This is a genomic window from Pseudoalteromonas sp. AOP31-A2-14 (genome assembly GCF_052378035.1).
In the GTDB taxonomy this organism is placed as follows: Bacteria; Pseudomonadota; Gammaproteobacteria; order Enterobacterales; family Alteromonadaceae; genus Pseudoalteromonas.
Genome location: NZ_JBQSXI010000001.1, coordinates 621029 through 736371 on the forward strand (window position 1 = coordinate 621029; position 115343 = coordinate 736371).

Annotated in this window: 107 protein-coding genes, 2 tRNA genes and 4 pseudogenes (2 of these 113 running past the window's edge); 59 read left to right on the forward strand and 54 right to left on the reverse strand. The window is 40.3% G+C overall.

Going from position 1 to position 115343, the window contains the following annotated elements:
* From ACT3S9_RS02885 to ACT3S9_RS02930, 10 genes are all read right to left on the reverse strand, one after another.
* Positions 1 to 401, reverse strand: partial view of a Wzy polymerase domain-containing protein gene (locus ACT3S9_RS02885; RefSeq protein WP_441833828.1) — the 5' portion only. The gene continues 1270 nt to the left of window position 1, outside the view; 401 of the gene's 1671 nt are visible here — the first part of the coding sequence; it begins with the start codon at positions 399 to 401; its stop codon lies off the left edge, out of view.
* Between the two features lie 47 nt (positions 402 to 448).
* Complete coding sequence (locus ACT3S9_RS02890; protein WP_441833829.1) at positions 449 to 868, reverse strand: pilin; 420 nt, start codon at positions 866 to 868, stop codon at positions 449 to 451.
* Positions 869 to 1423: 555 nt separating this feature from the next.
* Positions 1424 to 2269 (reverse strand): carboxylating nicotinate-nucleotide diphosphorylase, encoded by an 846-nt coding sequence (gene nadC / locus ACT3S9_RS02895; protein ID WP_441833830.1) that lies wholly within the window; start codon positions 2267 to 2269, stop codon positions 1424 to 1426.
* Between the two features lie 660 nt (positions 2270 to 2929).
* Positions 2930 to 4759, reverse strand: a complete 1830-nt coding sequence (locus ACT3S9_RS02900) for a DUF885 domain-containing protein (protein WP_441833831.1) — start codon at positions 4757 to 4759, stop codon at positions 2930 to 2932.
* A gap of 57 nt (positions 4760 to 4816) precedes the next feature.
* Positions 4817 to 5953, reverse strand: a complete 1137-nt coding sequence (gene hemW, locus ACT3S9_RS02905; protein WP_441833832.1) for a radical SAM family heme chaperone HemW — start codon at positions 5951 to 5953, stop codon at positions 4817 to 4819.
* A complete protein-coding gene (locus ACT3S9_RS02910; RefSeq protein WP_441833833.1) occupies positions 5950 to 6549 on the reverse strand; it encodes an XTP/dITP diphosphatase in 600 nt (199 codons plus the stop codon). Before ACT3S9_RS02910 ends, hemW begins: the two co-directional genes overlap by 4 nt.
* A 9-nt stretch (positions 6550 to 6558) precedes the next feature.
* Positions 6559 to 7002, reverse strand: coding sequence for a DUF4426 domain-containing protein (locus tag ACT3S9_RS02915; protein WP_441833834.1), 444 nt, complete (start codon positions 7000 to 7002; stop codon positions 6559 to 6561).
* Positions 7003 to 7102: 100 nt separating this feature from the next.
* Complete coding sequence (locus ACT3S9_RS02920) at positions 7103 to 7636, reverse strand: YggT family protein (RefSeq protein WP_441833835.1); 534 nt, start codon at positions 7634 to 7636, stop codon at positions 7103 to 7105.
* Positions 7637 to 7745: 109 nt separating this feature from the next.
* The gene (gene proC / locus ACT3S9_RS02925; RefSeq protein ID WP_441833836.1) at positions 7746 to 8567 is read right to left on the reverse strand and encodes a pyrroline-5-carboxylate reductase; all 822 of its coding nucleotides are present in this window, start codon (positions 8565 to 8567) and stop codon (positions 7746 to 7748) included.
* 15 nt (positions 8568 to 8582) lie between these two features.
* The gene (locus tag ACT3S9_RS02930) at positions 8583 to 9296 is read right to left on the reverse strand and encodes a YggS family pyridoxal phosphate-dependent enzyme (protein WP_441833837.1); all 714 of its coding nucleotides are present in this window, start codon (positions 9294 to 9296) and stop codon (positions 8583 to 8585) included.
* A gap of 2 nt (positions 9297 to 9298) precedes the next feature.
* On the opposite strand from ACT3S9_RS02930, the gene ACT3S9_RS02935 reads away from it, so the two are divergent.
* Both ACT3S9_RS02935 and ACT3S9_RS02940 read left to right on the forward strand, forming a co-directional pair.
* On the forward strand, positions 9299 to 10339 hold the full coding sequence (locus tag ACT3S9_RS02935) for a type IV pilus twitching motility protein PilT (protein ID WP_441833838.1): 1041 nt from the start codon (positions 9299 to 9301) through the stop codon (positions 10337 to 10339).
* A 21-nt stretch (positions 10340 to 10360) separates the two neighbouring features.
* Positions 10361 to 11488, forward strand: coding sequence for a PilT/PilU family type 4a pilus ATPase (locus ACT3S9_RS02940; protein ID WP_441833839.1), 1128 nt, complete (start codon positions 10361 to 10363; stop codon positions 11486 to 11488).
* A 96-nt stretch (positions 11489 to 11584) separates the two neighbouring features.
* Here the strand turns inward: ACT3S9_RS02940 and ruvX are convergent, their stop codons facing one another.
* The 6 genes from ruvX to ACT3S9_RS02970 all read right to left on the reverse strand — a co-directional run bounded on the left by ruvX (position 11585) and on the right by ACT3S9_RS02970 (position 15938).
* On the reverse strand, positions 11585 to 12034 hold the full coding sequence (gene ruvX, locus ACT3S9_RS02945; RefSeq protein WP_441833840.1) for a Holliday junction resolvase RuvX: 450 nt from the start codon (positions 12032 to 12034) through the stop codon (positions 11585 to 11587).
* A gap of 13 nt (positions 12035 to 12047) precedes the next feature.
* Positions 12048 to 12605: a YqgE/AlgH family protein gene (locus ACT3S9_RS02950; RefSeq protein ID WP_441833841.1), complete on the reverse strand. Its 558-nt coding sequence runs from the start codon at positions 12603 to 12605 to the stop codon at positions 12048 to 12050.
* Between the two features lie 95 nt (positions 12606 to 12700).
* Entirely contained in the window at positions 12701 to 13657 is a 957-nt protein-coding gene (gene gshB / locus ACT3S9_RS02955) for a glutathione synthase (RefSeq protein WP_441833842.1), read from the reverse strand.
* Between the two features lie 54 nt (positions 13658 to 13711).
* On the reverse strand, positions 13712 to 14446 hold the full coding sequence (gene rsmE / locus ACT3S9_RS02960; RefSeq protein ID WP_441993008.1) for a 16S rRNA (uracil(1498)-N(3))-methyltransferase: 735 nt from the start codon (positions 14444 to 14446) through the stop codon (positions 13712 to 13714).
* A 60-nt stretch (positions 14447 to 14506) separates the two neighbouring features.
* Positions 14507 to 14971, reverse strand: coding sequence for a hypothetical protein (locus ACT3S9_RS02965; protein WP_441833844.1), 465 nt, complete (start codon positions 14969 to 14971; stop codon positions 14507 to 14509).
* Between the two features lie 73 nt (positions 14972 to 15044).
* Positions 15045 to 15938 carry a DUF350 domain-containing protein gene (locus ACT3S9_RS02970; RefSeq protein WP_441833845.1) on the reverse strand — a complete coding sequence of 298 codons (894 nt, stop codon included), beginning with the start codon at positions 15936 to 15938 and terminating at the stop codon, positions 15045 to 15047.
* 72 nt (positions 15939 to 16010) lie between these two features.
* On the opposite strand from ACT3S9_RS02970, the gene glnE reads away from it, so the two are divergent.
* On the forward strand, positions 16011 to 18818 hold the full coding sequence (glnE, locus tag ACT3S9_RS02975; protein WP_441993168.1) for a bifunctional [glutamate--ammonia ligase]-adenylyl-L-tyrosine phosphorylase/[glutamate--ammonia-ligase] adenylyltransferase: 2808 nt from the start codon (positions 16011 to 16013) through the stop codon (positions 18816 to 18818).
* An 11-nt stretch (positions 18819 to 18829) separates the two neighbouring features.
* Here glnE and ACT3S9_RS02980 read toward each other — a convergent pair.
* The 3 genes and pseudogenes from ACT3S9_RS02980 to tolC form a co-directional block, all read right to left on the reverse strand.
* Positions 18830 to 19041, reverse strand: a pseudogene (locus ACT3S9_RS02980) (TcpQ domain-containing protein); the annotation flags it as partial.
* Between the two features lie 178 nt (positions 19042 to 19219).
* Entirely contained in the window at positions 19220 to 20146 is a 927-nt protein-coding gene (lpxL, locus tag ACT3S9_RS02985; protein WP_441833847.1) for an LpxL/LpxP family Kdo(2)-lipid IV(A) lauroyl/palmitoleoyl acyltransferase, read from the reverse strand.
* Between the two features lie 102 nt (positions 20147 to 20248).
* The gene (gene tolC, locus ACT3S9_RS02990; RefSeq protein ID WP_441993169.1) at positions 20249 to 21604 is read right to left on the reverse strand and encodes an outer membrane channel protein TolC; all 1356 of its coding nucleotides are present in this window, start codon (positions 21602 to 21604) and stop codon (positions 20249 to 20251) included.
* A gap of 131 nt (positions 21605 to 21735) precedes the next feature.
* Between tolC and ACT3S9_RS02995 the strand changes: the two genes are divergently transcribed.
* The 10 genes from ACT3S9_RS02995 to ACT3S9_RS03040 all read left to right on the forward strand — a co-directional run bounded on the left by ACT3S9_RS02995 (position 21736) and on the right by ACT3S9_RS03040 (position 32043).
* Positions 21736 to 22353, forward strand: a complete 618-nt coding sequence (locus tag ACT3S9_RS02995) for an NUDIX domain-containing protein (protein ID WP_441833849.1) — start codon at positions 21736 to 21738, stop codon at positions 22351 to 22353.
* A gap of 69 nt (positions 22354 to 22422) precedes the next feature.
* Complete coding sequence (locus tag ACT3S9_RS03000) at positions 22423 to 22881, forward strand: DUF1249 domain-containing protein (RefSeq protein WP_441833850.1); 459 nt, start codon at positions 22423 to 22425, stop codon at positions 22879 to 22881.
* Entirely contained in the window at positions 22868 to 23659 is a 792-nt protein-coding gene (locus ACT3S9_RS03005; RefSeq protein ID WP_441993170.1) for a metallophosphoesterase, read from the forward strand. Before ACT3S9_RS03000 ends, ACT3S9_RS03005 begins: the two co-directional genes overlap by 14 nt.
* Positions 23644 to 24204 (forward strand): YqiA/YcfP family alpha/beta fold hydrolase, encoded by a 561-nt coding sequence (locus tag ACT3S9_RS03010; protein ID WP_441994568.1) that lies wholly within the window; start codon positions 23644 to 23646, stop codon positions 24202 to 24204. Before ACT3S9_RS03005 ends, ACT3S9_RS03010 begins: the two co-directional genes overlap by 16 nt.
* 32 nt (positions 24205 to 24236) lie before the next feature.
* Positions 24237 to 26126, forward strand: coding sequence for a DNA topoisomerase IV subunit B (gene parE / locus ACT3S9_RS03015; protein WP_441993050.1), 1890 nt, complete (start codon positions 24237 to 24239; stop codon positions 26124 to 26126).
* Positions 26127 to 26524: 398 nt separating this feature from the next.
* A complete protein-coding gene (locus tag ACT3S9_RS03020) occupies positions 26525 to 27622 on the forward strand; it encodes a PQQ-dependent sugar dehydrogenase (RefSeq protein WP_441993051.1) in 1098 nt (365 codons plus the stop codon).
* Between the two features lie 7 nt (positions 27623 to 27629).
* Positions 27630 to 29921: a DNA topoisomerase IV subunit A gene (gene parC / locus ACT3S9_RS03025; RefSeq protein WP_441833855.1), complete on the forward strand. Its 2292-nt coding sequence runs from the start codon at positions 27630 to 27632 to the stop codon at positions 29919 to 29921.
* A gap of 203 nt (positions 29922 to 30124) precedes the next feature.
* A complete protein-coding gene (locus ACT3S9_RS03030; protein ID WP_441833856.1) occupies positions 30125 to 30838 on the forward strand; it encodes a 1-acylglycerol-3-phosphate O-acyltransferase in 714 nt (237 codons plus the stop codon).
* Complete coding sequence (gene rraB / locus ACT3S9_RS03035; protein WP_441833857.1) at positions 30838 to 31173, forward strand: ribonuclease E inhibitor RraB; 336 nt, start codon at positions 30838 to 30840, stop codon at positions 31171 to 31173. The genes ACT3S9_RS03030 and rraB overlap by 1 nt, the downstream gene beginning before the upstream one ends.
* A gap of 540 nt (positions 31174 to 31713) precedes the next feature.
* Complete coding sequence (locus tag ACT3S9_RS03040; RefSeq protein WP_441833858.1) at positions 31714 to 32043, forward strand: hypothetical protein; 330 nt, start codon at positions 31714 to 31716, stop codon at positions 32041 to 32043.
* Here ACT3S9_RS03040 and ACT3S9_RS03045 read toward each other — a convergent pair.
* Positions 32003 to 32332, reverse strand: coding sequence for a hypothetical protein (locus ACT3S9_RS03045; RefSeq protein ID WP_441833859.1), 330 nt, complete (start codon positions 32330 to 32332; stop codon positions 32003 to 32005). The two genes, ACT3S9_RS03040 and ACT3S9_RS03045, sit on opposite strands and share 41 nt — an antisense overlap.
* A gap of 269 nt (positions 32333 to 32601) precedes the next feature.
* Between ACT3S9_RS03045 and ACT3S9_RS03050 the strand changes: the two genes are divergently transcribed.
* Positions 32602 to 33903: an outer membrane protein transport protein gene (locus ACT3S9_RS03050; RefSeq protein WP_441993052.1), complete on the forward strand. Its 1302-nt coding sequence runs from the start codon at positions 32602 to 32604 to the stop codon at positions 33901 to 33903.
* Between the two features lie 138 nt (positions 33904 to 34041).
* Here the strand turns inward: ACT3S9_RS03050 and ACT3S9_RS03055 are convergent, their stop codons facing one another.
* From ACT3S9_RS03055 to pepA, 3 genes are all read right to left on the reverse strand, one after another.
* A complete protein-coding gene (locus ACT3S9_RS03055) occupies positions 34042 to 36894 on the reverse strand; it encodes a valine--tRNA ligase (protein WP_441994567.1) in 2853 nt (950 codons plus the stop codon).
* A gap of 59 nt (positions 36895 to 36953) precedes the next feature.
* Complete coding sequence (locus tag ACT3S9_RS03060) at positions 36954 to 37400, reverse strand: DNA polymerase III subunit chi (RefSeq protein WP_441835991.1); 447 nt, start codon at positions 37398 to 37400, stop codon at positions 36954 to 36956.
* A gap of 159 nt (positions 37401 to 37559) precedes the next feature.
* The gene (gene pepA / locus ACT3S9_RS03065) at positions 37560 to 39071 is read right to left on the reverse strand and encodes a leucyl aminopeptidase (protein WP_441835992.1); all 1512 of its coding nucleotides are present in this window, start codon (positions 39069 to 39071) and stop codon (positions 37560 to 37562) included.
* A gap of 295 nt (positions 39072 to 39366) precedes the next feature.
* On the opposite strand from pepA, the gene lptF reads away from it, so the two are divergent.
* Positions 39367 to 40479 (forward strand): LPS export ABC transporter permease LptF, encoded by a 1113-nt coding sequence (lptF, locus tag ACT3S9_RS03070; RefSeq protein WP_441835993.1) that lies wholly within the window; start codon positions 39367 to 39369, stop codon positions 40477 to 40479.
* On the forward strand, positions 40476 to 41543 hold the full coding sequence (lptG, locus tag ACT3S9_RS03075) for an LPS export ABC transporter permease LptG (protein WP_441835994.1): 1068 nt from the start codon (positions 40476 to 40478) through the stop codon (positions 41541 to 41543). Before lptF ends, lptG begins: the two co-directional genes overlap by 4 nt.
* Positions 41544 to 41638: 95 nt before the next feature.
* On the opposite strand, the gene ACT3S9_RS03080 is transcribed toward lptG, so the two are convergent.
* Entirely contained in the window at positions 41639 to 42139 is a 501-nt protein-coding gene (locus tag ACT3S9_RS03080) for an RDD family protein (RefSeq protein WP_441835995.1), read from the reverse strand.
* 258 nt (positions 42140 to 42397) lie between these two features.
* Here ACT3S9_RS03080 and ACT3S9_RS03085 point away from each other — a divergent pair.
* From ACT3S9_RS03085 to ACT3S9_RS03150, 14 genes are all read left to right on the forward strand, one after another.
* Positions 42398 to 42482: transfer RNA gene (locus ACT3S9_RS03085), tRNA-Leu, on the forward strand.
* A 267-nt stretch (positions 42483 to 42749) separates the two neighbouring features.
* Positions 42750 to 43409 (forward strand): NADPH-dependent FMN reductase, encoded by a 660-nt coding sequence (locus ACT3S9_RS03090; RefSeq protein WP_441835996.1) that lies wholly within the window; start codon positions 42750 to 42752, stop codon positions 43407 to 43409.
* 448 nt (positions 43410 to 43857) lie between these two features.
* Positions 43858 to 44853: a fatty acid desaturase gene (locus ACT3S9_RS03095; RefSeq protein ID WP_441835997.1), complete on the forward strand. Its 996-nt coding sequence runs from the start codon at positions 43858 to 43860 to the stop codon at positions 44851 to 44853.
* Between the two features lie 514 nt (positions 44854 to 45367).
* A complete protein-coding gene (locus tag ACT3S9_RS03100) occupies positions 45368 to 45619 on the forward strand; it encodes a TIGR03643 family protein (protein WP_441835998.1) in 252 nt (83 codons plus the stop codon).
* 107 nt (positions 45620 to 45726) lie between these two features.
* A complete protein-coding gene (locus ACT3S9_RS03105; RefSeq protein WP_441835999.1) occupies positions 45727 to 46143 on the forward strand; it encodes a GFA family protein in 417 nt (138 codons plus the stop codon).
* A gap of 300 nt (positions 46144 to 46443) precedes the next feature.
* The gene (locus tag ACT3S9_RS03110) at positions 46444 to 46713 is read left to right on the forward strand and encodes a hypothetical protein (protein WP_441992926.1); all 270 of its coding nucleotides are present in this window, start codon (positions 46444 to 46446) and stop codon (positions 46711 to 46713) included.
* A gap of 132 nt (positions 46714 to 46845) precedes the next feature.
* Positions 46846 to 47862, forward strand: a complete 1017-nt coding sequence (gene epd / locus ACT3S9_RS03115; protein WP_441836311.1) for an erythrose-4-phosphate dehydrogenase — start codon at positions 46846 to 46848, stop codon at positions 47860 to 47862.
* A 47-nt stretch (positions 47863 to 47909) separates the two neighbouring features.
* Positions 47910 to 49085 (forward strand): phosphoglycerate kinase, encoded by a 1176-nt coding sequence (locus tag ACT3S9_RS03120; protein WP_441836310.1) that lies wholly within the window; start codon positions 47910 to 47912, stop codon positions 49083 to 49085.
* A 201-nt stretch (positions 49086 to 49286) separates the two neighbouring features.
* On the forward strand, positions 49287 to 50351 hold the full coding sequence (gene fba, locus ACT3S9_RS03125) for a class II fructose-bisphosphate aldolase (RefSeq protein ID WP_441836309.1): 1065 nt from the start codon (positions 49287 to 49289) through the stop codon (positions 50349 to 50351).
* A gap of 508 nt (positions 50352 to 50859) precedes the next feature.
* Positions 50860 to 51549 carry a phosphate regulon transcriptional regulator PhoB gene (gene phoB / locus ACT3S9_RS03130; RefSeq protein ID WP_441836308.1) on the forward strand — a complete coding sequence of 230 codons (690 nt, stop codon included), beginning with the start codon at positions 50860 to 50862 and terminating at the stop codon, positions 51547 to 51549.
* Between the two features lie 44 nt (positions 51550 to 51593).
* Complete coding sequence (phoR, locus tag ACT3S9_RS03135) at positions 51594 to 52898, forward strand: phosphate regulon sensor histidine kinase PhoR (protein ID WP_441836307.1); 1305 nt, start codon at positions 51594 to 51596, stop codon at positions 52896 to 52898.
* A 190-nt stretch (positions 52899 to 53088) separates the two neighbouring features.
* Positions 53089 to 54057 (forward strand): PstS family phosphate ABC transporter substrate-binding protein, encoded by a 969-nt coding sequence (locus tag ACT3S9_RS03140; RefSeq protein ID WP_441836306.1) that lies wholly within the window; start codon positions 53089 to 53091, stop codon positions 54055 to 54057.
* Between the two features lie 79 nt (positions 54058 to 54136).
* Complete coding sequence (locus ACT3S9_RS03145; protein WP_444750572.1) at positions 54137 to 54637, forward strand: transposase; 501 nt, start codon at positions 54137 to 54139, stop codon at positions 54635 to 54637.
* The gene (locus tag ACT3S9_RS03150; protein WP_444511517.1) at positions 54634 to 55479 is read left to right on the forward strand and encodes an IS3 family transposase; all 846 of its coding nucleotides are present in this window, start codon (positions 54634 to 54636) and stop codon (positions 55477 to 55479) included. Before ACT3S9_RS03145 ends, ACT3S9_RS03150 begins: the two co-directional genes overlap by 4 nt.
* 84 nt (positions 55480 to 55563) lie before the next feature.
* Here the strand turns inward: ACT3S9_RS03150 and mdoH are convergent, their stop codons facing one another.
* The 10 genes from mdoH to sfsA form a co-directional block, all read right to left on the reverse strand.
* Entirely contained in the window at positions 55564 to 57510 is a 1947-nt protein-coding gene (mdoH, locus tag ACT3S9_RS03155; RefSeq protein ID WP_441835222.1) for a glucans biosynthesis glucosyltransferase MdoH, read from the reverse strand.
* Positions 57485 to 59221: a glucan biosynthesis protein gene (locus tag ACT3S9_RS03160; RefSeq protein WP_441835223.1), complete on the reverse strand. Its 1737-nt coding sequence runs from the start codon at positions 59219 to 59221 to the stop codon at positions 57485 to 57487. The genes mdoH and ACT3S9_RS03160 overlap by 26 nt, the downstream gene beginning before the upstream one ends.
* A 351-nt stretch (positions 59222 to 59572) precedes the next feature.
* Positions 59573 to 59812, reverse strand: coding sequence for a hypothetical protein (locus tag ACT3S9_RS03165; protein ID WP_441835224.1), 240 nt, complete (start codon positions 59810 to 59812; stop codon positions 59573 to 59575).
* Positions 59813 to 59848: 36 nt separating this feature from the next.
* Positions 59849 to 60703: a pantoate--beta-alanine ligase gene (gene panC / locus ACT3S9_RS03170; RefSeq protein ID WP_441835225.1), complete on the reverse strand. Its 855-nt coding sequence runs from the start codon at positions 60701 to 60703 to the stop codon at positions 59849 to 59851.
* Positions 60704 to 61498: a 3-methyl-2-oxobutanoate hydroxymethyltransferase gene (gene panB, locus ACT3S9_RS03175; RefSeq protein ID WP_441835226.1), complete on the reverse strand. Its 795-nt coding sequence runs from the start codon at positions 61496 to 61498 to the stop codon at positions 60704 to 60706. It lies immediately after the preceding gene.
* A gap of 31 nt (positions 61499 to 61529) precedes the next feature.
* Positions 61530 to 62015 (reverse strand): 2-amino-4-hydroxy-6-hydroxymethyldihydropteridine diphosphokinase, encoded by a 486-nt coding sequence (gene folK / locus ACT3S9_RS03180; RefSeq protein WP_441835227.1) that lies wholly within the window; start codon positions 62013 to 62015, stop codon positions 61530 to 61532.
* A 3-nt stretch (positions 62016 to 62018) separates the two neighbouring features.
* Positions 62019 to 63365 carry a polynucleotide adenylyltransferase PcnB gene (gene pcnB / locus ACT3S9_RS03185; RefSeq protein WP_441835244.1) on the reverse strand — a complete coding sequence of 449 codons (1347 nt, stop codon included), beginning with the start codon at positions 63363 to 63365 and terminating at the stop codon, positions 62019 to 62021.
* 290 nt (positions 63366 to 63655) lie between these two features.
* Entirely contained in the window at positions 63656 to 64612 is a 957-nt protein-coding gene (gluQRS, locus tag ACT3S9_RS03190) for a tRNA glutamyl-Q(34) synthetase GluQRS (RefSeq protein WP_441835228.1), read from the reverse strand.
* Between the two features lie 17 nt (positions 64613 to 64629).
* Positions 64630 to 65073: an RNA polymerase-binding protein DksA gene (gene dksA / locus ACT3S9_RS03195; protein ID WP_441835229.1), complete on the reverse strand. Its 444-nt coding sequence runs from the start codon at positions 65071 to 65073 to the stop codon at positions 64630 to 64632.
* A gap of 507 nt (positions 65074 to 65580) precedes the next feature.
* The gene (sfsA, locus tag ACT3S9_RS03200; RefSeq protein ID WP_441835230.1) at positions 65581 to 66300 is read right to left on the reverse strand and encodes a DNA/RNA nuclease SfsA; all 720 of its coding nucleotides are present in this window, start codon (positions 66298 to 66300) and stop codon (positions 65581 to 65583) included.
* A gap of 80 nt (positions 66301 to 66380) precedes the next feature.
* Between sfsA and pepB the strand changes: the two genes are divergently transcribed.
* Complete coding sequence (pepB, locus tag ACT3S9_RS03205; protein WP_441835231.1) at positions 66381 to 67676, forward strand: aminopeptidase PepB; 1296 nt, start codon at positions 66381 to 66383, stop codon at positions 67674 to 67676.
* A 184-nt stretch (positions 67677 to 67860) separates the two neighbouring features.
* Positions 67861 to 68427 carry a phosphoribosyltransferase gene (locus tag ACT3S9_RS03210; protein ID WP_441835232.1) on the forward strand — a complete coding sequence of 189 codons (567 nt, stop codon included), beginning with the start codon at positions 67861 to 67863 and terminating at the stop codon, positions 68425 to 68427.
* Positions 68428 to 68487: 60 nt separating this feature from the next.
* On the opposite strand, the gene ACT3S9_RS03215 is transcribed toward ACT3S9_RS03210, so the two are convergent.
* Positions 68488 to 69144, reverse strand: coding sequence for a Crp/Fnr family transcriptional regulator (locus ACT3S9_RS03215; RefSeq protein ID WP_441835233.1), 657 nt, complete (start codon positions 69142 to 69144; stop codon positions 68488 to 68490).
* Between the two features lie 241 nt (positions 69145 to 69385).
* Here ACT3S9_RS03215 and ACT3S9_RS03220 point away from each other — a divergent pair, with 241 nt between their 5' ends.
* Entirely contained in the window at positions 69386 to 69634 is a 249-nt protein-coding gene (locus tag ACT3S9_RS03220; RefSeq protein WP_441835234.1) for a uroporphyrinogen decarboxylase, read from the forward strand.
* On the opposite strand, the gene ACT3S9_RS03225 is transcribed toward ACT3S9_RS03220, so the two are convergent.
* The 5 genes from ACT3S9_RS03225 to ACT3S9_RS03245 all read right to left on the reverse strand — a co-directional run bounded on the left by ACT3S9_RS03225 (position 69624) and on the right by ACT3S9_RS03245 (position 72912).
* Positions 69624 to 71291 carry an amidohydrolase gene (locus tag ACT3S9_RS03225; RefSeq protein ID WP_441835235.1) on the reverse strand — a complete coding sequence of 556 codons (1668 nt, stop codon included), beginning with the start codon at positions 71289 to 71291 and terminating at the stop codon, positions 69624 to 69626. The genes ACT3S9_RS03220 and ACT3S9_RS03225 overlap by 11 nt on opposite strands.
* Positions 71292 to 71734: 443 nt before the next feature.
* Positions 71735 to 71977, reverse strand: coding sequence for an EF-hand domain-containing protein (locus ACT3S9_RS03230; RefSeq protein WP_441835236.1), 243 nt, complete (start codon positions 71975 to 71977; stop codon positions 71735 to 71737).
* Between the two features lie 23 nt (positions 71978 to 72000).
* Positions 72001 to 72231, reverse strand: a complete 231-nt coding sequence (locus tag ACT3S9_RS03235; RefSeq protein WP_441835237.1) for an EF-hand domain-containing protein — start codon at positions 72229 to 72231, stop codon at positions 72001 to 72003.
* Positions 72232 to 72417: 186 nt separating this feature from the next.
* Positions 72418 to 72648: a hypothetical protein gene (locus tag ACT3S9_RS03240; RefSeq protein ID WP_441835238.1), complete on the reverse strand. Its 231-nt coding sequence runs from the start codon at positions 72646 to 72648 to the stop codon at positions 72418 to 72420.
* Positions 72649 to 72669: 21 nt separating this feature from the next.
* Entirely contained in the window at positions 72670 to 72912 is a 243-nt protein-coding gene (locus ACT3S9_RS03245; protein ID WP_441835239.1) for an EF-hand domain-containing protein, read from the reverse strand.
* A gap of 353 nt (positions 72913 to 73265) precedes the next feature.
* On the opposite strand from ACT3S9_RS03245, the gene ACT3S9_RS03250 reads away from it, so the two are divergent.
* Genes ACT3S9_RS03250 through ACT3S9_RS03265 form a run of 4 tightly spaced genes read left to right on the forward strand, consistent with a single transcriptional unit; the run spans position 73266 to position 77139 of the window.
* Positions 73266 to 74726 (forward strand): sensor histidine kinase, encoded by a 1461-nt coding sequence (locus ACT3S9_RS03250; RefSeq protein ID WP_441835240.1) that lies wholly within the window; start codon positions 73266 to 73268, stop codon positions 74724 to 74726.
* Positions 74723 to 75268, forward strand: coding sequence for a hypothetical protein (locus tag ACT3S9_RS03255; protein WP_441992725.1), 546 nt, complete (start codon positions 74723 to 74725; stop codon positions 75266 to 75268). The genes ACT3S9_RS03250 and ACT3S9_RS03255 overlap by 4 nt, the downstream gene beginning before the upstream one ends.
* Before the next feature lies 1 nt (position 75269).
* A complete protein-coding gene (locus ACT3S9_RS03260; protein WP_441992726.1) occupies positions 75270 to 76619 on the forward strand; it encodes a sigma 54-interacting transcriptional regulator in 1350 nt (449 codons plus the stop codon).
* Positions 76620 to 76638: 19 nt separating this feature from the next.
* Positions 76639 to 77139 carry a DUF1543 domain-containing protein gene (locus tag ACT3S9_RS03265; RefSeq protein WP_441992727.1) on the forward strand — a complete coding sequence of 167 codons (501 nt, stop codon included), beginning with the start codon at positions 76639 to 76641 and terminating at the stop codon, positions 77137 to 77139.
* A gap of 522 nt (positions 77140 to 77661) precedes the next feature.
* Here ACT3S9_RS03265 and ACT3S9_RS03270 read toward each other — a convergent pair.
* From ACT3S9_RS03270 to pdsR, 3 genes are all read right to left on the reverse strand, one after another.
* Positions 77662 to 77874 carry a hypothetical protein gene (locus ACT3S9_RS03270; RefSeq protein WP_441992728.1) on the reverse strand — a complete coding sequence of 71 codons (213 nt, stop codon included), beginning with the start codon at positions 77872 to 77874 and terminating at the stop codon, positions 77662 to 77664.
* Positions 77875 to 78159: 285 nt separating this feature from the next.
* The gene (gene pdsS / locus ACT3S9_RS03275; protein ID WP_441835955.1) at positions 78160 to 80292 is read right to left on the reverse strand and encodes a proteobacterial dedicated sortase system histidine kinase; all 2133 of its coding nucleotides are present in this window, start codon (positions 80290 to 80292) and stop codon (positions 78160 to 78162) included.
* Between the two features lie 5 nt (positions 80293 to 80297).
* On the reverse strand, positions 80298 to 80981 hold the full coding sequence (gene pdsR / locus ACT3S9_RS03280; RefSeq protein WP_441835956.1) for a proteobacterial dedicated sortase system response regulator: 684 nt from the start codon (positions 80979 to 80981) through the stop codon (positions 80298 to 80300).
* 223 nt (positions 80982 to 81204) lie between these two features.
* Between pdsR and pdsO the strand changes: the two genes are divergently transcribed.
* The 3 genes from pdsO to ACT3S9_RS03295 are packed head-to-tail and all read left to right on the forward strand — an operon-like array spanning position 81205 to position 84658.
* Positions 81205 to 81927: a sortase-associated OmpA-like protein PdsO gene (gene pdsO / locus ACT3S9_RS03285; protein WP_441835957.1), complete on the forward strand. Its 723-nt coding sequence runs from the start codon at positions 81205 to 81207 to the stop codon at positions 81925 to 81927.
* A 30-nt stretch (positions 81928 to 81957) separates the two neighbouring features.
* Complete coding sequence (locus ACT3S9_RS03290) at positions 81958 to 84066, forward strand: marine proteobacterial sortase target protein (RefSeq protein ID WP_441835958.1); 2109 nt, start codon at positions 81958 to 81960, stop codon at positions 84064 to 84066.
* The gene (locus ACT3S9_RS03295; protein ID WP_441835959.1) at positions 84059 to 84658 is read left to right on the forward strand and encodes a class GN sortase; all 600 of its coding nucleotides are present in this window, start codon (positions 84059 to 84061) and stop codon (positions 84656 to 84658) included. The genes ACT3S9_RS03290 and ACT3S9_RS03295 overlap by 8 nt, the downstream gene beginning before the upstream one ends.
* Here ACT3S9_RS03295 and ACT3S9_RS03300 read toward each other — a convergent pair.
* A complete protein-coding gene (locus ACT3S9_RS03300) occupies positions 84544 to 85512 on the reverse strand; it encodes a DMT family transporter (protein ID WP_441835964.1) in 969 nt (322 codons plus the stop codon). The genes ACT3S9_RS03295 and ACT3S9_RS03300 overlap by 115 nt on opposite strands.
* A 112-nt stretch (positions 85513 to 85624) precedes the next feature.
* Here ACT3S9_RS03300 and proB point away from each other — a divergent pair, with 112 nt between their 5' ends.
* From proB to ACT3S9_RS03320, 4 genes are all read left to right on the forward strand, one after another.
* The gene (proB, locus tag ACT3S9_RS03305) at positions 85625 to 86728 is read left to right on the forward strand and encodes a glutamate 5-kinase (protein WP_441835960.1); all 1104 of its coding nucleotides are present in this window, start codon (positions 85625 to 85627) and stop codon (positions 86726 to 86728) included.
* A 91-nt stretch (positions 86729 to 86819) separates the two neighbouring features.
* A complete protein-coding gene (locus tag ACT3S9_RS03310; protein WP_441835961.1) occupies positions 86820 to 87179 on the forward strand; it encodes a glutaredoxin family protein in 360 nt (119 codons plus the stop codon).
* A gap of 80 nt (positions 87180 to 87259) precedes the next feature.
* Positions 87260 to 88744: a glutamate--tRNA ligase gene (gene gltX / locus ACT3S9_RS03315; RefSeq protein ID WP_441835962.1), complete on the forward strand. Its 1485-nt coding sequence runs from the start codon at positions 87260 to 87262 to the stop codon at positions 88742 to 88744.
* A 176-nt stretch (positions 88745 to 88920) separates the two neighbouring features.
* Positions 88921 to 89220, forward strand: a complete 300-nt coding sequence (locus tag ACT3S9_RS03320; protein ID WP_441835963.1) for a 2OG-Fe(II) oxygenase — start codon at positions 88921 to 88923, stop codon at positions 89218 to 89220.
* A 10-nt stretch (positions 89221 to 89230) separates the two neighbouring features.
* Here the strand turns inward: ACT3S9_RS03320 and ACT3S9_RS03325 are convergent, their stop codons facing one another.
* Positions 89231 to 89629 carry a hypothetical protein gene (locus ACT3S9_RS03325; protein WP_441992729.1) on the reverse strand — a complete coding sequence of 133 codons (399 nt, stop codon included), beginning with the start codon at positions 89627 to 89629 and terminating at the stop codon, positions 89231 to 89233.
* 176 nt (positions 89630 to 89805) lie between these two features.
* On the opposite strand from ACT3S9_RS03325, the gene ACT3S9_RS03330 reads away from it, so the two are divergent.
* From ACT3S9_RS03330 to ACT3S9_RS03345, 4 genes are all read left to right on the forward strand, one after another.
* The gene (locus ACT3S9_RS03330; RefSeq protein ID WP_441836658.1) at positions 89806 to 90507 is read left to right on the forward strand and encodes a DUF3581 family protein; all 702 of its coding nucleotides are present in this window, start codon (positions 89806 to 89808) and stop codon (positions 90505 to 90507) included.
* A 105-nt stretch (positions 90508 to 90612) separates the two neighbouring features.
* A complete protein-coding gene (locus ACT3S9_RS03335) occupies positions 90613 to 91860 on the forward strand; it encodes a DEAD/DEAH box helicase (RefSeq protein ID WP_441992730.1) in 1248 nt (415 codons plus the stop codon).
* 59 nt (positions 91861 to 91919) lie between these two features.
* A complete protein-coding gene (locus tag ACT3S9_RS03340) occupies positions 91920 to 92513 on the forward strand; it encodes a GAF domain-containing protein (protein ID WP_444750712.1) in 594 nt (197 codons plus the stop codon).
* Between the two features lies 1 nt (position 92514).
* Positions 92515 to 92901 (forward strand): GGDEF domain-containing protein, encoded by a 387-nt coding sequence (locus ACT3S9_RS03345; protein WP_444750713.1) that lies wholly within the window; start codon positions 92515 to 92517, stop codon positions 92899 to 92901.
* Positions 92902 to 93242: 341 nt separating this feature from the next.
* On the opposite strand, the pseudogene ACT3S9_RS03350 reads toward ACT3S9_RS03345, so the two are convergent.
* A pseudogene (locus ACT3S9_RS03350) lies at positions 93243 to 93608 on the reverse strand (hypothetical protein); the annotation flags it as partial.
* Between the two features lie 78 nt (positions 93609 to 93686).
* Here ACT3S9_RS03350 and ACT3S9_RS03355 point away from each other — a divergent pair.
* Positions 93687 to 94571, forward strand: coding sequence for an IS982 family transposase (locus tag ACT3S9_RS03355; RefSeq protein WP_193039152.1), 885 nt, complete (start codon positions 93687 to 93689; stop codon positions 94569 to 94571).
* Between the two features lie 15 nt (positions 94572 to 94586).
* On the opposite strand, the pseudogene ACT3S9_RS03360 reads toward ACT3S9_RS03355, so the two are convergent.
* The 3 genes and pseudogenes from ACT3S9_RS03360 to ACT3S9_RS03370 form a co-directional block, all read right to left on the reverse strand.
* Positions 94587 to 94853, reverse strand: a pseudogene (locus ACT3S9_RS03360) (hypothetical protein); the annotation flags it as partial.
* 28 nt (positions 94854 to 94881) lie between these two features.
* Positions 94882 to 95850 carry an IS30 family transposase gene (locus ACT3S9_RS03365; protein WP_086959932.1) on the reverse strand — a complete coding sequence of 323 codons (969 nt, stop codon included), beginning with the start codon at positions 95848 to 95850 and terminating at the stop codon, positions 94882 to 94884.
* A gap of 81 nt (positions 95851 to 95931) precedes the next feature.
* Positions 95932 to 96279: pseudogene (locus ACT3S9_RS03370) on the reverse strand (hypothetical protein); the annotation flags it as partial.
* Between the two features lie 256 nt (positions 96280 to 96535).
* On the opposite strand from ACT3S9_RS03370, the gene ACT3S9_RS03375 reads away from it, so the two are divergent.
* From ACT3S9_RS03375 to ACT3S9_RS03385, 3 genes are all read left to right on the forward strand, one after another.
* On the forward strand, positions 96536 to 99418 hold the full coding sequence (locus tag ACT3S9_RS03375; protein WP_444750714.1) for a M16 family metallopeptidase: 2883 nt from the start codon (positions 96536 to 96538) through the stop codon (positions 99416 to 99418).
* Positions 99419 to 99645: 227 nt separating this feature from the next.
* The gene (cysE, locus tag ACT3S9_RS03380) at positions 99646 to 100464 is read left to right on the forward strand and encodes a serine O-acetyltransferase (RefSeq protein WP_441993304.1); all 819 of its coding nucleotides are present in this window, start codon (positions 99646 to 99648) and stop codon (positions 100462 to 100464) included.
* Between the two features lie 27 nt (positions 100465 to 100491).
* Entirely contained in the window at positions 100492 to 101154 is a 663-nt protein-coding gene (locus ACT3S9_RS03385; protein WP_441993302.1) for a hypothetical protein, read from the forward strand.
* A gap of 28 nt (positions 101155 to 101182) precedes the next feature.
* Here the strand turns inward: ACT3S9_RS03385 and xseA are convergent, their stop codons facing one another.
* Positions 101183 to 102517, reverse strand: a complete 1335-nt coding sequence (gene xseA / locus ACT3S9_RS03390) for an exodeoxyribonuclease VII large subunit (protein WP_441993300.1) — start codon at positions 102515 to 102517, stop codon at positions 101183 to 101185.
* Between the two features lie 134 nt (positions 102518 to 102651).
* On the opposite strand from xseA, the gene guaB reads away from it, so the two are divergent.
* Positions 102652 to 104121, forward strand: a complete 1470-nt coding sequence (gene guaB, locus ACT3S9_RS03395) for an IMP dehydrogenase (protein WP_441836550.1) — start codon at positions 102652 to 102654, stop codon at positions 104119 to 104121.
* A gap of 103 nt (positions 104122 to 104224) precedes the next feature.
* Positions 104225 to 105802 carry a glutamine-hydrolyzing GMP synthase gene (gene guaA / locus ACT3S9_RS03400; protein ID WP_441836551.1) on the forward strand — a complete coding sequence of 526 codons (1578 nt, stop codon included), beginning with the start codon at positions 104225 to 104227 and terminating at the stop codon, positions 105800 to 105802.
* Positions 105803 to 106204: 402 nt separating this feature from the next.
* On the opposite strand, the gene ACT3S9_RS03405 is transcribed toward guaA, so the two are convergent.
* The 3 genes from ACT3S9_RS03405 to ACT3S9_RS03415 all read right to left on the reverse strand — a co-directional run bounded on the left by ACT3S9_RS03405 (position 106205) and on the right by ACT3S9_RS03415 (position 109231).
* Entirely contained in the window at positions 106205 to 107380 is a 1176-nt protein-coding gene (locus ACT3S9_RS03405; protein WP_441835058.1) for an MFS transporter, read from the reverse strand.
* Positions 107381 to 107468: 88 nt separating this feature from the next.
* A complete protein-coding gene (locus ACT3S9_RS03410; protein WP_441835057.1) occupies positions 107469 to 108731 on the reverse strand; it encodes an NAD(P)-binding domain-containing protein in 1263 nt (420 codons plus the stop codon).
* Positions 108732 to 108784: 53 nt separating this feature from the next.
* Positions 108785 to 109231 (reverse strand): MarR family winged helix-turn-helix transcriptional regulator, encoded by a 447-nt coding sequence (locus ACT3S9_RS03415; RefSeq protein WP_441835056.1) that lies wholly within the window; start codon positions 109229 to 109231, stop codon positions 108785 to 108787.
* Between the two features lie 469 nt (positions 109232 to 109700).
* Between ACT3S9_RS03415 and ACT3S9_RS03420 the strand changes: the two genes are divergently transcribed.
* The 3 genes from ACT3S9_RS03420 to rimI all read left to right on the forward strand — a co-directional run bounded on the left by ACT3S9_RS03420 (position 109701) and on the right by rimI (position 110615).
* A tRNA-Trp gene (locus tag ACT3S9_RS03420) sits at positions 109701 to 109777 on the forward strand.
* A 69-nt stretch (positions 109778 to 109846) separates the two neighbouring features.
* Entirely contained in the window at positions 109847 to 110167 is a 321-nt protein-coding gene (locus tag ACT3S9_RS03425; protein ID WP_441835055.1) for a hypothetical protein, read from the forward strand.
* Positions 110154 to 110615 (forward strand): ribosomal protein S18-alanine N-acetyltransferase, encoded by a 462-nt coding sequence (gene rimI, locus ACT3S9_RS03430; protein WP_441835054.1) that lies wholly within the window; start codon positions 110154 to 110156, stop codon positions 110613 to 110615. Before ACT3S9_RS03425 ends, rimI begins: the two co-directional genes overlap by 14 nt.
* Here rimI and ACT3S9_RS03435 read toward each other — a convergent pair.
* Positions 110612 to 113272 (reverse strand): ATP-binding protein, encoded by a 2661-nt coding sequence (locus ACT3S9_RS03435; protein ID WP_441835053.1) that lies wholly within the window; start codon positions 113270 to 113272, stop codon positions 110612 to 110614. The two genes, rimI and ACT3S9_RS03435, sit on opposite strands and share 4 nt — an antisense overlap.
* Before the next feature lie 281 nt (positions 113273 to 113553).
* Here ACT3S9_RS03435 and prfC point away from each other — a divergent pair, with 281 nt between their 5' ends.
* Both prfC and argS read left to right on the forward strand, forming a co-directional pair.
* Complete coding sequence (gene prfC / locus ACT3S9_RS03440; protein ID WP_441835052.1) at positions 113554 to 115137, forward strand: peptide chain release factor 3; 1584 nt, start codon at positions 113554 to 113556, stop codon at positions 115135 to 115137.
* A 47-nt stretch (positions 115138 to 115184) separates the two neighbouring features.
* Positions 115185 to 115343 carry the 5' portion of an arginine--tRNA ligase gene (gene argS / locus ACT3S9_RS03445; protein WP_441835051.1) on the forward strand. 1584 nt of this gene lie beyond the right edge of the window, so the window shows 159 of its 1743 coding nt (coding positions 1-159); it begins with the start codon at positions 115185 to 115187; its stop codon lies off the right edge, out of view.

Sequence of the window (115343 nt, forward strand, 5' to 3'; positions counted from 1 at the left end):
CAAGAGCTTATGAAAGTTGATGCACAAACCAGCAGTAGTAACTGCTTCAATTGAGCTTTATTCGGATTTAGTTGGGTCAATGCAAAGTAAAGTAGTATACCGATAAGTATTGTAAAAAATCGTGGGAATGATTTGTAGAGCTGAGTCTCATTGCTACAAAGTAAAGGGCTAGATAGTATAATTAAAAGTATGCACGCTGCTTTAAGGAAGTTATCTGTACTAAACTCAGAATTTTTGCATGCTAACTGCGCTAACACAAAAATGATCAATCCTAGTGACAAAAGAGCGAGTGAATTAAACGGCAGCGAATAACCAAAACCACCAGAGTTAGGCAAGTAGAAAAGTACACTTAGAATAAAAAGAGGTGTAAAAAGAACTGTTAAATTATTATTTTTAGTCAATTTTAAAACCAGAAAAAAGAGCGCTGAATGCGCTCTAAATTGTTTTCTTAACAGCTTGTTGGTTTATGTTCATCATCAGCATCAGATGAACATGTCCAGGCGCCATCAACTGAGCGAGTAAGGGTAACTGTCCTGCCACTAACTGCTGGCCCTCCCGCAACAGTCCCTACAATAGTTCCAGAGCCATCATCCGGTTCAGATTCAATAACAGCACCAGAGCAGGCTTTTGTATTTATTCCCATCTGCTCTTCAGTCATAGTTTCTGAAGCAGTGCCTTCGTTCATTTTAATTTCAAAAGCGGTTTTTCCTGGTGCGATTTCAGCTAAACAAGCTGTTACTTGAGATTTTGCCGTATAGTTTTGATAAGCTGGCAACGCTACGGCTGCTAGAATACCGATGATTGCTACTACACTCATTAATTCAATTAGGGTGAAACCCTGTTGTTTCTGTTGTGTCATTTTTGTCATGTTCCTCTCCTAAAGGATAGTGTGTTGTAAATGAGTAATTAAAACACCGGCTTGTTGTTTAATTATTATATTTACGGTTTTACTTACTGTTTGAATCAAAAAACCATTCCAATAACCTATTTACTGCTAACAGTGAGTAGGTAGTTAGACTTACTCTAGCACTAAAACGTAAATTTTAAAGCATGTTTTGTTGTTTTAAAGTTAATTTTTAGAGTTCTGCGAGTATTATGGTTGCTTTGTAAACGCGTTACTAAAGTGCCTTTTTTAGATCTTCTAGGCTCTAGGCAAGCAACTTTAGTATAGCTTACTTTACTTGCTTATTATGTTGATCCATAAGTAGCCTGAATTTGCGCTGAATTTAAATTTAAAGCCAAAGTTCGTAACTTGTGCTTTATAAACGAACTTGTTTTAAAATATTGATAGTTCTGTGTTTTTATTTAAATAAAGCTAAATTAGTACCATTTTTTCAAATGGTACTTTTAGCGTGTTTAACGCTTTTTTAGTTTCAATGTCAATACTTTAGGGTTGGGTTGGTTAAGTTTGATTGCTGGATAATCATTGAAATCGCATGGATAGGTCAATGGAATGTAAGTTTTTTGTAAGTGCGCCGCTTGAAATAAAATCAACGCCGGCTTGTGAATAAGTGCGTAGTGTTTCAATGGTCATGTTGCCCGATACTTCTAGTTTAGCGCGTTTATCGGTAAGTGTGACTGCTTGTTTTATTTGTGCTGGGGTAAAGTTATCGAGCATGATGATGTCTGCGCCGGCATTAATGGCTTGCTCAAGCTCTGTTAGTGACTCTACTTCTACTTCAACCGCTTTTGTTGGATGGTTTTGCTTTGCTTTTGCAATGGCGTTATCAATTCCGCCGCAGGCTGAAATATGGTTTTCTTTAATTAAAAACGCGTCAAACAAACCGATACGATGGTTTTCGCCGCCGCCGCATTTTACAGCGTATTTTTGTAAGGCACGAAGCCCCGGAATAGTTTTACGTGTATCGAGTAATTGCGTAGTGGTGCCTGCAAGTTCTTTAACGTAGTGTGCTGTTGTGGTTGCGGTACCACTGAGCGTTTGTAAAAAGTTAAGTGCTGTACGTTCTGCGGTTAAAATGGCACGTGCACAGCCGGATGCAGTAAAGAGGGTGTCATTTGCGCTCATTTTATCACCGTCATTTACCAGCACATTTACGGTAACGGTTGGGTCTACTTGCTTAAACACTTCAATGATGACGTCTTTGCCACAAAATACACAATCTTCACGCGTGATCACTTTCGCATTAGCTTGCTGGCTTAGTGGAATAAGTTGCGCGGTGATATCGCCTTGCTCGGCTGTTTGGTAATTTAGATCTTCATCGAGGGCTAACTTAACTAGCTGGCTTAATAACGCAGGTGCAATAGACATACAAAGGCTCGTAATAATTAATCTGTTAGTAAAATTTTACTATGTTTAGTGATGTTGTGCACGCCTGCAAGCGCTATTTAATTTTTCCGTTAGTAATTTATTAGTTAAAACTAGTTCCACCACCGAGGAAACAGAGAACCACAGAGAAAAAATTACTTAAGCAGCTCTTATTGTCTACTCAGTGTAGCGCGAAGCGTCTTTGCGCCCTCGGTGGTAATTAAAATACTTAAGTCAGTTTCACCACCGAGGACACAGAGTTCCACAGAGAAAAATGACTTAAGCAGCTCTTATTGTCTACTCGGTGTAGCGCGAAGCGTCTCTGTGCCCTCGGTGGTAATAATGTTTAAGCAATTTCACCATCGAGGGCACAGAGTCCCACAGAGGAAAAATTAATTAAGCAGCCCTTATTGTCTACTCAGTGTAGCGCGAAGCGCCTCTGTGTCCTCGGTGGTAATTAATATTTAAGCAATTTCACTATCGAGGACACAGAGTTTCTCAGAATAGTCAAAAGTTATTAATCAGCCTCTATGTATAGCGCAGCATCTTTGCTCTTGGTGATAATTAGTGTCTTAAATCATCCTAACATCGAGATCTTATTTGTGGATACAAAAAAGCCACCTTGTTTATAAGGTGGCTCTTGGCTGTTGATTTAAGCTTAACTTATGCTTTGCTGGCTACCCAGTTATCAACAAATTGTTCAAGTACATTTAGGGGGACTGCGCCATTTTTTAGTACGATGTCGTGAAATTCGCGTATATCAAACTTGTCGCCAAGTTTTACTCTTGCGGCTTCGCGTAGTTCTAATATTTTCAACATACCGATTTTATAAGCGGTTGCTTGTGATGGCATAACAATATGACGCTCAACCATTTTAACGGCGTCAGACGTTGCATTTGGCGTGTTGTTTACATAGTAATCAATACCTTGTTGGCGAGTCCATTTCATTTCATGGATGCCGGTATCAACGACTAAGCGACATGCGCGCCATAATTCCATTGAAAGGCGACCAAAGTCAGAGTACGGGTCTTCGTATAAGCCCATTTCTTTTGGTAAAAATTCAGAGTATAAACCCCAACCTTCAATGTAGGCGGTGTAACCACCAAACTTACGGAACTTAGGCACGTCTTCAAGCTCTTGGGCAATGGCAATTTGCATGTGATGGCCCGGAATACCTTCGTGATAAGCCAGTGCTTCCATTTGGTAAGTTGGCATGGCTTCCATATCGTACAGGTTAGCGTAGTAAATTCCTGGGCGCGAGCCATCAGGTGCGGGCTGTTGATAAAATGCTTTACCTGCGGCTTTTTCACGAAATGCTTCTACAGCTTTCACGGTTAGGCCTGCTTTTGGCTTAACAATAAATAGCTCATCTAAACGGGTTTTCATGTTGTCGATAAGAGCTGTTGCTTCGCTAAGGTAGCGCTGTTTACCTTCTTTGGTATTTGGGTAATAAAATTGCTTATCCGTTTTCATGAACTGCATAAAGGCGTTTAAATCACCTTTAAAGCCTACTTCCTCTTTAATTTCGCGCATTTCGTCATGAATACGTGATACTTCAGTAAGGCCAATAGTATGAATTTCCTTAGCTGTTAAATCGGTCGTAGTCGTGCGTTTTAAAGCATTATTATAAAATGCTTCACCATCAGGCAGTTTCCACGCACCATCGCGGTTGTCTGCGCGTTTTTCTAGTTGGGCTAAGTAATTAATTAGTTTAGAGTAAGACGGTTTAACTGCGGATTTTAAGGCTTTTTCAGCATCATTTAAAAGCGCTTCTTTATCTGCTTGTGCGATATCTAAGTCAGTAACTTTACGCTTAAAGTCAGCAAGTAGGGTCGAGTCTTCACCTTGTTCAAACGGGGCACCATGAATAATGTTTTTGCTTGAATCAATCACGTGAGGAAATACAAACTTAGGGGCAATGATGCCTTTGTCGGCGCGGGTGTCTAAATCGGTGATCAATTGGTCAATAACGGTCGTGACGCCATTTAAACGTGAAATATAGGCTTTAGCATCGCTTACATCACTAATTTGATGCTGGTTAATTAAAAATGCCGGGATCATTGAATGAACACCAAACATTTGGTTTACCGGGTAGTTGTGAAAACGCCATTTAAAGTCAGCAATACTGTTTTCAAGAGCTTGTTTTTTGAGGTCGTAGCTTACTTTTGTTGCTTCATCTAGCTGGTTGCGATTGATTGCGTTTAAGGCTGCAAGGTCATCTTTTGCTTGTTGATGATCTTTTAAAGTGCGAGCTTCGCTGCCATCATCCCATTTTCCGTAATCTTTTTTGATGCCCATGTAGGTTTGATAAACAGGGCTGCTCATTACATCGCGATTAAAGGTGTCTTCAAAAAACGCATTAGCTTTGTCTATTTCGCTTTGTACGGGTGTGGCTTGTACGCTTGGTGCTGGTTTTGGTTGCTGTTGCATTTGCTGGCAACCGCCTAAAAGTGCCACGCTGACTGCTGCGGCGATAAAGGTAAGTTTACGCATGTTTTTCCCTTGTTGTTAGAAACTGTTAGTTTATTATTATCGGTGTTTAACGCTTAGCTAAACAAATAATTCTAGCAGGTCATTTAAAAAGCGGTGACCTTTTTGGCTTACCTGCCAATGTGTGTATTGATCTTTTATCAAGCCTTTATTAATGGCTTGATTTAAGGCACTTGTTTGGCTTTGCAAGCTAAGCCCGGTCAGTGCGGTTAAGTCGCTTTTTGGGCAATCTTCAAAAAGCCGCAAGCGATTCATAAAAAATTCAAACGGTAAGTCGTCTGCAAGTACTGGCCATGTTTTAAATAAGTATGGTTTGGTTAAGTCCATATAACCGCGCGGGTGCTTTACTTTTACAGTACGGTTTATAATACCGGTTTTAGCGTCTGTAACTTTACCATGCGCGCCACAGCCAATGCCTAAATAATCGCCAAAGCGCCAATAATTCAAGTTATGTTGGCATTGAAATCCTGGTTTTGCATAGCCTGATATTTCATACTGCTGATAACCGGCTTCACTCAATAGTACTTGGCCTTGTTCTTGAATATCCCACAGAACGTCGTCTTTTGGTAACGTTGGTGGTTTTGAAGCAAACTGGGTGTTGGGCTCAATGGTTAGTTGATACCAGGAAATATGTGCAGGATTAAGAGCAATAATTTGCCTTAAATCGCTTAATGCATCAGCAATTGATTGACCCGGTAAGCCATGCATTAAATCAAGGTTAAAGCTTTTTAGCCCCGCTTTATGCGCTTGTTCGGCGGCATGTTTCGCTTCATCAGCGCCATGAATACGGCCAAGGGCTTTAAGCTTGTCGTTTTGCATGCTTTGCACACCAATTGAAATACGATTAATACCCGCAGCTACATATTCTTTAAAGCGACCGGTTTCCACGGTGCCTGGGTTTGCCTCAAGGGTTATTTCGCAGCTTTCACTCAAGCCAATTAGTGAATCTACCGCGTTTAGTAATTTCACATAGGCGTTGCCTGATAATAAGCTTGGTGTGCCGCCACCTATAAAAATAGAATGTACTTTACGGCCTTGTACTAAGTGTAGGTCGGCTTTTAAGTCATTAATTAAATGTTCAACATATTCTACTTCGGGTATTTCACCTTTTTGGCCGTGGCTATTAAAGTCGCAGTAAGGGCATTTTTGCACGCACCAAGGTACGTGTATGTATAAGCTTAATAACGGTAAGTTCACAGGCCGCCTTTAAGCTTAAGCTCATTTAATAACGCTTTTAATGCTTGGCCGCGATGACTCATGGTATTTTTTTGATCTTTTGTAAGTTCACTGCTGGTACAAGCAAGTTCTGGCACGTAAAAAACAGGGTCATAACCAAAGCCACCTAAACCTGTTTGGCTTTGGGTTATTTCACCTTCCCAACTCGCACTACAAATCAGTGGAGTCGGATCGTCTGAGTGGCGCATTAGTACGAGCACACACCAAAAACGTGCTTTACGATTCGTGTTATTACCAAGCTCGATTAATAATTTATCTATATTATCTTGATCAGAGGCGTTAGCCCCTGCGTACCGTGCGGAGTAAACACCGGGTGCGCCGTTTAAGGCGTCTACTTCAAGGCCTGAGTCATCAGCAATGGCAGCAAGGCCGGTCGCTTTTGCAGCGTGACGAGCTTTAATAATGGCGTTTTCTACAAACGTGGTGCCGGTTTCGGCCACATCACTTACGTTAAAATCACTTTGAGGCATTACGTTGATATCAAGTGCGCTGAGCATTTCTGCAAGCTCTTTTACTTTGCCTTGATTACCGGTGGCTAATACTAACTTTTTGTTCATTGTTGCTTCTTAATCTACGTAGAATTTTTGCTGAAATTGCAGTTTTTGTACGGTGTTACCTTGTTGAATGCTGATATCAAAACGGTAAATTTCTTCGTTATTAAATTTAACTTGGGCTAAATAATAAATCGAGTCACCTTCTTTAACTTCTTTAAACTCAAGCTGTTGAGAGTTACCTAGTAAATTTTTAGCCGTTCCGCTTAGTACTGCGCTTTGCGCGGTTTTATCTGCATTGTTTTTTAAAATTGAAATGTTCACAATGCCTTTATAATTGCTGCGTTCAAGGTTGTAGGTTTTGGCTATTTTCGGCTGGATAAAAGTAGAAGGAAAAGCAATGTAATGTACTTGCCATGGGCCAAGTTCTTTGTATTGGCCGCCGTTTACATCTTCACTTTGGGCGCTAAAGGTAATACCAGCAAGGGCGAAAAATAATATACTCGCGAGGTTTTTCATAATTTTACTCATTAAAAGTAATAAATGAGAGAGCTAAAGTAACTCACTCATTTAATGTGATTGGTATAAAGAGGCCAACAGGCCTCTTTATAGGTAGATATTAACCAATAAAGTCTAAAAATAGCATTTGTAAAAATTGCAGGGCGATGATCAACACCACAATTGACAAATCTAGGCCACCTAATGGCGGTATAACTTTACGAATAGGGCGCAGCATTGGTTCAGTTAATTGATGGAAGACCGCTTCAATAGGGTTGTAACCTTGGCTTATCCAACTTAGCAATGCGCGGATAATTAACACCCAAAACATTAAGTTAAGGGCTTCTTTAATAACAGTTGCAAAGGCGCTAATAAAGGCTGTTGATGCAGCCCAGCCACCATAAAATAACAACATCAGTGTTGATACTTTTGCTATTGCAACAATGAACGCCAATAACAATGAAGCTAAATCAATCCCACCTAAACCGGGAATAATTTTACGTAGTGGATTAACAGCAAACGAAGTGGCTTTTACTACAAACTGGCTAAGTGGGTTGTAGAAATCGGCTCTAGCTGTTTGCAGCCAAAAGCGCAATAACACCACCATTAAAAACAGATCAAATACGATCCCAATTAAAAATTGCATGGCATTCATTATGTTACCTTAATAAACAAGACCTAGATAAGAATATCTAGGTAAATTAACACCTTAAAGCACTTTAAGCTTAAGCGAAAGGCCATTAATTAGGCCTTTACAAAAAACCTTACAATTCTTTTTCCATTGCCTCTGCGCGAGCAATACAGGCATCCATTGCATCAGCAACTGTCGCTGTGAGACCTTCTGATTTTAAATGCTCAACTGCTGCATGCGTAGTGCCCCCTTTTGAGGTTACGTTACTACGCAATTGTGAAATACTGATATCGGGTTGTGATAATGCCATTTCAGCAGCGCCAAGGGCTGTTTGTTGTACTAAGCGGCGGGCATCTTCATCATTAAAGCCAAGTGCTTTGGCTTTTTCTTCAATGGCTTCCATAAATAAGAAAAAGTAAGCAGGTGATGAGCCGGTTACTGCCGTTACGTTGTTGATTTCTGATTCTTTATCAACCCATATTGCAATACCTGTACATTCAAATACTTGCTGTACAAAATCATGCTCGTCTTGAGTTTCGCCAGCGCCAAATAAGCCCGATACACCACGGCCTAATAATGAAGGTGTGTTTGGCATACAGCGAACCATTTTAACGTCTTGACCTAGCATTTCGCGTAAGCGTTTTACAGTTAAACCTGCAGCCACTGAAATAAATAGCTTGTCGCTAAAGTCGACGCCTGAATCTTGAAACGATTGGCATAGGTCGCCCATCATTTGTGGCTTTACAGACAACACAATCACGTCAGCATCTTTTAGTGCTTGGTTGTTATCAGCGGTTGTTTGCACGCCAAAGTCGTCTGCTGCTTTTGCGAGCTTTTCTTGATTGCGGTTGGTTGCAATAATGTTTTTTGCTGCAAAGCCATTTTTTACCATGCCACCAATAATGGCATAGCTCATATTACCTGTGCCTATGAATGCAATTGTTTTATCTGTCATATCTTAGTTATCACCTTAGCTTCGTTGGCCAAAAATATCCGTGCCGATGCGAACCATGGTCGAGCCTGCTGCAATAGCGGCTTCTACATCGCCACTCATCCCCATCGACAAGGTGTCTATATGAGGATATTGGGACTTAAGTCTATCAAAGCAAGAGCGTAATTGCTCAAAATATTGTAACTGTTGTTTATCGTCATCGCTTTTTGCAGGAATAGCCATTACCCCGCGCAGTAGTAAATTAGGGCATTGGTTAATATATTCAGCTAGTGCTTCAACTTCATCAGGGTGGCAGCCTGACTTTGCTTCTTCTAAGCTGATGTTAATTTGAATTAATACATTTAATGCAGGTTTATCTGCTGGACGCTGTTGATTTAAGCGTTTGGCTATTTTTTCGCGCTCAACACTTTGCACCCAGGCAAAGTTTTCAGCAACAAGTGCGGTTTTATTTGATTGAATTGGACCAATAAAGTGCCAAACAATGTCGCTATAACAGGCTAATTGCGATACTTTATTAACCGCTTCTTGAACGTAAGATTCGCCAAAGGCGCGTTGCCCATGCTGATAGGCTGCTAGTATATTTTCAGTGGGTTTAGTTTTTGATACCGCTAATAGTGTTACTGCGTTTTCATCGCGGTGACATTTTTTAGCCGCAAGGGCAATTCTTGCATAGGCGGATTTAAGTCGTTCTGCTATTGTAACCATATAATTATCAGTTGGTTGTGGAGTCATAAATGGATATTACCGAATTATTAGCCTTTAGTGTGCAGCATAATGCATCAGATTTACATTTATCATCGGGGGTTTCTCCGATGATCCGTGTTGATGGCGATGTGCGTCGTATTAATATTCCAGCACTTGAAGACAAAGATGTAAATAGTCTGGTTTACGATATTATGAACGATAATCAGCGTAAGGACTATGAACAAAATCTTGAAGTAGATTTTTCGTTTGAGGTTCCGAACCTTGCGCGCTTTCGTGTTAACGCATTTAATTCAAATCGCGGCCCTGCAGCAGTGTTTCGTACTATTCCAAGTAAAGTACTGACTTTAGATGATTTAGGTGCTCCCGAGATATTTAAAACTATTTCAGATACGCCACGTGGCTTAGTGCTGGTAACTGGGCCTACCGGCTCAGGTAAATCAACGACGCTTGCGGCGATGGTAGATTATATTAATCAAAATAAACATCACCATATTCTAACCATTGAAGATCCTATCGAATTCGTGCACGACAATAAACTAAGTTTAATTAATCAGCGTGAAGTTCACCGCGATACGCATAGTTTTTCTAATGCGTTACGAAGTGCACTGCGTGAAGACCCTGATGTTATATTAGTGGGCGAGTTACGTGACCTTGAAACTATTCGCTTAGCGATGACCGCGGCTGAAACCGGCCATTTAGTGTTTGGTACGCTACATACTACATCGGCACCAAAAACCATTGACCGTATTATCGATGTATTCCCAGGTGAAGAAAAAGACATGGTGCGCTCTATGTTGTCTGAGTCATTGCGTGCCGTTATTTCGCAAACCTTACTTAAAAAAGTGGGGGGCGGACGAGTGGCCGCTCATGAAATTATGATTGGTGTTCCTGCTATTCGTAATCTTATTCGTGAAGACAAAATTGCTCAAATGTATTCATCTATTCAAACGGGGGCATCGCACGGTATGCAGACTATGGATCAGTGTTTAATAAACTTAGTTAACCAAGGCCGAGTAAGTAACGCTGAAGCGCGTGCTAAAGCGCAAGATAAAAATAATTTTGGCGCTTAAGTTCGCTGTTAAGGAATAAAAATGTCTATGTCTCTAAATTTCTTTTTAAAGATCATGATTGAAAAAGAAGGCTCTGATTTATTTGTATCAAGCCAGCTACCAGTAAGTGTAAAAATTAATGGTGAGCTAACTACGTTAGGCGATGAAAAGCTTACCGACGAGCAAGCGCTGGAGTTGGTTGAGTCAGCGATGAGTGAAAAGCAAAAAACAGAGTTTCATAATAGTAAAGAATGTAACTTTGCGATTGCTAATGACGAAGGCCGCTTTAGGATCTCAGCATTTTGGCAGCGTGACCGAGCCGGCATGGTTATTCGCCGCATTGTGACGCAAATTCCAGATATTAGCGAGCTGGGTTTACCGTCTACACTGACTGATGTGATTATGTCAAAGCGTGGTTTGGTATTGTTTGTTGGTGGAACGGGTACGGGTAAGTCGACTTCACTAGCTGCATTGATTGGTTACCGTAACCGTAACCAGCGCGGCCATATTTTAACCATTGAAGATCCGATTGAATTTGTGCATGAACATCGCAAAAGTATTATTACTCAGCGCGAAGTAGGGTTGGACACTGAAAGCTTTGAATCGGCGCTTAAAAGCTCATTACGCCAAGCCCCAGATGTAATTTTAATTGGTGAAATTCGCTCACAAGAAACCATGGAATACGCGCTTAGTTTTGCCGAAACTGGGCATTTATGTGTGGCTACATTGCACGCTAATAATGCCAACCAAGCAATTGACCGCATTATGCATTTAGTGCCTAAAGAAAAGCACGATAAGCTTAAATACGATTTAGCATTGAATTTACGCGCTATTATCGCGCAGCAACTAGTGCCAACACCAGATGGTAATAGCCGTGTTGCCGCTATTGAAGTATTGCTTAACTCGCCCATGATTGCAGAGCTTATTAAGCAAGGCGATGTCGGAAGTATTAAAGAGGTAATGGCTAAGTCAAAAGAAGTGGGTATGCAAACCTTTGACCAGGCATTGTTTGAGCTGTATCAGCAGCAGCGTATTAACTACGCTGATGCATTACATCATGCTGACTCGCCAAATGACTTACGTTTAATGATTAAGTTACGTAACAACGAGCAGCAAGGCGCTGGTTTTTTACAAGGCGTGACCATTGATGGCTTAGACAAAAAAGAATAACTAACTCAAGATATGAACGAAATATAAAATATGCGCGAAACCCGTTCGAGCCTACGAGGTTTTGCGCACCTTTCAGATATGTATGTTCATGGTGGATTATTCACCATAGGCCTGTTCAAAAAAGCTCTCGAGAATAATTACTGCAGACATATTATCAACATTACCCTTACCTAAGTTTTTATAACCGCCTTGCTCGAATAATCGTGCTTTAGCGTCTGCTGTGGTGAGACGTTCATCTTGGGTTTCAATCGGTAACCCGGTGTAATTATGTAAACGATTAGCAAATTTTTTGGCTTTAAACGTTACTTCTTGCGTGGTGCCATCCATATTTAAAGGTAAGCCAATCACCAGCAAGTCGGGCTGCCAGTCATCAACATGCTTTTTGATATTATCCCAGTTCGGGATGCCATCGTTGGCTTTTATTGCTGTTAGGCTGCGCGCACTGCCGGTTAGTTCTTGGCCAATAGCAATTCCAATACTTTTGGTACCAAAATCAAAGCCCATTACAGTGCGCTCGCCGACTGGTTTGCGGTTACTTTTACTCATTTATACATTCTTCTTAGGCATGGCCTGCTTCACTGCTTAATTGGCTTACATTAAAGCCGAGCATTGATACGGCCTTTTCCCAGCGCTGCTCTACTGGGGTATTAAAAATAATCTCGGGATCGGCTTTAATAATCAACCAGCTGTTCTCTAGTAGCTCTTGTTCTAGTTGGCCTTGTTCCCAGCCAGAATAACCTAGTGTAATAATAAATTGCTCTGGTGCTTCTGAAGTCGTTAGGCTTGCGAGTACATCTTTTGATGTAGTGATCATGATGTCTGTGCTTAATGGCTGGCTTGCGGAAAAGCCGGGCTTTGGCGAATGTAAAACAAACCCGCGGTCAGTTTTTACAGGCCCGCCAGCATAAACAGCCACCTGCGCGGCTTGTTTAGTTTTGTCGTTATCAATTTCAATTTTATCTAATAACTCTCCCACATTGATATTAATTGGCTGATTGATAACAAGACCCATTGCACCGTCTTCATTGTGCTCACATATATACGTGACGGCATTTTTATAAAAAGGGTCTTGCATTGAAGGCATAGCGATTAAAAAATGATTTTCTAATGACTGCATAGCGTTACCCTTATAATTGATTATTTATATATACTCAAACCATCTCAGGAAGTTTGAGTATAACAGTACAAGTATGGCGCAATTTAAATTTAAAGTTAGCTTTTATGTTGTAATCGTTTTTCGATAGCATCAAATAAACGCCCAGTAATTGAAATGTCATAGGCTGCTTCAATTTCTTTAACGCAAGTTGGTGCAGTAACGTTAATCTCAGTTAATTTGTCACCAATAATATCTAAACCAACAAAAACGAGTCCTTTTTCTTTTAGTGTTGGTGCGACTGCTTCGGCAATTTTACGATCGGAGTCGCTAATTGGGCGTGCTTCACCACGACCCCCAACGGCTAAATTACCTCGTGTTTCACCATTTTGTGGAATACGTGCTAAGCAATATGGGATCACTTCGCCATCGATTACCAGTACGCGTTTGTCACCTTGTTTGATTTCAGGAATATAGTTTTGTGCCATGGCAAAACGGCTGCCATGTTCAGTGAGGGTTTCACAAATAACACCAATATTGGCATCGTTCTCTTTTACTCTGAAAATAGACGCGCCACCCATGCCATCTAAGGGCTTTAGAATAATATCTTTGTGCTCAGCTAAAAAAGCGCGAATCTGATGCTTACAGCGCGTTACCAGCGTATCTGGAGTATGCTCACTAAACCAAGCGGTAAACAACTTTTCGTTGGCATCACGTAAGCTTTGTGGCTTATTAATGATTAATGTACCCGCAAGTTCTGCTCGTTCTAAAATATAAGTCGCGTAAATATACTCGGTATCGAACGGCGGATCTTTACGCATTAAAATCACGTCTAAATCAGCAAGTGCGATAGTGGTTTTTTCTTCAAGTTCATACCAGTGGTCAACATCATCAAATACAGTTGCTTTGGCAGCTGTGGCGTAGCTTTTACCTTGGCGCAGGGATAAGTCGTCCATTTCGATGTAGTAAATTTCATAACCACGGCTTTGCGCTTGCATCATCATTGCAAACCCTGTGTCTTTTTTGATATTGAATCCACTGATTGGATCTGAAATTATACCTAACTTAATTGCCATGTCGTTGCCTTACTAAATACGTTAATATAGATATGAGGGTTGCTTTAACAAATTTCAATTCGCTAAATCACCAAATTGTAATTGCAATGCACTTAAGACTGTTAAAGCTGCGGTTTCTGTTCGCAGTACGCGCGGCCCAATACGTATATCTACAAAGTTTTGCTGCTTAGTTTGGCTTATTTCAGTATCGGTCAAGCCGCCCTCTGGGCCAACTAAAAAGCGCACCCCTGCGTTAGGTACTTTAATGGTTTTAATACTGTGCTCAGCGCGCGGGTGTAGTGTAAGTTTAATTTCTTCACTCGGTTGCTTAAGCCAATCATTTATATCAACTGGTGGGTGAATAATTGTAATGCTATTGCGGCCTGATTGCTCTGCAGCTGCAATAGCTATTTTTTGCCATTGTAAATGTTTTTTAGCAAGCCTTTCTGGGCTCAACTTTACACCGCAGCGCTGGCTGAATATAGGGGTGATTTCACTCACTCCCAATTCCACTGACTTTTGAATGGTAAAGTCCATTTTATCGCCCCGAGAAATACCTTGACCCAAATGGATACTAATCGGTGATTCAACGTTTTTGTCATCAAATTTAAGGGGCATGACTGAAACAGACTTTTTGCCAACATTGACTAACTCACATAAGTATTCGCCGCCTTGGCCGTTAAATAGCGATACTTTTTCGCCTACTTTCATGCGTAGTACGCGGCCAATGTGGCCTGCGGCATCGTCGTCTAAATTAAACTCTGTAGCTAGGGTGATTTCACCTGCTTGATAAATGTGAGGAATGCGCATGGCTATCTTAAATAAGTGGTTAATAAGCTTATGGTAAGTAAGCCAAGCGCTAGGCGCAAGCTAGTTATTAAGCTTTTCGAACATGGCGTCTAAATTCTGTGGAGTCTCAGCGATGTCGCTTTGACATGAAAGATGATTGCTTTGTGCGTCATCAGGGGCAGCTTCAAATGAAAACCCATCGTCCTTCTCAGTGATCAAAAAACGCACAGTATGCAGTGAGTTAAAAATAAATCGCTGTTTTTCATCACAAAGTAAGTAATCTGTCTTGTTGATTAATACACCGGCTACATTGTGGTGCTCGTGTACATAAGTAGCCAGCTCGGAAACGCTTATTTCATTTTCAAACTCGCAGTAGCAATAGTCTTTAATAAGTTCATCAAACATTAGTTTTACTAAGCTGCGTGTATTGGCGCCTGCAACAACTAAGGCGCTTGTTGTTTTGCCGCAAAAATAATACTCAGAAAATCGACGAGTAAACTCCGTGTCATAGTCAACTAGTAAATAATTATTTATTTCAAACGGCATAAGCCCTCATGCGCTCTGGCATTAATTTAGACTGTTGATTGTATTGATGTTTTTAAGTTAACACGATCATGTGTTACAAAGAAAACATCCTAATAAGTAAATAGCCTATTGCACCGAAAACAGCAAACTCTATACAGGCAATACCTATATTATCTTGGTGATCAATTTCTAGCGATGTATTTATGTTAGGTAACGAAATTAATTTAATAATACCCGTTAAAGCATAAAGCAATATCCACATCACGCCGCAATGTAAGGTAATAGTGAATAGATTTTCAACCATTTTATCATTATGAAACTCAGCACTAGATAAACCAGCATAAATAGCCAGCGCTAAGCCAATTGATTTACCTGCATAACGAATACCAATAGAGGTGTTTTCTAAATTAAAGTTGCTTTGTAATGACGCTCCTTGATTGCTTTTAGCAAAACGCTCTTCGCGTATTTTACTGTCGATGGCAAAAATACTTTGCAGTAAGAAAAAGCTCACTCCTGCAATTAATAAGTTGCTAAAACCTTGAGTATGCGACCAGCTATAAACACCTAATACCACTATACAGTTCGCTATTAACATACTTGAATCGACCAATGCAGCACAAACATTTTGTTTTAAAATAGCGGCTTCTTCATTAAAACGACGCAATATCCATTTGCGATGAATGAGGTGTCCAATTTTAATAAACCCAAATAGTAAGCCAATTAATACAACAACCTTCAATGGGTTAGATTGTGCAGAACTTAAGCTGATTTCATCGAATAAAAATGCCATAGTAGCAGTTACAATAATAATTTCGCTTGCAAAACTAATCCCCAAAGCAAAGTTGTCGTGCTCGGCGAGCTCTTCTTTTAAAGCTTGTTTTGCTTTAGTGTGAGCGATAATTCGCAAACAAATAATGGCTAAGCAAATAACCGTAAAACTAATAGCAATAGTCATTAAACTAGTGTTAGATAAAGATAAATAAGACATTATGAACCTTAAATGGTTATTTTATGTAAATCATTCTAGTACGGTTATTGATGAGATAAAAGAGAGTATTTGATGAACCCCATAACAGAGCCTTTAAGTGAGATGCCAAGCCATCTTTATGAGCTTGGAAAAGAACGAGCTTTAACGCTTGATACAGATAAGCCCTGTACTAACATCATTATTAAATTATTAGCCTTAAGCGACTTTGCATGGCGCAGCTTGCAATCTCAACCAGCATTAATCGCAGAGCTGGTGGATGAAGACTTTATTGCACAGCGCGAAGTAACTTGCCCATTTGAAGGGCTTGAACTTTCTGAAATAAGCGAGTCGCAATGTCATCAATTATTACGCTCCTATCGTGAAAAATTTTGGCTTAAAGTCGCGTTTTTAGACTTATGTTGCCATAACGATATTGCCGATAGTATTAATTACATCTCAGCACTCGCTGACCAACTTATCGATAGCGCTAATCGTTGGGCGCATACTCAAGTGGCTTTAGTTAATGGCCAGCCCTTTGATGAACAACAACGGCCATTGCCTTTATTTGTACTTGGAATGGGTAAGTTGGGTGGGCGAGAGCTTAATTATTCATCTGATATTGATTTAATTTTTGCCTATCCGCGCAGCGTTAAAACTCAAGGAGGGCGACGTGCTATAGAAGCGCAAGTGTTTTATACCAAGGTCGCGCAAAAGTTAATTTCAGCACTTAACCAAGTAACTGCAGACGGACAGGTTTTTCGTGTTGATATGCGTTTACGCCCATTTGGCGAAAGCGGCCCGTTAGTCATGAGTTTTAGTGCTCTTGAAGATTACTACCAAGAACAAGGCCGAGAGTGGGAGCGCTACGCTATGCTCAAAGGGCGCTTAATTGGTGAGCAGTCAGATTACAGCCAAGAGTTTTATCAATTACTTAAGCCATTTGTATACCGTCGCTATATTGATTTTTCGGTGATTGAATCACTAAGAAAAATGAAACAAATGATTGCCCAAGAAGTTCGTCGTAAACGTTTAACTAATAATATTAAGCTGGGGGCGGGGGGCATTCGTGAGGTGGAGTTTATTGTACAAGCATTGCAAATGGTGCGTGGTGGTCGTGAGGCTAACTTACAAACTCAGTCATTATTAACTGCACTCACTGAATTGACTCATAATCAAGTTATTGAAGAAGACGAAGCACAAGAACTTAAAGACAACTATTTAACACTTCGTCGAATTGAGCAGTATTTACAAATATTCGATGATCAACAAACGCAAACACTCCCCGATGATGAGTTGGGACAGTATCGCTTAAATTATTTACTTAATAAAACCGATTTTAATCAAAGTTTGGCCTTTATTGAACAAGTTATGGCTGGCATACATGGTGAGTTTGAGCAAGTAATTGGTGATGACAGTGAGCCTGTAGATCCGTGTGAAACTGCTTTTATTAATGTTTGGGATCACAGTGATGTGGATTTCTTAGATGATCCCAATAATGACTGGCAGCAGCCTTTGGATGAGTTTAAGGCGCGTTTAACCACAACTAAAATTGGTGCTCGTGGCCGTGAAACTCTTGATAAACTAATGCCCGTGTTACTTAAGCAGCTTGCTACAAGTAATGCCACCGGAGCGGTATTTAGCATGGTTTGCCAAATATTGCGTAAAATTATCTCACGAACTGCCTACTTAGAGCTGCTTTACGAAAACCCCGGTACACTTAAACAGCTGGTATCGTTATGTTGTCATAGTAAATGGATTGGGGAGCATATTTCTCGTTATCCTATTTTACTTGATGAGCTAATTGATCCGGCAGTGCTTTATAAACCGACGCCACTTAGCGCCTATAAAGATGAAATTAGGCAATACTTTTTACGCATTGATAGTGACGATCTTGAGCTGCAAATGGAAGCTCTAAGGCAATTTAAGCAAACTCACCAGCTACGTATTGCAGCAGCAGATGCCACACAAGTACTTGATGTAATGAAAGTAAGCGATCACTTAACAGCGCTTGCTGAGGCTGTTGTTGAGCAAACCGTTAATATTGCGTGGCAACAAATGGTTAATCGATTTGGTATGCCACAAGGTACGGACGATGAAAATAAAGGTTTTGCAGTTATTGCCTACGGTAAAACTGGTGGCTTTGAAGTGGGGTATAATTCAGACTTAGATTTAGTGTTTGTGCATAACCATGATGGCTCAAGTCAAACTGGCGGCAAAAAGTCGATAGACTCACGGCAATTTTATTTAAAGCTAGCACAGCGCTTAATGCATTTATTTAATACCCGTACCACGTCGGGTATTCTATATGAACTGGACACTCGATTACGCCCAGAAGGTGCGTCAGGGCTGCTTGCCATTAATATTGATAGTTTTAATCATTATCAGCAAACTCAGGCTTGGACATGGGAACATCAAGCCATTGTGCGTTCTAGAATGATTTTAGGTGAGGCGCAATTGCAGCAGCGCTTTAATGAAATTCGCCAAGGTGTTTTATGTCAGTTTCGAGAAGAGCAAACTCTTAAAGACGATGTAGTAAAAATGCGCGAGAAAATGCGCAGTCATTTAGCGAAAGGCGATACGCTTCTATTTGACTTAAAACAAGACCGCGGCGGCATGACTGATATTGAATTTATTACTCAGTATCTGGTTCTTAAAAATGCTAATACTTACAGTGAGCTTACCCAACACCCAGATAACGTGCGTATTTTATCTGATGCAGCAAGGCTAAACTGTATCAGCACGGCCATGAAAAATGACTTGATCAGCGCTTATATCGAGTACCGTTCGCGTTATCATATTATGAGTTTGGATCAAAAGGGCAGGTGTGCACTAAAAGTTGAGCTGGTTGAGCATATTGAGGCTGTGTGTGCTATTTGGCGGCATGTGTTTACGCTGGATTAAGCTATATTGAGCTAACCAGGTAGCTTTTGACAGTTTTCGCGGATATATTCTGAGGGCAGTTTGGTGATCACCGCTGCTCTTTGTTTATAACAAAAAAGGTATACACTTCATTTATAAAGACATCGTTTATAGTACGGCTAACTTGGTAAAGTATTGAGCTGAATGTGCTATCGACCCTAAAGTGATCTTTTACGACCTAGTCTTTACTTAAATACCAATAAAGGCGATAAGCCTTCTGCAGCTGCGTTTTTTGAGTTTTCATATCCAGTTTAAATCGCCAAATAAAAAGTAAACTGTTGCTGTAATTAAAATAATGGCTAATGGTAAGTGCTTAACTTAAAACCACATAACTCATACTCTCTTATGTATATTAATTAATAACAGCATATGTTTTGATCTTGTCACTTATAATAAGAAGTGGCGTTTTCATCAGGGCGAGTTTTAAAACGCCTGTGTAGCCACATGTATTGCTCTGGAGCCGCGTTTACAGCGTCTTCAATACGTTGATTAACCCGAGTTACATCCGTTAAATCATCTCCACTTGGGAAGTTTTCAAGCGCTGGTAATACCTCGAGGTGATATTTTCCTTGTGCATCACGGCGGCTCGTTAAACTGACTGTTTCGCAGTTTTTACTGGCTGAAAAAAGCAGTGTACCTGTGGTGGTTGCTGTGTCAGTAACAGCAAAAAAAGGCGCAAATTCACAGCGTTTTCGGCCATAATCTTGATCGGGTAAGTAATAGCATACTTTTTTATCTTTAAGGGCCTTTAATAAGCCTTTTACATCACGTTTGCCAATTAAATACTCGTTTGAACGTAAGCGTCCATTGGTTGTGAAGTACTCCATTAGTGGGTTGTTATGGGGGCGATAAAAACCAATGCCTTGGCATTTTAAACCCATTATACGGCTTGCCATTTCAAGGTGTAAAATATGCGGCACCAGTAACAGCACACCTTTACCTGATTGTTGTATTTGTGCAAAGTGTTCTAAGCCTTTTATTGAGCCATACACCTTTTTAACCCGCCAGTTAGGCCACCACCAAGCCATACCTGTTTCCATCATCGCTATACCGGTATTTTCCATATTTTTTAATACTAGGGCTTGCTGTTCTTGTTTTGGCATATCAGGAAAGCACAAGCTAATATTTACCTCTGCAATATGACGGCGGCGTTTCATAAAACGATAGATTAGGCGACCAAGGTACTTGCCCATTTGCAGTTGCAGCTTATGAGGCAGCCAAGAAATAATATATAAAAAGAATACGCCAACCCAAGTTAACCAATAACGAGGGCCTAGAAAAGCGATTTTGAAAGGGGAATGATTGACCACAAAAAATCTCAATGTATAAAAAATACAAGTTTAACTGGATGTCATAAAAAATACAAAAAAGCCAGCACTAAGCTGGCTTTAAAAATAAACAGTAAGAGTTAATTAAATCTCTTTTAAGCCTTGATTTATAGCAACTAAATCATCAGGTGTTAAAGTACCAGCGGCTTGCTTTAAACGCAAAGTAGAAAGCACATAACGATAGCGTACATTGGCTAGGTTACTTTTTGCATTAAATAGGTTTTGGGTGCTAACTAATACATCAACGATGGTACGTGTACCAACTTCAAAGCCTGCTTCGGTTGCTTTTAAGGCACTTTCAGCTGAAATCACTGCTTGTTGCAATGCATGATAAGTTGCAATGTCAGAAACAACTAGGTTATATGACGTGATAACAGAGCGTATTACGCCGCGAAGCGTTGATTCTAAATCTTCACTAGCAGCTACATAAAATGCACGAGCTTGGTTAGTTGCTGCAGTTGTTGCTCCGCCTGAATAAATTGGTACGCTGAAATTAACTCCTACGCTTGCTTGGTCGCTTCGCGGTTGGTTGTTAATTGTGACGTTATTAATTTCACTGTCAGTAAGGGCGTCGCCGTAACTTGCGTCTAGGGTTAGCTTTGGGTAGTGGCCAGATTGCGCTAAATCAATTTGATCTTTAGCTATATCTACCGTCACTTTTGATACTTGTAAACTTAGGTTTTGTTGTTCAGCAACCTTAATAAAGTCAGTTGAGTCTTTAGCAGGTGTTACGGTTGAAAAAGTATCAGTGTTTAAAATATCTATCTTTGCATGGTATTTACCGGTAATTTCACGAAGTTGCTCACGTGCGGTTTCGACACCATTTTTTGCCACAATTTCTTGTGCTACTGAGTTATCGTATTGAGCTTGTGCTTCGTGCACATCGGTAATCGCGGTTAGGCCTACCGCGTAACGTTGTTTAGTTTGTTCTAATTGACGTTCAATAGCGCGTTTTTCAGATTGTACAAACTCAAGATTATCAATGGCATTTAATACGTTAAAGTAGCCATCTGCAACACGAACTATTAAGTCTTGCTTAGCAAAGTCATATTGCGCGGTGGCTTGTAGCGCTTGTTTGTCTGCAATGTTTAAAGAATTCCACGCACCTAAATCAAACAGAGTTTGAGATAACGATAAACCACGAGTAAACTGATCGTAGCTGCTATTTACTTCGGTAAGAGTGGTGGCGTCAGCAAAGCTCTGATACGACGTTGAGTCACTTTTAGTGTAACCCATAGTAAGGCCAATTTGTGGTAATAGGGCGCTCATGGCGCTGTCGCTATTATATGCTTGGGCGTCTGCTTGCGCTTTTGCTTTTAAAACAGTGGGATCGTTCGCTGTGGCTATTTCATAAACCTGTAATAAATCTTCTGCGTTAGAGGTCGTCGCAGTTAATGCACATGACAAGCCAACTAGCGCCGCAATAATGTTCTTTTTCATCTTTCGTTCAGTCCTTAGACAGTTTTGCATACTAAAGACATGTTACCCTGTTTTACTTAATAACCAAAAAAATAATTACGTAAAACGGCGTGAACAAGTGTAACAGAATATAATATGAGGTTTAGTTAATCATGAACAACAAGTTAATTGCTCAATTTCAACAGCAAGATGTACAGTTAGCGCCCGTTGAAAACCTGTATAATGGTTTTTTTAAAATAGATTTATACCAATTTAAACACGCTTTATTTGCGGGGGGTCAGTCAGAGGTTATTAAGCGCGAAATTCTTGAGCGCGGCGATGCGGTTGCAGTTTTACCTTATGACCCAATATTGGATAGTGTCTTGTTAATTGAGCAAGTTCGTATCGGTGCTATTAAAAGTAATAAATCGCCTTGGCTGCTAGAATGTATCGCGGGAATGACTGACGGTAGTTTAGATTACCCCGCAGTTGTAAAGCGCGAAGCCTTTGAAGAGGCAGGGCTTGAACTTGATGAGTTGGAATTTATGTTGTCGTATTTATCAAGTCCTGGTGGAACGACGGAGCGTTTACATTTGTATTTAGCAACCACCGATTTAAGTCAGCATCAAAGTGGCGTGTTTGGCCTTGAAAATGAAGGTGAGGACATAAAAACGCATATTATGAGTGTTGATAATGTACTTGCAAGATTGCAAAGTGGCGAAATAGATAACGCTGCTACGGTTATTTCTTTGCAATGGCTGGCACTAAACCGACAGCGACTAGCAAAGTAAACTTTTAACTAACCTGAACTTTAATTAAGAGATTTACTAACAGGTTAACTATAATTTATTGGTGGTAATGTGGCCGTATCTACAGTGCAACAACGTTATATTCAAAGTTTACCTAAATACCTTACTTTGTGTGAGTATAACTATCTACGCGCCTTAAAATTATTGCCTAAGCAGCATGAGGTAGGCTGTAGCCGAAAAGTACTGTTGGGCAGCAATCAGTTTCAGGTGACAATTGAATCAACCGCAAAATACACCATGGATATCGCGATTACTCAGCAGTCAGGGATGTTACAAGGTATAGCGCCTTTATTCTTAACAGTACGTTTATACCACGATGCGAAAGTTGCTGAAATTATTCACCATGATTACCATCAACGCATTAAGCCCTCTTATGCTTACCCAAATCCGAATATGCATCAAAAAGATGAAAAATATCAACTCAATGCTTTTTTACATGATTGGTTAACAGCGTGCCTTGAAAATGGTCGGGCCGAACTTAATTGGGATGTAAAAAATGGCTTGGTTTGATAAAGTTTTTGAGTTTGATAAATCATCATTACGATTAGCCCATATTACCGACTGTCATTTATTCGCTGAGCAAAAAGAGTGCTATTTTGGCGTTAATACGGCTGTTAATTTTAGCCGCTGCTTAGCTGATATAGCTAAAAAAAATGTTGATGCCATTATTTTTGGTGGCGACTTAACACAAGATCATAGTTTTAACTCTTACTTAGTGTTTGCAGAGCTTATTGCAAAGGCGAACTTAAATTGCCCGGTATTTTGGTTGCCAGGCAATCATGATGAAATTGATTATTTAAATAAAATAAGTCGTGGGCAAATTAAATGTGCTAAGCGGCTTAGGTCTCAGGGAGCGGAGCTATTACTTGTTAACTCTAAAAGTTCAACACCTGCCGGTTGGGTTAATCAAAAACATCTTGACGAAATTGCAAATACTTTGACGAGTTATAAACAACCAACCCTTGTTTTTTGTCACCATAACCCACTGCCAATTAGTGGCTATTTAGATAAGCATATGCTTGAAAATGGCCCGCAATTGCTTAATGTTTTGGTTAATGCTGGGCAAGTTAAAGCGTTGTTTCATGGTCATGTGCATCATCAGTATCAATTTGATTACCGTGGCTTAGCTGTTTACGCGACACCTGCCAGCTCTATACAGTTTACAAAAAATACAACTCAGTGGCAGCAATCTGACTTAGGGCCAAGTTATCGGCTTATTAATTTATTTGCACCATTAAATAGTACACAACTTGATATAACTACGGATGTGATATGGCTCGACGAGTAATTTACTTACATGGCTTCAATAGCAGTGAAAAGTCATATAAAGCTGTGCGCCTTAGTGAGTATATGGCAAACTATGATGTTGATTACTGTGTGCCGCGCTTAAGCCATGAACCCTTGCGAGCAATTTTACAAATTGAGCAATTACTCACACCTGATACAGTATTGGTTGGCAGCTCTTTAGGTGGTTTTTACGCTACTTATTTGTCACAACGGTATCAATTACGCTGTGTTGTTATTAATCCTGCTGTACAGCCTTATTTGCTATTGAGTTCGCTGCTCGGGTCGAACTATAATCCTTATCAGCAGTATACGTACGAATTAAACAATAATCATGTTAACGCATTAAAAGCGTTATCGATTGCGCATTTACCTCATCCTTCGCTATTGTATTTGTTACAGCAAACAGGGGATGAAGTGTTACCGTATCAGCGCGCAGTTAATTATTATTCACAATGTAAGCAACAGATAGAATTTGGTGGCGATCATAGTTTTATTGGCTTTGAACGCACCTTTGCAAGTATTGTAGACTTTCTTAAAATCACGTAAAACATAGCTAAGCACTTAAAAAGATAAAAATTATGAGTCAGCAAAATTATAACGCCGAAGCCATTGAAGTCCTAAATGGGCTTGAACCTGTTAAACGCCGCCCCGGTATGTACACCGATACCGTGCGCCCAAACCATTTAGGTCAAGAGGTGATCGATAACAGTGTCGATGAAGCTATGGCAGGTCATGCGACAAAAATTGATGTTATTTTGCATGAAGATAATTCGCTAGAAGTCAGTGATGATGGCCGTGGCATGCCGATTGACATTCACCCTGAAGAAGGTATTCCTGGGGTTGAGCTGATTTTTACTAAATTGCACGCAGGTGGTAAGTTTTCTAATAAAAGCTATCAATTCTCAGGTGGTTTGCATGGTGTGGGGATTTCTGTTGTAAATGCCTTATCTAATCGTGTTGAAGTAACTGTACGACGTGATGCACAGCAGTTTCGAATGGCTTTTGAACAGGGTGATAAAGTTGAAGATTTAAACGTTATTGGCAGTGTGGGTAAACGCAACACCGGAACCACAGTACGTTTTTGGCCTAATGTAAGCTATTTTGACTCGCCTAATTTTTCACTGACTAAATTGCATCATTTATTAAAAGCCAAAGCTGTTTTATGTCCGGGCTTGAGAATTAAATTTACCAATAAACAAACTAAAGAAACTAAAGAATGGTATTACGAAACTGGCCTTAAAGATTATCTAAATGAAGCTATAAAAGGCTTTGAAGTATTACCCAAAGACCCGTTTGTCGGTGAGTTTTCAAGTGCTATTGAAGGCGCTGATTGGGCGGTGGTCTGGCTGCCAGAAGGTGGCGAATCAATTGCAGAAAGCTACGTAAATTTAATTCCTACTGCGCAAGGCGGCACCCACGTAAATGGCCTACGCCAAGGCTTACTTGAAGCCATGCGCGAATTCTGTGAATTCAGAAATTTATTACCGCGTGGCGTAAAGCTTACCCCTGATGATATTTGGGAGCGTTGTAGCTATGTGTTGTCAGTTAAAATGCAAGATCCTCAATTTGCTGGGCAAACAAAAGAAAAGCTGTCTTCACGCTCATGCTCTGCGTTTGTCTCAGGTGTGGTAAAAGATTCGTTTAGTTTATGGTTAAACGAGCATACCGAAACTGCCGAGTTACTTTCTGAATTATGTATTTCAAATGCACAAAAGCGCCTTCGGGCGGCAAAAAAGGTGGTGCGTAAACGTGTGACATCAGGCCCCGCTCTGCCGGGTAAGTTGACCGATTGCAGCGCTGCAGATAACGACCGCACTGAACTGTTTTTAGTAGAAGGTGATTCAGCGGGTGGTTCAGCTAAACAGGCTCGCGACCGAGAGTTTCAAGCTATAATGCCACTGCGCGGTAAAATACTTAATACTTGGGAGGTTGAGTCAGGGCAAATATTGGCATCCCAAGAGGTGCATGATATTTCAGTTGCCTTAGGTATTGACCCTGAATCTAGCGATTTATCAGGACTGCGCTATAACAAAATTTGTATTTTGGCCGATGCGGATTCGGATGGACTGCATATTGCAACGTTGCTTTGCGCCTTGTTTGTGCGGCACTTTACCGCACTTATTAAGGAAGGGCATGTGTATGTTGCAATGCCGCCGTTATTTAGAATTGATATTGGTAAAGAAGTTTATTATGCGCTTGATGAAGACGAAAAAGACGGTATTTTAGCGCGCATTGAAGCTGAGAAAAAACGCGGAAAATTAAACGTTCAGCGCTTTAAAGGTTTGGGTGAAATGAACCCGTTACAATTACGTGAAACGACCATGGACCCTAATACTCGCCGTTTAGTGCAGCTCACACTTGAAGAAGAAGAGCAAACCATGGAAATGATGGATATGTTGCTAGCGAAAAAACGTTCGTCAGATCGTCGCCAGTGGCTTGAAGATCACGGTAATAAAGCGCAAGTTTAATTTAGACGTTATGGCTATGATTAGTTAGGTTGATATACATGTTTATTTTTAATACAGCTGTGTAAAATCAGTATAATGAGCAATAGCGTAAAAAGCAGCTTGTTGTTCATTACCATTTTAAATAAAGCCCACAATTATTTAAATTTGAGCCAAGTAGTGTACAACAAAATTTAAGATATTAGGATTAGGCGTCGTTTCTTTTTCGTAGTTAACACGCGCTGCCCGAAGAGCTCTTCTAAGAGGCGATTCACTCGCCTTTAAATGGAAGAAGTTTTAATCCTAAAAGGGTCATCAACCCCTACTAATAAGAGTAATAAAAATTTATAGAGCTCTTTAATAGAAATCCGGCAAAGCACCTTATGCTGCAAAGGAACATGGACTCAATAGGATAGAGACAGATGATTAAATTACTAAGCTCCTTTTTAATGCTGGGGTTGATAAGTACTCCAGTACTGGCTAAAGATATTTTAAGTAAATTAACAGTCAGTGATGGTTTTCAGGTCAGTTTATTTGCCAAAAATGTGGAAAATGCTCGGCAAATTGCGGTGTCTAAAAAAGGTATTGTGTATGTTGGCTCGCGTAAAGCCGGTAATGTTTATGCACTAATCGATCATAACAGTGACGGTGTTGCCGATAAAAAAATGGTGGTTGCCAGTGATTTAAACATGCCCTCAGGTATTGCCATAAAAGATGGCGACTTGTATGTTGCTGAGGTTGAACGTGTTATTCGCTTTAAAGATATAGATAAACATTTAAAAGCGCCAAAATTTGAAGTGGTTTATGATGCCTTACCAATTGAGCGCCACCATGGGTGGAAATTTATTCGTTTTTCGCCAACTGGCGAGTTAATTATTCCTGTTGGCGTGCCTTGTAATATTTGCGCTGAAGATGAACGTTTTGGTCGTATTTTTGCGCTTGATACCAATACCAAGCAGTTAAAGACGTTAGCAAAAGGTATTCGAAACTCTGTTGGCTTTGACTATCACCCAAGTACGCAAACGCTATGGTTTAGCGATAATGGTCGCGACATGATGGGTGATGACATGCCGCCGGATGAGCTAAACCGTTTAAGCCAGGAAGGCGAGCATTTTGGTTTTCCGTATGTACATGCTGGCGCAATTATTGACCCTGAGTTTGGTAAAGGCAAAAAAATAGCTGATTACAGTTCTCCGGCGTTAGCGCTTGGCGCGCATGTAGCGCCATTGGGTATCCATTTTTATCGTGGTAAACAGTTCCCAAGCAGTTACTCTGGGCAACTTTTTGTGGCTGAACATGGGTCGTGGAACCGCACTAAAAAAGCAGGATATAAAGTGGCTGTAGCCACAATTGAGCAAGGACGTGTGGTAAAATACACACCGTTTATAACGGGCTTTATGCAAAATGAAGAAACATTTGGTCGGCCAGTCGCTTTTGCTGAGATGGCTGATGGCAGTTTATTAGTCTCTGATGATTATGCCAATGTGATCTACCGTGTTAGCTATAAAAAAATTAGGTAGGCTTTAAATGAGTGATACAGATACCTTGCTAATGCAAGGAATTGAGCAACAAACAATGGGGCGTTTTACCGAAGACGCCTATTTGAACTATTCCATGTATGTGATCATGGACCGTGCATTACCCCATGTTGGTGATGGGCTTAAGCCCGTTCAGCGTCGTATTATTTATGCAATGAGCGAGCTGGGTTTATCGGCAGCGGCTAAGTATAAAAAATCAGCCCGTACCGTGGGTGATGTACTAGGTAAGTACCATCCACATGGTGACAGCGCTTGTTATGAAGCCATGGTATTAATGGCGCAACCATTCTCTTACCGTTATCCATTAGTTGATGGGCAAGGTAACTGGGGAGCTGCAGACGATCCTAAATCATTTGCTGCAATGCGTTACACTGAAGCGCGTTTATCTAAGTTTTCTGAAGTATTACTTAAAGAGCTTGGTCAGGGCACCGTTGATTGGACGCCAAACTTTGACGGCACGATGAATGAACCGCTAGTTTTACCTTCGCGGTTACCCCATATTTTACTCAATGGTGTGACAGGTATAGCGGTAGGTATGGCAACCGATATTCCACCACATAATGTGCGTGAAGTAGCCAGTGCTTGTTGCTTATTACTAGATAAGCCAAAAACAGAAATAGACGAGCTATTAGAGCTGGTACATGCACCTGATTACCCCACTGAAGCAGAAATAATTACTCCAAAAGCGGATATTCGTAAGATTTATCAAACCGGTCGTGGTTCGATAAAAATGCGTGCGATTTATACCGAAGAACAAGGTGATATTGTTATTACTGCGCTGCCACATCAATGTTCAGGCAGCAAAGTACTAGAACAAATTGCCGCGCAAATGAATGCTAAAAAATTACCAATGGTGGCTGATTTACGTGATGAGTCAGATCACGAAAACCCAACTCGAATAGTGATTATACCGCGTTCAAACCGTATTAAAGCTGAGCCACTTATGGCGCACTTATTTGCCACGACAGATCTTGAAAAAAACTACCGTGTTAATTTAAACATGTTAGGGCTAGATGGTCGCCCGCAAGTAAAAGACTTACGTAGCATTTTAGTTGAATGGCTCACTTTTCGTCGTGAAACCGTACGCCGTCGGCTGCAATACCGTTTAGATAAAGTCTTAGCGCGGTTACATATTTTAGAAGGTTTATTAGCCGCCTTTTTAAATATTGACGAAGTGATAGAGATCATTCGTACTGAAGATAAGCCAAAGCCAGTGCTAATAGAACGCTTTGCTATATCTGATCTACAAGCTGAGGCGATATTAGAGTTAAAACTTCGTCATTTAGCGAAGTTAGAAGAGTTTAAAATTCGTGGTGAGCAAGATGAACTGGCTAAAGAGCGTGATAAGTTAGAAAAAACGTTGGGTTCAGACCGTCGTATGTCGACATTACTGAAAAAAGAAATTCAAGAAGCCGCTGAACTTTATGGTGATGACCGTCGCTCTCCTGTGGTTGAACGTATAGAAGCCAAAGCTCTGAGTGAAAAGGATTTAATTCCATCAGAGTCTGTAACTGTGGTGCTTTCTGAGAAAGGCTGGGCACGTGTAGGTAAAGGTCATGATCTTGACGCACAAAGCTTAAGCTATAAATCGGGTGATGAATTTAAAGCCTCAGCTCGAGGAAAAAGTAATCAGCCTGCTGTGTTCTTAGACTCAGCAGGGCGCGCTTTTGCCACTGATGCGCATAGTTTACCATCGGCTCGAAGCCAAGGTGAGCCCATGACTGGGCGCTTTAATTTAACCTCTGGTGCTAACTTTGAGCATGTGGTGATGGCCGAAGATAATCAAGTATTGTTAATGGCCTCTGATGCCGGTTATGGCTTTATTACTGACTTTAAAGATTTAGTCAGTAAAAATAAAAATGGTAAAACACTGGTAAGTGTCCCTAAAGGCGGCGAGTTATTAACACCTATTAGAGTAAGTGATGTGGCAAGCGATTATTGCATGGCGATTTCTAACGAAGGGCGCATGTTACTGTTTCCACTACGTGATTTACCTAAATTGAGTAAAGGTAAAGGCAATAAGATTATCTCTATTCCTGGCGCTAAAGTGTTGGCTCGTGAAGAGTTTGTCAAAGTGCTTGCTGTAGTGCCACAAGGTAGCAGCGTTACTTTGCATGCAGGTAAGCGCAAACTAACCTTAAAACCAAGTGATTTAGAACACTATCATGGTGAACGTGGTCGCCGGGGTAATAAACTACCCCGTGGTTTACAACGAGTCGATGAAGCTGAGGTTGAGTTTACACTTGTTGATGATGAAATTGAGCAAAGCGATATTGAATAAATTTGCTTCGCAATAACGATGACTGACAACGAAACAGACCTGCATTTGCAGGTCTTTTTTATTTATATCAATTAAAAATAAAACTGCTAATTATCTGAAATATATTGGAAATGATATTTTAAGCGTACAAGTGTGCGCTTAACTCTCGTGATGCGCTTTAAATAACGCTATAATACGCACTGTGTTTGTTGAGGAGAATTTTGTTGTTAGCTTTTTTTCGTATTATAATCATGGCATTATTTATTATTTTAAGTTGTATAGTGGGACTTATACTATGCTTGGCCAAGCCTTTTCATAGTAATAATGTGCATATTGTTTCAGGTTGGTTTGGACAAATGGCACGCTTATTAGGGGTTAAACTTGAACTAAGTTATGCACAAGGATCTGAAAATAATGGGCCCGCTGTTTATGTGGCCAACCACCAAAACAACTATGATATTTTTACACTACCTGCCATGGTGCCTAAAAACTGCGTTAGCTTAGGTAAAAAAAGTCTAAAATGGATCCCATTTTTTGGTCAGCTATATTGGTTGTCGGGAAATATTTTGATTGACCGTAAAAATAGCTCCAAAGCGGCGGGAACAATTTCAAAATCAGCGAATAAAATTAAGCAAAAAGGTTTGTCGGTATGGATGTTTCCTGAAGGTACTCGCAGCTATGGTCGAGGATTATTACCTTTTAAAACAGGGGCTTTTCGTACAGCTTTAAATGCCAGTGTGCCTATTGTGCCTGTTTGTATGAGCACGACACATAAAACCATAAAGCTAAATCGCTGGGACAATGGTACAATTTACCTTGAAATGTTAGCGCCAATAAATTTAGATAAACAACAGAGTGCTCGCGAACATGCGACTCGCGTTCATCAGATAATGGCTGCTAAAATAACAGAATTAGATGCTCAAGTGAGAAACAAATAATGGAAAATTGGCGCGAAATTAGTGAAGACATTGTCACCTCATTGCTTGAAGATGGCTCAGATCCTGAAATACTTTATGAGGTTGAGCATCACTTTGTATGTGAAGACTTTGCTAAACTAGAGCAAGCAGCATTAGCTGCTTTTAAATTAGGTTATGATGTTGAAGAGCCCGCTGAGCTTGAATTAGAAGACGGTGAGAAAGTATGGAGCTTTGATATTGTAGTTGAAGCTGAGCTCAATGTTGAAGTTATAATGGAAGACGTTGATAAGCTTGAGGCTTTAGCAAAGCAATGTGATGTTGAATATGACGGCTGGGGCACTTACTTTCAAGAATAAGTGACCAATGGCTTGAAGGTAGAGTTAGCGAGTTAGACTGCGCAAATATTGACATATTTTGAGTGATTTCAATCTTCAAAACTCGCTAACTCGCGCTATTTTATAAATAGCCAATTTGATTTTAAGTAGTAACGAGGTCGTATTTGGGTTGATCGTTGATAATAAAAGTCATCATTTCAAAAAACCGTAAAACAATTTATGCTTATTACTTTACCCATTTCTGAACTTCAGCCAAGATAAAGATTAAAACTCGCGGTTTAGTGCGTGATAAATTTATTATTCAGTGATTAATATCTGAAGGGGCAGAGGTGCTGTTAATTGATTTTACTCAAAGAGATATTGCGGTACCTAGAAAGTATCAACCCACAACCCATCAAAAGTAGCTGCTCTAAAACCAACCCCTAAAGCATCGCAAAAAAGAAAACTAAAAAAGAGAGCAATGTTGAGCAAGAATTTGCAAAAGCCAGTGTTAACTTTGATCAGCACACACGTAAGTTACAGTCACTTTATAGCGATTTAACCTTGGGCTTAAAGATTAATGTGTCGTTACTCGATGATATTGCGAGGGATATAGTTGCATCGGTGTTTCGTAACCATAAGAGATATGATCTAATTACTGTGTTTGCTAAATACCTGGGCTATAAAGCACAAACAGTGCACGAGCTGGCTATGGGCGCATTATTACACGACTTATGCCAGCCTAAGCTACCGCTAGATATTTTTTATAACGTGAAATACAACCATTATATTACTGCAAAGGATGTGGATTTAAGTGAAGGTAACAATGAACTTAAAATCATTGCCAGCATTAAATCCCTTGATCACCAAATTAATTTGGCTCGTTTGTTGAAAGAGCACTTGCTGATTTAGTGGATGACTTATCACAGCGACGTTTAGCAGATTGCCTAGCTGATAATAATGCACCACTAAAGCAGCTTGCCATTAACACCAACCATAATATACTCCCTTTTTCTGAATGAAGCGCAGCAGAGCATAATAGTAATGCAATTAATGCGCTTAGTATCGCACCTAACCAGTAATGATTTACAGGGTTGTCGCATTGACCTGCTTGCGTACAGGCGCAGTAGTTTGCTTTACAAAAACAAAACACACTGGCACCACAAAAAATGAGTGCAGCTAAAATAAATCCAATAATAATCATAATAACTCTTGAAAAGCTGCGATAGCGTGAGTTTAAAATGAGTAACCATCACTGTCAATCTAAATGATAATTAATTACAATTTGATTTTTGCTTTTGCTTGTCGGATGAGTTTTAAAAAACTGTTACCTAGCTGTTAAAAAATGGGTTTTTTACGGTTTTTTAACTAAAGTTTACAGTTTTTTGATTTGTTTTAAGGTACTGTACGAAAGTTTTTAATTATCAAAATAACACACAACCAAATTAAATTTGGATAAGGAAACAACAGATGAAACTCACTAAAACACTTATTGCAGCATCACTTGCTGTTATGTCGGCTGATAGCTTTGCTGCCGCTTTCCAACTTGCAGAGCATAGTGCATCAGGTTTAGGCCGTGCTTATGCTGGTGAAGCAGCTGTAGCTGATGATGCGTCAGTTATTGCACGTAATCCTGCGCTTATGTCGTTATTCAAAGACAAGCAAATTTCTGTAGCGGGTATTGCTGTAATTCCAGATGTGAGTCTTGAAGGCGAAAGTGCGGCTTATGGTTTAGATGAAAGTGTACTTGATGATGATAGCATTGCGCCAAGTGCCTTTATTCCTGCAGGTTACTTCACTATGCCAGTGAATGAAAAAGTATCATTTGGTTTTGGTGCATTTTCTAACTTTGGCCTTGCCACTGAGTTTAACGATGATTACGCAGCTGGCCAAATTGCTGGTGAAACTGAAATTGTTACTGTAAACATGAACGCAAGTGTTGCTTATAAAGTATCTGAGCAGTTCAGTTTTGGTATTGGTTTAAATGCAATTTATGCAGAAGCGAAGATTATTCGTAAGTTTGGCGTAGTACCTCCTGTAAACCCTGCTATTGCATCTATTCCTGCAAGTGCTGATGCTGTTCACCTTGAAGGTGATGACATGGGTTACGGCTTAAACGTTGGTTTAATGTACCAATTAGATGAAAATAGCCGCTTTGGTTTTAATTACCGTACAGAAACAGATATTACTTTTGAAGGTGAGTACTCGAATGAACTACCTTCATTTATTCCTGGTGGGTTAAACGGTCAAGTTGAATTACCTGGCTCAGTTGAAATTACACTACCAGCAATTGCTGAGTTCTCAGGTTCTCACCAGTTAGATGAAAAGCTAGGCGTTCACTACAGCGTATTATGGACAGGTTGGAGCAGCTTTGACTCATTAGAAGCACAAGTTACTGCACCTACAGGTGGCAAGTTCAGTGCGTTTGAAAAAACAGAAGATTTCTCTGATGCAATGCGTTACTCAATCGGTACTGATTACCAGTACAGTGAAAATTTAATGCTTCGTGCTGGTTTTGCGTTTGATGAATCACCAGTATCACAACAGCATTTATCAATTTCTATCCCTGATACAGACCGTTTTTGGTTCTCGTTTGGTGGTAACTATGCGATTGATCAAAACTCAAACGTTGATTTAGGTGTGAGCGTATTACGTGGTAAAACACAAAACTTTACTGAAAAAGTAGAAAGTGAAACGCTACCACAGCAATGGTCTTTTGAATCAAAAGGTCATGCAGTATTATTAGGTGCTCAGTACAACTACACATTCTAATTCTGCCTAGAGCCTAGAGCCTAGAGCCTAGAGCCTAGACACAAAAAAGCCGCTTACAGCAAAATGAAGTAAGCGGCTTTTTTTTATACTTATAAATTAACTGTTTACGAATGGCGTAAGCCATCCGTAACAGCTTAATTATAAGCTTTCTATTTTAACTTTTTGCTCTAATAGTTTAGCTTTGGCATCGCTAAACTCAGCAAGTTTATCATTCTCTTTAGCGAGTACGGCTTCAGGTGCATTGTTAACAAACTTTTCGTTAGCAAGTTTGTTTTGTACTTGTGCCAGGCCTTTCTCTGCCTTTTCAAGTTGTTTAGCTATACGAGCAAGCTCAGCTTCAACATCAATAAGGCCTGCCATTGGGATCATGATCTCAAGGTTGCCAACGTATGACGTTGCACAAGCAGGAGCGTCGTCTTTATTATCAAGCAAAGTAAATTCTTCAATTTTAGCAAGTGAGGCTAAGAATGCTTCGTTTTCTTTAATACGACGCACGTCATCGCTTGATGCGTTAGCTAACAAGACTGATAAAGGTTTGCTTGGGCTGATATCCATTTCACCACGAATATTACGAATCGCGATAATAAACTGTTTAACCCACTCTAAATCGTCCATCGCTTTTGCGTCAACGCTTGCTGCATTATAAACAGGGAATGCTTGTACCATGATACTGGTATTTGCAGTTTCAATGCCTGCAAGTGGCGCAACGCGCTGCCAAATCGTTTCAGTGATGTATGGCATCATTGGGTGCATCAAACGCAGTAAGCTCTCAAGTACAGTTATTAGCGTATGACGTGTACCACGTTGCTGTGCTTCATTGCCTTTGAATAAAATAGGCTTAGTTAGCTCTAAGTACCAATCGCAGAACTGGTTCCAAGTAAATTCATAAAGCGTGTTAGCTGCTAAATCAAAACGGTAGTTATCTAAGTGCTCAGTGTAGGTTTTAACTGTTGACTCAAATTGCCCTAAAACCCAACGATCAGCAAGTGAGTACTGTTTTTCGGCTTCGTTAAAGCCGCAGTCTTGTTCTTCAGTATTCATAAGTACGTAACGGCTGGCGTTCCATAACTTATTACAGAAGTTACGGTAACCTTCAAGGCGATTCATATCCCAGTTGATGTCACGACCGGTTGACGCCATTGCTGCTAAAGTAAAACGTAATGCATCAGTACCGTGGGCTTCAATGCCATTATCAAACGTTTTACGGGTGTCTTTTTCAATTTTTTTAGCGACCTTTGCTTGCATTAAGTTACTGGTACGCTTGGTTACTAAGCTTTCAAGGCCGATACCGTCAATCATATCGATAGGGTCGAGTACATTACCTTTTGATTTAGACATTTTATCGCCATTTTCATCGCGAATAAGCCCCGTTACATAGACGGTTTTAAACGGTACTTGTGGCTTGCCGTCATCATCTTTAATGAAGTGCATGGTCATCATGATCATACGCGCCACCCAGAAGAATATAATATCAAAACCTGTTACCAACACGTCAGATGGATGGAAGGTTTTTAAGTCTTCAGTATTGGCTGGCCAACCTTGGGTTGAGAAGGTCCAAAGTGCAGATGAGAACCAAGTGTCAAGTACGTCTTCGTCTTGGCTAAGTGCAACATCGTCGGCGATATTATTTTCACGGCGTACTTCGGCCTCATCACGGCCAACAAATACATTGCCTTCGTTGTCATACCAAGCTGGAATACGATGCCCCCACCAAAGCTGACGCGAAATACACCAATCTTGTACGTCGTTCATCCATGAAAAGTACATGTTTTCGTATTGCTGTGGCACAAATTGAATATCGCCATTTTTAACAGCGTCTTTTGCAGGCTCGGCCAGCGGTGCAACACGTACATACCATTGATCAGTTAGTAGTGGTTCAATGACTACGCCAGAACGATCGCCGTAAGGAACGGTTAGGCCGTGATCTTCAATTTTTTCAAGTAGGTCAAGCTCTTCAAATTCAGCCACAATCGCTTTACGCGCAGCAAAACGGTCAAGGTTATGCAGGCGCTCAGGTATTGGCGCATCAAATTTAAGCTCTTTACCATCAAAGGTGAAGGTTTCACCTTGACTTAATATGGCCGCATCTTTATTAAAGATGTTGATCATCGGCATTTGATGACGTTTACCTACTTCGTTATCGTTAAAATCATGTGCAGGTGTGATTTTTACGCAACCTGTGCCTTTGTCTTTATCGGCATGTTCATCAGCGACAATTTTAATACGGCGATTAACAATCGGCAGTAAAATATCTTTACCAATTAAGTCTTCATAGCGTTCATCATCTGGATTTACTGCAACACCTGAATCACCTAGCATAGTTTCTGGGCGGGTGGTGGCTACAACAATATAGTCTTTACCATCTTGCGTTTTAACACCATCAGCTAACGGGTAACGTAAGTGCCACATATGGCCTTGTCTGTCTTTGTTTTCAACTTCAAGGTCTGAAATTGCAGTGTGTAGTTTTGGATCCCAGTTTACGAGGCGTTTGCCACGGTAGATTAAGTTTTCTTTGTGAAGGCGAACAAATACTTCTTTAACGGCGTCAGATAAACCATCGTCCATGGTAAAGCGTTCACGCTCCCAATCAACCGACGCACCAAGGCGACGAAGTTGTTTAGTAATAGTTCCGCCAGAGTGGTTTTTCCAGTCCCAAATCTTATCGATGAAGGCATCACGGCCCAAGTCATGGCGTGTTTTACCTTCTTCGGCAGCCAGTTTGCGCTCAACCAACATTTGCGTAGCAATACCCGCATGATCAGTACCTACTTGCCATAATGTGTTGTTGCCTTGCATACGTTTAAAACGCGTTAAGGTATCCATAATGGTATCTTGGAAGGCGTGGCCCATGTGTAAGCTACCGGTGACATTTGGCGGTGGAATCATAATTGAATATGCGTCGCCTTTGCCTGAAGGTTTAAAGTAGCCTTTTTCTTCCCAGTCTTGATAAAGCGATTGTTCGATATCTTGCGGATTGTAGGTTTTATCCATTACACAGAACCTTAAATAAATACTTAAATGAATTAGTGAGCTATTTCCCTTTGGGTATTTTAGCTATTAATATCTTTGGTGGTGATATTGGCACCTAGTTGGCGCAGCTTTTTAAAACGCTCACGGGCGGCTTGCTTAGCTGTGGCTTCAACGGGCACAAAATCAAAAACTTGGTTAAACCGACGAATAAAATCCGGAAGGTGTGCGGCCAAATTTATTAAAACTTTACGATTGCCAACCGGTGGGGTGGTGCCTATTTCAACGGGCGCACCACCTTTTGGGCCTTCACCTTGTAGGTTGTGAGGCACAAAACTGTCGGGGTTGAATGACCAAATCGTTTCATCAATAGCATGAGCAATATCGGTGTTATCAACAAAAATAAAAACACGCTGACCCTGGCGATACTGTTCACTTGCAATTTGTGTAGCTAAGCGAACGTGGTCATCAGCTTTTGCTAGCGACTTATCTTGTTGCTTAAGAACAAAAAATTGGGCGTTGATGCTCATTGTATTGGGGCTTCCCATTGCATTGAATATGAAACTAATTAGTACTCATAAATTAGAGCAGCGATTTTGCCACAGAACGGGGTGTGCTTCAATTAATACGCTCATTAAAGCGCTAATAATAAAGGCGCCAAGAGGCGCCTTTATTCAGGTTCTTAGCCGTTAGTCTTGGCTTGTTTCGCTTATTCCAGCCCGATTAAGTAGGTACTGGGTTAACATTGGAACCGGCCGGCCAGTTGCGCCTTTATTTTTACCACTGCGCCATGCTGTGCCTGCAATATCTAAATGCGCCCAGTTGTATTTTTTAGTGAACTTAGACAAGAAACACGCAGCGGTAATCGTCCCTGCAGAACGACCTCCTAAATTGGTGAAGTCTGCAAATGGGCTTTCAAGTTGATCCTGATAATCATCCCAAAGTGGTAATTGCCAAGCGCGATCACCACTTTGCTCAGACGCTTTTAATAAGTCGTGGGCAAGTGGATTATGGTTTGACAACAGGCCAGTTGCATGAGCACCTAAAGCAACAATACAAGCACCGGTTAAGGTAGCAACATCAACCACAGTTTCAGGCTCAAAACGCTCAACATAGGTTAGCGCATCACATAATACTAAACGGCCTTCGGCGTCGGTATTGAGCACTTCAACGGTTTGTCCTGACATGGTGGTTAAAATATCACCCGGACGATATGCATTTGAACTTGGCATATTTTCACAGCCTGCTAAAACACCAATAACGTTGATAGGTAATTGCATTTGCACTAGCGCACGCATTGCACCAATAACGCCAGCCGCACCGCCCATGTCGTATTTCATTTCGTCCATGGCTTCGCCAGGTTTTAAAGAAATCCCACCAGAGTCGAAGGTTAAGCCTTTACCAACCAGCACTATAGGGGCTTGATCTTTCGTAGCACCTTGGTAATTAATAACTGACATAACTGATTCGTTATCGCTACCACGGCCCACAGCTAAGTATGAATTCATACCTAACTCAGCCATTTTTTCTTCACCAATTAGGTCAACTGTTACGTTGGCAAATTGAGTGGCAAGTTCTTGTGCTTGTTCACCTAGAAAAACTGGATTACAGATATTTGGTGGCATGTTCGCCACGTCTTTGCATAATTTGCTACCGGCAGCAATTGCAAGACCATGCTCAACAGCACTTTCACCAATGGTAAGTTCACGGCGTGTAGGTACATTAAACACAATTTTACGAAGCGGACGACGCGGATCGCTCTTTTTACTTTTTAATTGATTAAAGGTGTATAAGCAGTCTTGTGTTGTTTCAACAGCTTGGCGTACTTTCCAGTAGGTGTCGCGGCTTTTAACATGTTGCTCGGTTAAAAAGCATACCGCTTCCATTGACCCTGTTTCATTAAGGGTATCAATGGTTTTTGAGATAATTTGCTTATATTGCTTGTCGTCTAGTTCACGCTCTTTACCACAACCAACTAATAGTACGCGTTCGCTCAGTACGTTAGGTACATGATGCAATAGTAATACCTGCCCTGGTTTACCTTCTAGGTCGCCACGGCGTAATAAATTTGAGATATAACCATCGCTAATCTTATCTAGTTGTTCACCAATGGGGGATAAACGACGTGGCTCATAAACGCCAACTACAATACATGCGCTACGTTGCTTTTCGGGACTACCACTTTTTACGCTAAATTCCATTGTCACTCCTGATTTTGAGTCATATAACCTATTTAATAGGGGTAAGAAATTCGACTTTCGAAGCCTTTCTTACATTTTAGTTTATTAACTCTAATATTAGCCTATAAAGACAGGCTTATTATGTCTTTTTGAACTTTATACTTTTGTAGCCATCAATACCACTAAAGCAACATTATATCCTGCTGCTAGGTATGATATTTAATGTCGATGACATATAATAAAACGACTAAAACGTTAAGTTTACTTAAAATTTCCTACAATTGCAGTAAAACACTATGTTTAACAGGGGCGAGCATTGCTAATTTTCCGTTATTTGACCACTGAAGTATTAAAATCGCAGGTCGCCGTATTTATTACTTTGATGACTATTTTTGTGTCACAGAAGTTTGTTGTTATTTTAAGTGACGCCTCCGATGGCGGTGTTCCTGCCCAGTTAGTGTTGTCGATGATCGCACTAAAACTGCCGCAGTTAGCTTCTTTAATTTTACCTTTGAGTATATTTTTAGGGATCATCCTTGCCTACAGCCGCATTTATGCTGACAGTGAAATGACGGTTCTTAAAGCGTGTGGGGTGAGCGAATGGTATGTTGTACGTGTGACGTTAATATCCAGTGTTGTCTTGGCTATTTTTGCCGGTGTATTGACCCTATATGTTGCACCTTGGGCTAGCGAGCAAGAGTACCAGCTAAAAGAAAAAGCTAAAGCTGATGCTGGGCTATCTGCACTTAGAGCGGGGCGGTTTCAGCAAACAGGTAACGAAAAAGCCGTGGTGTTTATTCATAATATTGAAAATGGCGGAAAAGAATTACATAAAGTATTTGTAGCACAACTTCCTGATAGCGAAAAAGATAACCTTGCGCGTTTAGTTTATGCAGAGCGCGGTGTGATGGTTGAACAAGAAAGTGGCGAGCAACAACTTATTTTAAGTGATGGCAAGCGGTATGAAACTGACGGCTTAACGCCCAAACTTAACTTAACTGAGTTCGACGGCTACAGTGTGCAAATTCAAGACAAAGAAATAGAGCACCAACGGCGAAAGCTTGAAGCTGTGCCAACAGCTGATTTATTCTCGATGAAAACCCCAGAAGCAATTGCCCAGTGGCAGTGGCGCATTGCTATTCCGTTATCTATTCCATTACTGACATTATTAGCCGTGCCACTAAGTGTGGTTAATCCACGTCAAGGTAAGTTTGCTAAACTAGTGCCTGCGATTAGCTTGTATTTAGGGTACTTTATTTTATTAAATACAGCTAAATTTGCGGTTGAAGGCGGAAAAATCCCGCCTTCCATAGGGTTATGGTGGATTCATTTAAGTGCATTATTTATTGGTGGTTTATTGATTATTAAAGGCCGACCTTTAGGCGTTTGGCTAAAAGCGGTGATCACAAAGCGGGAGTTAAGCGCATGATGAAAACGCTTGATTGGTATTTAGGCCGCAGCATAATTCAAACCACGGGTTTTGCATTAATGGTATTGGTTGGCATAAGTACCCTTATTAAATTTATAGAGCAGTTAAACTCTGTCGGCCGAGGGAGTTATGATATTACCACTGCTTTGCTGTACACCGTATACAGTATGCCGGGCGATTTAGTGGTGTTTTTCCCGATGGCCGCATTAATTGGTGGCTTAACAGGGCTCGGCGCATTGGCTTCTAATAGTGAACTGGTAGTGATGCAGGCGGCGGGTATGTCACGCTTGCAAATTATTATTTCAGTAATGAAAACCGCAATATTTATGGCTATTTGTATGATGGCGCTTGGCGAGTGGGGAGCACCAGAGGCGCAACTCAAAGCCAAGGAGATGCGTAATCACGCGATACACGGTAGTGATGTATTTAATGCTCAACAAGGCGTATGGGCTAAAGATGGCAATAACTTCATAAATATAGAAGATGTAGATCAAAGTGGTAACCTACATGGTGTACATTTATATCATTTTGATAAATCATTGCAACTCACACAAATTACTAAAGCCAATGAAGCGATTCATCAAGATAGGGGCTGGCAACTACGCGACGTTAATAAGGTGATTATTAACGAGCAAGAAATTACCACTGAGCAACAAAAAGAATTATTTTACCCATCACAATTAACCGCCGAAAAGCTCGGTGTAGTGTCGGTTAAGCCAGAGTCACTGTCGTTCACTGGACTTTGGTCATACCTTGGTTATTTAAAGCAAAATGAACAAAATACCAGTACCTATGAACTCGCATTATGGCGAAAAATAATGCAGCCTGTGTCAATTGCGGTAATGTTATTAGTGGCTCTGTCGTTTATATTTGGGCCACTTAGAACCGTGACTATGGGCGCACGTATTGTGATGGGGGTCGTGACAGGAATTGCTTTTCATTTAACCAATGAAATATTTGGCCCTGTGGTTATGGTGTATCAAATACCGGCCATTATTGGTGCTGTATTACCAAGTCTGATTTTTATTGGCTTTGCGACGTACTTACTGAACAAGCGTATTTAAGTATTAGCGCGAGGTAATTGTCGGGATTCGTTGATTAACCCGGTGATGATTTAATCCGCGCGCAATTTACGCTACTTGTTGTTAAAAGTGCTTAATTAATTAAGTGATTGATAAATGCGTTTGTTTTCTTCTTTGCTTAAGGCAACGACTTCCGTTTTAGCAATGTAATCTTGTAGTGCCTGTTTATTCTTTAAATCTACTAATACAAGTAAGTTACCTAAACCAAGTAAAGAGCCAAGCGAGCGAATAACCGCTTGTGGCCAGCTTATTAAATTACCTTCAAGGGTTTGTACTTTTAAGCGCCATGCTCTCATACCAATAGTTTGGCCACTTTTAGTCCAAAAATAAGCAAAAAACAACACGCTAACAACCACTAGTAGAGCGCTGCGAACACCGTACAATATTGGTGAGTTTTGAATTAGTGCAGAGACATCTTCAGCGCCATTTAAACTCATTAAATCGGCAGAAATAAAACCTTGTATAGCCACCAAAAAAAGCACCGTAGTTAACATTGCAAAGGCAATAACCACTAAAAAATCGTAAACTAAAGATGCAAAACGGCGCCAAAAACCAGCCCGTGGAAATTCATCAGACATAAACAAACTCACAAAGTTAATATGCGTGCTAGTTTAGCAAATAAGGTAACAAATGCTAGCTCTGGTAAGTGACGCCATATCAGAGAATGTTAATCGTTGCTTAATTGTTAAGCGGTTGAGAGTGATTTAGTAAAAAACGCTTGCTGGTGACCTCATTGTTTGTATAATACTTTTCATAGAGACAAAAGCATAAATAAGCGTTTGCTCTAAAGTGGTTTTTCTTTATCTTCTCGTGTTAGAAGGTTAAAGAAAAATGATGCCAGCGTGATGAAATTGGTATACATGGGGGATTCAAAATCCCCTGCCGAAAGGCGTGCCGGTTCGAGTCCGGCCGCTGGTACCACTTCTTATAACCTCAGCTAGTTTTAGCTGAGGTTTTTTTATGCCCGATATTTGTGTATGCGAGAACCCGAGCGCTATTCAAAGTAACGCGATTGATTGTTCGAAGCGAGTTAATGAATGGGTCATGTCTTAAAGTTTAAAAGTTAAACCTAACGCAATAAAGTTAACCCCGAAAATTAAACCTACTAATTCCTACAATTGATTGAATCAATAAATTAACTCTTATATGGTTAGTTTATAATCGAAATTAAATAAAGGGAATCTAACAATGAAAATTCTCGTTTTTTTGGGGACTGTTCGTGATAGCACTCCTCCTAAACCAGCACGACTTGGTGAGCGTGTAGCAAAAGCCAGCATTGAGTGCTTTACAAATCGCTATAGTGAGCATGAGGTGGAGGTTATTGATGCACTTGAATACCCGCTTGAACATGTTTTTAAACCACAGTTTTCCTACCTTGAAGGTAAGGCTCCTGCGGCACTTAATGAGCTGGCCGCTAAAATAAAATCCGCAGATGCTTTTGTAATGATAAGCCCTGAATATAATCATTCAATGAGCCCCGCATTAGCGCATTTATTAAACCACTTTGGTAGCTCACTATTTGCTTATAAACCTAGTGCAATTGTTACCTATTCAGCAGGACAATGGGGGGGGATGCGTGCCGCTGTTGGTATGCGAACATTTTTAGCTGAGCTAGGTTGCTTACCCGTTTCTGCTATGATTCATATACCAAAAGCGCAAGATATATTTTTAGAAGATGGGGCACTACAAGCAGGTGAAGAGCAAAGCGCTTGGTTTGATTATTTTTCTCGAACCTTTAATCAACTAATTTGGTGGGCGAAAGCGGCAAAAGAGCAGCGTTCACTAGTTGATCCTCATAATATGGTTGGTGACTTTAAAACGACACCGTCTGAGCGAAATGCTCCTTAGTTTTTAGTTATAAAAATATGAGGGGTTCAATAGATAAACAAGCGGATGTGAAAATAAAAAAATATTCAGTGCACTGGGGCTAATTATCCGTAGTGGCGTAGTGATATCGCTGCTATTTCATTATATTTATGATAAGCACATTTCTCTAGCTACTTTAGACAGGCAATATTTTCATTGATCACACTTGGACCCGCATGTGCATTAGGCTATATACCAGGTAAATTTTTATAGCGCTTACCTAAAGCATTGGCTGATACTATCAAATTAGATATATGTAATTCTAAAAGTTAACTGGATAACAGATGGATAGGGCATAAAGGCCAAGGTTGATGATTTAATAGTGTACCTATAAGTTGCCGGTGAATAATGGCGTAGGTTTTCAAATTATTTTGGCGTGGGTAGAAGATTCGGGTATTATTACACTAAATTTGATTATCAGTTGCTACTCATGAATACGTTAAGTGCTAAAGAAAATATTCAAGCCATTGTTAAGGCAATTAAAGATGAAGAGGCTAAGCTTCGCCAAAAGCATCCGTTATTAGCCCATCAGAACACTCTTGGAATGGCTATTTTATTGTTATCTCTCGCTGCCTTGATTGGAGTTGGTGCACTCTATTATCTTGCTATCATCCCTGCGTGGTTATGTATTGTGTTAGCCGCAATAGCGACTTCTATCTCCCATGAACTTGAACACGACCTTATCCATAAACAGTACTTTAGTAATCAGCCCTTTATACACAATTTTATGATGTTGACTGTATGGTTAATGCGACCTAATACAATCAGTCCCTGGTATCGCCGTAAAATGCATTTGCATCATCACAAGGTGTCAGGTACTGCACAAGACTTAGAAGAACGTCTGGTAGGTAATGGCATTAAAAACCCATTATTACGCACTTTAGTGATTGTTGATGGTTTGCTCGGTTTGTTAGTGAACTCTAAACGCTTTAGTAAAGAAATTAAAAACTTTAGTTTTTTTAAAGTGTTTAACGCGGGTTTTCCGGTAACCACTGCGTATTTTGCAATTTTATATAGTGTGATTGTGTTCCATTTAACTAACTTATTTTTGCCACTTGAAGCTAACTCACCCGCGCTAGTATTAGGTATTATGGCTGTATTTGAATTTTTAATGGTCGTGTTGATTGTGCCTAATATAGTGCGCTCAAGTTCACTTAACTTTGTTACTTCAAGCATGCATTATTATGGTGGCGTTAATAATATGCTTGAACAAACTCATGTCTTAACTAGCCGCTTATTTGCACCGTTTAATTTATTTTGTTTTAACTTTGGTCATACCCATACAATTCACCATTTTGTACCAAATCAGCCATTTTATTTGCGTCAAATGCTAAGTAAAAAAATCCTTCTGGTTATGAAACAACATGGTGTTCGCTTTAATGACTTTGCTAGTATAAAGCAAGCAAATCGCTATCAAGCGTTGTAATATCAACCTTCAAATTATTAATTTGACCTTTTAAGCTAAGTTGAGGTTTTATAATTGCTGCCTACTTTAACGATTAGGAAGCAATTATGATGAGCCTCAACCAAGTAACGCTTCCTGTCATTGACATTGAACAAACTAATAACCTTTACATCACCTTATGCTTTACGCAAGTCATTAACCCCCTCGCTATGCTCGTTTTAATATGCTAATAAAGCTACGCTTTCATTGATACTCGCTGACATTGTATTTATTAACGGTGCCATCATATATTTCGAAAATGATAATTTAAAAGAATGGATTGAGTTACTAAAAACGAAAGGCATTCAATTTAATACTTAAACGGTTGAACAGCGTCATTTATGGCGAGAAGAAAATTTGACTGACTCAGCTGGAAATAAAATCAAGCTATATTGGGTGATAATCGATTAAATCCACCGTGGGAAGTAAATATAAGCTAAGAAATGTCATGACCCAAATGAACAACCATTGCGTATAAGCGTATTTTGGATGAGTTATGCAGTTTAATAGTAGTGATACATCAAGAATTATCGAAATGGCGTGGGAAGATCGCACGCCTTTTGAAGCCATAGAGTATTTGTATGGATTAAATCATACTGAGTTGGTTAACTTTATGCGTAATAACGTCTCCCCAGGTTCATTTAAAGTGTGGCGTAAGCGCCATAATGGGCGTTCCACTAAACATTTAAAATTACGTAACCCAGCCATTACGCGCAGCCATTGTAAAACACAGTATAAACATCGCTAGAGACGAGAAATTAAATTCGCAACAAAGAGTGCTGGGTATAAGGGGGTGTTTAAAGTAAAGTGGCCAATTATGACGTAACATAGCTAAAGCTTTACTTAGGAAGCATTATGGAAATTACCGGACGTTGTCATTGTGGCGAAGTAACTTATAAAGCAAAGGTTGATGCGACCAAAGTAATAAACTGCCATTGCACAGATTGCCAAGAAATGTCGAGTGGCCCATTTCGTACAGTGGTCATGTCGCAGCCTAATGCAGTTACTTTTACTGCAACTACACCAAAAGAGTATATAAAAGTTGCTGAAAGTGGCAACAAGCGAGCGCAGGGGGTTTGTGGTAATTGCGGTACGTCTTTATATGCAACATCTGTGGGCGCGGGCGATAAAGTATACGGCTTGAGATTAGGCGCTGTTCAAGAACGTGAACAACTTATTCCTAAAGCACAAATTTGGTGTCGTTCAAGCCCCTTTTGGTTAAAAGAGTTAAATACTATTACGGAGTTTGATAAGACCCCGCCAAATAACTAATAAGTTCTTGAAGGTAAATACCAATTTTGCTGTCTTGTGTGTAAGGTGATTATATGGAGGTAGCAAATGTGTGGTTCCGTTAAAACAAGTCGTAGTGTTGGAAAGTCTCAGTTAAGTTTTGACAATGAATTAATGAGCAGCTGTTAAACGTTTTGTAACTAAAGCTAATTTGGCACAAATGAGGTGCGCAGAGCGTGAGGCGGTTAATAAAAATGACAGCGAAACAAAAATGCTTAAGCAGTTTTGCTTATTTTGCTAGTTAAAACGTTTTTAGCAGGATTTTATTTTACAGGTTTATATATGCAACGTAGTTTTATACCTTCATTAGTGGGGGTCGCTGTGAGTTTAGTGATAGTGTGGTTTTTACATGGTTTTTTATTGGCTGATAGCTGCCTAGATAATGGTGGCGCTTTTGATTACAGTACCAACTTATGTGTGGGGACTAATGGTGACGTTATTGCGCAGCCTCTAAATAATACTATGATTGTGCTTTATTGTGTTGTCATAATGGTGACTTCGTTATTGGTAACCAACGTAATTCGTAAGGCGTTATGTAAGTTCCAAAATTAATCTCCCTAACTTAGGTTAATTTTAAGTTTCTGCTGTTAAGCTCTTATAAAAACCTGCAAGGTCGATTACAATACAGCCATCTAAAAAGGCTGTGGCCTTTTGTGCAAGCAAATAGAGTGGATTTTCTTTCTCATGGCAATCAAACTTGCAATCAATGGTTTTGGTCGAATCGGACGAAATATAGTACGTGCGCTGTACGAAACCGGGCTTGATGAACAAATAAAAATTGTAGCAATCAACGAATTAGCAGCACCAGAGGGCATTGCCCATCTCCTTAAATACGATACCTCTCATGGGCGTTTTAGCTTCCCTGTCACTTTAGGGGAAGATGATATAACTGTCGCCAACGATACGATTGCATTGTTTGCAGAGCAAAATCCCGCTGAATTACCTTGGCATACCTTAGGCGTTGATGTGGTTCTAGAGTGCTCTGGGGTTTATCACTCACGCGAGCATGCAAACTTACATTTAAACGCTGGGGCAAAAAAGGTGTTGTTTTCTCAGCCTGCTGATGCGGATGTCGATGCCACGATTGTGTATGGTATTAATGATGACGAATTAATTGCTGAGCATACGATTGTCTCTAATGGGTCGTGTACTACTAACTGTATTGTGCCGGTAATCAAAGTGCTGGATGATGCCTTTTCAATTGAATCTGGGGCGATTACGACTATCCATGCCTCGATGCACGATCAACAAGTAATTGACGCTTATCATCATGATTTACGCCGTACTCGCGCAGCGAGTCAGTCAATTATTCCAGTTGATACCAAACTTGCCCGAGGTATTGAGCGTATTTTACCTAAGTTTCATGGTCGCTTTGAAGCGATTGCGGTGCGAGTGCCCACTATCAATGTAACTGCAATGGATTTAAGCGTAACCGTTAATTCAGACGTTGATTTAAAAGCGGTAAATAAGGCTTTAAAAGCCGCCGCAAAAGATCGTCTCGAAGGTATTTTAAGTTATACCGAAGAACCATTAGTTTCAGTTGATTTTAATCATGACCCACATTCTTGTATCATAGACGGCACACAAACTCGAGTTAGTCATAAACGGCTGATAAAGTTACTGGTGTGGTGTGACAACGAATGGGGATTTGCTAATCGTATGCTCGATACTGCCCGTACAATGGTAGCAGTAAGTAAATAATTAATATTTATAAAAATAATTCAGTATTGTTAACTAAGGAGAAGTCCATGTCGGTCATCAAGATGGCAGATTTAGATTTAAACGGCAAACGCGTATTAATTCGTGAAGATTTAAATGTGCCTGTTAAAGCAGGTAAAGTGACCTCAGATGCACGTATTCGCGCAGCGTTACCAAGCATTAAACTAGCCCTTGAGAAAGGCGCTAAAGTAATGGTTATGTCACATCTTGGCCGCCCTACAGAAGGGGAATATGATGAAGTATTTTCATTAGCTCCCGTAGTTGATTATTTAAATGAGGCGCTTGAGCAAAACGTACGTCTTGAAAAAAATTACTTAGATGGCGTTGAGATTACCGATAACGAAGTGGTTGTTTTTGAAAACGTGCGTTTTAATAACGGCGAGAGTAAAAATGACGAAGCGCTTTCTAAAAAGCTAGCTGCACTTTGTGACGTGTATGTGATGGATGCATTTGGTACCGCTCACCGCGCGCAGGCTTCAACTCACGGTGTCGGTTTATTTTCAGATGTGGCGTGTGCAGGCCCATTATTAGCAGCAGAGCTTGAAGCGTTGGGTAAAGCGCTTGATAATCCAGCTCGTCCATTAGTGGCGATTGTTGGTGGCTCTAAAGTATCGACTAAATTAACAGTACTCGATTCGCTTTCAACAGTTGTTGATCAACTTGTTACCGGTGGCGGTATTGCCAATACCTTTATTGCCGCAGCGGGTCACCCTGTAGGTAAGTCATTATTTGAAGCTGGCTTGATAGATGAAGCAAATAAACTCAGCGCAGCTGCAAAAAGTAATAACGGCGAAATCCCAGTTCCTACTGATGTAGTTGTTGGTAATGAGTTTTCAGAGTCAGCTGTAGCAACGCTTAAAGATGTTAGTGAAGTAACAGATGAAGATATGATTTTTGATATCGGTCCTGATACTGCCAATCAATTAGCAAAAATTATTGCTAATGCAGGTACTATAGTATGGAATGGTCCGGTTGGTGTATTTGAATTTGACCAGTTTGGTAATGGCACTCGTGCTATTGCACAAGCAATTGCAAATTCAAAAGCGTTTTCAATCGCAGGTGGTGGTGATACCCTAGCGGCGATTGATAAGTATGACATTAGCGATAAAATTTCGTATATTTCAACTGGTGGTGGTGCTTTCCTTGAGTTTTTAGAAGGCAAGAAACTACCAGCAGTTGCTATGCTTGAAGAGCGCGCTAAGTAATTTGCGCGCGATAACGTGGTGGTAAAACATCACGTTAAACACCATTAATAAAATACCTCTCACCCTTATTTTATTAATGGTTTAACGGTTAAGGCTGGTAATTACTAGTTGTTACCGTGATGCCTAAGTGCATTGACCTTAACAAATCCGTTCAAACTAGATGGTAGAAAACTGCTATCGATACAATTTGGAGAATCCCCAATGGCTTTAATCAGTATGCGACAACTTCTTGATCATGCAGCTGAAAATGGTTATGGCGTACCTGCTTTTAACGTAAATAACCAAGAGCAAATGCGCGCAATTATGGAAGCGGCTGATAAAACTAATAGCCCTGTAATTGTTCAAGGTTCAGCTGGAGCTCGAGCTTATGCCGGCGCCCCATTTATTCGTCACATGATTTTAGCTGCTGTAGAAGAGTGGCCACATATTCCTGTTGTTATGCATCAAGATCATGGTACCTCACCGGGTGTTTGCCAACGTTCAATTCAATTAGGTTTTTCATCAGTAATGATGGATGGCTCATTAATGACCGACGGTAAAACCCCATCAAAGTACGACTACAATGTAGATGTAACCCGTCAAACTGTTGAAATGGCACATTCGTGTGGTGTATCAGTTGAAGGCGAGCTGGGCGTATTAGGATCGCTTGAAACGGGCGAAGCTGGCGAAGAAGATGGTGTTGGCGCTGAAGGTAAACTAACTGCAGAACAAATGCTTACCAATCCTGAAGAAGCGGCTGATTTTGTGCGTAAAACTCATGTTGATGCATTAGCAATCGCATGTGGTACATCACACGGTGCTTATAAATTTACTCGCCCGCCTACAGATGATATTTTAGCGATTGACCGTATTAAAGCGATTCATGCACGTATTCCTGATACTCATTTAGTAATGCATGGTTCATCGTCAGTGCCACAAGAATGGTTAGAGATCATTAATCAATATGGTGGCGAAATTCCTGAAACTTACGGTGTACCGGTTGACCAAATTGTTGAGGGTATTAAGTTTGGTGTCCGTAAAGTGAATATAGATACTGACTTACGCTTAGCATCAACAGGGGCTATTCGTCGTCATTTAGCGCAAAATCCAGCTAACTTTGACCCGCGTAAATATTTAGCAGAAGCGACCAAGGCGATGTCTGAAATTTGTATTGCTCGTTATGAAGCTTTTGGCACTGCGGGGCAAGCAAACAAGATTAAGCCCATTTCACTTGATGAAATGCACTTGAAATATCTATCAGGTGAGCTTGATCCTAAGATCAAATAGCTAAACAAATTTAATTTAGTTAACTCTAAGTTCAAGTTATTTAAAAGCCAGCACTTTTTAAGTTGCTGGCTTTTTTGATCTGAGATCAAAGTTATACCAAGTGAGTTATTCAAGATCATTATTTTACTAAGTAAGTGATTTAAAGATCAGATTTATACTAACGATCTTAGCTAAGCCGCTGATGATTGTTTTAAAAGTAAACGATGAAAATTTTAGCTGAACAAAAGATCAAGGGTTTAGCAACAGCAGTGGGTATAAATATGATCCTAAAATTGATCTGGTTGGTATTTGTCTGATCTGAGTTAGCAAGGTTGATAATTTAGTGATCCAGCCTAAACTTCGTTTTAGGTAAAGTAGGATTAGCTAGAAATGTAATTATTTGGACCTTTGTTAGGCTAATTTGTGTTTTTTTTAGTCTCATTTCAAATAACACGTTACACTTTCATAAAAATGTCATACTTAGTCATAATAATGAAAACTAGTTCGGTAACGAAAGAGATTAAATTCAATGGCACGTAAAGTATTAGTCGTCGATGACGAAGCACCAATTAGAGAAATGTTAGTTTTTGTATTGGAACAAAATGGTTTTCAAGCAGTTGAAGCACAAGATTACGATTCTGCAATTGCGGCGATGGTAGAACCGTACCCAGATATGGTTTTACTGGATTGGATGTTACCCGGTGGTAGCGGTATTCAAGTTGCGAAAAAGTTTAAAGAAAACGAATATACTCGTAAAATCCCTATTATTATGCTGACCGCACGTGGTGAAGAAGAAGATAAAGTGCGGGGGCTAGAAGTAGGGGCTGATGATTATGTTACTAAGCCTTTTTCACCAAAAGAGCTAATGGCGCGAATTAAAGCGGTTATCCGCCGTGTTGCACCTACATCACTTGAAGAAGCAATAGAAGTGCATGGCTTAAAGCTTGATCCTATTTCTCACCGTGTTACCTCTGAGGGTAGTGAACTGGATATGGGACCTACTGAGTTTAGACTACTTCATTTTTTTATGACTCATCCTGAACGTGTTTATAGTCGAGAGCAGCTGTTGGATCATGTGTGGGGTACGAACGTGTATGTGGAAGATAGAACGGTTGATGTACATATTCGTCGTTTACGTACAGCTATAGCGTCGTTAGGCCATGACAGACTAGTTCAAACAGTGCGTGGTGCCGGTTATCGCTTTTCAAGTAAATTATAAAAACACGTAGGCTAAGCCCACGTACATAAAGGTAAAGTAAGTGTATGTATCGAGTTGTTAATAAACAGGCGCTAGCAAAGCGCCTGTTTATGTATTTTTTACCTCTGCTATTAATTGGCGTGCTTGTGGGTGCGCCATTTTTGCTTTTATTTTTAGGATCTTTTTCATTACTACTTTGGCACTACCATCAGCTTTATAGGCTCAGTGATTGGTTGCTTAACCAACGTAGCTTTAACCCACCAGAAGGTGAGGGTGTATGGGAGCAAGTGTTTGAGGGAATTTATCATTTACAACATCGTAATCGTAAAAAACGTAACGAGCTAGCAGATTTAATTCGCCGTTTTAGAGATGGCGCTGAAGCAGTTCCTGATGCAGTTGTGGTGCTGCAAAAAGATTTAAGTATCGTATGGTGTAACCAACTAGCACTAAAAGTATTGGGGTTACAGTGGCCAACGGATCATGGCCAACGTTTAGATAACTTAATTCGTGACCCCAAATTTGCTAAATATATGCAATTAGAGTCGTTTGATGAAGCATTAGAGCTTGATAGTGGACATAAACAAGTACTTGAGTTTCGAGTAATGCCTTATGCTAGCTATCAGTTGATGGTGGTGCGCGATGTCACCCGATTAAAACAACTTGAACAAATGCGTAAGGACTTTGTTGCTAATGTTTCTCATGAGCTACGAACACCGCTTACGGTGGTAACTGGTTATTTAGAGATGCTTGACGGTGATAATTTACCGCCCCCGGCAATGTGGCATAAAGCGCAAAATACCATGCTTGGACAGTGTCAGCGCATGGATAGCTTGGTAAATCAGCTGTTGTCGCTGTCACGTATTGAAGGTGCACGTCGACAGGACAATGATAAACCAGTCAATGTGCCGCAAATGCTGAGCTATATCAAAACTGAAGCGCAATCAATTAATCAAGATAAAAACCATCAGCTGATTTTTAATATTAATGAAAGTTTAGATATTAAAGGTTCGGGAGATGAGCTACGCAGCGCGTTTTCAAATTTGGTGTTTAACGCCATTCATTATACAAAACCTGGTGGGGTGATAAATGTGTTGTGGCAGTTAAAAAATGATCAAGCTCAGTTTAGTGTAACTGATAATGGTGATGGTATTGCCCCTGAGCATATAAATCGGTTAACGGAGCGTTTTTACCGAGTTGATAAGGCGCGCAGTCGCATCACCGGTGGATCTGGGCTTGGCTTGGCTATTACCAAACATGTGTTAACTAGACACGATAGCCATTTGAACATTAAGAGTAAATTAGGAAAAGGCTCGGTTTTCTCATTTTCTTTTGCTAAAGAGAAAATTGTAAATAGCCTGAAATCTAGTTGAATTTATATTTAACTTTTTGAAATAAATAGGTTTTCAAGTTGTTCTTTACTGACTAGAAATTTTGAAATTAAACAATAATAGCCTGCTAAAGTCATAAAACTGTCACACCATAGTAATTTAACTGTCATCTAGTCACTTTAGAGTAGGGCGCAGTTAAGAAATGGAACGAATAAATCGGAGTTAACCCTTTATGAAATTTAAAAATTTAGTCGCTGCAATTAGTGTAGCTGTAACAACGTTTGCTTCTGCACAGGTTATGGCAGTCGATAAAACAATACCTGAATATCAAAAAGTAAGTGGTATTTCAGGTAACTTTTCATCAGTGGGCTCTGATACATTAGCCAACATGATGACTTTTTGGGCTGAAGAATATAAACGTATTTACCCAAATGTAAATATTCAAATTCAAGCGGCAGGTTCTTCAACTGCACCACCGGCGCTTACAGAGGGCACTGCAAATTTTGGTCCAATGAGCCGGAAAATGAAGTCAAAAGAAATAGAATCGTTTGAAAAACGTTACGGTTACAAACCAACGGAAGTTCGTGTAGCAATTGATGCGCTTGCAGTATTTGTTCATAAGGATAATCCAATTAAGGGATTACGCATTGATGAAGTTGATGCAATTTTCTCATCAACTCGCAAATGTGGTGCTACTAAACAAGTTAATCGCTGGAGTGAAATAGGTTTAACTGGTGATTGGGCTTCGCGCGATGTCCAGCTTTATGGTCGTAATTCTGTGTCTGGGACTTATGGTTACTTCAAGAAGAAAGCTTTATGTAAAGGGGATTTTCGTAACAACGTAAATGAACAGCCTGGTTCGGCTTCTGTTGTGCAATCAACGTCGTCATCGTTGAATGCGATTGGTTACTCTGGTATAGGTTATAAAACATCAGGTGTACGCACGGTTCCGCTGGCTAAAAAAGGCGATAACTTTGTCGATGCGACCCTAGAGAACGTTGCAACAGGTAAATACCCATTATCTCGTTTCTTGTATGTTTATGTAAACAAGCACCCAAATAAGCCTTTAGCGCCTATTGATGCTGAATTTTTAAAAATGGTGCTATCACAAGATGGCCAAGGTATTGTTAAAAAGGATGGTTATGTACCCCTTTCTGGCCAGTTGGCAATGAAAGAGCTTAAAAAGCTAGATCTTCTATAAAGTTAATAAAAAATAAAAAAACCGCGCAATTTGAAGTGACCCCCAATAGTTGGACAGTCCAATTACTGGGGGTCTTTTTATGTCCAAACATCATCGAGCTTTTAAGCTCAAAGTAGCTGAGTTCGCTTTATCTGAAAGCTCTCCGGCGATAGGTAATAGATTTAATGTTACACAAAGGCAGGTCCGATATTGGACCGCTGTTTATCGAATTCATGGCGCTGAAAGCTTCAGGTCTGTTCACAAACCTTATTCTCAAGCATTTAAGATAGAAGTGTTAAAATCGATGGCAGCTAACAGTTGGTCACTCAGCTATACCAGTGCGTTCTTCGATTTATCGTCCCCAGGTATTCTTTTTCAATGGCAAAAGCTTTATGCTCGCGATGGTATATCCCGTCTCCAACCACAGAAAAAAGGTAGGCCAACCATGACAAATAATTCTTCTTCATCAAAACCAGTAGAGCAAATGACTGAGGAGGAGTTACGAGAAGAGTTAGCATACTTACGAGCAGAGAATGATGTGCTAAAAAAGTTAGAAGCCTTGGCTCAAGCCAGAAAGAAAAAAGCAAAGACAAGACGATAGTCGTCGAAGAGTTCAAGGCAAAACATAGCTTACGACATCTATTAAAGGCCACGGGGTTGGCGAAGAGTGTCTACTATTATCATCGAACTACATGTGAGCAGCCCTGCGCCAACAGTGATTTACTCGTAAAAATACGTGATATCTATCACACGCATAAAGGGCGATATGGCTATCGCAGAATTACGAGTGCCCTAAGAAAAATGGGGGTACTCGTTAATCATAAGCGCGTTCAACGTCTAATGAATGAGTTAGGCCTTAAGTCAAAAGTAAGGCCTAAGCGCTATAAATCTTACAAAGGTGAAGTGGGTAAAATCGCAGAAAATACGCTTAACCGCGAGTTTACTGCGCAGAAGCCTAATCAAAAATGGGTAACGGATGTGACGGAGTTTAAAGTGGATAATGAGAAGGTATATCTATCGCCTATGATTGACTTATTCAACCAAGAGATAATCAGTTACGAAGTAAGAAAATCCGTTGCGCTTCCCTTGGTAACTGACATGCTTAAAACCGCAACGGCTAAGTTGAAGCCGAACGAGAAGCCGATAGTACACTCAGACCAAGGATGGCAATATCAAAACAAGCAATATCAAAAGCACCTTAAAGAAAAAGGGTTAAAACAAAGTATGTCTAGAAAAGGAAACTGTTTAGATAACGCTGTTGCTGAAAATTTCTTTGCCATACTGAAAAGCGAGATGTATCACAACGAAACGTTCAAGGACGCGAATGAACTCATTGAAAACATCAAAGAATATATCCACTATTATAACAATGAGCGTATTAAGCTGAAACTAAAAGGCCTGAGTCCGATACAATATCGAAATCAGGCCTTGGCTGCCGCTTAGAAATGAGTCCAACTTTATGGGGTCACTTCAATTTACATTGCGCGGTTTTTTTATTACTTTAACGAACTATTTATCTTTTATTCGTTATTTACTTGCAAGCCCCGCTTTTTTCTCGCGCTTACTTTTTGCTTTAAAGCTTTGAACTGGCATTACTGTTGGCTGCTCTTCTGGTAATTCTGGAATAGAGAAGTCAGCGTTCTTGTCAACAGGTAGCCCAATTTCTTGCTCATGAAGGCGCAGCGCAGCGAGTGTATCGTCGTGTTCTACTTCACTTGGACAAAGGAAAATCCCCATCTTACGTAGCTTTACACCTAAACCAATGCTACTTGAATAACGCACCATAGGCGCGGCCAATATCAGACCTAGTAAAATGGGTGATAACCACCAAAAGAATACTGGTGTGTAATAATATGCTACAGCACCCCAAGCTAGAGAAATAACCGTAGCTAGGAATGTATAACCAAGCGCTTCACGCCACGGTACCATACGACCCGTACGGGGTTGTGCATCCCAGCTTACTTTTTTCCCTAAAAAGACACACACTACAAAGTAGCTATGAAATACCATCATTAACGGCGCAATAATAACTGCAAAAATGGTTTCGATTAGTGAACCTGCAATTAACTTTAATGAACCACCAAACTGCTTATTTCGATGCACTAAAGTGACAATAATACCCATTAACTTAGGAAGTAATAGCAACACCACGGTAATAAATAAAAGCGAATTGATAAGCTCTGTTTTGGCTATTTGCCAAGTAGGAAATAATTGATAAGCCTGATTAAAATACACATTACTATTCATTGCACGAGTAACCGCATCAACTGTACTTAATACCAACATCGATAGCCATACAAGCGATGAAATATACGCTGTAGCGCCAAGTGCAAAGTGCAGTTTGCTCATCATTTTTAAACCCGATGAAGGTAACAAACCTAAATGTTGAATATTACCTTGCACCCAACGTCTATCGCGGATGGCGTAGTCTAATATATTACTTGGGACTTCTTCATAACTGCCTTGCACATCGCTTAGTAAAATTACATCCCAACCACTACGATGGAGCAAAGAGGCTTCAACAAAGTCATGACTTAAAATCTCACCACCAAAGGGGGCTTTACCTTCAATTACAGGTAATCCACAGCACGTAATAAAGGCTTCAACGCGAATTATTGCATTATGGCCCCAGTAATTGGCTTGATTGGTTTGCCAAAAGGCTGAGCCCGTTGCCAGCATAGGGCTATAAAGTACTGACGCAAACTGCAAAAAGCGACCAAAATAGGTATCTTGTCTTACGGGAATAGGGATAGTTTGAATTAAACCAGAGTTAGGGTTCTTAATCATGCTTGCGGTCAACTCAAGCATACATTGCCCAGTCATGATGCTGTCAGCATCTAATACGATCATGTGATCGTACTTATTGCCCCAACGCTCACAAAAGTCAGTTAAATTTCCTACTTTTCTGTGTTTATTGTCTTCGCGGCGACGATAAAAAGTCTGTTTTGCAATATCACCCAAACGCGCAGTAAGTGCATGCCATGCTTTTAGCTCATTTTTGGCTATTTCTTTATCTTGTGTATCACTTAATAAATAAAAGTCATAATGTTTAAGCTGACCTGTTTTAGCAAGCGAGCGTAAACTCACTTCAAAGCCTGCAATAACACGCTCTGTATCTTCGTTATAGACAGGCATAACCACAGCTGTTTTTGTTTGGCTAAGAGCTTGTTCATCAATGTTAATGGGTTTTTGACGCTTTAGGGTAAGTGGATCTATACGAAAAAGTTGCAATATAAAGCCCATACAACCACTACAAAATGCGGTAACAATCCATGCAAAGGTCACTGAAAATAAAGTCAGTAGCGCATATTCAAGTGGCGTCATACCGTTTGAGTTTAAAATATCAAACATGATCCACATACCATAGGCCGAAATACCCAGTACCAGTAAACTAAATAGCCATATTCGGGTTTTTTTAAGTGGCATTGTGGTATTATGCTTTTCGTTATCAGATGTCATTTTGATACCAGACATAGCTCCAGACCTCACTAATCTCTTTATCACGTAGCTTTAATGATAAACGCATATCAACAGGCTTATCTCCCTCTGGTGCAACCTTGAAAGCCACTCGCCATCCTTGATTATTTGGTAATTGCAGTACTGTTTTGTCAGTCACTTCACCTGAGTTTAAATTTAAGTTTGCTTGCAATTCTAATTCAGGTGATAAGTCGTTAATATTTTCACCGCTAAAATCTACAGTAAATTGACGGTGACTTTTTGGTGGCGGATTTTCTTCACCTGGTAATGCGGCACTGCCAATTCGGGTACGTAAAACCTGTGCTTTATGTTGTGTACTGAGTGTTGAATTAAATGTAGTTAAGGTATAGCTGAAACTTAATTCTTCACCGGCTTTTAGTGGTTTTTCAGGAACCCAATAGCTAACAATATTATCATTCGTTTCAGTATCGGTTGGAATTTCAACCAACTCTACACGGCCTTTTCCCCATTCGCCTTGTGGTTCTATCCAAAGGCTTGGACGGTCATGGTAATGCGCTTCAGTATCTAAATAGTTATTAAAGGTGCGGTCACGTTGTGCTAGTCCAAAGCCTTTAGGGCTGTCATAAGCAAATGAGGTTACGCTTAGTCCTTGTGGGTTATTAAGCGCGCGCCATACCCACTTGTTGTCTTTTGATTGCATTAATAAGCCATCAGAATCATGCACTTCTGGTCTGTAATCATCAAAGAACTTAGTGCTATTTTCACCGTGATAAAACATGCTGGTAAGTGGTGCAACACCTAGCTTTTCAATGTCTTGGCGAGCAAATATTTGCATCTGTGTTTTTATCTCGGTGTTTGTTGAAGGGGTGATTTCAAAGCGATATACCCCTGTAACTGATGGACTATCAAGCAGTGCATAAAGCACTATACTGGTTTCTTCTGGTTTTGGCTTAACAAGCCAAAACTCTTTAAAGGTAGGGAACTCTTCACCCGAACTGAGTGCTGTATCAATGGCTAAACCGCGAGCAGAAAGACCGTATGTTTGATCTGGTCCAACTAGGCGAAAATAAGATGCACCTTGGAATACCGCAACTTCATCTTTGTATTTGTTATTATTCAAGGGGAAATGAATACGAAAGCCTGCATGGCCAAGTTGGTTATCACCTAGGTCTTGCTTAATTTCTTGCTCAAGCGGTTCAGCAGTACCATCGTAGCGATAAAAGTCAGTGCTGAAGGGGAGATTTTCAACTTGATTTTCAGTATTTACAGTATTGATTGTGACCGGCGTTTTGTATAAAAAACCAGGATGGAATAACTGTACTTCATATAAGCTTTGATCTTTCCAAATTGATTGCTCAGGTAGAAAACGAATAGCGCGATAATCTTGATAATTAATGGAATTTAAAGCATCTAAAGCAACTTCCTTTGGTGGAACATACTCTTTTGAAGCCAGTTGCTTCGCTCTAGTTCCGATCACTTCAAACAGGTTTTCAGATGGAATGGTTATAACTGTCGGTTTTTTTACTTCTGTTTGATCCGTTTCACTCTCGGCTGCAACGGGCTTTGTTGCTTCATCGGTATTAACGTTTTCAGCTATTTCAGTTTTTTTAACTTCTTTTGCTGTTTCTGTATTAACTGGTTTATTTATTTGCTCTTGCGCAGCATAAGCACTACACGCAAAAATAGCCAATAGAGCCCCCAATAAGGTTTTCTTTTTAAACAATGGGTACCGGGTATTCGTTTCCATTAAATTTTTTCCTTTAGCCGTTTTACGCTTGATAAAGTAGTAAAAGTACTCTGCAAAAATTAAGCCTGAAATAAGTTGTTTTATTTCAGATGTTTAAGTTTTTATATGTCACCTAATATGTATTTCATTTACAGTAGCAGTCAAAAATTACACTCTAAGAGTAATAGATTATTGGAGTATGCTACTGGGTTGAAGCTGGCTCTAAGGTGAATAGCGCAATTTATTTACAAATATGATTAAGTTAATTTAAAAGTAAGCTCAATAGTGTAATTTATAAAAGAAAGCCAACCAAGCTTTGGGTTAGTTTAGCTGGCAATTCGAGTCAATTAGTTAGCAAAGCATACCGAGCTATTATTGAACTTCGCCTAGGCTTTGTGCATTAGCTTTACATTGGTTATGCGCTTCAATACATTTATCGCTACAGACTCTATGTAACATACCCTCGGCGGTACTTTGTTGCTCACAGCTTGTTTCACATTGATAGTTTTGTTGAGCGCACTGTTGCATCTCTGGATTGTCTATTTTATTTTGACATGCAGTTAAAAAACCAACAGCAAATACAACACTTGATACTTTTAAAAGTGACTTCATGTTTTTCCCTAAATTATAATTTTGATTGTTAAACGCTTAGTTATTTATATCAACTTGCAGATTATCAATTAATCTTACAGGGCCTAAAAAGGCCGCCGCTAAGATGACTAAATTATTATCATCAAGTGTAGCAGCTTTTAATGTGTCACGCTGTACTATGGCAAAGTAGTCAGGCTTCAGGCCAGCGTCTTGAAGTTGTTGTTTTGCATGGCTTTCAAGTTGAGCGTAATTCTGATTATTTGACTTTAGTTGTTGTGCGGTTTCACTCAGAAGCTTAAATAGTGCTGTGGCCGTGTTTTTTTGTTCTGGTGATAAATAGCCATTACGTGAGCTCATAGCCAACCCAGAGACTTCGCGTGTAGTTGGTACGCCGACGATTTCAACTGGAATCGATAAATCGCGGGTCATGGTTTTAATAACTTGCAATTGTTGAAAGTCTTTTTCACCAAAGCAAGCAAAGTCAGGTTGTACCAAGTTAAATAACTTAGTGACGACAGTAGCGACACCACGAAAGTGTCCTGGTCTAGCTCCACCGCAGTAACCCATAGAAATGCCTGGCACATCAACAAAGCTCTGTACGCCTAATCCGTTAGGATAGATTGTTTCTACTGATGGAGTAAATACGATATCAGTCTCAAGCTCTGCAAGCCCTTGTTTATCTTGAGTAAGGGAGCGAGGGTAGTTATCTAGATCTTCATTAGCGCCAAATTGCATAGGGTTAACAAAAATACTAACTACGACTTTGTCAGCCATATTTTTAGCTTTTTCGACTAATGAATAGTGGCCTTGATGTAGGTTGCCCATAGTCGGTACTAAAGCAATGCTTAAACCAGCTTGGCGCCATGCTTTAATTTGACTACGTAAAGATTTGATTTCGGTGATTGATTGCATTTATTTAAACTCGTGTTCAGCACTTGGGAAAGCACCACTTTTAACATCGCTACAATATTTTCTAACTGCATCAGGCATATTACCTGTTTCGAGTAAAAAGTTTTTCGAAAACTTAGGAATATAACCCGCTGAAATACCTACTAAGTCATGCATTACCAAGATTTGTCCATCGGTAGCATTACCCGCCCCAATTCCAATTGTTGGAATGGTTAGTTCATCAGTTATGCGTTTGGCCAACTCACTGGGAATACACTCTAGTACCAGTAACTGCGCACCTGCGGTCTCAAGTGCTTTTGCATCATTAACCATTTTAGTGGCTTGGGCGTGTTCGCGACCTTGAATTTTAAAGCCACCAAATACATGCACTGACTGCGGGGTTAGTCCTAAATGTCCACATACTGGCACACCTTGTTGGGTAAGAGTCGTAATTGTATCGTGCAGCCATTCGCCGCCTTCAAGTTTAACCATATTGGCGCCAGCGCTCATTAGCTGTGCGGCATTCTTACAGGCATCAGCGGTGTTTGAATAGGTCATAAAGGGTAGGTCGGCAATAACGAATAACTCGCGGTTACCAGAGCGTACGCAGCGAGTATGATAAGCAATGTCTTGGTTTGTTACAGCAAGGGTGTCATCTCCGCCTTGTAAAACCATGCCCAGAGAATCACCAACTAAAGTAACTTCAACGCCATTGTCATGAAACAGCTTAGCAAAGCTGGCATCATACGCGGTTAAGGCCGTTATTTTTTGTTGTTCTGCTTTCATTTTATTTAGAGTTGAGACCGTAATTTTAGGCATAATATCCTCGCAATTGCGCGCTAATAATTAGTTATAGCGGTAATTTTTGTAAATCATTTAGCGGCAAGTTCGCAGCTAGTGTTGATAGTGAAACGCCATCTGGCAATGTTAACGTGGGGGCAATTTCAAGTAATGGGTAGACCACAAATTCACGCTCACACAGGCCGTAATGTGGCACAGTTAAGCGCTCAGTGTTAATGATATCGTTTGCAAACAGCAGAATATCAATATCAAGGCTACGTGGCCCCCAACGATTTTCTTTTCTGACACGGCCATGATCATGTTCAATCTGCTGCGTAGCATCAAGAAGTTGCTCGGCTAACAAAGACGTTTTAATTGCCACTACAGCATTAACGTAGTCAGGTTGATCTTGTGGTCCCATAGGTTTGCTAGCGTAGTAGCTAGAGGCACCAATAAAATCAGCATTGTTAAGTTTTTTAAGTGCCGAAATAGCGTTATTAATTTGTTGTTTAGGGGCATTTAAATTAGCCCCTAGACCTAAATAAACCAGCTTCATGTATTATTCGCTTGGCTTAGGTGAGCGCTTACGAGAACGACGGCGGCCACGTGGCGCCCCTTGATTACCTAAGGCTTTAACCATGCTTTTTTGGCCATTAATATCTTGGCTTAAGTAGTCTGTCCACCAAGTAGCTAGTTGATCTTGTTCTTGCTCACCAGCTTGTACGCGCAGTAATAAGAAGTCGTAAGCTGCTTTAAAGCGTGGCTGTTGAGTGAGTCTATATGCGCGCTGACCTGCTCGTTTATCTAAACGCTCTTGAATATGCCAAATATCACGTGCGCCTAAAGTAAAGCGTTTTGGTACTGCAATATGTTGGGCATTTTCACTGAGTACTTTGCTCATGCCCTGTACGTATGCATCGTATTCAGATAGCTGCTCTTGTTGCTGCAATTGTTTTGATTTTTGAAGTAACGGAAACCACAATAGGGCGGCAAATATAAACGCGGGTGTGATTTTCTTTTCAGCGTTGATGCGTTTATCTGTGTTGATAAACATTTGCTGGATAAAAGTCTCTTCAAAACCATTTGGGTTTTTAGTAATGATTTCATCAAGCTCAGGAAACAACGATTTAAACAATCCATACTGGCGTAGCATAATAAAGTTTTGCTCGGCTTTACCATTTAAAAATAGCTTTAAGATTTCCTCAAATAAGCGAGCTGGTGGAATATGATCTAACAAACTGGCCAGTTTTATAATTGGTTTTTCACTGGCAGGCGCTATCTTCATATCCAGTTTCGTGGCAAAACGCACAGCACGTAGCATTCGCACTGGATCTTCACGGTAACGCGTTTCAGGGTCGCCGATTAGCTCAATTTGCTTGGCTTTAATCGCACTTAAACCATTGGCATAATCGTAAATACAAAAATCATTGATTGAATAATACAGAGCATTGATTGAAAAGTCGCGGCGTTCGGCGTCTTCTTCAATACTACCAAATACGTTGTCGCGTAATAGTTGGCCGTGTTCGCTTGATTGGCTCGTTTGGTTTTTTTCTTCAGCGGCTTCGTGATGACCACGCATCGTGGCGACTTCAATAATCTCGCGGCCAAATACAATATGCGCTAAACGAAAGCGACGACCAATTAATCGACAGTTACGAAAGAGTTTTTTTACTTGCTCGGGGGTCGCATTGGTCACAACATCAAAATCTTTAGGTTTTTGACCTAACAAAATATCACGAATACAACCACCAACAAGGTAAGCATCAAAACCACCGTCTTTGAGGCGATATAACACCTTGATTGCATTTGGGCTAAATTGTTTGCGCGAGATATTATGTTCGCCACGGGTGACAACAATCGGTTCGTCACTCACTGTAGCGTGCGGGGCACTTGCATCAGGGCCAATAATTTGTCGACAAAATTGAAAAAGCTTGGAAATAATAATCTGTCTCCTACAGAAATCATCAATTTGATTGCGTACAATCAAAAAATTAGACCAAGTATAGCGAATCACACCAAAATTGTGGCACTTACTCGACACCTATAGCCTGTTATACCTGCTGAATAAAACACTCGATCAATCTAGCCTTAAGAGGCTTAACCAAATAATAAAAGCATAGGTAGAGTGAGAGGCTTAAACTTAGGCTCGCTATCATATACTAGCAGGCGTTAAAAATTAAGCTGATAGACTTAAATTTAACGATTTTTATCGTGATTAATCACTGTGAATAGTGGATCAGCTTGTTGTGGGTGTTGGCTTACTTGAATTTCCATAGCGTTAGGAATTGCTTGTAACTGGTAATTTTTTATTGCCCAAGTGATCATTTGCTCTACATTGAGTTGACTAATTTCAGTATCAGGATTGAGTCCTAAAAACTGTAGTGCAGCAAATAACGCCGGCTCTGGGGATTTTGTTGAAATGGCCGGGGCGTAATTTTGCTTTGATAATTTAAAGCCTGGGCTTGTTACCGCAAGCGGTAAATGGGCGTATTCAGGCACTGGATTTTGCAGCTGTTTAAATAAACTTATTTGTCGCGCTGTGGGTTCAAGTAAATCTGCGCCGCGAACTACACGAGAGATTTTTTGCTCAATATCATCAAGCACCACAACTAACTGGTACGCGAATAGGTCATCGCTACGTTTAATTATGTAATCTTCGTGAGCCAAAGCGTTGTCGACGGCTACGCGGCCTTGAATTAAATCATGGTAGTGATCGGTTGGGTATTTTTGTTTAATGCGGATAGCATGGCGGCTTAAATCAAGTGCTTTATTTCGGCATTGACCTTGGTAAATTCCGCCCTGTAATTTGATTTCTTTACGCGAACATTCACAGCCATACAGTTGCTGCTCAGTTGTTAAGCTAGAAATAATATCGCGATAGTAATCGTGGCGCTTGGTTTGATAACTGACTTGCTCATCCCAATAAAGGCCATAAGCTTCTAAGGTAGCAAGAATATCACTTGCAGCGCCTGGAACCACTCGAGTCGTGTCAATATCTTCAACGCGTACGAGCCATGAACCTTGATTGGCTTTGGCATCAATATAGCTACCTACAGCCGCCACTAAGGAGCCAAAGTGTAATGGCCCAGAGGGTGACGGCGCAAAGCGGCCGCGATAAGCGCGCTTAGGCGCTGTATCTGCAACATTAAGCATCGGGTTAACTTAGGTTATTAACCGCGACCTGCTTGCTTTTCTTTTATTTCAGCAATCGTTTTACAGTCAACACATAAATCAGCAGTTGGGCGCGCTTCTAAACGACGGATACCAATTTCGATTCCACATAACTCACAAAAACCAAAATCATCTTCTTTAATTAAGTTGACGGTTTTTTCAATTTTTTTGATCAATTTACGTTCACGGTCACGAGTTCGAAGCTCTAAAGAGAACTCTTCTTCTTGTGCTGCGCGGTCAACGGGATCAGGAAAGTTAGCTGCCTCGTCTTGCATATGTGATTTAGTACGATCAACTTCGTTACGAAGGTCGTTGCGCCATGATTCTAAAATCGCTTTAAAATGAGCACGTTGTGCTTCATTCATATACTCTTCACCCGGCTTCTCTTGATATGGGTCTAATCCGGCTTGAGCCAATAACCCCATTCTTTTTTGGTCTGGCATAACTTTCTCCTAAATCCTTAATATAATGCCCAGCATGAGCCGGCGGCTATAAATAGCAGAATCTTATAAGTGAGGCAAATTTATTTTAACTTTTATTACGCTTAAAAGCTGGTTTAAAGGTTATTAATAAAAATATTACCTATAAAAACTGGCAATAATGATACCCAAGTAAGCAAAGGATGCGCCTCGAAATCGATTAGGTATATATGGTCAAAAATAAAAAACAACTGGTTTTATCATAAAGCGGCTAAAAATTTAGCGGGTGGACTTCTGATGATGGGTAGTTATCGTGGGCTGCTCTAAAGCGCGTTGAAGGCGGCTTTAATGTTTATCGCTTTGATCGTAGTGGCACCACAATCTTAACCGTGCCCCGTATATTGATCATCAAACGATGCGATCACTTTGATGATCAACCGTGTTTTTACTTAAGTATTGCGTTAAGACCGCTGCCACTTAAAGGTGGCGATATTAATCTTAATTTGATTGGCGAAATGGATTTATCCTTAGTTAAGCAATAAACGGAATACTTTCCACTAAGGTAACTTCCTTAGTCGAAATTTTTGCTTTATAAGCAATTACTTCAACCCCTTTATTTAGCGCTTCGTTAAGGAGTAAAGCATATTTTTCGTCAATATGTTTGGCGGCACTTACTTGATTTATGCCCTCGTGTAACACTGCAAATAACAGCACGGCACGATGACCTTGTTCGACCATTTCGATTAGTTCACGAATATGCTTTTGACCGCGTAGTGTTTGTGCATCCGGAAAGTACCCTTGGCCACTTTGTGGTGTATTTTGGCTAAGTAGCGTCACTGATTTAACTTCAACATAGCAGTTGGGGCGGTTGTCATCGCTGAGTAAAAAATCAATTCGGCTATTTTCTTGGCCGTATTTTACTTCTGCTTGAAGGTTGCTGTAATCGGTTAACTCTTTGATTAATTTATTATTAAGTGCTTCTTCAACCACCTTGTTAGCAATCGCAGTGTTGACGCAAATCAGCTGGCCAAACTGGTTTTCGGTTAGCTCAAGTGAGTGTGGGTATTTTCGTTTGATATTGTCGCTGGTGGAATAAAAAGCATTGAAGCCTGGCTCGGCACAGCCGGTCATTTTTCCTGTGTTGGCACAGTGGGCGGTAAATTCTATGTTATCGGCTAGCTGTAGGTCAGCTAAAAATCGTTTATAGCGCTTTAATAGGGTCGCTTTTTGTAATTGCTGCTGGAATCGCATTATTTAATCTCATTCGGTTGGGATGTGAGCACAGCTATAGTAAACTCATGTCACTATTTTAGCGTAAAGAGTATTCTAACATGTCTGAAAAATTAGTTGTTCAACTAAGCGAGCAAGCAGCCGCAGCACATTGGGGCGAAAATGCGTCACTTTCTTTTACTGAGCAAGGTGCAACCGTTCATTTATCTGAGCAAGAAACCTTAAAAAATGTTCAAAAAGCAGCGCGTACTTTAGCTAATCAAGGAATTAAAAACATTGTTTTAGCCGGTGACACTTGGTGCACTGAAAGCCAGTGGGCTTTTTACCAAGGTTTTGTGTCAGCTAAATCATTAAGTAATGTTGAGTTTGTTCAAAACGCACAAACTGATAGCAAAGAACTAGAGTCTTTATTAAAATCAGCGACCTGGGCACGCCAAATGGTTAATGGTACTGCTGATGATATTTACCCTGAAAGTCTTGCTGAGAAGGCCGCTGAATTTATTCAATCATTAGCGCCTGAACATGTTAGCTATCAAATTATTAAAGGCGATGCTTTATTAGAACAGCAATGGGTAGGTATTCATGCTGTTGGCCGTGGTAGCGTGCGCCCGCCAGTATTACTTGAACTTGATTATAACCCAACAGGCGATGATAACGCCCCTGTAGACGCCGCATTAGTGGGTAAAGGTATTACCTTTGACTCAGGCGGTTATTCAATTAAAGCCAGCGAAGGCATGCTAGGCATGAAGTGCGACATGGGCGGTGCTGCAACAGTGACCGCTGGTTTGGCTCTGGCCATTAGTCGCGGTATTAATAAGCGTATTAAGTTGTTTTTATGTTGTGCTGAAAATTTAATTTCAGGCCATGCATACAAACTAGGTGATATTCTGACTTATAAAAACGGCACTACAGTTGAGATTGTAAATACCGACGCAGAAGGGCGTTTAGTACTAGCTGATGGCTTAATGGCAGCAGGCGAAACAGGTGCTCCGCTTATTATAAATGCCGCCACACTTACTGGCGCAGCGCTTGTTGCTGTAGGCCAAGAGTACAATGCCTTATTTGGTCTTGATAAAGAATTTGTACGTGAAGTCGAAGGCTTTGCGGAGCAAGAAATGGAAGCTGCTTGGCCATTACCACTTGAAAAATGGCATCAGCAACATTGCCCGTCACCGTATGCTGATACAGCAAATAGCCGCGCCCAAAAAGGCGGTGGTTATGGTGGTGCATCAAATGCGGCAGGTTTCTTATCGCGTTTTGTGCCAAATGGCGGCAAAGGCTGGGTGCATATGGATTTGGCTGCGGCATTTAATATGGGTAGCACCAGTCAATGGGCTGCTGGCGCAACAACGCAAGGTATGCGTACCGTTGCACGTACTTTATTAGAAAAAGCGTAAAGTATAAAAAAGCACAATAAAGTCTTTAAAAGCGTCTAACTAGACGCTTTTTTATTGTTCATTTTTTGTAATTACAAACACAGACAAGATTTATTGTCTGGTTTAGGGTAAAATCTTGCCCCACTTTGTAGTTCGCTGGTTGTATGGGCTACACTTGATTGATCAACTCACGGGGTTTCTAATTATGTCTGATAAGTGCTACATCACAGCGCAACAATTGCTGGAAGATTCTTTTCGCGTTGCTGCGCAGGTTTATAAAGATGGTTTTCGTCCTGATTTTATAATTGGTATTTGGCGAGGCGGCGCACCTATTGGCATCGCAGTACAAGAATATTATGACTATAAAGGCATAGAAACTGATCATATCGCGGTGCGTACATCGTCTTATTACGGTATCAATAAGCAATCTAAAGAAATTAAAGTTCATGGCTTACATTACATTATTGAAAATGCCAATGCCGATGATTCATTACTGATTGTTGATGATGTATTCGATTCTGGTCGCAGTATTTTTGCCTTAAAAGAAAAGCTTTCAGAGTTAATGCGTTTGAATTTACCGCGTGATATTCGCGTTGCATGCCCGTATTACAAACCAAAAAATTCTAAAGTGGAAATGAAGCCTAATTACTATATTCATGAATCTGAAGAGTGGTTAGTATTCCCTCATGAGCTTTCTGGTTTAACGCCTGATGAGATCATTGAAGGTAAGTCTGATTTAGCCAAAATCCACGACATTTTATTAGAAAAGTAAGTGATTTGAGCTCAGCTTAAGTATTAAAAAACTATAAAAAAAGGCCGTAACGGCCTTTTTTTATAGCTGAGCAAAACTATCTACGTAGTCGCTGAGTTTAGCTATATCAACCGCTTTTAAACCATCACTTGAACGCTCAACTAAATCTTTTTCAACCAACTCTGAAACGACTCTGCGATAAGCGCGCTCTGTAGTGGCGAAGCGCTCTGCTTCAGCATTAACTGTGGGGTAGGCACGTAACAATGTAGGGTTGTTATTTTCGGCGCGTAATAGGCAGTCCTTAGCAATGTTATAGGCTAAAGGAAGAAGCAGTTTATCGAGATTTATTTTTTGATTCTCTTGAAACTTTGCCGCAATGGTTTGCGCTGTATATAAGCTTAGCTCAGGTTTCTCAAGCAATAAGGCACGCCAATGTTTAAGCTCGATAAGGTTATAACTTACGTTGCTAAAGCAGGTTACTGTGTAAATACAGGGGTTACTATTAAGCGCTTCAATTTCGCCAATCAACGTGTTATTACAGTCGAGTTGACCGAGTAATAAGCGCCGACCATTACCCACATCGTAACTAAACGATATCGTGCCGCTGCGCACCAAGACAAGCTTGGTGAGGGGTTGATCCTGGTGGAGCAGCACTTCTTTTTTGGATTGCTGATAACGACTACCAGCAAAGGTCAGTAGTTGATCCACTAAATAACTAGAAAAATGATATTGAAACATCAACTCTGCTCTTCGGACAATTGTCCTATTTGTTACACCTTAATGACGTTAACATTAAGAATCTAAGAATTTATGCTAACTTGCTAAGCAATTAACTTGGTTAATATACTTACCTCACTGTCCCGTGTGATGATTCATCAATAGTCATGAAGCATTTTTTGCAAGTTAGCTTTTTTACATTACCTTGATAGGCGCTAAAAGCCAATACAGCAATGCTAACCTAAAGCATAGGAGAGGACAAATGAGTTGGGAATATTTAGGGTATTTCGCTTCTGTTTTATTAGTTGCCTCTTTAACTATGAGCAATGTAGTTAAGCTGCGCTGGTTTAATTTAGGTGGTTGTATTGCATTTACTTGCTACGGTATCGCTATTGAGGCTTTTCCGGTGGCATTTACGAATGGTTTACTCGCTGTTGTGAATATATACCACATAATTAAGTTAAAGCGCCAAGCAAATATTGACGCTAAAACCAAGATTATTACTCCTTAGTAAGCGAGTTATCAGTGCTATTATTTAGCTGGTAGCGCAGCTCACCTGCAATCCATGTTTGCTCTACTTGGATAGTAAAAATCTCTTCTACAGGTACTTTAAAGTAGTCTTTATCTACTAAAATAAAATCAGCCCATTTACCTTGCTCAAGACTACCAATTTTAAACTCTTGATGCGCTGCATACGCGCCGCCAAGCGTAAAAGCGCGTAGGGCATCTTCACGACTCAAAGCTTCATAAGGGCGCCAGCCGTTTTCAGGTTGCATGTTATGGTCCATTCTCGTAATAGCCGAATATAAACCATCAAACGGGTTGGCAAGCTCAACCGGATAGTCAGAGCCTGCAGCAACGACCGAACCTTGATCTAAAAAAGTTTGCCAAGCATACGCGCCTTGTAGTTGTTTATCGGTTAAGCGCTGCTCTGCCATATGCATGTCTGAGGTGGCATGTACTGGCTGCATTGATGGAATTATTTTTAAGGTTTTAAAACGTGAAATATCCTCGGGAGTAACAATTTGTGCGTGCTCAATACGGTTTCTAAGCAATATACCACCGGTTTTTTTAAATACATTTTGATATGCATCTAGCACCACATGGTTAGCTTTATCGCCAATTGCGTGAGTATTTGCACTAAAACCATTAGTAAAACTTAAGGTAAATAATTCTTCGAGTTTTTGTTGGGTTTCGAGCATTAAACCTTGGTGGGTCTTTCTGTCAGCATAATCTTCTAATAAAGCTGCCCCGCGACTACCGAGTGCGCCATCGGCGTAAATTTTTACGCTTCGTATCGACATAAAATCATTAGGATCTTGATATCTGCCTGCTTTGAGCATGGTTTTTAGTTTCGGATCGGTCGCACTTAACATCGCCACAAAACGCAGCGGTAAAGTGCCTTTTTCTGCGAGCTGCTTATAAATTTTCCACGTTTGATAGTCAATGCCTGCATCGTGAGTTGAGGTTATACCTAAACTTAATAAGTGTTGGCCGGCTTTATTAAGGGCAAGTTGAATATCTTTATCACTGGTTTTAGGGATAGCCGTACTAATGAGGTTTTCCGCTTTATCAACAAATATACCGCTTGGATTATTAAAGCTATCGCGAATAACTTCTCCACCTGCAGGGGACTGTACTTTTGCAGTAATACCCGCAAGCTCCATAGCTTTAGTGTTAACCCAAATTGCATGGCTGTCTATGCGTGAAAGTACTACGGGTTTGTCGGCAATTATTTTATCTAAATCAGCAGCGCTTGGAAATTTTTTATCAGGCCATAACTCTTGGTTCCAACCTCGACCAATAATCCAACCGGTTTTATCTTTTGCAAATTCAGCTAGCTTTTCTTGTACTTGCGCAATTGAACGACTGCCTCGTAAATCAAGTTCAGATAAGTTATTACCAAGGCCAATTACATGGCCGTGAGCGTCAATTAGTCCTGGCAGTAAGGTTTTTTGTAAGGCATCGATATGCTCTGCTTCTGGGTAGCTGGCTTTTAATTTATCAGACCCTGTTTTTACTACTTTTCCATCTTTAATCACCAAGCTAGTAAATTGTTTTATTTTTCCTTCGTAAGTAGGTGTGTAGCCGTTGGCGTTATAAATAACGCTGGTGTTAGCAAGTACGGGGAGGGTTAAAGCACTGAGTAAAGCGAGTAATGGTCTCATTAGCTTATTCTTTTCTATAAATTTCTTTAAAACATTAACAGAGAAGTTCTAAACTGCAAATTTTTTAGGATAATAATTGCAGTTTCTACTATGCTTTCGCTTACAAATATAATGAAGTGAACATTCATATGAAGTCTAATTAGCTTTATATGAACAATAAGGTATGTATTTGCAAGAGTTACTGCTGCTATGGGTTTATAAAAGTGGTTTATTACCAAATAGTTAAACTTTGAATGGTTGAAGATGGCATCCGATATTATTAAAAGTATGCATACTATACATACTTTTAATAGATACAACTAAGCGAACAACAGCGGTCAGTAATAGCAAAGTGAGTCGATACTCTCACAAATGGTATTTTTAAATTAAGTTAATTTAACTAACTTAACTTACCGACAAATTTAAAGGGGAGTAAAGTAGCCTATGACGTGCTTTTAAAAGGGTTATTTGCTGGCGTATAGGGTAAACTCGGATAAAGAAAGTTTACTGTCTTTGTCTGAATCATAGCTTTGAAAACGTGACCAAAGAGCTGGATCATTCGCTGTTTCTGAGCGACTTAACAAGCCATCCGAATTGCGATCAAGTTGTTTAAACTTACTTAGAATATCAGCTGCATTTGCTTGGTTACTAATTGATATCAGGCAGAGCGTTGCCAATGCGGCAAAAAAAGGTTTTTTAATAATCATAGTTTTATAATCAGATAATGTAATTAATTTTTGGTTAAATAGCTTTTAAATTCAGCCAATGAGATACGGTTATCTTGGTCTATATCCCATCGCTTATAATTGCTGAGTAGTTGCGGTTGTGCCTCAAGCTCTGCATAGGTCAAATAACTGTTTTTATCATTATCAAGATGATTAAAACGTTGCGTTACATCCAAAGCTAAAGTGTTGCTACTAAATACGATGAGTAAGCTTGTCATTAATAGTTGTATTTTCATAATTTCTACCTAAAGCACGCTTAAAACACCTAAATAAGTAAAGCACTTGCCATAATTTAACTCCCTAAATTAAATCCATTTACACGCTCCCTCTGGGATTATGGCAAGTACTTTAGTGTTTAGGATAGCCAAATACGTTTGAATAGAGCCTTAATGTGTATCATCAATGTTCCATTTAAGTGAAAATTAATGGGTTTTGAAGTTTGTAAACTCTTGTTCAGAGAGCTGTTGATTTTCGTTTTCATCCAAATCATCAAATTGTTTAACAAGTTGCTTATTTGATTTAGCTTCAAGCAATGAAATTTGGCCATCAGCGTTAATATCTAATTTGGTAAAAGTAATGCTCATTTGTGATGCTAAAACAGTAGCACTGATTACTAAAAACATTAGTGAAAAAGCGACGATAAGTTGTCTCATTATTTAGTTCCTAAGTTACGTCTATTTTAAGAATGCTTTAAATTCAACAAGCGAAATTTGACCATTTTGATCGGTATCAATTTGCTCAAAGCTTTCGTGTAGTACTGCATCCTCTGATGCCTCTGATTCACTTAGCGTTGCGTTGCTGTCTTTATCTAACTCACTAAATGTAGCTTCAACATCCATGGCATAAGTATTGCCAGCAAAAAGTCCTATTACAAAAAGGCTTGTAATACTGACTGTTGTGATTGTTAACTTACTCATGGTGATATCCTTGTAATTACTAATTAAGCTAACCTTAGCAATAATAGCGCCACGTTTGTTTTTTTGTTTTATTTCAAGTTATTATATTTTTATAAAGTAGTGAACAAGCATATTTGCAAGTTAGTTGTGTCTTTTTTGCAACTAAATTTGATGTTTTTCTTGTATTTTACTATAAAACAAGCGCTTATATTGTCTCTAAATGGCGACATGTGGCTGTTGAGTTAATTCAGCTAGTGTATAAGCTATATAGCCGATACTATGTCGGTTTGTTGCTAGTGCACTACTTACGCTAAAAGTGGTATTAATTAGTTTGATTTTCAAAAGAGTTTTCAAAAGTGTTTAAGGAATACTCAATGCCTGTGTCGTTTGCCAAAAAATATCAACAAGTTTTAAAGTGGCGGCCAAGCTTGATTGGTCAATTTGTATGCAGTACTTTGCTGGCATTATTACCTTTATCGTTAGTCGTGCTGGTATTTTTAAATGCGTTAAATAAACAATTGGCGATAACTCAGCAAATAATTAGTGACAACTTTTTGGTTTCTAAAAGTTTTAATAGCTTAAAGCAAGAGCTTAATAGCCTTGAGAGGGCGACAAGACAAAACTGGGTTTTAAAAAGTGAATCCTTGGATAAATTAATTGTCGAAAAGTGGCAATCGTCACTTAGCAGTGTGGAAGATCTTATTTTACTTGGCCCAACTTCCGAACATGTAACTCAGTGGCAGCAGCTTAATAAGGTATTGTTAAATACACAAATTAAGCTGGTTGATGAAAAGCGTCAAGAGGCTAAGCTATTTATTCCTATAAGTGAGTTGCTTGCAAAGAAAACGCTTTGGTTACGCGAGCAAAATGAGTTACAAGTTACTCGCAACCAATTGGCGATTAAAGCGCTGCAAGACTCATTTATTAATTGGTTACTGGCACTTATCCCACTCACTTTACTGGTGAGCGGTGGTTTTTTATGGCGTATCAGTGGCCGCTTAAAAGGTTTAATATCTGTTATTGGTAAATTGGGGCAAGGCGATTGGCAGCAAAAAATTGACGTTCAAGGTTCTGCTGAATTGGTTGAATTGGGTAATAAGCTACAGTGGGTACAAGCTCAACTACATATATTAGAACAGCAAAAAGATACCTTTTTACGCCATGTTACTCATGAACTGAAAACTCCACTTGCTTCGATGGTTGAAGGTACTGACTTACTCAGTGATGAAATTGTTGGTCCTGTTACCGATGAACAACGCGCGGTACTTGATTTAATCACGCAAAGTACGGTGCGTTTACGTACCATGATTGATAGCTTATTAAGTTATAATGCTATTCGTACCAGTAGTGAAAGCGTCAATGAAGTTGATTTTACTGAGTTGCAAAGTAAGATAAATCATCATTTTGAACATCGTTTATTAGCTCGTGACCAGGATCTAAATTGGCAAATTTCCCTTCCTAAACAACCTATTATGGTGGCGGGGGAGTTACTGGAAATGATTTTAATACAGCTGATTTCTAATGGTTTAAAGTTCTCACCACACGGTGGGGTTGTGCGTGTTTATTTAGGCCTTGAACAAAAAGTTTTAAAAATAGCGGTGAGTGATAATGGTAGTGGTATAAAAGAGCATGAAAAAGAGCAAATATTTAGTGCTTTCTATCAAGGTAAAAATGTAAAAGATATCACCGCACAAGGTAGCGGGTTAGGATTAACTATTGTAAAAGAATCTGTTGAACAATTAAAAGGAAGCTTAATTGTAAAGCATAACGAACCTCAAGGTTGTCGATTTGTTATCGACATTCCCCTAAAGCACCCTAGGAGAGAATTAGTATGAGCTTGCGTGTAATAACCGTAACGCTAGTAAGTATGGTGGGTATTTTGATCAGTGGCTGCGAGCTTACTGAGAAACCACAAGCAGAGGCAGAATCAAAGTCAGAACCAATAATAGCAATAAAGCCAACTAATAATAAATCAAGCGACCCAGGCCCAAAACCACGGCCTAAAGTTGAACCGCAATATCCATCAGCCGAACAAGTAATTAGTTGGCATGCGATGCAGTGTGGAAGGTTCAAAGTGGCTGAAAAAGATAAAAAAGTATTGGCTGAAAAAGAGTTAAAGCAGTTTTTTAAATTGTTTTGCTTAAAAGCCAGTAGCGCGCCTAAAGAAGTTATGACGCAATTATTAAAGCTCGATCAAGCTTATTTTTGGCCTGATGATATTAAACAATACTTATGGCTCCAAAAGCAGCAATTAAAGCAGCACATAGTAGCGGAGCAGAAACAGCAGGCATTAAATGAAAAAATGAAGCAAACCATGTCATCGCTTGCAACCATTGAGCAGCAATTGCTATTACGTGAAGATACTGAGGAGCAGTAATATGAGTGAATTAGTCAACAGCAACCCGCGTATTTTATTGGTAGACGATGACGCCAGCTTACTCAAGCTATTGTCTATTCGTATAGAGTCAAAAGGTTACAAAGTAACAACTTGCGAAAGTGGTATGCAAGCACTACAAGTTTTAAAAAGTAGTATGTTTGATGCTGTTGTGACCGATTTACGCATGGATGAAATGGATGGCATGGCGCTACATCGACAGTTGCAAAGCCGATACCCTGCACTGCCTGTTATTATGATGACGGCTCATGGCTCAATCCCAGATGCTGTTGAGGCAACTAAACAGGGAATTTTTGCTTTTATTACTAAGCCTGTAGATAAAGACGAGTTATTTGATAGCCTTGCCAAAGCCATAGAAATTCATGGCGTAAGTGCCGATGAAACCGCTAACGAAACTAATATAGTTACCCGTAGCGGAGCCATGCTGCATTTGCTTGAGCAAGTGAAAATGCTAGGGCCGACGCAAGTTAATGTACTTATTTCTGGCGCCAGCGGTACGGGTAAAGAGCTATTAGCAAACGCCATTCATCAGCATAGCCATGTTAGTGATGGCCCATTTGTGGCAATTAACTGTGGTGCAGTACCAGGGGAATTACTTGAGTCTGAGTTGTTTGGTCATAAAAAAGGTGCGTTTACAGGAGCCGTTAAAGATCATCAGGGGTTATTTCAACAAGCTGAAGGCGGTACGTTATTTTTAGATGAGATAGGCGATATGCCACTTAACTTACAAGTTAAGTTACTGCGAGTATTACAAGAAAAAACAATTCGTCCAGTGGGCTTCCAAGAAGAAATCGCAATTAACGTGCGCATAGTATCGGCAACGCATAAAAATTTACCTGAGGCGATTGCTAATCAGCAGTTCCGTGAAGATTTGTATTATCGTTTAAATGTGGTTAATTTGAAGCTGCCAGCACTTTGCGACCGCCGTGAAGATATTAGCTTACTTGCGCAGTATTTTAGTGCCATGATAGCTAAGCGCATGCAACAAACTGAAAAACGCTTTGCCAATGATGCCATGCATGCATTAGTGCGTTACGATTGGCCCGGTAATATTCGTCAGTTACAAAATGTGGTTGAGCAAGTGGTTGCACTGACTCCTGGAGAGGTTATATCAGTACATTTAGTTGAAAGTGCACTCAATAGTAATGAAAGCAATGTAGAGCCGCTGTCTTTAAATGATGCTAAAAAGGAATTTGAGCGTGACTATGTAGTTAACACGCTAAAAATGGCTGGTGGTAATGTTGCTGAGGGCGCAAAGCTTGCTAAGCGCAACCGCTCAGATTTTTATAAGCTGATTAAAAAACATAATATTGATGTAGATAGCATCTTCTAAATAAAGGAGACGGAGCAAAATGCAGCTATTTATGGTGTATTTAGGCGGGCGTATTCAAGGCTGTCATATTGAAATACATGACGTGCGTTTTGTGGTTGGCGAAAGTATTGAGCAAACCTACAGCAAATTAAAAGCTCAGTGGGTCGGTGATAAAAAAAGCGTACACATGGATAGTTACATGGCGGTGAATCACATAGATGGCTTTAAAGTTGAAGTGGTTGATGAGCCTATAAAGCAAAGCCAGCAGCTTTATTTTGTAAATCTTGGTGCATACCACGCAGATAGTCTCGCTGAGCAACACGACTTTTCACTCTATGTGGCAAGTAGCACTAATGAAGCTAAGCAGCGCGCTAAAGATGATTTACTTGCCGGCTTAAGCCATTTACATAAAGATGATTTACACGATGTAGATGATTGCTTTGCGATAGACTTACTCGATAGCCAATTACATATTAAGCTCACCCCAAGTGGTGAGGCGCAAAAAATAAAACCAGACTGGTTTGGTTATCATATTTTATAATATTAACTATTAGTGGCTTAGGGGTTATTGGTGAATAGATGTTTGCTTAATATCTGTAAAGCGATTTTTGAACTAAATGCTCCAATAGAAGATTTAGATAAGCTCCTAAGCAAGTGAAAATAAACCCAAGACATTATTGTAATTCACGGGTAAGCAAAAAAACACAGCATTCAATTAAACAAAACAGCAGAGGATAATGCTGGTCAGCTTTTAGCGAGGTGAGAGAGTACAGTGAATAGTTAATGGGGCAAGAAAACACTCAAAAGCATACACAGAGAAAGTATGTAAAATACAGTCATGATTATCGTGATCGAGCTACCTGTGAAACCAACTCCTATGTGCTAAGTTCATCAAGTGTCTATGAATTAATGCAAGTAATGCCATTCACTACTGGTAAAAATGTATATCAAGGAGTGAAAAAATACCCGAGCAACCTTACCTAGTAAAACAGTGCTATTTAGAAAGAGTCATTACGGCAGAAACGAAGTATCAACAATGAGTGTGATAATAGAAGGAGAGTTGCTACTTTTCTTTTTCTTCACTATTAGTTGCTATTTTAAAGGCAACAATCACGAACCCAAACATCACAAAAGGTAGCGCTGCGAGCATGTATTCTATTATGTCGTTGTCTTGAAAGCTGGCTTGTAGTAAAAAATGGCCGGCGACGCAAAGTAAAATAACCACCAACAGGATAGGCAGTAAGATTAGCTCTTTTTTTGCATTGTGACTGTTCATCGATAAGCATCACTTTTGAAAGGTGAACTATTGTAATGAACTATGCAGTATCAGGTCAAATAACTTGGATCTTTGGCTTGCTTTAAGCTTCGCGTAGCCTGATTTTCTGCTTTCATTACATGTTCTTCGTTTAACCTGACTATCACTGATTTGCTTGTGCCTATATAAATCGAATATAAAGTCGATTTCCTCACGCTCTAAGGCTTCCTGCATTAAGTATTAGATAGCTTATACTTGCCAACCTGAATTTTAAGTGAGCATTAACCATACAAATATGTAGAAATGTTACTTAGTATGAAAAGAGGGAAGTTTTACCGTAAATATTACTCCATCCTCACTTTTGTTATTTTCCGCTATAACACTGCCTTTATGATAGTCGCATACTAAACGGACAATATATAAGCCTAACCCCAAATGAGGCTGCTGCTGTAATTGTTGGCTACGTACTGAGACCATTGAATCAAAAATATGTTCAGTTAAACCGTCAGGCAGTAGTGGGCCCTGGTTGCTAACACTAAGAACGGCCTGTTGCTCTGCTTTAAGTGTTATACGAATAGCGCTGTTGGCTTGACTGAACTCTAATGCGTTATTGATTAATTTATCTAAAAGCTGAGCAATGAACTCAGGCGCTCCCTGCATAGGTAATGACGTTTGGCAAATATCGAGTTCAAAAGTTTGGTTTGGGTAGGTGAGTTGATACCCTTGCATACAACCGTTTACTACCTCTTGTAAGTCAAAGGGCTCTGGCTCTGCGCTGAGAATACTTTGTTCTAGGCGAGTGGCTTCACTCATGGTGGTAATAATTTTACCTAAACGATCAACTCCTTCACTAGCACGGTCAAGGTATTTTTGGCTAAGCTCAGATTGTGGCTGCATCTGTAGGTTTTCAAGCGAGCTACGTACTACAGCGACTGGGGTTCTAAGTTCGTGAGAGAGTCGCGATGACATGGTTTCTAAATAACTAGTATAACCCCCGAGACGACTCACAATATTGGCAAAGCTACGAGCTAAGTCGCCGATTTCGTCGTTTGAATCTGCGTAGTTTATACTCCCAGTTATACGGCCTTGGGCATCAATGGCCTGCTCGGCGGTATCTCTTAGACGGCGAATGCGGCTAGAAATTCGAGTTGCGAAGAAAAACAAAGTTACGGTGCCAATGAGCATCACTGCTAAAATTACATTGAATAGTTTCTCAAGAGATTTATTACGCAAAGTACGCACGCCATTGGTGGTTTCTTCGGCTACGACTGCGCCAATTACTTTATCCTGGATCCAAATAGGGTAAGCGGCCGATAAGATAACCGCTTTATTATCTGGGGTTAGGCGCCAGGATGAAGCGGGCGCGCCACTTAGCGCTTTACCAATATGCGTGCCTTGCATAGCAGCAACATCATGCAAAGTATCTAAAAATTCGTTCTCAGGGCGAGTTAGTACTTTATAATAAAGCGGATGTAAGTAATTTTTTTCAAAGCGTTGCCACCATGTTGTTGCTGGTTCTTCGTTTAGTCCATCCGCCCATACGCCATCAGCATGATGAATAGAGCCCGATTGGGCTAATACTCTGTGATGCTTATCAAGCACCCAAATGCGGCTACCGCTGTGACCCATACCTTTTAATATGCGATTTATTTCTGGTGAAGGAACCAGTACCGAACCAATATCATTGGGGTTTTGTAGGTTTGAGGTAGACATTATTTGTGACTCAATCTTCCCTTCATCCCAATCTTCAATCGCAAAGCCGAGCTTATTGCCAAGCATGCTTAAAGGAAAGCGCAGCTCTATATTATAGCCCGTTGCTGTGCTTGTAAAATAGCCTTGTATTTTTGTCATTGGTGTACGGGTTTTTGCATCAAACGCATTTATCCAGCCATCTTTTCGCGGCGAAACAATATAGTTTTGAAAGTCCCCTTCGGGGGTTTTTAGCATGATTTGTAAGTGGTCGTTGCGGGTAATACTTAAGGTGTTTTTAGCTCGGTAAATTAATGAATTGTCCATTACCTTAAAAACCGCATATAAGTAGTTATCGTATTTTCCTACCATGTGTTCAAACGATAAATCACTAGCTTGGTGGTTTGTTTTAGTACCTTGTAAATAACGCTCATCGTAATGCCAAAAAAGTGACTGATAGGGCTGCCAGTCAGACAATTTACCATCGAGTTGAATTGGGTTACTTAGATTATAGGCGTATAGATCTCGGCCCTTTATAACTTGGTCTAAAAAGTTAGTTTGTGAGTCAAATAAAGCAGGGCGTTCGTGTAGCGCGGTAGCGAGCGCGCGGGTAGTACCCACAAGAGTTTTTTCTTGCCCTTTACGTAAAAACTTTTCCATTTCCCATACGTATTCGTAACCTAACCAAGGTAATAAAAACAAAAAACACGACAGTAGTATAAACTTACTACGCAAACCAAAACGTATCATTACACTTACTCCCAGCGATAGCCCATACCGTATACGGTATCGATGCAATCAAAACTGCTATCAAGGGCGATAAACTTTTTGCGGATACGTTTTACGTGAGAGGTAATCGTTGAATCATCAACATAAATCTTGGCATCGCTCATTAGTTCATTACGGCTTTTAACATGCCCGGGGCGCTGAGCGAGCGAATATAGCATCCAAAACTCCGTCACGGTTAAATCAACCAACTGTTGCTGCCAAAATACTTGCATGCGCTGAGTATTTAGAGTGAGGGGACCACGGTTTATTAATTCGTTTTCATCTGCGGGCTGCTCAAGTGCTTCCATGCGACGAAAAAGTGCGCCAATACGCGCTGCTAAATGCGCCATGCTGATATCTTTAGTCAGGTAATCGTCAGCGCCCATTCTTAAGCCACAAACGGTATCTATTTCGCTATCGCGAGCGGTTAAAAATATGATCGGTAGAGTCTTAGAAAGTGAGCGCAGAGTTTGACATAGCAAGAATCCGCCATCAATTTCATGATCTAGACCAATATCAACAATAGCCAAATCGGGGAGAGCATCATTAAAGGCGTGCTCGGCGCTTTGCCGATTGCTAAAGCCACTAACGCTATACCCCTGAGCGCTGAGCATTTCCATATAGTTTTCGCGAATCGCGGTTTCATCTTCAACAATGGCTACTTTTTTCATTTACTGTCCCTTCAATTATTCTGTTTGTACTATACCTAATTTTTTCCCTTGAGTATGGGGTAGAAGGCAATTGCCTTTTTTTTGCCACAATTGCTCAGCAGTTTGCCTTTTTTGCTCCCTTTTGCTGCCACTTGAAGTTGTTTTAATAGCTTTATACCAACTCGGTCGCTCGACAACCAACGAGTTGCCAACTTATTAAGTAACGAAGCTGAAGGAGCACATCATGAGAAAAATTATCGTCGCAGCTACAATCGCCATTATTATCGCAGCGCCTAACTTAGCGCACGCTGACACATACGTAACACAAAAAGAAACCGTAATAGGCCTAAGCTCCGGCGCCGTGATTGGCGGTATTGTTGGTGGCCCAGTTGGTGCATTTATTGGCGCATTTACGGGTGGCTTGATTGGCGAGCAAGAAGTCGCTGAAGGTAAAATGCTCGAGCAGCAACGTGCTTTAGAGGTTATGCAAGATAAAACGGATGACTATCAACATGTTTTAGCGCATAACGCACAATTGAGTAGCCAGCTGAATAAACTTGAAGATAACAACGAGCGCTTAACTCTTGCACAAATGAATAATTTAATGGCGATGACGATTCAATTTAAAACAGGATCAAGTGACATCGCCCCACATTTTGCTAATCAATTAGATCAACTGGTTAATTTATTACAAAGCCAGCCTCACTTACAGCTCGACTTAAATGGTTTTGCTGATCAGCGCGGTGATGAACTCGCCAATCTAGTGCTTTCAGAAGAACGAGTCGCTAAGGTACAAAATTATTTAGTTAAGCAAGGTATTGCAGATAGCCGCTTAACCGCGACGGCATTTGGCGAGCAGCAAACAGTGGCTGATAGCGATAGCTTTGAAGACAACATTTTTGACCGTCGAGTTACTTTAACTACGCGCCCTACTGAGCCTGCCTATAACCAAACCGTGAGTAACTAGTTAGCTATTTTTTCGAGGGAGTGACCTATTATGTTGAATAAACAAAGCAAAGTATTTACCCGTGGCGAGAGCTTTATGCGGGTAAGTCTTTTTATCATAATTAGCTTATTTGCTGGTAGCTACAGCAGCTTTAGTGAAGCGACGCCATCACCCGCGTTGACTATGTACGATAGTGCTGGTGCAAAAGTATCACCAGGGGTTATTTTAAAAAATAACGCGCATATGACGGTAACAGGGCTTATCAACCATGTGGTGGTAACTCAGCATTATCGCAATGAAAACCCGTTTGCGGTGAATGCGCGTTATGTATTTCCGCTGCCAGATGAAAGTGCGGTACATGCCATGACACTGCGTATTGGTGAGCGCATTATTAAAGGAGAAATAGACAAAAAAGCACAAGCTGAAGCGCGTTTTGAACAGGCCAAACAAGATGGTAAACAAGCCGCGCTGGTAAAGCAGCAACGCGCTAATATGTTTATCACTAATGTGGCAAATATTGCACCTGGTGAAGAGGTTATTATTGAGCTTAAATATCAAGAGGTGATTGATTACCGCAGTGGCACTTTTTCTATACGTTTTCCAACTACTATAACGCCGCGTTACCATGCTATAAAAGGCGAAATTAATGACACTGTCACTGAGGCACTTGAAAGTGAACATTCACGAAATGAAGTGGCTTCAGATGAATCGATTGCTAATCAAAGCAGTGCTTTTACACCAAGTGGCTGGTTAGCGCCAGTTTATAATACGCAAATAAATAATGAGCCATCAACTCCTGAATTTAACTTAACAATAAATATTGATGTTGGTTTAGAGCTTGTTGATATTCAGTCTAGACATCATCATATAGTGACTAAAAATCCTGCCTTTGGGCAATATAAAGTAACATTAAATGAACAAAGTGCGTTCAATCGTGATTTTTTATTGGAGTTTAAGCCACTACAAAAAGAGCAAGCACAAGCCGCTTTTTTTACTGAACAATTAGACAATAGTGAACGTTACGGTTTACTAATGCTTATGCCACCGGACGATCATTATACGCAAACCCAGCGCCTACCGCGCGAAATGGTATTTGTAGTTGATACTTCAGGCTCGATGCATGGTCAGTCAATGGAGCAAGCAAAAAGCGCGCTACATTATGCACTATCGTTACTCGATAGTGACGACAGCTTTAATATAATTGGTTTTGATAATCAAGTAACGCCAATGAGTGATAACCCCGTGGTGGCGAACGATTTTAATTTACGCCGCGCCAAACGTTTTGTATATAACTTACAAGCTGATGGCGGCACTGAAATTAAAGGCGCTCTTGATGCGGTACTTGATGGTAAAGAACATGCCGGTTTTGTACGCCAAGTAGTATTTTTAACTGACGGTAGTGTTAGTAACGAAGATGCCTTATTTAAACATATAACTGCTAAATTAGGTGATAGCCGCCTATTTACCATTGGCATTGGTAGCGCGCCTAACAGTTATTTTATGCGCCGCGCCGCAGATGTCGGGCGGGGTAGCTTTACTTTTATAGGCAGTAGCGTTGAGGTAAAGCCAAAAATGCAGCAGTTATTTGATAAGTTAGCGCATCCGGCTATTACTCAGCTTGCTTTACAAAGTAGTGCTAATAAAAGTAACAGCACTAACGCTAATAGTAATAATCAAGCGCTTGAATATTGGCCTTCGCCTCTGCCTGATTTATATTTTTCTGAGCCGATAATGGTAGCTATTAAACTTGACGACCAACAAGGCATTACCTTGCAGGGACAAACAGCGCAGGGGCCTCTGGAAATTGAGTTAAACACGCAGCAAGGTCAACAAGCTAAAGGCATTGCAAGGCTTTGGGCGCGGCAAAAAATCAAGTCACTACTTTTATATAATGATCAGCAAGTCGTTAAACCTGAGGTTGAAAGTTTAGCTCTTGAGCATCAATTACTCAGCCCATTTACTGCCTTTATCGCGGTTGAGCAAACATCTACAAATATCTTTGCTGAGCAAAACGTACAAGTACAAAATGAGCTGCCACAAGGTATGGCTATGCGTTTACCGCAAACAGATGGGCAAAGCCGACTGCAAATTTTACTTGGGCTTATGTTGCTTATTATGGCTGGATTGTTGATTAAGTTTAAGCAGGTAAAAAATGATTAAGTGGCTAACGGTTATGTTGTTAGTGGTAGGGCTTGGCTTGTTTGGCCATGGTGGCTATATGCAGGCTAAAGCTTGGCTTGCTCAGTATTTAATTGATGATGCTTGGCAACAAGCACTCAGCGCACCAAATGAGCATATTAAACCTTGGTTTTATGCTGACAGCTACGTGACAGCCAAACTTAGCTGGCCTGGCCGTAATAAAGAGCTTTCGGTATTAGCTGGTGCGAGCGGTCGTAATCTTGCGTTTGCGCCAAGCCACTTTTTACAAAGTGGTAAGCTTGGCTCAAATAAAGGGGCGCTTATTGCTGGTCATAACGACACTCATTTTGCATTTTTACAACATGTAAAAGTAGGCGAGCAATTTAAGCTGCAGACTCAAAACGGCCAAACTGATACGTACAAGGTGCGTGGGATTGAAGTAATACATCAATCCCACAATGATTTTTTAAATCAAAGCGGGCTTTATTTATTAACGTGTTACCCGTTTGACTCTTTGGCTGCGGGCACTGAATTTAGGTTGTTAGTATCGGCAGATAAAATATCTTCATCTTTAGCCTCATCGTCATCATTAACATCAACTACTAATTCTTGATGGCGCTGGCTTATCATTACGCCAATAAATACCACGCCAATGCTTAGCCATTGGCCAAAGTTGAGCACTTCGCCTAAAATAATAGCAGACAAAATCAAAGTGAAAATAGGGATTAAATTAGAATAAGCCGCCGCTGTAAGCACTGATACTTTGCTAATTGCATAGTTATATAAGCCATAGCCACCTAAGGTGACACACGAACCTAAATATAAAATACTTAACAGTGCCGTTAAGTCATGTTGGTTTTCACTCGGTAAATCAATAAATAATAAAAATGGGGCAAAGAATAAACTACCACTAATGCCTTGCAAAGCAATCAGTGTCAGTGGTGAATAACGCGCTACTAAATGTTTAACTGACACGGTATAAAATGCCGCGCAAATCATAGCCATTAACTCTAAAAAATTACCCAGTAATGGGTTGGGTGCTTGCTCTGAATTAGGTGAAAGCAAGGTCAGTAAAATACTGCCGCCAATGCAAAATGTAAAGCCAATTATAATGGCTTTACTGATGTATTCTTTAAGCATAAAAAACGCTAAAAATGCCACTATAATCGGTAAGCACGAAACAATAACTCCTGCTTGAGAGGCGGAAGTATATTCCATAGCGTGACCTTCAAATAAAAAGTACAAGCAAGGTTCCGCCAGCGACATGGCAATTAAATATTTCCAATCACCTTCATGATATTCAAAGCGAATCACATAACGCCATAAACATAGTGCCATGACTAAAGTAGTTAACATACGTAAAAAAATTACTAGCGCAGGATCATAAATAGCAATGGCATATTTTAAGGCTATAAACGAACTACCCCATAAAAAGGTAGCAATAATTAAACACAAACTCGCAGGCATAGTCACCGCTTTTAAAAGCACTAAAAAAGCGATCCTAGCATGAATATTTTTAACTTGTTCAAAAAGCGATAACTGGTATAAGTAAATTATCAAAACTTTTAATAGTAAACAGATGAACAGGGCACAGGTAATAGTGGTAAAGCTGGGAACTAGCGTTCTTACAGGCGGCACGGATAAACTTGATAAAGCACACATGGTAGAGCTGGTACGTCAGTGTTGTGAGCTTAAAATGCAAGGTCATCAAGTTGTTATAGTATCAAGTGGTGCTGTTGCAGCAGGGCGAGAGCAACTATTAAAACCCTGTGGTCGAACATTAATTGATAAACAAATGCTGGCAGCTATTGGCCAAGGTCAGCTTATCCACATTTGGCAAAGCTTGTTTGCATTGTATGATGTTAATGTCGGGCAAATGCTGCTTACTCGCGCGGACGTAGACAATAGAGAGCGTTATTTAAATGCCCGCGATACGCTAACCGCATTATTAAGTTACGATGTCGTGCCAATAATTAATGAAAATGACGCGGTAGCCACGGCTGAAATAAAGGTGGGTGATAATGATAACTTATCAGCGCTGGTGGCTATTTTAGCTAACGCTGACAAACTCTTACTATTAACCGACCAAGAAGGCTTATTTACTAGCGATCCGCGAACCGATCTTAATGCCACATTGATCAGAGAAGTGAGTGACATTAATGATGAATTAAGACAGCTCGCCGGTGGCAGTGGTACAAACTTAGGCACTGGCGGTATGGCAACTAAGTTGCAAGCGGCTGATGTTGCAAGACGGGCAGGAATTGAGGTGATCATTGCTCAAGGGGCGAGTAAAAATGTTATTTTAAACTGCATGGCAGAGCAATTACCTGGCACGCGTTTTTTAAAGCTTACCGCCCCACGTGATGGTCGTAAAAAGTGGCTGTTAGCCGGGCCTAAAAGTAGTGGCCAAATAATTATCGATGCAGGTGCAATTGCGGCTTTACAGCAACAAGGCGCTAGCTTATTAGCTAAAGGTATATATGCAACGCATGGGCAGTTTGAGCGCGGTGATTTAATTGAGTTAGCCAGTCAAGATAAGCAACTAGTCGCTCGAGGGTTAGTGCGTTTTAGCCAAACAGAAATCGCCAAAATTAAGGGCTGCCACTCCAGTGAAATAGCGCAATTGCTAGGGCTTGATTACGCCACAGAAGTAATTCACCGAGATGATTTGATTTTACTTTAATTGAGGGGGCTTTCAATTTTTATCAGCATGTGACACGCGCTTAATTTGTGTTAAAATCCACGCCCTTAAATTGATGCCGATAGGGTAAAAAATGAAAATAGTTCGCTGGATTTTAGGTAATTTAATCTTATTCTTTGATTTTATTTTTACACCGCGCAGTAAAAAGCGCCCCGCGGAAGTGCAAGCATTGCTTGATGAAAAAACCGAACAATTTAAACTCTATCAATTCAAAGCCTGCCCGTTTTGCGTAAAAGTGCGCCGCAGCATTAAACGCCAAGGTTTAAAAATAGAGACTCGTGACGCCAAAGGTAATGAGCAATTTCGCCAAGAATTATTAGAGCAAGGCGGTAAAGTTAAAGTGCCTTGTTTACGTATCGAAAAAGATAGCCAAGTTACCTGGTTATATGAATCAAACGATATTATTGCTTATTTAGATAAAGTGGCTGCTTAAGCCGTTAACTTATTAAAAAACAGCCTATGTGAAGTTTGCATTTGGGTTGTTTTTATTGCCCATTGAAAGAGAATATAATCATGACAATCCGTACTCGTGTTGCCCCGTCGCCAACTGGTGACCCGCACCTAGGAACCGCCTATATTGCCCTATTTAATTACTGTTTTGCTAAGCAGCAAGGTGGTGAGTTTGTACTTCGCATTGAAGATACTGACCAAGTACGTAGCACCCCAGAATCAGAACAAGCTATTATGGATAGCCTGCGTTGGTTAGGTCTTGAGTGGGATCATGGCCCTGATGTGGGCGGTGAGTTTGGCCCGTACCGTCAGTCTGAGCGTAGTGATTTATATAAAAAATATGCGCATCAGTTAGTAGACGAGGGTAAAGCGTTTTACTGCTTCGCAACTAGCGAAGAGCTTGATAAAATGCGCGAAGAGCAAATGGCAGAAGGTCTACGTCCTAAATACGATGGTCGTGGTTTAAAGCTTACTGAAGATGAAATAAAAGCAAATTTAGCTGCTGGCAAGCCGTATGTTATACGCATGAACATTCCTACCGAAGGCACTTTTAAGTTTAACGATTACCTGCGCGACGAAATTGAAATCCCGTGGGAAAACGTCGATATGCAAGTGCTATTAAAAGCGGATGGTTTTCCAACTTACTTTTTAGCCAACGTAGTTGATGACCATCACATGGAAATTAGCCATATTTTCCGTGGTGAAGAATGGATCAACTCGGCGCCAAAACTATTAAAACTATATGAAGATTTTGGTTGGGATGCCCCCGTACTTGGACACTTGCCATTATTGCGTAACCCGGATAAATCAAAGCTGTCAAAGCGTAAAAACCCAACTTCAATTAACTACTATAAAGAGATGGGTTATTTGCCAGAGGCACTGCTTAACTATTTAGGCCGCATGGGCTGGTCAATGCCTGACGAGCGTGAAAAATTCACCCTTGATGAAATGATAGAACACTTTGATATGAAACGTGTATCACTCGGTGGCCCAATCTTTGATGTGGATAAACTAAGTTGGCTAAATGGTACTTGGATCCGCGAAAACCTCACTGATGCAGAGCTTGTACAGCGGTTTGTTGATTGGAAGTTTAATGGCGAAATGCTGGCTAAAGTATTACCTGAAGCGAAAACGCGTATTAATACTTTGTCAGACATGGTTGATTTAGCTGGGCACTTTGTAGGCGGGATCCCGACTTATGATCCTGCTTTATTAACCGCAGGTAAGGCTGATGAAAACGTTATTCGCCAAGCATTACAGTTCTTTATTTGGCAATTAGAAGGTTTACGCAGCTTTGATAAACCGGCTATTTTTGCTATTGCGAAAGAAGTGGCTACTTTCCACGAGCTTAAAATTAAAGACTTCTTAGAGCCTATTTTCGTAGCTATTACTGGTAAAACTTCATCAACATCAGTGCTTGATGCCATGGAAATTTTAGGCTCGGATTTATCACGTGCTCGCTTACGTGTCGCACTTGCTCATTTAGGTGTTTCTAAAAAACAAGCGAAGAATATTGAGCGTGCGTACCGCACATACCCAAGTGCATAATGATTAAATAATACACTTTTAAAAGCCGAGCTTATTAGGTAGTAAATAAGTTCGGCTTTTTTGTTTCAGGCTGTTTGGTTATATGGCATCGCGTTTTGATATTGTTTAGCGCAAGCATTGGCGCTTTAGCAAATGCTAAAATGCGACATGTAAACCCAAAGGAGGCAGTATGATCCATGATCGCAACCGTTAAAAACAAAGCTATTTTTAGCAGTAATAAATTTTCGATAAACCTTGTTACTTACCCAACCAATCACAGCGTAATGAAGCATATTGACCCCGTGCAGCAAGGGCGCTATTACAAGCTCAATTTTGTATTAGAGAAACCTAAAGCGGGTGGGGTATTTAAATGCTCAAAATGCATTATAAATTTATTTAATCGCGTGTATTTGTTCAGACCCGATAAATACGAACACAGCGTATCTAAAATCGAGTTTGGAAAGCGCGTGCTACTTAGCTTTGCATTAAATATTTAATGCAGTGCTGTCAGTAATTATAAGCCTGACCACTACAATACATTGCCACGTGGCAATAGCTTGTTGCTGTTTTACGGCATGAATTAATAGTAAATGCATTTGCACCGCGATTAATTACATTGTTTTTTAGCTCATATATTGCGTTAGATTTAGCGCGTTCATCACTAATAGTTCCTTTAACATTTCGGTCGTGACTCATGCAACTTTGACCTTCAACTCGTCCTAAAAGAGTAGCGCCACTTTCGTGTGCTTCTTGATCGCTATAAAACTGTTGAAGGTCTCCTCTTGCCACATGTTCACCAACTTTTTGAGATAAAACATCTTTATCTATGTTGGTATGAAAGGTTATGCCAGACGAGCATCCAGCTAGCGCAGAGAGTATGCTTATTGTGGCGATAATACGCATCATAGTAATTAGTCCTTTAGTAATGAGTTTCCAATTTCGTAATCAAATTACTAACAAAAACAGAGTTGTGCAACATTTGTTCTCAAGTTAATTGTAAGATTTAGTAAGTGATTCGACCTCTAAAACCATTTTATCTGGTAGTATACTCAGGTTATAAGCAGTTTAAGCAGTGAACAACTATGTTAAGTCCTTTTTACCAGCAACATGCTGATCATATCTCAATCTCACGTGAGCAAGGCTGTCGCTTTGCAAAGTGTGTGGCTGATGATTACAACCCACTACACGACAAAGACGCCAAAAAGTTTTGCGTGCCAGGCGATTTGCTTTTTGCACTGGTGCTAAATCGCTATGGCATCAGCGAAAAAATGGAATTTACTTTTGCCGGCATGGTTGATGAAAATACCAAGCTACACTTCCCTGAGGGGGGAAATGAGTTTGACATTACCAGCGGTGAAAAGGTTATGCTTAGAGTTAAGCGAGAAGGTGAAAATAGCCAATGCCAAAGCTTAACTGATAACCTAATTAAAAATTACGTTGAGTTTTCAGGCACTACCTTCCCGCATGTCATTATTCCATTAATGGGTAAGCAAGAGGTGATGATAAACCCTGCTCGTCCGATGGTTATTTACGAATCAATGCTTATCAATCTTGATAACCTTGATATAAAAGCGCCAACACTTGAATTTGCAGAGCCTGACTTTGAGCATACCGGTAAGCGCGGAAAAATCACTTTACGGTTTAATTTGCTCGAAAATGGCGTAAAAGTCGGTAGTGGCGAAAAGCACATGTTGGTATCGGGCATTCGTGAATACTGTCAAGAAACGGTTGATGATCTGATTACCTTTTATAACCAGCGTAAAGAAATACTTAAGCCTGCGTAAATTTTAAAGGGCTGTAATTTAAATTAAAAGGTGCATTTTAGCGCCTTTTTTGTTGCCTGTTTTGCGCGTACAATAATGCTATTATCTGTTATTCAAGCTGAAACTATGTCTGCTGCAACTTTTTCTGATCTCCATCTTAATGCTTTATTGCTTAAATCACTTGAGCAAAATCAGTATCTAACCCCAACCGCGATTCAACTGCAAACTATTCCATTAATTCTAGCAGGTCATGATGTAATGGGTAGTGCGCAAACGGGGACTGGAAAAACAGCGGCATTTGTACTTCCCCTTTTACATAAGTTACTGACAACGAATAAAAAAGATGAAGATGGTATTGCGCGAGTGCTTATTTTAACGCCCACCCGAGAGCTTGCTCAGCAAGTGTTTGCAAGCTTTGAAAAATACGCACAAGGCAGTGATATTAAAGGTGCGCTGGCTTACGGCGGCGCAAGTATTGGGCCACAAGTAAAAGCGATGAAAGATGCGCAAGTTGTAGTCGCAACCCCAGGGCGATTACTCGATCATATTATTAAAGGCAGTATTACCTTAGCCAGTGTTGACTCGTTAGTGTTTGACGAAGCCGACCGAATGCTTGATATGGGCTTTATTGATGAGATAAAACGTATCTTGCGCCATGTTCCCCGTGAGCGCCAAACGTTGCTATTTTCAGCCACCTTTGATGACAGTATATTTGAACTTAGTAAAACACTTCTTAAAGACCCAAAACTAGTTGAGGTTGATAAACGTAACTCCGCAGCAGTAGAAGTCGAACAAGTGATTTATGCGGTTGATGAAGATCGCAAACGCGAGCTTGTTTCGCACATGATTGGCATGAAAAACTGGCGCCAAGTGCTTATTTTTACCCGTACTAAACAAATGGCCGATAAGTTGGCTAAAGAAATGTGTAAAGACGGTTTAAAAACCGAGTCCATTCATGGTGATAAATCTCAAGGTGCGCGCGACAGAGCACTACAAAACTTTAAAGATGGCACCACACGTGTATTAGTTGCAACCGATGTAGCTGCACGTGGTTTAGATATTGTGTCATTAAAGTATGTGATTAACTTTGAGCTACCATATATAGCAGAAGACTACGTACACCGTATCGGCCGAACAGGACGTGCTGGCGAGCAAGGTTTAGCTATGTCATTAGTTAGTTTAGATGAACAATGGCTACTAGAAGAAATAGAAGGGCTATTGGATACCCGTTTAACGCCGCAATGGTTAGAAGGTTACGAGCCTGATTTAAATAAAAAACCAAAAGATAATCGTAAAAATACTAATAAATCACGAAAAGAGCGCGATAAAAAACGAATTACAGGTCAAAGAGCACCAAGTAGACGCCGGAAATAATAGCTTTTTTTTTCGCTTTTTTGGCTATACTTAAGGTAATAAGTAGCTGAGGTAAAGTTATGTTTGAAACGGATAAATGGGCATTTACTGGTATTGATGGCCAAATATCTTTGCATAAATGGCAAAAAATAATCGACCTCATTACGGGGCTGTTTTCGGCTCCGTCTGGTTATATAGTTCAGGTAACTAGTAAAGGCTATCGCGTCGTTATAAGAAGTAACGAAGGCGGCTCTAATTTTGAAACTAATCCAATACTTCCTCCGCAAACGCCCCTCTTTTGTAAACATGTAGCTGAAAACAACAATATTTTATATGTTAACGATGCTTGCAATAACGAGCAATGGAAAACTATGCCTGAGGTTATTGAAGGTGGAGTTCAATCCTACCTAGGTTTACCCATTCATTGGCCTGAAGGTGATGTGTTTGGCACGCTATGCCTAAAAGACACAAAACAAACCAGATATACAGATGAATACTTTGAGCTAATAGAGCAGCTTCGTGACTTGATTGAAGATGATTTAGCGCTTGTTTATAGTTATGAGCAAATGCGCGAAATAGCCATGCTAGACTCATTAACAGCTATTTATAATCGCCGAGCACTTAACTTATTAGCTCAGCAAAAACTTAATTTAGCACTGCGTTTGGGGTTTTGACGTGTGTTGTTTGTTTATTGATATAAACGACTTTAAAAAACTAAACGACACCTACGGACATGAAACTGGAGATAAAGCGCTAATTATATTGGCCGATACGCTAAAAACACACTTAAGAGATGCCGATATAGTAGGGCGTTTAGGTGGCGATGAGTTTGTTGCAGTAATGCAAGTGAGCGATAAAAGTAAAATTAGCTACATCATGAATAAAATATCCTCGGAGTATTCAAAAGCCCTATTCAAAGAAGATGTTTGCGATTTATCACTGAGTATTGGTTACAGTTTTACTAATAAACAAAAGCAGCCTTTTGAAGCGCTATTAAATGATGCAGACCACGCCATGTATAAAAATAAACAAGCGTATAAGCTCGCTTTAAAAGTACACTAATAAAATAGTTTAAGATTGAACTAGCTAGCTTGAGGTTTATTGTGCTTACTGAAAAATCAGAACGATATTATTTATCAATTGATATGCGAGCTGACATTGGGAGCGTATTTTAATCTGATATATGAAAGTTAAAATATAAAAAAGACCTTAATACTGGAGTTATCGATAATTAATTCAAAACCCATAGCTGATCATATTTTAATCGTCTGATTTAAATTCCCTTAAAAGAAGTTTCTTATGGTTTAGAGCATACTTATTTCGCAGGTACAGGTTTAAATTAAGTAATTTTTTTAGCAAAAAAAAGCAAGCCATAAGGCTTGCCAAGAAGGGGCGGAATTAGTTTAAGCTATTAGCTTTTCGGCTAGATTTAATTCCATTATTGCCTTTAATAAACGGTATAAATTAATTGACGCGTCAATTTCTTCTTTACGGTTTGTTAAGCTTTCAATATTTAAGCCCAGTGGTACATCTAAATGTGCACAGCTTTTAAGTATTAAGTCGAGGTTTTCGCGGCAAATACGTACGGACTCGCTTAATGTATTATCTGCATCAAGCATGCGCCACTTAGTTGCCTCTGGCACTGAAATACCCAACCATTGCATAAATTCTAAGGTTTTTTCGCCGCCGCACGGAGTAAACGTGAGTATAATACGTTGAGGTGTAATACCTTGTGCCTTACATGTACGTACGTAACTAACCTGAATCTCGTTTAAGAAATTGAACTAAATGCCTGTTCCGAGATCCGATCTTTCGACCAAGAACGATTGGATAGACAAGGAACAGGCATGATTAAATTAGTTGAATTGTTTTGCGATGTCGATGATTTTTGCAAAGTATTTATACCTCAATGGGAAAAACAATTACTCGAAGATGGTACCCAAAAACGTCAGCGAGCAGGACGTATGACGACCAGTGAAATTATGACTATTGTCATTAGTTTCCATATGTCGCATCACCGTGATTTTAAAAATTACTATCTTGGCTATGTTTCACTTATGTACAAAAGTGAATTTCCTAACTTGCTCAGTTACACGCGATTTTTAGCCGTTATGCCGAGGGTACTTGTGCCGATGTGTGCCTATTTTACTTCACTTAAAGGTAAACCCACAGGTGTTGAATTCATTGACTCTACATGTATCAAGGTGTGCCATAATATTCGTATTCCTAGGCATAAAACCTTTGATGGAATAGCCCAGCGAGGCAAAGGAACGATGGGTTGGTTTTATGGCTTCAAACTGCATTTAATTGTTAATCATCATGGTGAGATTGTTGCTGCAAAAGTGACAACAGGTAATGTGCATGATACGCAGCCAGTGCGTGAATTAGCGAGCTGCCTGACAGATAAACTGTATGGTGACAAAGGATATTTAAGTAAAGCTTTAGAAACGGACTTACTTGATAAAGGTGTAAAGCTTATTACGACTGTTCGCAAAAATATGAAGGCAAAAGCGATGTCACTATGGGATAGAGCGATGCTTTCAAAGCGCTTTATAATCGAGACAATTAATGACCAACTCAAGAACATATCCTTCATTGAACATTCGAGACATCGGAGTATGAACGGTTTTATGTTGAATTTAGTGGCTGGATTGGTGGCTTATTGCTTAAAAGAAAATAAGCCACACCTTAATTTAACTGACGTAGAGCTCAATGCATTAGTTATCGCTTAAACAGATCTCAGGTTAACTAGTAATTAAATCAATAGTTGCTTGCGCGTCGTAAACAGCTTGCGATATAAAAAACTGGCAGCCTTGTGCTGTTTTCTCTATTAAGCGTTCGTGCTCATTTCGTTTACTTGAGTGGCGCTCGGCAATCGTAACGCCACCTAAAAAGAAATCATCTGATTGCTCAGCCAATGCTTTATACGCATCGGGCAGGCTTAGCTTTATATCGCCTATCGATGATGGGCTACCTACTAAAACAACATTTTGTAAATCGAAGTCTTTTTTAGTTCTTGAATTCAAGTATTAAGTGCAATCATTATGCAGCCACCAGAACTTCTGATTGCCCCGTAAATAATTCATGAGGGGTTTTATACCCTCTTGTTTTTCTTGGCCGATGGTTGAGCTTATCAACTGCCGCCTGTATCTCTGCTTCACTTAGCGCCATAAAGTCAGTTCCCTTGGGGAAGAAGCGTCTAAGTAAGCCGTTGGTATTCTCATTTATGCCCCGCTCCCATGATGAATAGGGATGAGCGAAATACACATCAGCTTCTAATTTTTGTGCAACATGCTCATGGTGAGCAAACTCTTTTCCATTATCTAACGTCACGGTAATAACCTTACCTTTATATGGTGTCATACACGTGATCAGCGCATCGGCTGTTATTTTCGCATGCTTGCTTTCAATTCTGTGAACGACTGTATATAACGTTTTACGTTCAACCATTGTGACAAGCGCATTTTTACGCCCTTTACCTATCACTGTATCGCCCTCCCAATCACCAATCCTAGACTTTGAATCCACAATACTTGGGCGTTCATCAATGCTGACTCGATTAACTATCTGTCCACGTTTATCATAGCTTCCATAGCGTTTTTTATACTTTTTACATGCACGAGTGAGTGTCTTATGTAGCTTGCCACCACGAGCCTTGTCTCTGTAAATATATTGATAAATTGTTTCATGATGTAAAACGACCTGTTTCTCTAAAGCTAAGCGGCCTGCCACTTGCTCAGGGGAAAGTCCGTCATGCAACAATTTATTAATCCAGTGAGTGACGTCCTCTGTTAACTTACTTGCTTTGAAAGATGACTTACGTCTTTGTTCAGCAAAGTTATTGGCTTGGTTAGGCCGATAGCCTTTAAGTCCTTTATTGCGTTTTAGCTCTCTAGAAATAGATGACGGTGAACGAGTTAGTTCTTCAGCTATCTGCTTTTGGTTATTTCCTGCTTTTATTAACGCGTAAATCTGGTATCTTTCTTCTTGTGTCAGCTGTTTATATTTCATTAAAGCAATTTCCTTTGGCGAGAAAATGGCCGAATTATAACAGCTGGCCATCTAATCTGAGAAATTGCACTTATTATCCGAATTTAGGGTTTCACTTAGCCAATCTTTAAATTGAGCAACACCGCGTTGTGCCACACTTTTGTAGGTGATCACATCAAGCTGAGATAAGTTACGAAGTAGATTGCTGTATTCACGCGGGTCAACCGTTTTCTTAAACGGGAATGGGCGAGTTTGATCGGTACGGCTGCTTTCATCTTGAATGTCGTAAACTATTACGCCATCGTATTCAATTTCATGCAAACGTCCCAATAGCTTTTGCGCTATAGTCTCAAGCTGAGCTTTATCGGTACCAATTCTCGGGGGAGTTGTGCCAATTAAATACACGCCTTGATTGGTGTCTTCAATTTTCTCTTGTAGTGATAAAGCCATAATCCTCATTCCAGCCAATTAGATGTCTATGCAGATAATATAACAGCCATTTAGACGTCTAGATAGAGCTTTATAGTGAAACTTCCTCAATTAATATGAGTTTATTTCATGTTGGTATGAGCGTATCTTTAAAATTAACATATCTATTTACATTAAATATACCCGCAGGGCTCTGATTTCATCTAACTTTGTTGCATAATCAACATGTATATAAAAATTCATAACTATAAAAATATTCAACTAACAAGGGATAACAATGAAATTTAAATTATTAGCGACCAGCCTCGCGGTAACGCTGGCACTAAGTGGCTGTGTTAGTAATAGCACGACGACAGTTAAAGAAGCACAAATAACACAAGGCTCAGAGAATACTGCAAATGATAAAGTATTTTCACAAGACTATTTACTTGAAGAGCTCGATAACGGCTTACGCGTTATGGTGGTTAAAACCGATTATCCCGATGTTGTGTCACTGCAAATTCCAGTATCGGTTGGTTCACGTAACGAAGTAGAAGCGGGTAAAACCGGCTTTGCTCACTTTTTTGAACACATGATGTTTAAAGGCTCTGAAAAATACCCTGAAGATGTGTATTCTGACATATTAAAAAATTCAGGTGTTGATAACCGCGCTTATACAACAAACGATTACACAAACTACCATTTAAATTTTTCAAAGCAACACCTTGATAAAGTACTTGAAATTGAAGCTGATATTTTCCAAAACTTAACGTATTCAGAAGAGCAGTTCCGAACTGAGGCGTTAACAGTTAAAGGTGAATACCTGAAAAATAATGCCAGCCCAGTACGTAAGTTGTTATCGGCGGTGCGTAATGAAGCGTTTGAAAAACATACCTATAAACATACCACAATGGGCTTTTTTGAAGACATAGAAGCTATGCCTGATCAAATGGCGTACGGTAAAGAGTTCTTTGATAAGTTTTATAAACCTGAATATGTGTCGTTAGTCATTGTTGGTGATGTAGACCCACAAGCGACAATGGCGATGGTCAAAAAGCATTGGGGAAAATGGAAAAAAGGCGATTATGTTGCTGATATTCCTGTAGAACCAAAGCAGCAAGCAGCTAAATATATACACGAGCAAAATAAAGGATTACCAGGGCATTGGTTGTTAGTGTCTTATAAGGGCACACCGTGGCAACCCAAGCAAAAAGACCGCGCTGCACTTGATTTACTCTCACAGCTTTATTTTTCAAATAATTCAGCTCTTTACCAGGAGTTAGTGGTAGATAAACAAATCGCGAGTCAAATGTTTAGCTATAATCCAGATACTAAAGATGCCGGTTTACTGCACGTATTTGTCAAAGTTGACAGCGAAAAAGACTTACTAAAAGCACGTGAAGCGATAAATCGAACGTATGCAAAAGCACGTACGGAGTTGGTGGATAGCCAAAAGCTTGCAGATTTAAAATCAAACCTTAAGTACAGTTTTATTAATGGTCTTGATTCATCGCAATCAATTGCGTCAACGCTTGCAAGCTACATGCACTTTGAGCGTGATCCTGAAGTTGTAAATCAGCTTTATGCAACGGCAGATAACATTACAGCAGAAGATATTAAAGCTATTGCTAATAAATATTTTGTCGATAGTAGCCGCACCACCGTTACTATGTCAGCACTTGATAAAGTATCAGGCTTTGAGCAAGGCGTTGACTTAAATACTTTAGTAGCTAGTAAACAAACAGTGAAAGAGCATCACTTTAAGGTGCTTGATAAAACAAATGACTCACCGCTTATTGATGTTAACTGGTTATTTCACACAGGCGCTGCTGCTGATCCAAAAGGTAAAAAAGGGGTGGCTGCGCTAACGGCAGCTATGCTTGCTCAAGGCGGTTCAGAATCGAAAAGCTACAACGATATTAAGCAAGCCCTTTACCCATTGGCTGGGAGCTTTAATTATCAGCTAGATAAAGAAATGATTTCTCTACAAGGGCGTGTGCATAAAGATAATGCAGTTCAGTGGTATGCACTCGTTAGTGAGCAGTTACTTAACCCTGGCTTTAGAGAAGATGACTTTAAACGAGTAAAGAAAGAGATAATTGATGGTATTAAATCAGGCCTTAAAGCATCTAATGATGAAGAGCTAGGTAAAGAAGTTCTTTATCACAAGTTATATCAAGGTCACCCGTATGAAAGCTATAACTATGGTGATTTATCTGATCTTGAAGCGCTCACGCTTGATGATGTAAAAGCATTTTATGCCAAAGAGTTTACCCAAGCTAAGCTTACCGTTGGTTTAATAGGTGCAGTACCACAGTCACTAAAAGCGACTATGTTTGATGACTTAAGTGATTTACCAAAAGGTGAGCAAAGTCGCTTATCAATCCCTGATGCGCCAGAACTTAAAGGGCATCATGCAACCATTGTTGAGAAGTCGGCACAATCTACTGCTGTATCGTTTGGCTTCCCAATTGATACAATTAGAAGCCAAGAAGATTGGACAGCACTTTGGTTAGTGCGCTCTTACTTTGGCGAACATCGCAGCTCAAATGCCTACCTTTATAATCGCATTCGCCAAACACGGGGTATGAACTACGGTGATTACGCATACATTGAGTACTTTCCTCGTGGTATGTTCCAAACTAAGCCCGATGCAAACTTAGGCCGTTCAGAGCAGATATTCCAAGTTTGGTTACGCCCATTGCGTTCAAATAATGATGCGCACTTTGCAACACGTACGGCTTTATTTGAACTAGATAAGCTGATCAAAAATGGCATGACAGAAAAAGACTTTGACGCAACGCGTAATTTCTTAATCAATTTTGTGCCGCAAATGGTCGCCAGTCAAAATCGTCAATTAGGTTACGCACTGGATAGTGAATTTTATAACACACAGTCGTTTGTAAAGTATGTAACAAGTAAGCTTGAAAAATTGACTGTTGATGATGTAAATCGGGTGATTAAAGATAACTTACAAACGAATGATATTCACTATGTATTTATCACCAATGACGGTAAAGATATGCAAAAACGCCTAGCATCAGAGCAAACTTCGCCAATGGTCTATAATGCAGAAAAACCAGCTGAATTAGTTGCCGAAGATAAAGTGATTGCTGATTACAAGTTAGCAATACCAGCTAAAAATATTGAAGTAATGGCTGTAGATAAGGTATTTGAATAAAGGTTATGTAAAAAGCCTATTCAAATAATTAAGTCAGCTATCGTTAAAGTGCCCCATTTATAGGGACACTTTAACGTTTATGCGTTTCGACATTGAATCAGCATTAATGCTTTTTCTAGTTGGTTATAACTAATAACTACAACAAATAACGACTGGGTTAACACATCTTGCTTTAAATCCGTTAAAATGAATCACAGTGTATATTTGTATTAATTTAAGGCCGTCCTATGCGTCATGAAATTTGGCAACAACTTCGCACAGAAGCAAATGAAGTCGTTACCCGTGAACCTTTATTAGCAAGTCATGTTTATTCATGTGTGCTTAATCATGAGTGTTTAGGTTCGGCATTAAGCTTTATTGTTGCTAATAAATTATCAGATGCGGTTGTTTCGGCTTTTACAATTCGTGAATTGTTTGATCAAGCTTTTGTTGAATGCGACCGTATGCTGACTCATGTTGCCCATGATATAAAAGCGGTTAAAGATAGAGACCCCGCAGCTGACACTTACTTAACTGTAATATTAAATCTAAAGGGCTTTCATGCAATTCAAGCGCATCGTTTGGCTAATTGTTTATGGCGTCAAAACCGTAAAGAGCTAGCTCGCTTTGTTCAAAGCCGTACATCAGAAGTATTTGGTGTTGATATCCATCCGGCTTGTCAAGTCGGTCATGGTATTATGTTTGACCACGCAACGGGTATTGTCATTGGCGAAACTGCGGTTATTGAGGATAATGTTTCCATATTGCAATCGGTAACACTAGGCGGTACTGGTAACGAAAAAGGTGACCGCCACCCTAAAATTCGCGCAGGCGTGTTAATTGGTGCCGGTGCTAAAGTGCTCGGTAATATAGAAGTTGGTGAGGGCGCGCGGATTGGTGCAAACTCAGTGGTATTAAACGCTGTTCCGGCTCATACAACAGCGGTTGGGATACCGGCTAAAATCGTTGGCAAGCCCGCTTGTCCTTGCCCTGCTAAAAGTATGAATCAAAACTTTTTAGAAGGTGGGGAGCCACAAAATGAATCTCACACGAGTGCGATGTTGTAATTCTGCTGTCATGTTTAAGGTAAAATAATGAATAGCCAAGTAATTACGCGATTACTAGCGTTTGCCGCTGGTGTGTTGGTAACGGCCAGCTATTTTATATTAACTGACAACAAAGACTTGTTAGGCTCACAAGTAGTCCCGCAAACAACAGTGCAGCAACCAGTCGAGACTTTGCAAAGCCCAGGACAAGCAGTTACGTCGCCTTCGGTAAAGACAGTCCTCACTGATGACAAACCTAGCGAAGATGAAGCGCGTAGCCAAGCCCAATTAAAAGCACAAGTTGCTGAGCTAGAGCAAAAATTGATACAGCAACAAAAACAAACTCAGCAATATAAAGCGCAGCTTAACCGTGTTTATAGTGAGCCCTCGGATTTACAGCAAGAGCTACAAGAGCGCTTTGAACAAGAGCCGCGTAATGATCTATGGGCATACAATGTTGAAACCGCAGTGAGTGACTTTTTGATCACCGCAGATCTGACCATAACTCCGATACTTGAAAGTGGTGAGTGTAAAACAACAGTATGTCAGTTCGAGTTAGTTACAGCTGAAGGTGAGCATGACTTTGATCACACTGCTTGGCGTGAGTTAAACGATAAGCTTATTAAGCAACCTTGGTGGCAGCAGTTTAAAACCAGTACTTCACATTCAAACGATAGTCATTACCGCTTCGTATTAAGCACTGAACAGTAGATACCTATGATGGGTATAAGCCTGGTTATTAAATTACCCGAGATTTAAGTTGCCCGTCACTTAGCTCTGTTATGAGTAGAGTGTCTTTTTCAATATCACTTACCGATTTAACGACCCTACCTTGCTCAGACTTTGTGATGCTATAACCGCGAGCAAGGACACTAAGCGGACTGACCGATTCTAACCGACTAGCTTGTAGTGCTAAGTTATTATTAGCGCTACTTAGCTGTTGATGTATTTGCTGGACTAGGCGGCTTTTAAGTTCAGTCAGTTGGTGTTTTGCATGGGTAAGCTTCCTATCAGGGGAATTTTTTATTAACCGGGGATGCAAGTTATTTATAACACGTTCTTGGTTGTGCAGGCGATTTATCATCGCTTGTTGTAAACTTAAGCTCAACTCATCTAAGCGTTGGGTTTGTTGGCTTAACTGGTTTCGCGGATGGCACAAGTTTAAGCGATGCTGTAAATGCACGGCTTGGCTACGATGTGCAGCTACGTTGTGACGAAATGCACTGATAAGCGCAGCAATTTTTTGTTGTACTTTACTGTGTAGCTCAATACTATTAGGGCTAATTAGCTCAGCCGCTGCAGAGGGGGTTGCTGCACGTATATCAGCTACATAATCGCTAATTGTAGTATCAATTTCATGGCCCACGGCGCTTACGATAGGAAGTTGACTGTCAAAAATAGCATGGGCAAGTTGTTCATGGTTAAAACACCATAAATCTTCTAATGAACCACCACCACGTCCTAGTATTAATACATCAACTTCGCTACGTTGATTAGCCATTTTTATTTTTTCAATTAATTGCTTATGGGCATCTTTGCCTTGCACCATAGCAGGGTAAATAATCACCTCCAGTTGAGGTGCGCGGCGCTTTAATACTGTTAAAATATCTTTAATAGCAGCGCCAGTGGCTGAGGTAATAAGACCCACTTTATTAATGCTTGTTGGCAGTGGTTTTTTATAGGCTGAGCTAAATAAACCTTGCGCAGCTAAGCGCATTTTTAGCTCATCAAACTGGGCCTTAAGTTGCCCTTCGCCAGCCGGCGCAATATGTTCAACAATCAGCTGGTAATCACCACGCGGCTCGTATAAAGAAACTCTTGCGCGAACAGTTACTTGTGCGCCGTTAGCAGGGCGAAAAGTTTGATTACGGTTATTACCACGCCACATTGCGGCTTTTACCTGAGCGCGGTCGTCTTTTAAGGTGAAATACCAGTGACCCGATGCCGGTGCTATAAAATTTGAGATTTCACCATTTAACATTAACGACGCAAAGCCTTTTTCGAGCACACTACGAATTTCCTTATTAAGGCGAGAAACCGTATAAACACCTTGCATTGAATTAGTTATAGCCATAAAAAGTCCCAAATAAATTAACGGGGGCTAGTTTATCATAAATATTTACGAAATCTTATTTACTCAGGCCCATAACGCTGATAAAATTTGGCCGCAATTCCTTATACAAGATCCACATGTGAGAAGTTGCCAAAATGCTTAGAATCGCTAAAGAAGCTCTTACCTTTGACGACGTACTATTAGTACCTGGTCATTCTACTGTTTTGCCTCATACGGCTAATATTTCAACTCGTTTAACGCGTGGTATCAAACTTAACTTGCCGCTAGTTTCAGCATCTATGGATACTGTTACCGAAGCTCGCTTAGCTATTGCGCTGGCGCAAGAGGGTGGTTTAGGTTTTATCCACAAAAACATGACCATTGAAGAACAAGCCAGAAACGTACGTAAAGTTAAAACGTACGAAGCGGGCATTGTTTCTTTTCCTGTGACAGTGACTGCGGATTTAACAATTGCACAAGCGGTTGCCCTTTCTGAAGAAAAAGGTTTCTCAGGTTTCCCCGTTACCGATCAAGACAATAACCTAGTCGGTATTGTGACTAGTCGTGATATGCGTTTTGAGACCAAACTAGAACAACCCGTTTCAACGGTAATGACTAAAAAAGAAAAGTTAGTCACTGTTAAAGAAGGCGCATCCCGTGAAGAAATCTTAGGATTAATGCACGAGCATCGCATTGAAAAAATTCTTGTTGTTGATAATGAATTTAAACTTAAAGGCATGATCACTGTAAAAGATTACCAAAAAGCCCAAGATAAACCAGATGCATGTAAAGATGACCAAGGTCGTTTACGTGTAGGTGCTGCGGTCGGTGTGGGCGATGGTACGGGTGAACGTATTGCAGCACTTGTTGAAGCCGGCGTTGATCTATTATTAATAGATACTTCACACGGCCATTCACAAGGTGTTATCGACCGTGTTGCTCAAACGCGCAAAGAATTTCCAGACTTACAAATTGTTGCTGGTAACGTAGCAACAGCAGAAGGGGCAATTGCCCTTGCAGATGCAGGTGCTGACGCTGTTAAAGTTGGTATCGGCCCTGGTTCAATTTGTACTACGCGAATCGTTACCGGTTGTGGCGTGCCGCAAATTACCGCAATTTCTGATGCTGTTGAAGCGTTAAAAGACCGCGACATTCCAGTGATTGCTGATGGTGGTATCCGTTTTTCTGGCGATCTTGTAAAAGCATTAGTTGCTGGTGCATCATGTGTGATGGTGGGTTCATTGCTTGCTGGTACTGAAGAAGCACCTGGTGAAGTTGAGCTTTATCAAGGTCGCTACTATAAATCATACCGTGGTATGGGTTCTTTAGGTGCGATGGATCAAAAAGAAGGGTCATCAGATCGTTACTTCCAAAAATCTAATCAAGCAGACAAATTAGTGCCAGAAGGTATTGAAGGTCGCGTGGCTTATAAAGGCCCAATAGCAACTATTATTCACCAACAAGTGGGTGGTCTGCGCAGTGCCATGGGTTTAACTGGTTGTGCAACCATTGAAGAGTTAAACACGAAACCACAATTTGTTCGCGTAACTTCTGCGGGTATGGGTGAGTCACATGTTCATGATGTGCAAATCACCAAAGAAGCACCTAACTACCGTTTAGGTTAATTAATATATAAAATATTGAAATTACTGGGCTAGCATTTGCTAGCCCTTATTTATTTTTACTCTTCCAAGCAGGAAGGGCAGCTGCTGACTAACGAGATAATCCATGAGCAAAGACATTCACGATTCACGAATTCTGATCTTAGATTTTGGTTCACAATACACCCAATTAATTGCCCGCCGAGTGCGTGAAATTGGCGTTTACTGTGAGCTATGGGCTTGGGATGTAACTGAAGAGCAAATTCGCGAATTTAATCCGCAAGGTATTATCCTTTCAGGTGGTCCTGAATCAACTACGCTTGAAAATAGCCCTCGTGCGCCTGAGTATGTATTTAACGCGGGCGTACCTGTGCTTGGTATCTGCTACGGTATGCAAACTATGGCGGCGCAACTAGGTGGTAATGTACATAGTTCTGATAAAAAAGAATTTGGCTACGCACAAGTTGAAAAAGTAGGCGATTGTGCGTTATTTGATGCTATTGAAGATCACATCACGGATGGCGGCAACGGCGTATTAGACGTATGGATGAGCCATGGCGATAAAGTGATGGACATCCCTGATTCGTTCAAAACAACGGCTAAAACTGCAACCTGTCCACATGCTGCTATGTCAAACGAAGAAAAACGATTTTACGGTGTGCAATTTCATCCAGAAGTAACGCACACTCATCAAGGGCTGCGTTTGCTAGAGCGTTTTGCAATTGATATTTGTGGTTGTGAAAAGCTCTGGACTGCGGCAAAAATTATTGACGACGCAATTGAACGCATCAAAGAAACTGTTGGTGATGAAGAAGTTATTTTAGGTTTATCTGGCGGTGTAGATTCGTCGGTTGTGGCGATGCTTATTCACCGCGCTATTGGTAAAAACTTAACATGTGTATTTGTAGATAACGGCTTACTTCGTTTAAACGAAGGTCAGCAAGTTATGGATATGTTTGGTAATAAGTTTGGCTTGAACATCATTAAAGTAGATGCCGAAGAGTTATTTTTAGAAGACCTTGCTGGAAAATCAGATCCAGAAGAGAAACGTAAAGCTATTGGTCATACTTTTATAAAAGTGTTTGACGAAGAGTCTAAAAAGCTTAAAAACGCAAAGTGGTTAGGCCAAGGTACTATTTACCCTGATGTAATCGAATCAGCAGCATCAGCTACAGGTAAAGCCCATGTAATTAAATCGCATCACAATGTAGGCGGTTTACCAGATGACATGGCGATGGGTCTTGTTGAACCTTTACGTGAGCTATTTAAAGATGAAGTACGTAAAATTGGTCTAGAACTGGGGTTACCGTATGATATGCTTTACCGCCACCCATTTCCTGGGCCTGGTTTAGGTGTACGTGTACTTGGCGAGATCAAAAAAGAATACTGTGACTTACTACGCCGTGCGGATGCTATCTTTATTGAAGAGCTACACAAAGCTGAGCTTTATCATAAAGTGAGCCAAGCGTTCACGGTATTCTTACCGGTTAAATCAGTAGGTGTTATGGGTGATGCTCGTAAATACGATTGGGTGGTAAGCTTACGCTGCGTAGAAACAATCGATTTTATGACTGCTCGCTGGTCACATTTACCGTATGAATTCTTAGGTGTGGTTTCAAACCGTATCATTAACGAAATAGACGGGATCTCTCGTGTTGTTTACGATATTTCAGGTAAACCACCGGCAACGATTGAGTGGGAGTGACCGGTACTACAGACGAGTAACGTCTGGTAATACTTATCAGTAACAGAATAAGTCTCAAAGCCCAGCGTTCTCGTTGGGCTTTTTGCTTGTGTAGTAGAGTAAGTTTGATTATTTAGCTTGGTTAACTAGGTGTCACCATTTTTGAGAAAATGGATTTGATAAGTAGGCGGTTGTAATAATCTTTGATGGAAAACACTGCCGACGACGAAACATATTTTGATATTGTTCTTATTGCACTATCATCGGTTTAAAGCACGTCCTGCAGACGATATCATCATTAGTAAGTTACTGACGATGAGGTGTCAGATAGGCTAATTGGGTAATGGACTGGCAATACCCACCGTCTGAGTCGCGACTATTTAGTGTCACTGTACCTTCTAAAAGGTGACACAAAATTAAACATTACCCCTGGCGAGGCAGGTTATGCATTGCCCAAATCCCTAAGATAGGCCCGGGAAGTAACCACCATACTACCCAAACTCCCTGTGATTGCCACAAAGTTGTTGTCAATGCTATTGATGGAATGGTTAAAGCAAAACCTACGCTATTTATTATGGCCAAGGTTGAGCCGATTCGCTCTTTTGGAGCCATTTCAGCAGCTAGAGCCGATAGCTGGGGAGAGTCCGCGATTACGGTAATCCCCCAGATGGCGAGTAAAAAAAGCATAACGACAGGTGGTAAAAAGGCAACCAATGGATAGACCAAACAGATAACCCCCGAGGACGCCAGAGCTAAGCGTGCTACTGACAGACTTCCTATGCGTCGGCTTAGTTTTCCACCAGCTACACAACCCAATAGGCCAAGCGCTATGATGGCAAATGATATCAAAGGAACAGAAGAGATCTGAGCATCTAGGCGCATGACTTCGCGAGTCACCATAAATGGGGTAAGAGTCCACAGCGCATAAAGCTCCCAACTATGCCCAAAGTAACCAAATGCAACTGCACGAAAACGCCATTCACGTATGGCTGCAAACCCGTCTCGTAGCTGTGCTTTGCCGTTTGAAGGCGGTAAGTGCGGGCCATCGCCTAAAATGAAGATAGCTGCACCGCCCAGCAATGCTAACCCAGACGCGCTCAGAATTGTCCACTCCCAAGGAAACCCTAGCGTCATGCCACGCAATAAATGAGGCAGGGCAGTACCCAACGTTAACATACCTACCAGCCAGGCCAGAGCAGCTCCAACATAGTTAGGTGCCCAGCTAATTACTAACTTCATACCTAAAGGATAAATACCGGCCAGACACAGACCTGTGAGAAATCGTAAGAATAAATCGAACGGCTGATAAGTAGCTATTAGCACAAAACCGGCATTAGCCAGCGCGCCAGCTAAACAGGAAACCGCGAAAATACGGTTGGCCGCTAATCTATCTGCTAGACCTGTTATGGCAATAATTAGTGTGCCGGTGATAAAACCCATCTGAACGGTTAGGGTTAACCACCCAAGATCAGCTTCGTTTAATCCAGCATCGTGAATAAGGGCCAAGCCAGCCCCATTTATGGAGAACCAAAGTGAAGTGCCGCATAGTTGGGCTAGCACAATAATAAATAGAGGATGACGCTGAATTAAACTTCGCATTCCACTCCACCTTGCTTAACGTAATTAATAAAATGGCCTCTGACTAAAGCTAATCTCAGTAATATAACTAGGCCAGAGGGTAGGGTTGTTATTGTGAGCAATTTTTAGTCGTCGCCAAAAGGTCACCGTTAGCAGTACCAGCTGTAACTGGAGCGTCATTTTCTGTTTGGCTGACAAGGGCAGATGTGACTGATTTAACCTGTTTATAGCCGGTTCTTAACAAAAACGTCGGGGCACGCCCGTAGCTTTTAATTCCCACTATATATAGACCGTTCTCAGGGTGGGAAAGCTCAACTGAGCCATGCTCCGGTACCGAACCACAAGTATGAAGGTTTGGATCAATGAGTGGGCCAAGACCTGCCGGGCTTTGTGTCGCTGGATCAAGCGAGGTACGCAACTCAGACAGGAGACTCAGATCGGGTCGAAATCCTGTTGCGGCAATTATCTTATCCACCGGTGGCAGTTGAACTGAGCGGCTATGTACGGTTAATTTACTGTTTTCACGTTTAATTTTTTCAATGGCTATATCGGTGAATACTTCAATTTTACCCTCATTCAGTAGTTTTTGAATATGCACTTCAAGTCGTCTGCGTTCCTGCAGTTCATCATTTTCTGGTGAGCGCACGATGTTATCGACGGAGGGGCCACGTATTCCCCATAAAACACGTGTGCCATCAGATTGTTCAGAAAGTTTGACTAAATCCTGCAATGCGTTAAATGCCGAATGACCGCCACCGATGACCAGTACAGTTCGCCCGACGTATTGTTTATAAGCAGAGCCTTGGATATCAGGCACTCCGTAGGTAATTGATTGAGAAGCAGCAAGCTCACCAATAGCTGGTACCCCGTGAGCGCCAAGCCAGTTAGGTGTTTGATAAGTGCCCGACGCATCAATTACAGCCTGAACAATAATGTCGTGTTCACCTTCAGAGTCGGAAACTCGAACTACGAAAGGTGCCTTTTCTCGTCCTTTATTTCGAAGAATATCGTGATATTGGCGGCTGACATTTTCAACGCGGGTATTTAAATGCAGGTGTGGAGCAATTGCTTCGTGGGATGCCAAAGGAAGTACATAGCGCTCAAGTAATTCGCTTCCGGTTGGAAACTCGGTTAGAGCAGGCTCGATCCAGCCCTTTTTTTTAAGAAGAGAAACCGCAACAGGATCCGTATTGTATGACCAGGGTGAAAACATACGCACATGGCCCCATTTTTTTAGGTTGGAAGCGACACTGTCACCTGCTTCAAAAATAATGGGCGTGAGCCCTCTATCAATTAAATTAACTGCTGCACTTAAGCCAACGGGACCGGCGCCAATGACGGCAACGGGCAAGTTTTTAACATTATATGTCATAGGTAAACCTCTAAAATATGTTGCTACTAACAACAACCAAGTTAAAAAATAGCTCACGCGCCTAAGCGGGCTCGTGCAGCTACGGTCAGTTTCTTTAAAAGCACCAGAGCTGTATCAACAACTTCAGGAGAGATATCAGCTATCATTGATGCCTCTTCTGCAATCAAGCTTTTGCGTATAGTTTTATATAACTCATGGCCTTGAGAAGTCAGCGACAGCTGCACCGCACGCTGATCATTCGGATCCAACGTCTTGAGCGCATAGCCCTTGCGAAGTAATGCATCAACTACACGGCTTGTAGTACTTTTATCGAGACACATCTCATCAGCTAAGCTTTTAAGCCTTAAAGGGCCAAGTTTTACGAGGGTTTCAATTGCATAGCACTGAGCGACCGACACGTTGTGACAGCAAATACTTTCACGATCACGGAACTGATGTACGCGGATCAGCTGGTTGACTGCCTCATAAAGGGCTTCTGCACGTTTAAGTTCTGAATTCATTTTTAAGTCACTAATATATGTTGTTAGTAGCAACTATATAGTTGGGGGTAATTTTTTGCAAGCTTAGGGTTTTGTTCAATTGTAAATGTGTCTGAAGTGATCTTCAGGCGCGCCTACCATGCTTGGATGGACAGTAACATAGCTCAGACTGCTGGCGAGCTCTTGATGGGTCAATCAATCGAGAGAGCGGGATAATTAAAAGTAATAAAAATCGGGCATTTAAATCTGAGCAGTATATTAACTATTTTATTGTTAATTTATATTTTTATAACACACTGTTATATATGTGTCTTTTTCTATGGTTTATGCTGGAGAGCGAAAAACCATTGTGAGTGATTTTCTAACTAACTACAAAACGGCGAATTAGCTAACTAAATAGCCGTTTTGTTTATTTTAAAAGCAGTTAAACTAAAAAAGCGAACTTTTACTTTACCTTTAGCGAAAGGTCTTTATAATTCGTCGTCATTGCAGGGGCGTAGTTCCAATTGGTAGAACAGCGGTCTCCAAAACCGACGGTTGGGAGTTCGAATCTCTCCGCCCCTGCCATATCTTCATACTTTACATTGTCTTGAATACTTCATATATTATTTGCTGTTAATTTTTCACTGAGTTGTTATGCATCCACGTTACAGCACTATTTTTGGTATTGAAAATCTTGAGCTTAACCAACATTTCCGTGTGGTTGAGCCGGATGATCACGTATCAGAGCATGAACAAAAAGAGCGCGGCGCCCAAACTAACCCAATACTTGAACTAAGTCCTCAGTTATTTCAAGATTTGCAGCGTGCATTTGCGCCTCTTGAAATTACAAAAATAATACAAAGTGAACAATTGGCTTGGCAAGATGGTATGCTGTTTTTGCCCCAAAGCAGTTTAAGCACCGCCGATAAACGCACTCTTTGGCAACTTATGAGTAACCACCTTGATAACCTTTAAATCTGTTACTGATCTACAGCTTGATGAGTTAATGACAATAGAGCAAGCTTGCCACAGCCACCCTTGGACAATTAAAACCATGCAGTCATGCTTAGCTGGGCGATATTTTAACCTTGCAGCTTATCAAGGTGAGGACATGGTGGGGTTTTATATTGGTGAAAAAGCAGGACCAGATTTTACTTTAATGGATATTTGCGTCGCACCTAATTATCAGGGGCAGGGAATTGCTAAACAGTTACTTGCTGAGTTTATCGTTTATGGCGAACAGCATAATGCTGAAAACTTATTTTTAGAAGTACGCGAAACTAACACTCGTGCAATTAGTTTATATGAACGCGCGGGATTTAGTGAAATGTCAGTACGTAAAAATTATTATCCCAGTGATGAGCCGGCTAAAAATGGCTTTGAAGATGCTATTTTAATGGGGTTAACTCTCGCATTTGGTTAGCTGTTTTTTAGGGTGAAGTTAATCGATTCTACTAAGTTAACGACTAAATAATCACGACGAGTAATATCGTTTTTACGTAAATTCTCCTCAAGTGCATCTGCAGCATCATGAATGTTATTAAACCCAAAACAGCCAGCGCTGCCTTTTAAGCTGTGAGCAAGCGCACGCAGCGCTTCCCACTCTTTATTTTGATGTAATTTATTAACTTGGTTTAGGTAATCAGGTAATTTAGTGCGATAGCTATTGTTTATTTGTTGGAATTTATCGCTATTAAGTAAACTATCCCACTTGTCTTGGCTGTTTTTTTCAATATTTAAATACTTAACCAGTACGCTTTCTAGTTCCTCTTTATCAATTGGTTTTGCCAGTGTTTTATCGCATCCTGCGTTAATGTAGGTATCGACATCATATTTCATTACATTCGCAGTTAGTGCAATTATTGGTCCGTCGTAAGCAGCGTGGCGTAGCATTTGCGTGGCTTCTAAACCACCCATGACCGGCATTTGCATATCCATAATAATTAACTGATAATCATTCATTAGCGTCATTTCAACTGCTTCAGCACCATTGTTGGCGATATCTGGTTCAAGCCCCCAAGTTTGTAGTAATAGTTTAATAAGCATTTGGTTATCTGGGTTATCTTCAGCGACCAAAATATGGGCATCAAAAGTATTACTAGCAAATGATAAGTGGGTATCTTTTGCGGGTACTAGTTCTGAATGCTCAGTAAACATCGGTATCGTTTGTTCTGCTTGGTTTAGATGACAAGCTATTTGTATACAAAAGCGACTGCCCACTCCCGATTGGCTTTTTAAGTAAACGTTACCGCCGAGTAATTGTGATAAATTTTTAGAAATACATAAACCCAGCCCGGTGCCACCAAAGTGGCGTGTTGTGGTGGTGTCGGCTTGTTCAAAGGGCTTAAATACCCGTTCAACTTCTCGTTCAGACATGCCTATGCCTGTATCTTCAATAATAAACTCAAGCAGTTGCTGTTGTTCTAGGTATTCGATAGTTAAACTTACGAAGCCAGTTTTTGTAAATTTAACGGCATTACTGGCAATATTAATGAGGACCTGTTTAAGGCGTGTTTCATCGGTAAAAATTGTATGAGGAATTGGGAGTTTATAATTAACTTCAAAACTAAGTCGCTTTTCATTACAGAGCGGCCTGATAATCGCATCAATATCATGGACCAGTTGTACAACACTTAATGCTGAATGATCAATTTCTAGTTTTTCGGCCTCAATTTTTGATAAATCTAAAATATTATTTATTAGCTCTAAGAGGTGCTTTGAGTTTCGTAAAATAGTGGTTAAATGGTGTTGATCATCACTTGCATGTTGGTTATGTAATAGTTGCTCTGTAAAGCCCATAATAGCAGTAAGTGGAGTGCGGATTTCGTGGCTCATATTAGCTAAAAAGCGACTTTTGAGCTGGTTCGCCTGTTCAGCTTGAGTAATAGCTACTTCAAGTTTATTGTTCATTGCTTCAAGCGCTTTGGTTCGACTTTCTACTTTATCTTCAAGGTGGTGTTTATATTCTTCAAGTTCATCTTGGTAATGACGAATTTGATTAACCATGTGGTTAAAGTCGTTAAATAATACACCGACTTCGTCATTATCGTGAGCCGTTAAATATACCGATAAGTCGCCATCACCTACGCGATGGCTGGCAGCGCCTAGGGCTTCTATAGGGTTTAGAAGTAAATTGCGAACCACAACGAAAATTAAAATAGGTAATGTGATCACTGAAATAATAACAATAAGGGCTGTGATCATGCTAATCGCTTTACCAGATTGATAAAGATGCGCTTTAGGAATGGTCGATACATAATAATAACCGCCACTCATTTGCGCCGCATAAATCATCCGTTCTACTTTATCAATACTCGACAGCTCAATAGTGCCTAGTTTACTGATATCAGCTAATTTGTGAATTTCTTTTAATTCAAATTCACTAACAAATTGCCCGCGCATATCGTAATCAGAACTAAATAAAATTTTGCCTTCTTGGGTAAGTAATAAGTTAAGCGTGTTGTTATAAGGGGATTCTAAAATACTACTGTTAAGAATCGAAGGCTCAACATGAACAACTATAAAGTCTAGTTGTTGTGGGTGCTTTAAGTGGTAATCAACACTATAAATACGTTGAATAAAATAAAGACTCGTGGTGCCGTCGGGTTTTTGCACCATAAATTGTTGTTGGCGTAAATTGCTTTGCAGTACTTGTGGTAAAAACGGGTAATTACTAGGAGGTGTATTCAAATTACTTGAATAGTAGGCATTGCTTTTACCGTTTGGAGAGACTAAATTAACGCTAACAATATCAGGGTAAGCTTCTGAGTAACTAGCGAACACATCCATTAAAGCGCCGTGTTTTCGTGTGTAATTACTATTTTCACTAACATCATTTGCTAAAAAGTCACTGAGTACCGGAGATGTTGACAGTAGCTTTGCCGTTGAATGAAATGAGTCAACGTAGTTAAATATTTTTTGTTGCTGTTGTTCAACAAAACGGCTCATTATTAAATCAGCTTGTTTTTTCGTTGAGTTAGTTACATTGGTGAGTGTAAAGCCACCTAAAAATAGCAGAGGTAGAATAACAAGGGGTGTTATATACCACAATAATCTAATACTTAACTTACTGGTTTTCATGACCAAACTACTTATCCTCCGTGCAATCTATCAATAATATGCGTAACCAATAAAATACACAAGCTTATGCTAGGCATGATGGATTTGGCTGAGATAGTATGTGCTTGTTAATTACTTGCAATTAATGCCTTGTCTAAATCGCTTTTAATTCCAACTGAAACTCGCATCTTGAGGCCGTTTGGGTATAATAAGCGCAATTCTATTTTATTTTTAAAGTGAGCTTGAATAGCTTATTAAAAAGCTATCTAAGCTGTACTTTGTTATGACTTAAAGCGGCTTACATGTCTAATTTATCTAGTGAAATTAATAAACGACGTACCTTTGCGATCATCTCGCATCCGGATGCGGGTAAAACCACCATTACCGAAAAAGTACTGTTATTCGGACAAGCGATTCAAAGGGCCGGTACTGTTAAAGGCCGTGGCTCTAAACAGCATGCAAAATCTGACTGGATGGAAATGGAAAAAGAGCGTGGTATATCGGTTACTACCTCGGTAATGCAGTTCCCGTATAACGATGCGCTTGTTAATTTGCTTGATACGCCAGGACACGAAGACTTTTCTGAAGATACATACCGTACGCTAACAGCGGTAGATTCGTGTTTAATGGTTATTGATGCAGCAAAGGGTGTTGAAGCTCGTACTCGTAAGTTAATGGAAGTAACACGGTTGCGTACGACTCCAATCGTTACCTTTATGAATAAGTGTGATCGCGATATTCGTGATCCAATGGAGCTGCTTGATGAAGTTGAAACAGAACTCAAAATTGCTTGTGCTCCTATTACTTGGCCAATTGGCTGTGGTAAAGAGTTTAAAGGTATTTATCATATTCACCGTGGTGAAACGATTTTATATAAAACCGGCCAAGGTCACTCGATTCAAGAAGTGCGTACCATTAAAGGACTTGATAACCCTGAGCTAGATGTAGCTATTGGTGATGAACTTGCTGCGCAGTTACGTGATGAATTAGAGCTGGTCATTGGTGCTTCTCATGAATTTGATTTAGAGCTATTTTTAGCTGGTGAATTATCGCCAGTTTACTTTGGTACTGCACTTGGTAACTTCGGTGTTGACCATGTACTTGATGGCTTAACTGAATGGGCGCCTACGCCGCTGCCGCGTGAAACAGAAGATCGCCAAGTTGTGGCAGACGAAGAAAACTTCACCGGTTTCGTATTTAAAATTCAAGCCAATATGGACCCTAAGCACCGCGACCGTATTGCTTTTATGCGCATTGTATCGGGTAAGTACAACCAAGGCATGAAGATGAATCATGTACGTATTGGTAAGCAAATTAGTATTTCTGATGCGGTTACTTTTATGGCAGGCGATCGTGAACGCACAGCTGGCGCCTATGCTGGTGATATTATAGGCTTACACAACCACGGTACGATTCAAATTGGTGATACCTTTACACAGGGTGAAAAGCTTAAATTTAGCGGTATTCCAAACTTTGCTCCAGAGCTATTCCGTCGTATTCGTTTGCGTGATCCCCTAAAACAAAAACAATTATTAAAAGGCTTAGTACAGCTTGCAGAGGAAGGTGCGGTACAAGTATTTAGACCGTTTATCAGCAATGACTTAATTGTAGGCGCTGTAGGTGTACTTCAGTTTGATGTGGTTGTAGCGCGCTTAAAAGCAGAATATAACGTTGATGCTATTTACGAAGGTATTAGTGTTAACACTGCACGCTGGGTAAGCAGTGATGATGTTAAGAAGCTTGAAGAGTTTAAACGCAAGTGTGAAAGTAATTTAGCGCTTGATGGTGGTGATAACCTAACGTATATCGCACCAAGTCGAGTTAATTTAAACTTATCGATAGAGCGTTACCCAGATATTAAGTTTAGCCATACTCGCGAAAACTAAGCCCAAATTTAAGTGCCCGCAAAGTGGGCGATAAAGGTAATTTTACAATGAATATCCGTACTCTTTTAATCGAAAAAGCCATCGCAGCAATGACTGTTGCAGGCTTACCTGAAGGCACTAATCCTGCTGTTACACAAAGTACTCGCCCGCAATTTGGTGATTATCAAATTAATGGCGCGATGGGCGCTGCTAAAAAAATGAAATCA

Excerpts from the sequence above, each read along its gene's own strand:
- ACT3S9_RS03165 (WP_441835224.1), bottom strand. The coding sequence starts at position 59,812 with ATGAAGTCACTTTTAAAAGTATCAAGTGTTGTATTTGCTGTTGGTTTT.
- ACT3S9_RS02910 (WP_441833833.1), bottom strand. The coding sequence starts at position 6,549 with ATGAACAAAAAGTTAGTATTAGCCACCGGTAATCAAGGCAAAGTAAAA.
- ACT3S9_RS03095 (WP_441835997.1), top strand. The coding sequence starts at position 43,858 with ATGAATACGTTAAGTGCTAAAGAAAATATTCAAGCCATTGTTAAGGCA.
- dksA (WP_441835229.1), bottom strand. The coding sequence starts at position 65,073 with ATGCCAGACCAAAAAAGAATGGGGTTATTGGCTCAAGCCGGATTAGAC.
- sfsA (WP_441835230.1), bottom strand. The coding sequence starts at position 66,300 with ATGCGATTCCAGCAGCAATTACAAAAAGCGACCCTATTAAAGCGCTAT.
- ACT3S9_RS03325 (WP_441992729.1), bottom strand. The coding sequence starts at position 89,629 with ATGATGCGTATTATCGCCACAATAAGCATACTCTCTGCGCTAGCTGGA.
- tolC (WP_441993169.1), bottom strand. The coding sequence starts at position 21,604 with ATGAAAAAGAACATTATTGCGGCGCTAGTTGGCTTGTCATGTGCATTA.
- pepB (WP_441835231.1), top strand. The coding sequence starts at position 66,381 with ATGTCTGAAAAATTAGTTGTTCAACTAAGCGAGCAAGCAGCCGCAGCA.
- xseA (WP_441993300.1), bottom strand. The coding sequence starts at position 102,517 with ATGGCTATAACTAATTCAATGCAAGGTGTTTATACGGTTTCTCGCCTT.
- ACT3S9_RS03100 (WP_441835998.1), top strand. The coding sequence starts at position 45,368 with ATGCAGTTTAATAGTAGTGATACATCAAGAATTATCGAAATGGCGTGG.
- ACT3S9_RS02995 (WP_441833849.1), top strand. The coding sequence starts at position 21,736 with ATGAACAACAAGTTAATTGCTCAATTTCAACAGCAAGATGTACAGTTA.
- ACT3S9_RS02900 (WP_441833831.1), bottom strand. The coding sequence starts at position 4,759 with ATGCGTAAACTTACCTTTATCGCCGCAGCAGTCAGCGTGGCACTTTTA.
- gluQRS (WP_441835228.1), bottom strand. The coding sequence starts at position 64,612 with ATGCTTAATGTTGCAGATACAGCGCCTAAGCGCGCTTATCGCGGCCGC.
- gshB (WP_441833842.1), bottom strand. The coding sequence starts at position 13,657 with ATGGCAATTAAGTTAGGTATAATTTCAGATCCAATCAGTGGATTCAAT.
- ACT3S9_RS03270 (WP_441992728.1), bottom strand. The coding sequence starts at position 77,874 with ATGAACAGTCACAATGCAAAAAAAGAGCTAATCTTACTGCCTATCCTG.
- phoR (WP_441836307.1), top strand. The coding sequence starts at position 51,594 with ATGTATCGAGTTGTTAATAAACAGGCGCTAGCAAAGCGCCTGTTTATG.
- ACT3S9_RS03330 (WP_441836658.1), top strand. The coding sequence starts at position 89,806 with ATGTTAAGTCCTTTTTACCAGCAACATGCTGATCATATCTCAATCTCA.
- ACT3S9_RS03210 (WP_441835232.1), top strand. The coding sequence starts at position 67,861 with ATGTCTGATAAGTGCTACATCACAGCGCAACAATTGCTGGAAGATTCT.
- ACT3S9_RS03080 (WP_441835995.1), bottom strand. The coding sequence starts at position 42,139 with ATGTCTGATGAATTTCCACGGGCTGGTTTTTGGCGCCGTTTTGCATCT.
- ACT3S9_RS02935 (WP_441833838.1), top strand. The coding sequence starts at position 9,299 with ATGGATATTACCGAATTATTAGCCTTTAGTGTGCAGCATAATGCATCA.
- ACT3S9_RS02940 (WP_441833839.1), top strand. The coding sequence starts at position 10,361 with ATGTCTATGTCTCTAAATTTCTTTTTAAAGATCATGATTGAAAAAGAA.
- ACT3S9_RS03410 (WP_441835057.1), bottom strand. The coding sequence starts at position 108,731 with ATGACATATAATGTTAAAAACTTGCCCGTTGCCGTCATTGGCGCCGGT.
- ACT3S9_RS02950 (WP_441833841.1), bottom strand. The coding sequence starts at position 12,605 with ATGCAGTCATTAGAAAATCATTTTTTAATCGCTATGCCTTCAATGCAA.
- ACT3S9_RS03140 (WP_441836306.1), top strand. The coding sequence starts at position 53,089 with ATGAAATTTAAAAATTTAGTCGCTGCAATTAGTGTAGCTGTAACAACG.
- ACT3S9_RS02915 (WP_441833834.1), bottom strand. The coding sequence starts at position 7,002 with ATGAAAAACCTCGCGAGTATATTATTTTTCGCCCTTGCTGGTATTACC.
- pdsO (WP_441835957.1), top strand. The coding sequence starts at position 81,205 with ATGAGAAAAATTATCGTCGCAGCTACAATCGCCATTATTATCGCAGCG.
- mdoH (WP_441835222.1), bottom strand. The coding sequence starts at position 57,510 with ATGTCTGGTATCAAAATGACATCTGATAACGAAAAGCATAATACCACA.
- ACT3S9_RS03060 (WP_441835991.1), bottom strand. The coding sequence starts at position 37,400 with ATGAGCATCAACGCCCAATTTTTTGTTCTTAAGCAACAAGATAAGTCG.
- ACT3S9_RS03310 (WP_441835961.1), top strand. The coding sequence starts at position 86,820 with ATGAAAATAGTTCGCTGGATTTTAGGTAATTTAATCTTATTCTTTGAT.
- ACT3S9_RS03255 (WP_441992725.1), top strand. The coding sequence starts at position 74,723 with ATGAGCTTGCGTGTAATAACCGTAACGCTAGTAAGTATGGTGGGTATT.
- ACT3S9_RS03010 (WP_441994568.1), top strand. The coding sequence starts at position 23,644 with ATGGCTCGACGAGTAATTTACTTACATGGCTTCAATAGCAGTGAAAAG.
- ACT3S9_RS03055 (WP_441994567.1), bottom strand. The coding sequence starts at position 36,894 with ATGGATAAAACCTACAATCCGCAAGATATCGAACAATCGCTTTATCAA.
- ACT3S9_RS03230 (WP_441835236.1), bottom strand. The coding sequence starts at position 71,977 with ATGATTATTAAAAAACCTTTTTTTGCCGCATTGGCAACGCTCTGCCTG.
- ACT3S9_RS03020 (WP_441993051.1), top strand. The coding sequence starts at position 26,525 with ATGATTAAATTACTAAGCTCCTTTTTAATGCTGGGGTTGATAAGTACT.
- ACT3S9_RS03160 (WP_441835223.1), bottom strand. The coding sequence starts at position 59,221 with ATGGAAACGAATACCCGGTACCCATTGTTTAAAAAGAAAACCTTATTG.
- ACT3S9_RS03215 (WP_441835233.1), bottom strand. The coding sequence starts at position 69,144 with ATGTTTCAATATCATTTTTCTAGTTATTTAGTGGATCAACTACTGACC.
- ACT3S9_RS03415 (WP_441835056.1), bottom strand. The coding sequence starts at position 109,231 with ATGAATTCAGAACTTAAACGTGCAGAAGCCCTTTATGAGGCAGTCAAC.
- lptG (WP_441835994.1), top strand. The coding sequence starts at position 40,476 with ATGATGAAAACGCTTGATTGGTATTTAGGCCGCAGCATAATTCAAACC.
- prfC (WP_441835052.1), top strand. The coding sequence starts at position 113,554 with ATGTCTAATTTATCTAGTGAAATTAATAAACGACGTACCTTTGCGATC.
- phoB (WP_441836308.1), top strand. The coding sequence starts at position 50,860 with ATGGCACGTAAAGTATTAGTCGTCGATGACGAAGCACCAATTAGAGAA.
- ACT3S9_RS03290 (WP_441835958.1), top strand. The coding sequence starts at position 81,958 with ATGTTGAATAAACAAAGCAAAGTATTTACCCGTGGCGAGAGCTTTATG.
- epd (WP_441836311.1), top strand. The coding sequence starts at position 46,846 with ATGGCAATCAAACTTGCAATCAATGGTTTTGGTCGAATCGGACGAAAT.
- panB (WP_441835226.1), bottom strand. The coding sequence starts at position 61,498 with ATGCCTAAAATTACGGTCTCAACTCTAAATAAAATGAAAGCAGAACAA.
- parC (WP_441833855.1), top strand. The coding sequence starts at position 27,630 with ATGAGTGATACAGATACCTTGCTAATGCAAGGAATTGAGCAACAAACA.
- ACT3S9_RS03120 (WP_441836310.1), top strand. The coding sequence starts at position 47,910 with ATGTCGGTCATCAAGATGGCAGATTTAGATTTAAACGGCAAACGCGTA.
- ACT3S9_RS03375 (WP_444750714.1), top strand. The coding sequence starts at position 96,536 with ATGAAATTTAAATTATTAGCGACCAGCCTCGCGGTAACGCTGGCACTA.
- ACT3S9_RS03090 (WP_441835996.1), top strand. The coding sequence starts at position 42,750 with ATGAAAATTCTCGTTTTTTTGGGGACTGTTCGTGATAGCACTCCTCCT.
- proB (WP_441835960.1), top strand. The coding sequence starts at position 85,625 with ATGAACAGGGCACAGGTAATAGTGGTAAAGCTGGGAACTAGCGTTCTT.
- nadC (WP_441833830.1), bottom strand. The coding sequence starts at position 2,269 with ATGTCTATTGCACCTGCGTTATTAAGCCAGCTAGTTAAGTTAGCCCTC.
- ACT3S9_RS03005 (WP_441993170.1), top strand. The coding sequence starts at position 22,868 with ATGGCTTGGTTTGATAAAGTTTTTGAGTTTGATAAATCATCATTACGA.
- proC (WP_441833836.1), bottom strand. The coding sequence starts at position 8,567 with ATGACAGATAAAACAATTGCATTCATAGGCACAGGTAATATGAGCTAT.
- rraB (WP_441833857.1), top strand. The coding sequence starts at position 30,838 with ATGGAAAATTGGCGCGAAATTAGTGAAGACATTGTCACCTCATTGCTT.
- ACT3S9_RS03320 (WP_441835963.1), top strand. The coding sequence starts at position 88,921 with ATGATCGCAACCGTTAAAAACAAAGCTATTTTTAGCAGTAATAAATTT.
- ACT3S9_RS03105 (WP_441835999.1), top strand. The coding sequence starts at position 45,727 with ATGGAAATTACCGGACGTTGTCATTGTGGCGAAGTAACTTATAAAGCA.
- fba (WP_441836309.1), top strand. The coding sequence starts at position 49,287 with ATGGCTTTAATCAGTATGCGACAACTTCTTGATCATGCAGCTGAAAAT.
- ACT3S9_RS03145 (WP_444750572.1), top strand. The coding sequence starts at position 54,137 with ATGTCCAAACATCATCGAGCTTTTAAGCTCAAAGTAGCTGAGTTCGCT.
- ACT3S9_RS03250 (WP_441835240.1), top strand. The coding sequence starts at position 73,266 with ATGCCTGTGTCGTTTGCCAAAAAATATCAACAAGTTTTAAAGTGGCGG.
- pdsR (WP_441835956.1), bottom strand. The coding sequence starts at position 80,981 with ATGAAAAAAGTAGCCATTGTTGAAGATGAAACCGCGATTCGCGAAAAC.
- ACT3S9_RS03220 (WP_441835234.1), top strand. The coding sequence starts at position 69,386 with ATGAGTTGGGAATATTTAGGGTATTTCGCTTCTGTTTTATTAGTTGCC.
- ACT3S9_RS03365 (WP_086959932.1), bottom strand. The coding sequence starts at position 95,850 with ATGAAATATAAACAGCTGACACAAGAAGAAAGATACCAGATTTACGCG.
- ACT3S9_RS03385 (WP_441993302.1), top strand. The coding sequence starts at position 100,492 with ATGAATAGCCAAGTAATTACGCGATTACTAGCGTTTGCCGCTGGTGTG.
- ruvX (WP_441833840.1), bottom strand. The coding sequence starts at position 12,034 with ATGAGTAAAAGTAACCGCAAACCAGTCGGCGAGCGCACTGTAATGGGC.
- pdsS (WP_441835955.1), bottom strand. The coding sequence starts at position 80,292 with ATGATACGTTTTGGTTTGCGTAGTAAGTTTATACTACTGTCGTGTTTT.
- ACT3S9_RS03265 (WP_441992727.1), top strand. The coding sequence starts at position 76,639 with ATGCAGCTATTTATGGTGTATTTAGGCGGGCGTATTCAAGGCTGTCAT.
- ACT3S9_RS03050 (WP_441993052.1), top strand. The coding sequence starts at position 32,602 with ATGAAACTCACTAAAACACTTATTGCAGCATCACTTGCTGTTATGTCG.
- ACT3S9_RS03235 (WP_441835237.1), bottom strand. The coding sequence starts at position 72,231 with ATGAAAATACAACTATTAATGACAAGCTTACTCATCGTATTTAGTAGC.
- ACT3S9_RS03110 (WP_441992926.1), top strand. The coding sequence starts at position 46,444 with ATGCAACGTAGTTTTATACCTTCATTAGTGGGGGTCGCTGTGAGTTTA.
- pepA (WP_441835992.1), bottom strand. The coding sequence starts at position 39,071 with ATGGAATTTAGCGTAAAAAGTGGTAGTCCCGAAAAGCAACGTAGCGCA.
- guaB (WP_441836550.1), top strand. The coding sequence starts at position 102,652 with ATGCTTAGAATCGCTAAAGAAGCTCTTACCTTTGACGACGTACTATTA.
- ACT3S9_RS02930 (WP_441833837.1), bottom strand. The coding sequence starts at position 9,296 with ATGACTCCACAACCAACTGATAATTATATGGTTACAATAGCAGAACGA.
- ACT3S9_RS03340 (WP_444750712.1), top strand. The coding sequence starts at position 91,920 with ATGTTTGAAACGGATAAATGGGCATTTACTGGTATTGATGGCCAAATA.
- rsmE (WP_441993008.1), bottom strand. The coding sequence starts at position 14,446 with ATGCGCATTCCTCACATTTATCAAGCAGGTGAAATCACCCTAGCTACA.
- folK (WP_441835227.1), bottom strand. The coding sequence starts at position 62,015 with ATGAAGCTGGTTTATTTAGGTCTAGGGGCTAATTTAAATGCCCCTAAA.
- ACT3S9_RS03245 (WP_441835239.1), bottom strand. The coding sequence starts at position 72,912 with ATGAGTAAGTTAACAATCACAACAGTCAGTATTACAAGCCTTTTTGTA.
- ACT3S9_RS02920 (WP_441833835.1), bottom strand. The coding sequence starts at position 7,636 with ATGAATGCCATGCAATTTTTAATTGGGATCGTATTTGATCTGTTTTTA.
- gltX (WP_441835962.1), top strand. The coding sequence starts at position 87,260 with ATGACAATCCGTACTCGTGTTGCCCCGTCGCCAACTGGTGACCCGCAC.
- ACT3S9_RS03260 (WP_441992726.1), top strand. The coding sequence starts at position 75,270 with ATGAGTGAATTAGTCAACAGCAACCCGCGTATTTTATTGGTAGACGAT.
- ACT3S9_RS02970 (WP_441833845.1), bottom strand. The coding sequence starts at position 15,938 with ATGTCTTATTTATCTTTATCTAACACTAGTTTAATGACTATTGCTATT.
- ACT3S9_RS03435 (WP_441835053.1), bottom strand. The coding sequence starts at position 113,272 with ATGAAAACCAGTAAGTTAAGTATTAGATTATTGTGGTATATAACACCC.
- ACT3S9_RS03240 (WP_441835238.1), bottom strand. The coding sequence starts at position 72,648 with ATGAGACAACTTATCGTCGCTTTTTCACTAATGTTTTTAGTAATCAGT.
- ACT3S9_RS03425 (WP_441835055.1), top strand. The coding sequence starts at position 109,847 with ATGCATCCACGTTACAGCACTATTTTTGGTATTGAAAATCTTGAGCTT.
- cysE (WP_441993304.1), top strand. The coding sequence starts at position 99,646 with ATGCGTCATGAAATTTGGCAACAACTTCGCACAGAAGCAAATGAAGTC.
- ACT3S9_RS02965 (WP_441833844.1), bottom strand. The coding sequence starts at position 14,971 with ATGCCGTTTGAAATAAATAATTATTTACTAGTTGACTATGACACGGAG.
- guaA (WP_441836551.1), top strand. The coding sequence starts at position 104,225 with ATGAGCAAAGACATTCACGATTCACGAATTCTGATCTTAGATTTTGGT.
- ACT3S9_RS03295 (WP_441835959.1), top strand. The coding sequence starts at position 84,059 with ATGATTAAGTGGCTAACGGTTATGTTGTTAGTGGTAGGGCTTGGCTTG.
- panC (WP_441835225.1), bottom strand. The coding sequence starts at position 60,703 with ATGCAATCAATCACCGAAATCAAATCTTTACGTAGTCAAATTAAAGCA.
- ACT3S9_RS03225 (WP_441835235.1), bottom strand. The coding sequence starts at position 71,291 with ATGAGACCATTACTCGCTTTACTCAGTGCTTTAACCCTCCCCGTACTT.
- ACT3S9_RS03405 (WP_441835058.1), bottom strand. The coding sequence starts at position 107,380 with ATGCGAAGTTTAATTCAGCGTCATCCTCTATTTATTATTGTGCTAGCC.
- ACT3S9_RS03335 (WP_441992730.1), top strand. The coding sequence starts at position 90,613 with ATGTCTGCTGCAACTTTTTCTGATCTCCATCTTAATGCTTTATTGCTT.
- parE (WP_441993050.1), top strand. The coding sequence starts at position 24,237 with ATGAGTCAGCAAAATTATAACGCCGAAGCCATTGAAGTCCTAAATGGG.
- ACT3S9_RS03355 (WP_193039152.1), top strand. The coding sequence starts at position 93,687 with ATGATTAAATTAGTTGAATTGTTTTGCGATGTCGATGATTTTTGCAAA.
- ACT3S9_RS03300 (WP_441835964.1), bottom strand. The coding sequence starts at position 85,512 with ATGCCTGCGAGTTTGTGTTTAATTATTGCTACCTTTTTATGGGGTAGT.
- glnE (WP_441993168.1), top strand. The coding sequence starts at position 16,011 with ATGAACCCCATAACAGAGCCTTTAAGTGAGATGCCAAGCCATCTTTAT.
- ACT3S9_RS02890 (WP_441833829.1), bottom strand. The coding sequence starts at position 868 with ATGACAAAAATGACACAACAGAAACAACAGGGTTTCACCCTAATTGAA.